The organism is Lacinutrix iliipiscaria (genome assembly GCF_042686125.1).
Lineage (GTDB): Bacteria > Bacteroidota > Bacteroidia > Flavobacteriales > Flavobacteriaceae > Oceanihabitans > Oceanihabitans iliipiscarium.
In genome coordinates this window covers 1-115343 of the sequence record NZ_JBHUOV010000007.1, presented here as the reverse complement: position 1 = coordinate 115343, position 115343 = coordinate 1, and the positions used below count along the sequence as shown (strand labels likewise).

The 115343-nt window shown below is 32.0% G+C and carries 110 protein-coding genes, 6 tRNA genes and 1 other RNA gene (1 of these 117 running past the window's edge); 37 read left to right on the top strand and 80 right to left on the bottom strand.

Annotated features, from left to right (window positions below):
* Window positions 1-328, top strand: partial view of a flavodoxin family protein gene (locus tag ACFS5M_RS11045; RefSeq protein WP_183488584.1) — the 3' portion only. The gene continues 173 nt to the left of window position 1, outside the view; only the last 328 of its 501 coding nucleotides appear in the window; its start codon lies off the left edge, out of view; the stop codon is at window positions 326-328.
* Here the strand turns inward: ACFS5M_RS11045 and ACFS5M_RS11040 are convergent.
* From ACFS5M_RS11040 to ACFS5M_RS11010, 7 genes are all read right to left on the bottom strand, one after another.
* On the bottom strand, window positions 317-1060 hold the full coding sequence (locus ACFS5M_RS11040; RefSeq protein ID WP_183488586.1) for a hypothetical protein: 744 nt from the start codon (window positions 1058-1060) through the stop codon (window positions 317-319). The genes ACFS5M_RS11045 and ACFS5M_RS11040 overlap by 12 nt on opposite strands.
* Window positions 1057-2220: a sigma-54-dependent transcriptional regulator gene (locus ACFS5M_RS11035; protein ID WP_183488588.1), complete on the bottom strand. Its 1164-nt coding sequence runs from the start codon at window positions 2218-2220 to the stop codon at window positions 1057-1059. The genes ACFS5M_RS11040 and ACFS5M_RS11035 overlap by 4 nt, the downstream gene beginning before the upstream one ends.
* Before the next feature lie 11 nt (window positions 2221-2231).
* Window positions 2232-3056 carry a mechanosensitive ion channel family protein gene (locus ACFS5M_RS11030; RefSeq protein WP_183488590.1) on the bottom strand — a complete coding sequence of 275 codons (825 nt, stop codon included), beginning with the start codon at window positions 3054-3056 and terminating at the stop codon, window positions 2232-2234.
* Between the two features lies 1 nt (window position 3057).
* Window positions 3058-4368 (bottom strand): ABC transporter permease, encoded by a 1311-nt coding sequence (locus ACFS5M_RS11025; protein ID WP_183488592.1) that lies wholly within the window; start codon window positions 4366-4368, stop codon window positions 3058-3060.
* A gap of 2 nt (window positions 4369-4370) precedes the next feature.
* Complete coding sequence (locus tag ACFS5M_RS11020) at window positions 4371-5297, bottom strand: ABC transporter ATP-binding protein (protein ID WP_183488594.1); 927 nt, start codon at window positions 5295-5297, stop codon at window positions 4371-4373.
* A gap of 326 nt (window positions 5298-5623) precedes the next feature.
* Window positions 5624-6751, bottom strand: coding sequence for a molecular chaperone DnaJ (gene dnaJ, locus ACFS5M_RS11015; RefSeq protein ID WP_183488596.1), 1128 nt, complete (start codon window positions 6749-6751; stop codon window positions 5624-5626).
* Window position 6752: 1 nt separating this feature from the next.
* The gene (locus tag ACFS5M_RS11010; RefSeq protein WP_183488598.1) at window positions 6753-7280 is read right to left on the bottom strand and encodes a nucleotide exchange factor GrpE; all 528 of its coding nucleotides are present in this window, start codon (window positions 7278-7280) and stop codon (window positions 6753-6755) included.
* A 162-nt stretch (window positions 7281-7442) separates the two neighbouring features.
* On the opposite strand from ACFS5M_RS11010, the gene ACFS5M_RS11005 reads away from it, so the two are divergent.
* Together ACFS5M_RS11005 and ACFS5M_RS11000 are read left to right on the top strand one after the other, a co-directional pair.
* Window positions 7443-8111 (top strand): YceI family protein, encoded by a 669-nt coding sequence (locus ACFS5M_RS11005; protein ID WP_183488600.1) that lies wholly within the window; start codon window positions 7443-7445, stop codon window positions 8109-8111.
* Between the two features lie 176 nt (window positions 8112-8287).
* On the top strand, window positions 8288-8704 hold the full coding sequence (locus ACFS5M_RS11000; protein ID WP_183488602.1) for a hypothetical protein: 417 nt from the start codon (window positions 8288-8290) through the stop codon (window positions 8702-8704).
* Window positions 8705-8723: 19 nt separating this feature from the next.
* Here the strand turns inward: ACFS5M_RS11000 and mnmD are convergent, their stop codons facing one another.
* From mnmD to ACFS5M_RS10985, 3 genes are read right to left on the bottom strand one after another with little or no spacing between them, the layout of a single operon-like run.
* Window positions 8724-9398: a tRNA (5-methylaminomethyl-2-thiouridine)(34)-methyltransferase MnmD gene (gene mnmD / locus ACFS5M_RS10995; protein WP_183488604.1), complete on the bottom strand. Its 675-nt coding sequence runs from the start codon at window positions 9396-9398 to the stop codon at window positions 8724-8726.
* A gap of 1 nt (window position 9399) precedes the next feature.
* Complete coding sequence (locus ACFS5M_RS10990; protein WP_183488606.1) at window positions 9400-9834, bottom strand: hypothetical protein; 435 nt, start codon at window positions 9832-9834, stop codon at window positions 9400-9402.
* A gap of 3 nt (window positions 9835-9837) precedes the next feature.
* Window positions 9838-10347: a DUF4920 domain-containing protein gene (locus tag ACFS5M_RS10985; protein WP_183488608.1), complete on the bottom strand. Its 510-nt coding sequence runs from the start codon at window positions 10345-10347 to the stop codon at window positions 9838-9840.
* Between the two features lie 120 nt (window positions 10348-10467).
* On the opposite strand from ACFS5M_RS10985, the gene ACFS5M_RS10980 reads away from it, so the two are divergent.
* Complete coding sequence (locus tag ACFS5M_RS10980; RefSeq protein WP_183488610.1) at window positions 10468-11535, top strand: branched-chain amino acid aminotransferase; 1068 nt, start codon at window positions 10468-10470, stop codon at window positions 11533-11535.
* A 35-nt stretch (window positions 11536-11570) separates the two neighbouring features.
* Here the strand turns inward: ACFS5M_RS10980 and ACFS5M_RS10975 are convergent, their stop codons facing one another.
* On the bottom strand, window positions 11571-11957 hold the full coding sequence (locus tag ACFS5M_RS10975) for a pyrophosphohydrolase domain-containing protein (protein ID WP_183488612.1): 387 nt from the start codon (window positions 11955-11957) through the stop codon (window positions 11571-11573).
* 319 nt (window positions 11958-12276) lie between these two features.
* Here ACFS5M_RS10975 and ACFS5M_RS10970 point away from each other — a divergent pair, with 319 nt between their 5' ends.
* From ACFS5M_RS10970 to ACFS5M_RS10955, 4 genes are all read left to right on the top strand, one after another.
* Window positions 12277-13317, top strand: coding sequence for an SRPBCC family protein (locus ACFS5M_RS10970; protein WP_183488614.1), 1041 nt, complete (start codon window positions 12277-12279; stop codon window positions 13315-13317).
* 69 nt (window positions 13318-13386) lie between these two features.
* The gene (crcB, locus tag ACFS5M_RS10965; RefSeq protein WP_183488616.1) at window positions 13387-13752 is read left to right on the top strand and encodes a fluoride efflux transporter CrcB; all 366 of its coding nucleotides are present in this window, start codon (window positions 13387-13389) and stop codon (window positions 13750-13752) included.
* Between the two features lie 78 nt (window positions 13753-13830).
* Window positions 13831-14859, top strand: a complete 1029-nt coding sequence (locus ACFS5M_RS10960; protein ID WP_183488618.1) for a hypothetical protein — start codon at window positions 13831-13833, stop codon at window positions 14857-14859.
* Window positions 14860-14871: 12 nt separating this feature from the next.
* Entirely contained in the window at window positions 14872-16092 is a 1221-nt protein-coding gene (locus ACFS5M_RS10955; protein ID WP_183488620.1) for a T9SS type A sorting domain-containing protein, read from the top strand.
* Between the two features lie 50 nt (window positions 16093-16142).
* Here ACFS5M_RS10955 and ACFS5M_RS10950 read toward each other — a convergent pair whose 3' ends face one another.
* Window positions 16143-16742: a DUF1684 domain-containing protein gene (locus ACFS5M_RS10950; protein WP_183488622.1), complete on the bottom strand. Its 600-nt coding sequence runs from the start codon at window positions 16740-16742 to the stop codon at window positions 16143-16145.
* A 271-nt stretch (window positions 16743-17013) separates the two neighbouring features.
* Here ACFS5M_RS10950 and ACFS5M_RS10945 point away from each other — a divergent pair, with 271 nt between their 5' ends.
* Together ACFS5M_RS10945 and ACFS5M_RS10940 are read left to right on the top strand one after the other, a co-directional pair.
* A complete protein-coding gene (locus ACFS5M_RS10945) occupies window positions 17014-18225 on the top strand; it encodes an MDR family MFS transporter (protein WP_183488624.1) in 1212 nt (403 codons plus the stop codon).
* Window positions 18222-18599 carry a VOC family protein gene (locus ACFS5M_RS10940; protein WP_183488626.1) on the top strand — a complete coding sequence of 126 codons (378 nt, stop codon included), beginning with the start codon at window positions 18222-18224 and terminating at the stop codon, window positions 18597-18599. Before ACFS5M_RS10945 ends, ACFS5M_RS10940 begins: the two co-directional genes overlap by 4 nt.
* On the opposite strand, the gene ACFS5M_RS10935 is transcribed toward ACFS5M_RS10940, so the two are convergent.
* Entirely contained in the window at window positions 18596-19045 is a 450-nt protein-coding gene (locus tag ACFS5M_RS10935) for an Lrp/AsnC family transcriptional regulator (protein ID WP_183488627.1), read from the bottom strand. The two genes, ACFS5M_RS10940 and ACFS5M_RS10935, sit on opposite strands and share 4 nt — an antisense overlap.
* Before the next feature lie 119 nt (window positions 19046-19164).
* Between ACFS5M_RS10935 and ACFS5M_RS10930 the strand changes: the two genes are divergently transcribed.
* Window positions 19165-19560, top strand: coding sequence for a hypothetical protein (locus tag ACFS5M_RS10930; protein ID WP_183488629.1), 396 nt, complete (start codon window positions 19165-19167; stop codon window positions 19558-19560).
* Here ACFS5M_RS10930 and ACFS5M_RS10925 read toward each other — a convergent pair whose 3' ends face one another.
* The 3 genes from ACFS5M_RS10925 to ACFS5M_RS10915 form a co-directional block, all read right to left on the bottom strand.
* Window positions 19561-20175, bottom strand: a complete 615-nt coding sequence (locus ACFS5M_RS10925; protein ID WP_183488631.1) for a DEAD/DEAH box helicase — start codon at window positions 20173-20175, stop codon at window positions 19561-19563.
* Window positions 20176-20203: 28 nt separating this feature from the next.
* Window positions 20204-20743, bottom strand: coding sequence for a sigma-70 family RNA polymerase sigma factor (locus tag ACFS5M_RS10920; protein WP_183488633.1), 540 nt, complete (start codon window positions 20741-20743; stop codon window positions 20204-20206).
* A 232-nt stretch (window positions 20744-20975) separates the two neighbouring features.
* Window positions 20976-24392, bottom strand: a complete 3417-nt coding sequence (locus ACFS5M_RS10915; RefSeq protein WP_183488635.1) for a methylmalonyl-CoA mutase family protein — start codon at window positions 24390-24392, stop codon at window positions 20976-20978.
* A 200-nt stretch (window positions 24393-24592) separates the two neighbouring features.
* Between ACFS5M_RS10915 and ACFS5M_RS10910 the strand changes: the two genes are divergently transcribed.
* Window positions 24593-25294 (top strand): DUF4197 domain-containing protein, encoded by a 702-nt coding sequence (locus ACFS5M_RS10910; RefSeq protein ID WP_183488638.1) that lies wholly within the window; start codon window positions 24593-24595, stop codon window positions 25292-25294.
* Here ACFS5M_RS10910 and ACFS5M_RS10905 read toward each other — a convergent pair.
* Window positions 25291-25800 (bottom strand): hypothetical protein, encoded by a 510-nt coding sequence (locus tag ACFS5M_RS10905; RefSeq protein WP_183488641.1) that lies wholly within the window; start codon window positions 25798-25800, stop codon window positions 25291-25293. The genes ACFS5M_RS10910 and ACFS5M_RS10905 overlap by 4 nt on opposite strands.
* 240 nt (window positions 25801-26040) lie before the next feature.
* Between ACFS5M_RS10905 and ACFS5M_RS10900 the strand changes: the two genes are divergently transcribed.
* Both ACFS5M_RS10900 and ACFS5M_RS10895 read left to right on the top strand, forming a co-directional pair.
* Window positions 26041-26238, top strand: coding sequence for a Lacal_2735 family protein (locus tag ACFS5M_RS10900; protein WP_183488644.1), 198 nt, complete (start codon window positions 26041-26043; stop codon window positions 26236-26238).
* A gap of 83 nt (window positions 26239-26321) precedes the next feature.
* A complete protein-coding gene (locus ACFS5M_RS10895; RefSeq protein WP_183488646.1) occupies window positions 26322-26468 on the top strand; it encodes a hypothetical protein in 147 nt (48 codons plus the stop codon).
* Here the strand turns inward: ACFS5M_RS10895 and ACFS5M_RS10890 are convergent.
* From ACFS5M_RS10890 to ACFS5M_RS10855, 8 genes are all read right to left on the bottom strand, one after another.
* On the bottom strand, window positions 26443-27225 hold the full coding sequence (locus ACFS5M_RS10890; protein WP_183488649.1) for an ABC transporter substrate-binding protein: 783 nt from the start codon (window positions 27223-27225) through the stop codon (window positions 26443-26445). The genes ACFS5M_RS10895 and ACFS5M_RS10890 overlap by 26 nt on opposite strands.
* 32 nt (window positions 27226-27257) lie before the next feature.
* Window positions 27258-28073: an orotidine-5'-phosphate decarboxylase gene (gene pyrF / locus ACFS5M_RS10885; RefSeq protein ID WP_183488652.1), complete on the bottom strand. Its 816-nt coding sequence runs from the start codon at window positions 28071-28073 to the stop codon at window positions 27258-27260.
* Window positions 28074-28202: 129 nt separating this feature from the next.
* A complete protein-coding gene (gene prfA / locus ACFS5M_RS10880) occupies window positions 28203-29279 on the bottom strand; it encodes a peptide chain release factor 1 (RefSeq protein ID WP_183488655.1) in 1077 nt (358 codons plus the stop codon).
* Window positions 29280-29686: 407 nt separating this feature from the next.
* Window positions 29687-30652 carry a DUF3078 domain-containing protein gene (locus ACFS5M_RS10875; protein WP_183488657.1) on the bottom strand — a complete coding sequence of 322 codons (966 nt, stop codon included), beginning with the start codon at window positions 30650-30652 and terminating at the stop codon, window positions 29687-29689.
* Between the two features lie 77 nt (window positions 30653-30729).
* Window positions 30730-31908 carry an AIR synthase related protein gene (locus tag ACFS5M_RS10870; protein WP_183488659.1) on the bottom strand — a complete coding sequence of 393 codons (1179 nt, stop codon included), beginning with the start codon at window positions 31906-31908 and terminating at the stop codon, window positions 30730-30732.
* 35 nt (window positions 31909-31943) lie between these two features.
* Window positions 31944-32612, bottom strand: a complete 669-nt coding sequence (locus ACFS5M_RS10865; protein ID WP_221267585.1) for a Curli production assembly/transport component CsgG — start codon at window positions 32610-32612, stop codon at window positions 31944-31946.
* A 517-nt stretch (window positions 32613-33129) separates the two neighbouring features.
* Window positions 33130-35316 (bottom strand): glutamine synthetase III family protein, encoded by a 2187-nt coding sequence (locus tag ACFS5M_RS10860; RefSeq protein WP_183488662.1) that lies wholly within the window; start codon window positions 35314-35316, stop codon window positions 33130-33132.
* Window positions 35317-35452: 136 nt separating this feature from the next.
* On the bottom strand, window positions 35453-36394 hold the full coding sequence (locus tag ACFS5M_RS10855) for a calcium/sodium antiporter (protein ID WP_183488665.1): 942 nt from the start codon (window positions 36392-36394) through the stop codon (window positions 35453-35455).
* Between the two features lie 268 nt (window positions 36395-36662).
* On the opposite strand from ACFS5M_RS10855, the gene ACFS5M_RS10850 reads away from it, so the two are divergent.
* The 4 genes from ACFS5M_RS10850 to ACFS5M_RS10835 all read left to right on the top strand — a co-directional run bounded on the left by ACFS5M_RS10850 (window position 36663) and on the right by ACFS5M_RS10835 (window position 39666).
* A complete protein-coding gene (locus ACFS5M_RS10850) occupies window positions 36663-37022 on the top strand; it encodes a BlaI/MecI/CopY family transcriptional regulator (RefSeq protein WP_183488668.1) in 360 nt (119 codons plus the stop codon).
* 1 nt (window position 37023) lies between these two features.
* Complete coding sequence (locus tag ACFS5M_RS10845; protein WP_183488671.1) at window positions 37024-38763, top strand: M56 family metallopeptidase; 1740 nt, start codon at window positions 37024-37026, stop codon at window positions 38761-38763.
* A 547-nt stretch (window positions 38764-39310) separates the two neighbouring features.
* Entirely contained in the window at window positions 39311-39463 is a 153-nt protein-coding gene (locus tag ACFS5M_RS10840; protein ID WP_183488674.1) for an SsrA-binding protein, read from the top strand.
* A gap of 129 nt (window positions 39464-39592) precedes the next feature.
* A tRNA-Arg gene (locus ACFS5M_RS10835) sits at window positions 39593-39666 on the top strand.
* 73 nt (window positions 39667-39739) lie between these two features.
* Here the strand turns inward: ACFS5M_RS10835 and ACFS5M_RS10830 are convergent.
* Complete coding sequence (locus ACFS5M_RS10830; protein ID WP_379898828.1) at window positions 39740-41641, bottom strand: OmpA family protein; 1902 nt, start codon at window positions 41639-41641, stop codon at window positions 39740-39742.
* Between the two features lie 437 nt (window positions 41642-42078).
* Between ACFS5M_RS10830 and ACFS5M_RS10825 the strand changes: the two genes are divergently transcribed.
* Window positions 42079-43668 carry a peptide chain release factor 3 gene (locus ACFS5M_RS10825; RefSeq protein WP_183488680.1) on the top strand — a complete coding sequence of 530 codons (1590 nt, stop codon included), beginning with the start codon at window positions 42079-42081 and terminating at the stop codon, window positions 43666-43668.
* A gap of 182 nt (window positions 43669-43850) precedes the next feature.
* Window positions 43851-44084, top strand: a complete 234-nt coding sequence (locus ACFS5M_RS10820) for a (4Fe-4S)-binding protein (protein WP_183488683.1) — start codon at window positions 43851-43853, stop codon at window positions 44082-44084.
* Between the two features lie 74 nt (window positions 44085-44158).
* Here ACFS5M_RS10820 and ACFS5M_RS10815 read toward each other — a convergent pair whose 3' ends face one another.
* The 25 genes from ACFS5M_RS10815 to ACFS5M_RS10695 form a co-directional block, all read right to left on the bottom strand.
* Window positions 44159-44476: a DUF3467 domain-containing protein gene (locus ACFS5M_RS10815; protein WP_183488686.1), complete on the bottom strand. Its 318-nt coding sequence runs from the start codon at window positions 44474-44476 to the stop codon at window positions 44159-44161.
* A gap of 77 nt (window positions 44477-44553) precedes the next feature.
* A complete protein-coding gene (gene rpoC / locus ACFS5M_RS10810) occupies window positions 44554-48855 on the bottom strand; it encodes a DNA-directed RNA polymerase subunit beta' (RefSeq protein WP_183488711.1) in 4302 nt (1433 codons plus the stop codon).
* Window positions 48856-48887: 32 nt separating this feature from the next.
* A complete protein-coding gene (gene rpoB / locus ACFS5M_RS10805; RefSeq protein WP_183488925.1) occupies window positions 48888-52700 on the bottom strand; it encodes a DNA-directed RNA polymerase subunit beta in 3813 nt (1270 codons plus the stop codon).
* 124 nt (window positions 52701-52824) lie between these two features.
* The gene (gene rplL, locus ACFS5M_RS10800; protein WP_183488714.1) at window positions 52825-53202 is read right to left on the bottom strand and encodes a 50S ribosomal protein L7/L12; all 378 of its coding nucleotides are present in this window, start codon (window positions 53200-53202) and stop codon (window positions 52825-52827) included.
* A 63-nt stretch (window positions 53203-53265) separates the two neighbouring features.
* On the bottom strand, window positions 53266-53787 hold the full coding sequence (gene rplJ / locus ACFS5M_RS10795) for a 50S ribosomal protein L10 (protein ID WP_183488717.1): 522 nt from the start codon (window positions 53785-53787) through the stop codon (window positions 53266-53268).
* A 19-nt stretch (window positions 53788-53806) separates the two neighbouring features.
* Window positions 53807-54496: a 50S ribosomal protein L1 gene (gene rplA, locus ACFS5M_RS10790; protein WP_183488720.1), complete on the bottom strand. Its 690-nt coding sequence runs from the start codon at window positions 54494-54496 to the stop codon at window positions 53807-53809.
* Between the two features lie 19 nt (window positions 54497-54515).
* Window positions 54516-54953 carry a 50S ribosomal protein L11 gene (gene rplK, locus ACFS5M_RS10785; protein WP_183488722.1) on the bottom strand — a complete coding sequence of 146 codons (438 nt, stop codon included), beginning with the start codon at window positions 54951-54953 and terminating at the stop codon, window positions 54516-54518.
* Between the two features lie 70 nt (window positions 54954-55023).
* On the bottom strand, window positions 55024-55578 hold the full coding sequence (nusG, locus tag ACFS5M_RS10780) for a transcription termination/antitermination protein NusG (RefSeq protein ID WP_183488724.1): 555 nt from the start codon (window positions 55576-55578) through the stop codon (window positions 55024-55026).
* Between the two features lie 11 nt (window positions 55579-55589).
* Window positions 55590-55787: a preprotein translocase subunit SecE gene (gene secE, locus ACFS5M_RS10775; protein WP_183488726.1), complete on the bottom strand. Its 198-nt coding sequence runs from the start codon at window positions 55785-55787 to the stop codon at window positions 55590-55592.
* 80 nt (window positions 55788-55867) lie between these two features.
* Window positions 55868-55940: transfer RNA gene (locus ACFS5M_RS10770), tRNA-Trp, on the bottom strand.
* 62 nt (window positions 55941-56002) lie between these two features.
* Entirely contained in the window at window positions 56003-57190 is a 1188-nt protein-coding gene (gene tuf / locus ACFS5M_RS10765; RefSeq protein ID WP_183488728.1) for an elongation factor Tu, read from the bottom strand.
* Window positions 57191-57254: 64 nt separating this feature from the next.
* A tRNA-Thr gene (locus tag ACFS5M_RS10760) sits at window positions 57255-57326 on the bottom strand.
* Window positions 57327-57335: 9 nt separating this feature from the next.
* A tRNA-Gly gene (locus ACFS5M_RS10755) sits at window positions 57336-57408 on the bottom strand.
* 77 nt (window positions 57409-57485) lie between these two features.
* Window positions 57486-57568, bottom strand: a tRNA-Tyr gene (locus tag ACFS5M_RS10750).
* Window positions 57569-57603: 35 nt separating this feature from the next.
* Window positions 57604-57677 (bottom strand) — tRNA-Thr (locus ACFS5M_RS10745).
* A 102-nt stretch (window positions 57678-57779) separates the two neighbouring features.
* A complete protein-coding gene (gene hpf, locus ACFS5M_RS10740; RefSeq protein WP_183488730.1) occupies window positions 57780-58082 on the bottom strand; it encodes a ribosome hibernation-promoting factor, HPF/YfiA family in 303 nt (100 codons plus the stop codon).
* Between the two features lie 36 nt (window positions 58083-58118).
* Window positions 58119-59009: a tyrosine-type recombinase/integrase gene (locus ACFS5M_RS10735; RefSeq protein WP_183488732.1), complete on the bottom strand. Its 891-nt coding sequence runs from the start codon at window positions 59007-59009 to the stop codon at window positions 58119-58121.
* Window positions 59010-59121: 112 nt separating this feature from the next.
* Window positions 59122-59316 carry a 30S ribosomal protein S21 gene (gene rpsU, locus ACFS5M_RS10730; protein WP_183488734.1) on the bottom strand — a complete coding sequence of 65 codons (195 nt, stop codon included), beginning with the start codon at window positions 59314-59316 and terminating at the stop codon, window positions 59122-59124.
* A gap of 221 nt (window positions 59317-59537) precedes the next feature.
* Window positions 59538-60962 carry a carboxypeptidase-like regulatory domain-containing protein gene (locus ACFS5M_RS10725; protein WP_183488737.1) on the bottom strand — a complete coding sequence of 475 codons (1425 nt, stop codon included), beginning with the start codon at window positions 60960-60962 and terminating at the stop codon, window positions 59538-59540.
* Between the two features lie 259 nt (window positions 60963-61221).
* A complete protein-coding gene (locus tag ACFS5M_RS10720; protein ID WP_183488740.1) occupies window positions 61222-62391 on the bottom strand; it encodes an acyl-CoA dehydrogenase family protein in 1170 nt (389 codons plus the stop codon).
* Between the two features lie 13 nt (window positions 62392-62404).
* Complete coding sequence (locus ACFS5M_RS10715) at window positions 62405-63289, bottom strand: ComEA family DNA-binding protein (protein WP_183488743.1); 885 nt, start codon at window positions 63287-63289, stop codon at window positions 62405-62407.
* A gap of 37 nt (window positions 63290-63326) precedes the next feature.
* Window positions 63327-64955: an alanine/glycine:cation symporter family protein gene (locus ACFS5M_RS10710; protein WP_183488746.1), complete on the bottom strand. Its 1629-nt coding sequence runs from the start codon at window positions 64953-64955 to the stop codon at window positions 63327-63329.
* 93 nt (window positions 64956-65048) lie between these two features.
* Window positions 65049-66062, bottom strand: coding sequence for a potassium channel family protein (locus ACFS5M_RS10705; protein WP_183488749.1), 1014 nt, complete (start codon window positions 66060-66062; stop codon window positions 65049-65051).
* 15 nt (window positions 66063-66077) lie between these two features.
* A complete protein-coding gene (locus tag ACFS5M_RS10700; RefSeq protein WP_183488752.1) occupies window positions 66078-66305 on the bottom strand; it encodes a PspC domain-containing protein in 228 nt (75 codons plus the stop codon).
* Between the two features lie 9 nt (window positions 66306-66314).
* Entirely contained in the window at window positions 66315-67586 is a 1272-nt protein-coding gene (locus tag ACFS5M_RS10695; protein ID WP_183488755.1) for a DUF2851 family protein, read from the bottom strand.
* A gap of 119 nt (window positions 67587-67705) precedes the next feature.
* Between ACFS5M_RS10695 and ACFS5M_RS10690 the strand changes: the two genes are divergently transcribed.
* Window positions 67706-69751, top strand: a complete 2046-nt coding sequence (locus ACFS5M_RS10690; RefSeq protein ID WP_183488758.1) for a TIR domain-containing protein — start codon at window positions 67706-67708, stop codon at window positions 69749-69751.
* Between the two features lie 16 nt (window positions 69752-69767).
* On the opposite strand, the gene ACFS5M_RS10685 is transcribed toward ACFS5M_RS10690, so the two are convergent.
* From ACFS5M_RS10685 to ACFS5M_RS10670, 4 genes are all read right to left on the bottom strand, one after another.
* Window positions 69768-71075: a YCF48-related protein gene (locus ACFS5M_RS10685; RefSeq protein ID WP_183488761.1), complete on the bottom strand. Its 1308-nt coding sequence runs from the start codon at window positions 71073-71075 to the stop codon at window positions 69768-69770.
* Window positions 71076-71148: 73 nt separating this feature from the next.
* Window positions 71149-71958, bottom strand: coding sequence for an AraC family transcriptional regulator (locus ACFS5M_RS10680; protein WP_183488764.1), 810 nt, complete (start codon window positions 71956-71958; stop codon window positions 71149-71151).
* A gap of 152 nt (window positions 71959-72110) precedes the next feature.
* On the bottom strand, window positions 72111-73091 hold the full coding sequence (locus tag ACFS5M_RS10675; RefSeq protein WP_183488767.1) for a PLP-dependent cysteine synthase family protein: 981 nt from the start codon (window positions 73089-73091) through the stop codon (window positions 72111-72113).
* A 256-nt stretch (window positions 73092-73347) separates the two neighbouring features.
* Window positions 73348-74583 (bottom strand): ABC transporter permease, encoded by a 1236-nt coding sequence (locus ACFS5M_RS10670; protein WP_183488770.1) that lies wholly within the window; start codon window positions 74581-74583, stop codon window positions 73348-73350.
* Window positions 74584-74588: 5 nt separating this feature from the next.
* Between ACFS5M_RS10670 and ACFS5M_RS10665 the strand changes: the two genes are divergently transcribed.
* Window positions 74589-75836: an exo-beta-N-acetylmuramidase NamZ family protein gene (locus ACFS5M_RS10665; protein ID WP_183488773.1), complete on the top strand. Its 1248-nt coding sequence runs from the start codon at window positions 74589-74591 to the stop codon at window positions 75834-75836.
* 3 nt (window positions 75837-75839) lie between these two features.
* On the opposite strand, the gene ACFS5M_RS10660 is transcribed toward ACFS5M_RS10665, so the two are convergent.
* The 4 genes from ACFS5M_RS10660 to ACFS5M_RS10645 all read right to left on the bottom strand — a co-directional run bounded on the left by ACFS5M_RS10660 (window position 75840) and on the right by ACFS5M_RS10645 (window position 79183).
* On the bottom strand, window positions 75840-76688 hold the full coding sequence (locus tag ACFS5M_RS10660; protein ID WP_183488776.1) for a hypothetical protein: 849 nt from the start codon (window positions 76686-76688) through the stop codon (window positions 75840-75842).
* A gap of 245 nt (window positions 76689-76933) precedes the next feature.
* Window positions 76934-77782, bottom strand: a complete 849-nt coding sequence (locus ACFS5M_RS10655; RefSeq protein WP_183488779.1) for a glycerophosphodiester phosphodiesterase family protein — start codon at window positions 77780-77782, stop codon at window positions 76934-76936.
* Window positions 77783-77815: 33 nt separating this feature from the next.
* Window positions 77816-78652 carry a sterol desaturase family protein gene (locus ACFS5M_RS10650; RefSeq protein ID WP_183488782.1) on the bottom strand — a complete coding sequence of 279 codons (837 nt, stop codon included), beginning with the start codon at window positions 78650-78652 and terminating at the stop codon, window positions 77816-77818.
* A 36-nt stretch (window positions 78653-78688) separates the two neighbouring features.
* Entirely contained in the window at window positions 78689-79183 is a 495-nt protein-coding gene (locus tag ACFS5M_RS10645) for a YkgJ family cysteine cluster protein (RefSeq protein WP_183488785.1), read from the bottom strand.
* 59 nt (window positions 79184-79242) lie between these two features.
* Here ACFS5M_RS10645 and ACFS5M_RS10640 point away from each other — a divergent pair, with 59 nt between their 5' ends.
* Window positions 79243-79950 carry a class I SAM-dependent methyltransferase gene (locus ACFS5M_RS10640; RefSeq protein WP_183488788.1) on the top strand — a complete coding sequence of 236 codons (708 nt, stop codon included), beginning with the start codon at window positions 79243-79245 and terminating at the stop codon, window positions 79948-79950.
* On the opposite strand, the gene ACFS5M_RS10635 is transcribed toward ACFS5M_RS10640, so the two are convergent.
* The 4 genes from ACFS5M_RS10635 to ACFS5M_RS10620 all read right to left on the bottom strand — a co-directional run bounded on the left by ACFS5M_RS10635 (window position 79940) and on the right by ACFS5M_RS10620 (window position 87002).
* Complete coding sequence (locus ACFS5M_RS10635) at window positions 79940-80470, bottom strand: DUF2059 domain-containing protein (protein WP_183488791.1); 531 nt, start codon at window positions 80468-80470, stop codon at window positions 79940-79942. The genes ACFS5M_RS10640 and ACFS5M_RS10635 overlap by 11 nt on opposite strands.
* Before the next feature lie 27 nt (window positions 80471-80497).
* Complete coding sequence (locus tag ACFS5M_RS10630) at window positions 80498-82120, bottom strand: amidohydrolase (protein WP_183488794.1); 1623 nt, start codon at window positions 82118-82120, stop codon at window positions 80498-80500.
* Window positions 82121-82227: 107 nt separating this feature from the next.
* The gene (locus tag ACFS5M_RS10625) at window positions 82228-83958 is read right to left on the bottom strand and encodes a TonB-dependent receptor (RefSeq protein WP_183488797.1); all 1731 of its coding nucleotides are present in this window, start codon (window positions 83956-83958) and stop codon (window positions 82228-82230) included.
* Window positions 83959-83981: 23 nt separating this feature from the next.
* On the bottom strand, window positions 83982-87002 hold the full coding sequence (locus ACFS5M_RS10620; protein ID WP_183488802.1) for a tetratricopeptide repeat protein: 3021 nt from the start codon (window positions 87000-87002) through the stop codon (window positions 83982-83984).
* Window positions 87003-87197: 195 nt separating this feature from the next.
* On the opposite strand from ACFS5M_RS10620, the gene ACFS5M_RS10615 reads away from it, so the two are divergent.
* Window positions 87198-87881, top strand: a complete 684-nt coding sequence (locus ACFS5M_RS10615; RefSeq protein ID WP_183488805.1) for a cell division ATP-binding protein FtsE — start codon at window positions 87198-87200, stop codon at window positions 87879-87881.
* Here ACFS5M_RS10615 and ACFS5M_RS10610 read toward each other — a convergent pair.
* From ACFS5M_RS10610 to ACFS5M_RS10600, 3 genes are all read right to left on the bottom strand, one after another.
* Window positions 87878-88810 carry a hypothetical protein gene (locus ACFS5M_RS10610; RefSeq protein WP_183488808.1) on the bottom strand — a complete coding sequence of 311 codons (933 nt, stop codon included), beginning with the start codon at window positions 88808-88810 and terminating at the stop codon, window positions 87878-87880. The genes ACFS5M_RS10615 and ACFS5M_RS10610 overlap by 4 nt on opposite strands.
* On the bottom strand, window positions 88800-89258 hold the full coding sequence (locus ACFS5M_RS10605) for a hypothetical protein (protein ID WP_183488811.1): 459 nt from the start codon (window positions 89256-89258) through the stop codon (window positions 88800-88802). Before ACFS5M_RS10605 ends, ACFS5M_RS10610 begins: the two co-directional genes overlap by 11 nt.
* 67 nt (window positions 89259-89325) lie before the next feature.
* Window positions 89326-90951 carry a hypothetical protein gene (locus tag ACFS5M_RS10600; RefSeq protein WP_183488814.1) on the bottom strand — a complete coding sequence of 542 codons (1626 nt, stop codon included), beginning with the start codon at window positions 90949-90951 and terminating at the stop codon, window positions 89326-89328.
* An 83-nt stretch (window positions 90952-91034) separates the two neighbouring features.
* Between ACFS5M_RS10600 and ACFS5M_RS10595 the strand changes: the two genes are divergently transcribed.
* Both ACFS5M_RS10595 and ACFS5M_RS10590 read left to right on the top strand, forming a co-directional pair.
* Window positions 91035-91919: a glycosyltransferase family 2 protein gene (locus tag ACFS5M_RS10595; protein WP_183488816.1), complete on the top strand. Its 885-nt coding sequence runs from the start codon at window positions 91035-91037 to the stop codon at window positions 91917-91919.
* Between the two features lies 1 nt (window position 91920).
* Window positions 91921-92841 (top strand): glycosyltransferase family 2 protein, encoded by a 921-nt coding sequence (locus tag ACFS5M_RS10590; protein WP_183488819.1) that lies wholly within the window; start codon window positions 91921-91923, stop codon window positions 92839-92841.
* On the opposite strand, the gene ACFS5M_RS10585 is transcribed toward ACFS5M_RS10590, so the two are convergent.
* Window positions 92838-93233: a sugar 3,4-ketoisomerase gene (locus ACFS5M_RS10585; RefSeq protein ID WP_183488822.1), complete on the bottom strand. Its 396-nt coding sequence runs from the start codon at window positions 93231-93233 to the stop codon at window positions 92838-92840. The two genes, ACFS5M_RS10590 and ACFS5M_RS10585, sit on opposite strands and share 4 nt — an antisense overlap.
* Window positions 93226-94044, bottom strand: a complete 819-nt coding sequence (locus tag ACFS5M_RS10580; protein ID WP_379898806.1) for a glycosyltransferase family 2 protein — start codon at window positions 94042-94044, stop codon at window positions 93226-93228. Before ACFS5M_RS10580 ends, ACFS5M_RS10585 begins: the two co-directional genes overlap by 8 nt.
* Window positions 94045-94123: 79 nt before the next feature.
* Between ACFS5M_RS10580 and ACFS5M_RS10575 the strand changes: the two genes are divergently transcribed.
* A complete protein-coding gene (locus ACFS5M_RS10575) occupies window positions 94124-95269 on the top strand; it encodes a glycosyltransferase (RefSeq protein ID WP_183488827.1) in 1146 nt (381 codons plus the stop codon).
* Here ACFS5M_RS10575 and ACFS5M_RS10570 read toward each other — a convergent pair.
* The 9 genes from ACFS5M_RS10570 to typA form a co-directional block, all read right to left on the bottom strand.
* Window positions 95266-95826, bottom strand: coding sequence for an acyltransferase (locus ACFS5M_RS10570; protein ID WP_183488830.1), 561 nt, complete (start codon window positions 95824-95826; stop codon window positions 95266-95268). The genes ACFS5M_RS10575 and ACFS5M_RS10570 overlap by 4 nt on opposite strands.
* Window positions 95810-97120 carry an O-antigen translocase gene (locus tag ACFS5M_RS10565; RefSeq protein ID WP_183488833.1) on the bottom strand — a complete coding sequence of 437 codons (1311 nt, stop codon included), beginning with the start codon at window positions 97118-97120 and terminating at the stop codon, window positions 95810-95812. Before ACFS5M_RS10565 ends, ACFS5M_RS10570 begins: the two co-directional genes overlap by 17 nt.
* The gene (locus ACFS5M_RS10560) at window positions 97121-98221 is read right to left on the bottom strand and encodes a DegT/DnrJ/EryC1/StrS family aminotransferase (RefSeq protein WP_183488836.1); all 1101 of its coding nucleotides are present in this window, start codon (window positions 98219-98221) and stop codon (window positions 97121-97123) included.
* Window positions 98218-99084, bottom strand: a complete 867-nt coding sequence (locus ACFS5M_RS10555; RefSeq protein ID WP_183488839.1) for a GNAT family N-acetyltransferase — start codon at window positions 99082-99084, stop codon at window positions 98218-98220. The genes ACFS5M_RS10560 and ACFS5M_RS10555 overlap by 4 nt, the downstream gene beginning before the upstream one ends.
* 160 nt (window positions 99085-99244) lie before the next feature.
* Window positions 99245-100735, bottom strand: coding sequence for a sulfatase-like hydrolase/transferase (locus ACFS5M_RS10550; RefSeq protein ID WP_183488842.1), 1491 nt, complete (start codon window positions 100733-100735; stop codon window positions 99245-99247).
* Window positions 100736-100741: 6 nt separating this feature from the next.
* The gene (locus tag ACFS5M_RS10545; RefSeq protein WP_183488845.1) at window positions 100742-102223 is read right to left on the bottom strand and encodes a sulfatase-like hydrolase/transferase; all 1482 of its coding nucleotides are present in this window, start codon (window positions 102221-102223) and stop codon (window positions 100742-100744) included.
* Window positions 102216-103601 carry a class I SAM-dependent methyltransferase gene (locus ACFS5M_RS10540; protein WP_183488848.1) on the bottom strand — a complete coding sequence of 462 codons (1386 nt, stop codon included), beginning with the start codon at window positions 103599-103601 and terminating at the stop codon, window positions 102216-102218. The genes ACFS5M_RS10545 and ACFS5M_RS10540 overlap by 8 nt, the downstream gene beginning before the upstream one ends.
* Window positions 103601-103801, bottom strand: coding sequence for a hypothetical protein (locus ACFS5M_RS10535; protein ID WP_183488850.1), 201 nt, complete (start codon window positions 103799-103801; stop codon window positions 103601-103603). Before ACFS5M_RS10535 ends, ACFS5M_RS10540 begins: the two co-directional genes overlap by 1 nt.
* Before the next feature lie 124 nt (window positions 103802-103925).
* Window positions 103926-105725, bottom strand: a complete 1800-nt coding sequence (gene typA, locus ACFS5M_RS10530; RefSeq protein ID WP_183488853.1) for a translational GTPase TypA — start codon at window positions 105723-105725, stop codon at window positions 103926-103928.
* 311 nt (window positions 105726-106036) lie between these two features.
* Here typA and ACFS5M_RS10525 point away from each other — a divergent pair, with 311 nt between their 5' ends.
* From ACFS5M_RS10525 to ACFS5M_RS10515, 3 genes are read left to right on the top strand one after another with little or no spacing between them, the layout of a single operon-like run.
* Window positions 106037-106396, top strand: a complete 360-nt coding sequence (locus ACFS5M_RS10525) for a hypothetical protein (protein WP_183488855.1) — start codon at window positions 106037-106039, stop codon at window positions 106394-106396.
* A 34-nt stretch (window positions 106397-106430) separates the two neighbouring features.
* Window positions 106431-107249: a 3-deoxy-8-phosphooctulonate synthase gene (gene kdsA / locus ACFS5M_RS10520; RefSeq protein ID WP_183488858.1), complete on the top strand. Its 819-nt coding sequence runs from the start codon at window positions 106431-106433 to the stop codon at window positions 107247-107249.
* A 31-nt stretch (window positions 107250-107280) separates the two neighbouring features.
* Window positions 107281-108141, top strand: coding sequence for a hypothetical protein (locus ACFS5M_RS10515; RefSeq protein WP_183488861.1), 861 nt, complete (start codon window positions 107281-107283; stop codon window positions 108139-108141).
* A gap of 3 nt (window positions 108142-108144) precedes the next feature.
* Here ACFS5M_RS10515 and ACFS5M_RS10510 read toward each other — a convergent pair whose 3' ends face one another.
* Window positions 108145-108522, bottom strand: coding sequence for a DUF1801 domain-containing protein (locus ACFS5M_RS10510; RefSeq protein ID WP_183488864.1), 378 nt, complete (start codon window positions 108520-108522; stop codon window positions 108145-108147).
* A 99-nt stretch (window positions 108523-108621) separates the two neighbouring features.
* On the opposite strand from ACFS5M_RS10510, the gene ACFS5M_RS10505 reads away from it, so the two are divergent.
* The 6 genes from ACFS5M_RS10505 to ACFS5M_RS10480 all read left to right on the top strand — a co-directional run bounded on the left by ACFS5M_RS10505 (window position 108622) and on the right by ACFS5M_RS10480 (window position 112442).
* Window positions 108622-109230: a hypothetical protein gene (locus ACFS5M_RS10505; protein WP_183488867.1), complete on the top strand. Its 609-nt coding sequence runs from the start codon at window positions 108622-108624 to the stop codon at window positions 109228-109230.
* Between the two features lie 24 nt (window positions 109231-109254).
* Window positions 109255-109542: a hypothetical protein gene (locus ACFS5M_RS10500; protein ID WP_183488870.1), complete on the top strand. Its 288-nt coding sequence runs from the start codon at window positions 109255-109257 to the stop codon at window positions 109540-109542.
* Window positions 109543-109545: 3 nt separating this feature from the next.
* Window positions 109546-109839: a winged helix-turn-helix domain-containing protein gene (locus ACFS5M_RS10495; RefSeq protein WP_183488873.1), complete on the top strand. Its 294-nt coding sequence runs from the start codon at window positions 109546-109548 to the stop codon at window positions 109837-109839.
* 55 nt (window positions 109840-109894) lie between these two features.
* The gene (creD, locus tag ACFS5M_RS10490) at window positions 109895-111274 is read left to right on the top strand and encodes a cell envelope integrity protein CreD (RefSeq protein ID WP_183488876.1); all 1380 of its coding nucleotides are present in this window, start codon (window positions 109895-109897) and stop codon (window positions 111272-111274) included.
* 138 nt (window positions 111275-111412) lie between these two features.
* Window positions 111413-111811, top strand: a complete 399-nt coding sequence (locus ACFS5M_RS10485) for a ribosomal maturation YjgA family protein (protein WP_183488879.1) — start codon at window positions 111413-111415, stop codon at window positions 111809-111811.
* 67 nt (window positions 111812-111878) lie between these two features.
* A complete protein-coding gene (locus ACFS5M_RS10480) occupies window positions 111879-112442 on the top strand; it encodes a DUF1361 domain-containing protein (protein WP_183488882.1) in 564 nt (187 codons plus the stop codon).
* 1 nt (window position 112443) lies between these two features.
* Here ACFS5M_RS10480 and ACFS5M_RS10475 read toward each other — a convergent pair whose 3' ends face one another.
* Window positions 112444-113265: an SDR family NAD(P)-dependent oxidoreductase gene (locus tag ACFS5M_RS10475; RefSeq protein ID WP_379898794.1), complete on the bottom strand. Its 822-nt coding sequence runs from the start codon at window positions 113263-113265 to the stop codon at window positions 112444-112446.
* Entirely contained in the window at window positions 113255-114457 is a 1203-nt protein-coding gene (locus ACFS5M_RS10470) for an NAD(P)-dependent oxidoreductase (RefSeq protein ID WP_183488885.1), read from the bottom strand. The genes ACFS5M_RS10475 and ACFS5M_RS10470 overlap by 11 nt, the downstream gene beginning before the upstream one ends.
* A 188-nt stretch (window positions 114458-114645) precedes the next feature.
* On the opposite strand from ACFS5M_RS10470, the gene ssrA reads away from it, so the two are divergent.
* Window positions 114646-115039, top strand: a transfer-messenger RNA (tmRNA) gene (ssrA, locus tag ACFS5M_RS10465).
* The last annotated feature ends 304 nt before the right edge of the window (window positions 115040-115343 follow it).

The window sequence follows — 115343 nt, the reverse complement described above, 5'->3', positions numbered from 1 at the left end:
GACTGAAATCATTGCGAACTACGATACTATTATTTTTGCAACTCCAGTATATTGGTATACGATGAGTGGTATAATGAAAGCGTTTTTTGATAGGATTTCTGATTTAATTAGAATACATAAAGATTTAGGCCGACAATTACGTGGAAAAAATATGGCCATGATAAGTACAAGCAATAGTGATGATTTAGTAAAAGGATTTAATATGCCTTTTGTAGAATCTGCCAGCTATTTAGGTATGAATTATTTAGGCGACGTTCATACTTGGGTTGAAAATGACCGTATTCCTAAACATGTTAAAGCTAAAATTGATAATTTCTTAATCTTCTAACTCTTTAGTAATAAGCTCTGTAAGTTCATTATTAGCTAAAAGCAACTCGCTAAGGCTTTTTATTGTTTTATCTTCAGACGCTTTTTTCCATTCGTGCATGGCTTCCATGACTAAAAAGAGCTTTGGGTAGTTATATTCTGACTTCAGAAATTCAGTAAGATCTGGCTGATTATTAAGCCGTTCAGTAAGTGTTGAACTACCAACTAATAATGAAGCTTGTTCTAAAATAGTATTTTTATTGGAATCATTTGAAAATGAAATTTTCATGATTAGATCTTGCTCTCGTTTTAAATTAGCAATTTTATTACGAATATGAGGCGCTAATAGTTTAATATCTCCTGTATTCTCTAATGTTTCTATCGTACTATAATTAAACTCAATGAGTTTAGATGCAACCTCTAATTGAAAGACGTTTTCTAATACCTGATTTGGATTTATATTAGGGGCTTTAAACGTTTCTTTATACTTGTTATAATCTGAGCGAAAGGAGTCTAGTGTAGCAATTGTTTCTTCTATATATACCTTATCTTTATTTAAATCGTCTAAAAGTTGATGGTAATAGTTTTGTCGTTCTGCATCAAGTTTATTGTTCTCACTTTTTAAATTAAGTTGAAGTGCAATTAAAATTCCAACGACAACAAGTATAATTTCGCCAAAAGCATATAATAAATACTTACTGAATTTATGTTCAGAAAGTAAACCTTGTCTTATTTTACGAAAAAACTTTATCATTTGCTCGCAAATAATTTTACGTCTTTTTCGTTCACTTCTTGATTTCCAAGAATAATTAAACGTTCTACCACATTTCGAAGTTCTCGAATATTACCTGTCCAATCATATTCTTGTAGCAGTTTTATCGCTTTATTAGAAAAATTCTTTTTAGCTGTACCATGCTCATCAGCAATCTTTTGCGTGAAGTATTCTATTAGTAAAGGAATATCATCACGTCTATCGTTTAAAGCAGGCACTTTAATTAAAATTACGGCAAGTCTATGGTATAAATCTTCACGAAATCGACCTTCTTCAATTTCCTTTTTTAAATTTTTATTTGTTGCAGCAACGACACGAACATCGACTTTAATGTCTTTATCGCTACCTACTCTTTGTATTCTATTTTCTTGTAATGCACGTAATACTTTAGCTTGAGCAGATAAACTCATGTCTCCAATTTCGTCTAAAAAAATTGTTCCGCCATTAGCGGCTTCAAATTTACCAGCACGATCTTTATTAGCACTTGTAAAAGCCCCTTTAACATGTCCGAAAAGTTCACTTTCTATGAGTTCGCTAGGAATTGCTGCACAGTTAACCTCTATCATAGCGCCTTTAGAGCGTTCACTTTTTTGGTGCAACCAATGCGCAACTAATTCTTTTCCCGTTCCGTTAGGACCTGTAATTAAAACTCGTGCATCGGTTTGTGCTACTTTTTCGATAATTTCTTTAATATGAGAGATGGCGCTACTTTTACCGATCATTTCATAATTCTTGCTGACTTTCCTTTTGAGCATTTTGTTTTCAACAACAAGCTCTTTTCTATCTAAAGCAATACGTACTGTATTTAACAAACGATTTAAATCTGGCGGTTTAGAGATATAATCAAAAGCCCCTAAACGCATGGTATTTACAGCAGTATCTAAATCACCATGACCAGAAATCATAACCATTGGTATTTCAGGTTTAATTTTTTTAACTGCTTCTAAGACTTCGACACCATCCATTTTTGGCATTTTAATATCACAAAGAACTAAGTCATAATCCTCTTTTTTGATTTTTTCAATACCAACTAAACCATCTTCAGCTTCATCGACCTCGTATTTATCGTTTTCTTCAGTGAGTATTTTAATAAGCACTCTTCTAATTGCAGCTTCGTCTTCTATTACTAATATTTTCGGCATAGTTTAATTAATTATTTCTGAATAATATGAATATCTCTTTGTGGGAATGGTATTGTTATGTTGTGTTCTCTAAATAATTTGTCAATTTCAAAACGCAAGTCGCTTTGAATAAAACGTGTGTTAAAACTATCGTTTAAAGTAAAAACTATTTTAAAGCTTAATGCACTATCTCCAAAATTAGTAAATAGCACTGTGGGAGCAGGATATTTTAATATCTGCTCATGCTTTTCGGCTGCTTGTAAAAGCAATTTTTTTACTAATTGCACATCACTACCATAAGCTACTCCTACCTCAACATTTTCTCTTGTGGTTGTTCCGTTTTGCGTCCAATTATATAAGCTATTTGTTAAGTATAAATGATTAGGTATAACGACAACTTTATTATCTGCTGTAGTGGCTCTAGTTGTGCGTAATTTTATTTCTTCAACACGTCCTACTTTTCCATCTAATTCAATAATATCACCAACATGAACAGATTGGTCTATTAAAATAAAAATTCCAGAAATAATATCTTGAAATAGCGTTTGTAATGCTAAACCAATTCCAATTAACAATGCTGCAGAAGCAGCAAAAATACCAGTCACATTAACACCTACAGCATGAAATGTAATTAAAACAATAATCACATAACTTAGCCAAGTAGCATAAGAGAAAACAGCTTTAAATTTAAGCTTATCTTCTTTTGGCAATTTTCTAGTAATTAATTTTCTAATAAACCTTAACAATAGCGTGGCTATTAGTAAAACAATAAGCAAGATTAAAATGTCTTGAACACTAATCTCAACCTCTTTAGTGATACTAAAAGATTTGGCTAATATGTTTTTAATTTCTTTCATGCTAATATTTAATCCATTTCATTAGTTCTTTATAACTAGGTTTTTTGCCGTACATTAAAATTCCAACTCTATATATTTTTGCTGCAAACCAAACGGTTAATACAAAGGTACCAACTAATAATAAAAACGAAAGGCCTTGTTGCCATAAAGGTACACCAAATGGAATTCGCATTAACATCACGACTGGAGATGTAAATGGAATAAATGAAAATACTGTTGAAACAGTTCCATGAGGATCTTCTACAACAGTAAAGATACCAATATATACTGCTAAAATTAAAGGCATTAAAATAGGCAACATAAACTGTTGTGTATCTGTCTCATTATCTACAGCTGCTCCAATAGCTGCATAAAGTGAACTATATAATAAATAGCCAGCGATAAAAAATAAGATAAATGCAAATATCAAATTCGCTATTGGTAAATTATAAAATGCCGACAATACATTTTGAATTTCGGTGCTTACTTCTGGATTTTCCATAGCTTGTTGCATTACTTCTTGCTGTGGTGTTTGTTGTAAAATATCTATCCCAAGTATAGCAGAAGCTAAAGTCATAAATACACCACCTAGAATCATCCAAATTACAAATTGTGTGATTCCTGCTAAAGAAGTGCCTATAATTTTGCCAAGCATTAATTGCATTGGTTTAACCGAAGAAATTATAACCTCTATAATGCGACTGGTTTTTTCTTCAATTACACTTCGCATAATCATATTACCATAGATAATGATAAACATAAATAACAAATACCCAGCAGCACCACCAAAAATAAGTTTAACCACACTATCAACCTTAGAGGTTTTCTCGCCAATAAAGCTTTCTTGAGCGATATTAACATTTGTCTCAGACGCTTTTAATTTTTCAAGATCAATGCCTTCCTGTTGTAACTTTAAGTTTCTAAACTCTTTTTCTAATTTACTTTCTAAACCTGTCATTAAGGACAATGAAGGTGTTTCTTTAGAATAAAACTTAATGTGTTTTACGGTTTCATCAATAGATTCATATTTTGGAATATGAAGTATTCCGTAGGTTTCAGTTTCTTCAACTATAATTTTAGCATCGTCTATATTTACATTCTCTAAAATACTATAACTCGTATTTTCTGTGTTCTGAAAAATAGACTTAATTAATCCTGTTTCATCTAAGATAGATACAGTTCTCGTTTTATCATTATTTAATTGAGATAAATAAGCTACAATTGCTATAAGTGCTATCATAATGATAGGACTTAGAATGGTCATGATGATGAACGATTTGTTTTTAACTTTAGTTAAATACTCTCTTTTTATAATAAGTGGTAAATGATTCATAATTAGTTATTCTTTACGGCTTGAATAAAAATATCGTTAGCACTTGGAACTAACTCCACAAAATGTGAAACTTCACCCTTGGTTGTTAAATAGCTCAACAAGTCGTTTGGTGTTTCATTTTCTGAAAGTTTTATATTAAGTTTTAAATCATCATCTAAAGATTTAAAATGCGTAAGTGACGTATTAAATTTTTGAGATATAACTTCTGTAAGCGTTCTTTTATCGGAAGCTTTAATTCCAACTTCAAAAGTGTTCGTTTTATATTGTCTTTTGATGTCGGTAAGCTTACCATCTAATATTTTATTTGATTGATGCAAAAGTGCGATATGATCGCATAACTCCTCAACAGACTCCATTCGATGTGTTGAAAAAATAACTGTAGCACCTTCATTTTTAAGCCTTAAAATTTCATCTTTAATTAAATTGGCATTTATAGGATCAAAGCCTGAAAAAGGTTCGTCAAAAATCAACAGCTTAGGTTCGTGTAAAACGGTTACGACAAACTGTATTTTTTGAGCCATTCCTTTAGAAAGTTCCTGTATTTTTTTATTCCACCAATCGCCTATTTCTAAACGCTCAAACCAATATTTTAATCGTTTTTTTGCTTCTGTTTTACTTAATCCTTTTAATTGTGCTAAGTATAATGCTTGCTCTCCTACTTTCATAGACTTATACAAACCACGTTCTTCAGGCAAATAGCCAATATCCTTTATATGGTGTGCTTGCAATGGTTCACCATCTAAAATAACATGTCCTGCATCAGGCATAGTAATTTGATTAATGACACGAATAAGGGTTGTTTTTCCTGCACCGTTTGGTCCAAGCAATCCAAAAATACTTCCTTTAGGGACAGAAATAGAAACATTATTTAGTGCAGTAAAATCTCCGAAATTTTTAGAAACTGCATGTGCTTCTAAGAGGTTATTCATAAAATGCTATTTAATATATATGAATTGTAAAGATAGAAAAATGTTAGAGGAGATAAAGTTCTATTAACTTTAATTTAAATGATTCTGGTATAGCTAAAAAGAAGCAAAATAAATTCAATAAAAAAACAAAACCCACCCTTTGACTATTAAGTTAAAGGATGGGAAAAAATTGCTATGAAAAAGAAAAATTACCACTAAAATAAATTAGTGATAAATCAAATATACTGTTTTTTGCTAAATAAATGTTAAATGAAAGGAAATTGTTGTCTTCTTTCAAAAAAATAAACTTGATTAAAAACAAAACATCTCATTAAACTTAAACATCTTTATGAAAACATGTCTTTAACTTTTTCAAAAAAAGATTTATCTGAACTTTCTGGTTTTGGAGAAAAATGTTCATCTTCACGCATCGATTCAAAAAATTCTTTTTGCTGTTTACTTAGTGTTTTTGGTGTCCATACATTAACATGAACCAATAAATCTCCTTTTCCATAACCATTAATGCTTGGAATTCCTTTTCCGCGTAAGCGTAAAATTTTACCAGACTGAACACCTGCTTCTACTTTTATACGCACTTTTCCTGTTACTGTATCAATTTCTTTAGAGGTTCCTAAGACTGCATCAGAAAGACTTATATACATGTCATAATGCAAATTATCGCCTTCACGTTGTAATGTTGGATGGTTTTCTTCTTCGATGGCAACCAACAAATCACCAGAAATACCATTTCCTGGAGCTCCATTCCCTTTTCCAGATACTTTTAATTGCATACCATCTACAACACCTGCTGGAATTTTTATTGAAACTGTTTCTTCTTTTATGATTAAACCTTGAGCGTCAGCGTCTGCAGGTTTCTTATCGATTGTTTGTCCAGCTCCACCACAGGTAGTACAGGCTGATGCTGTTTGCATTCTACCTAAAATAGTATTGGTAACACGCGTTACTTGACCAGAGCCATTACATGTTGAACAAGTTTTGTATGTTGTGCCTTTGGCTTGTACTTTACGTTTGACTTTTATTTTCTTTTCAACACCATTAGCAATTTCTTCAAGAGTCAATTTAACTCGAATACGCAAATTACTTCCTTTAACACGACGTTGACCACTAAAGCCTCCGCCTCCTCCAAAGCCAGAAAAACCGCCTCCTCCAAAAGCACCTCCAAAAATATCTCCAAACTGGCTAAAGATGTCATCCATATTCATATTTCCACCACCAAAACCTCCAGCACCATCAAAAGCTTGATGACCAAACTGATCGTATCGCGACTTTTTATCAGCATTACTTAAAACTTCATAAGCTTCTGCAGCTTCTTTAAATTTTGCTTCAGCTTCTTTATCATCAGGATTTTTATCTGGATGATACTTTAAAGCCATTTTTCTATAAGCCTTTTTTATTTCAGTCGCTGTAGCACTTTTGCTTATGCCTAATATTTCGTAATAATCTCTTTTTGCCATATTATTGTCCTATTACCACTTTTGGAAAGCGAATCACTTTTTCTCCTAATTTGTATCCTTTTTCTACCACATCAATTACTTTTCCTTTTAAATCCTCGTTAGGCGCAGGAATTTGAGTTATAGCTTCATGATCATCGGCATTAAATAAATCGCCTTGAGCAACTTTAACTACCGAAAGCCCTTTTTGCTCTAGAGTAGAAAGAAGCTTTTGGTATATAAGTAACACGCCTTTACGTAAATCTTCAGCTTCTTTATCATCTTCAATATGACTTAAAGCGCGTTCAAAATCATCAAGAACTGGTAATAATGACACCATGACGTCTTGACTAGCGGTTTTAAACAATTCTATACGCTCTTTAGTCGTTCTTTTTTTGTAGTTCTCAAATTCAGCAAATAGACGTAAAAATTTATCTTTTTCTAATTTGATTTCTTCTTGCAATTTCTCTTCCTCTGAAAGGACCTGTATGTCAACTTCTTGCTGCTCTACAGTCTCTTCTATCACTTCTTCTTTTTTATTTTTTTTGCTCATTTTTGTATCTAGATTTTATAAATACTTTTTACAGATGGCAAAAGTACTGCCATTATTATGAAAATGTCAAAATGTCACTCCTTTTTTTTTATGTTTTTTTTGTCTAAACACATTAACTATTTCTTATTTTTACAACTTAAATACTAAAACAAATAAATTATTATGAAAAAACAAGTTTTAAATATTTTTACTGTTGTTACCTTATGCATTGCAGTTGTTGGTTGTAAAAAAGCAAAAGAAGCAGATACAAGTGAAGCGGAAGCTGCAGCTGTGTCTGAAAGTTCAATGCAAAAATACAATGTTAAGGTGTCTGAATCTGTAATTGCATGGAAAGGATTTAAACCAACTGGAACACATTCTGGATCAATAAATATTGATAATGGTGTTTTCCATATGGAAAATGGTGATTTAAAGAGTGGTACTTTTTTAATTGACATGAACTCTATTGTTTGCGAGGATTTAAATGGTGAAATGAAAGCGAAATTAGAAGCTCATTTAAAAGGTAGTGCTGAAGGAGAAGAAGGTGAATTTTTTAATGTGGCGAAATTTCCAACTGCTGCTTTTGAAGTTACTGGAACTCAACCAGACAAAGACGGCAGAGTACTACTTTCAGGAAATTTAACGCTTAAAGACATTAAAAACAATATTACTTTTCCTGCTCAAATTACAACAGAAGGCGATATGGTTATGATTGATAGTGATGCCTTTACAATTGATAGAACGAAATGGGAAATCAATTATGGCTCAAAGTCTGTTTTTGATAATCTTGGCGACAAGTTTATTAATGATGAAATCGAGCTAAAAATTGCTATTAAAGGTAGAAAAAATTAATACCTAAATAATTTAAATTAGATGAAAAGCCTTACTTATTGAAGTAAGGCTTTTTTTTGCTCTACTAATTTGATTAAAATATTAATTATCAATATATTGAAGCCTTTATAATCATCCTTATAATCTTAAATCATAATTTACAATTGCATTAAAACCTAAAATCTCTGCGCTTAAAAATGAAACCGCTTATTAAGTTTTTATTTTTCTTTATCACGCTTACAACTTGCTATTGTCAAGCGCCTTCAACTTTAAGTTTTACACACTTTGAAACTGATTTCTTTACCTATCAGCCTATTCAAAAAGAAGGTGTTTCAGATGATCATTTTAGTTTTGCAAAATTTGTGATTTCAGAAGTTAAGAACGAATTAAATAATGATGTAAAAAACTATACTGCAATACATTATTGGAATATAATAACAGCCTTAGATAAACTAAAAGTAGATAAATCTATTTTAATTTTTGCGTTTCAAAAAATGTTTGAAAAAGAAGGTAGCTGCAACTATATTTTAAATTTTAAAGGAAAAGCTACTTTTTATGACTCTATTCCTGCGATGTATGATTTTTATTATTCAAATTGCCAAAAGAATAATTAAATATCCTTTTATAAAAAATTTATGGTTTAGTGGCTCGAAGCATCTCTCGTTTTCCTGGAGGTCCTTCTAACCGTTCAACTATAAAGCCAACACTTTGCATTGCTCGTCTCACACTTCCTTTTGCTGAATAGGTCACTAATACACCTTGAGTTTTAAGTGCTTTATACATGATTTCAAAAATAGATTCTACCCACAACTCTGGTTGTACTCTTGCGCCAAAGGCATCAAAATATATGAGATGAAAAGTTTCTTCATAATCTATCTCAGAAAAGTCCTTGTTTACTTTTTTAAGTTGAAAATAATCAGTGACGTGATGGATGTCTTCCCATGGAACATCATGAATTGTATTAAAAATCTGCTTCTTTTTTATAGCGTTTAATTGTTCTGGATAATTAAGTTGATTGATTTCAAGTAAGGAAATTGGATAAGCTTCAACACCATGATATTCTATTTGTAGGTCTAATTTTTCAGCTTCTAATAAAGTCATAAAAGCATTTAATGCTGTGCCTAAACCTATTTCTAGTATCGCAACATTTTTAGTCTTGTTTTCTAAAATATAGTGGTGTAAACCTGCTTTTACAAAAACATGCTGTGCTTCCTGAATTGCGCCGTGTGTGGAATGGTATTGCTCATTCCACTCAGGAATATGAATAGTTGTCGAACCATCATCTGTAACAATTATTTTGCGTTTCAAACTATTGAATTAATAGTTTTTTAATTCTTGGTATTGGACCAGTGCATTCGGTTTGGTGGCAAGATATACAAACTCCAACAGCATTGTTAAATCGGCTTTCAATGCTTATAGAATCATTAGGTTTAAAGACTTCTCTTTCAGCATTAATAAATAGAGTTGAAAAGCTTTTGAATGTTTCATTTCTAGATTTAAACTCTGAAAGCTCTGCGGTATGAATTTTAAGAAAATCTAAAGGAAATTCTTTTGGGATTTCACCTGCAAGAATTTCCTCTTTTATTTTTAAATTATAGTCATACATCTCGTTCATGAGCAATGACATTTCTGAAGGTTCATACATATCATAAACTATCTTACTGTCATCTTTTGTTTGTTCTTCTTTGTTAGAATTACATCCAAATAATGTCATCAATATTATAGTGCAGATTATATGTCTCATTGTTTATTCTTCTAATAGTAAAACACCATCAGCTTCAAAAGAATATGTTTTTTCAGCTTCAGTAATTAAAGCAATTTCTTCAGCAGACTTTCCAGCATCTTCAGCATAATGACGAAGTTCGCTAACAGGGACTTCATTGACATAAGCTTTACCATTAACTATCACTTCTTTTCCAGCAATGTTTTTTGGCATAAAAAAACCATAATCTTTAAACTTTACCATCACTTGTTCTCCATTATCTAAATTTAGTTTCATCCAGCAACCTTTAGCCTGACAAACCTCATCTACTTTTGCGATCATTTTTGAGTCAGCACTATCTCCTACTTTCATAGATTTGTAGTGCTCTGCCATTGATTTACTTTCTATAGCGTTATCTGCACTAATTTCTTTTCCAAAGGATTTATACGTCACTTCTTGCTTTATTTCATCTGTAGTTTCAACAGCTTCTTTTTTTTCGCTTTTACATGCAATTATAGCTATAGAAACTGCAATAAGTAATATTATTTTTTTCATTTTTTAAATATTATTTTTTTCAAATTTTACGGCATAAATATACCACTTTTTTAAAAAAAAATAATCTTTTTTATACCACTAATATTCTCTATTTTTGCAGCCTATTAAATGTAAAATATTATGAGTAGAATATTGACTAACGAAATCGATTTAGAAACTGTAGAAAAGTCAAGAATTAATGATGTAGATTTTGATAATATTGACTTTGGACGTGAGTTTACTGACCATATGTTTTCATGTGATTTTGTAGATGGAGAATGGCAAACACCAAAAATTATGCCTTATCAAGCACTTACTCTAGATCCATCTGCGCGAGTTTTTCATTATGGTCAAGCTGTTTTTGAAGGCATGAAAGCATTTAAAGATGATCAAGATGAAGTGTGGTTATTTAGACCAGAAGATAATTTTAATCGAATTAATATCTCTGCTGCAAGGTTAGCAATTCCTGAATTTCCTAAAGACTATTTTCTAAATGGCCTTAAAACGCTTATTCAATTAGATAAAGCTTGGGTAAAAAAAGGGGATGGAAATGCACTTTATATTAGACCATTTGTTATCGCTACTGAACCTGCAATTTCTGCGGCACCTGCTAATGAGTATAAATTCATGATTATTTGTTCTCCTGTTAAAGCTTATTATAAAGGTAGATTAAGTGTTTTATTTGCTGAAAAATTTAGTCGTTCTGCTGATGGAGGCGTTGGATTTGCCAAAGCTGCTGGTAATTATGCTGCTCAATTTTACCCAACTAATTTAGCTAACAAAAAAGGATTTCAACAAATAATTTGGACAGACGCCAATACTCATGAATATTTAGAGGAAGCTGGTACTATGAATATCTTTTTTAGAATAAATAACACTTTAGTTACTGCGCCAACGAGCGACAGAATTTTAGATGGTATTACTAGGAAGAGTGTTATTCAATTAGCTAAAGACAATAATATAGATGTTGAAATTCGTCGTGTTTCTGTAAAAGAAATTAAAGAAGCTGCCATGGATGGTAGTTTAAAAGAAATTTTTGGAAGTGGAACAGCTGCTGTTATTAGTCCGATTTCTGCTTTTGAACATGCAGGAGATGTTTTTGAAATTCCTGATCTTGAAGATTCATACTCCACTTTTTTCAAAAGAAAATTAATGGATATTCAATATAATAAATCTGATGACCAGCATGGCTGGCGTTACAAAGTTTAAGAATAAAAAAAGAGAAGCTTAAAAGCTTCTCTTTTTTATTTATCTAGTATCATTGATATATTAGGCTTAAAATAATTTGGCCCTTTTAGTACCTTTCCATCTTCTCTATAAATAGGCTGACCATCTTCACCTAATTTACTCATATTACTACGCTGGATTTCATCAAAAACTTCTTCAATTTTATACTGCATGCCATGCTCTATAATTGTACCACAAAGTATATACAACATATCGCCTAATGCATCAGCAACTTCAACAAGGTCATCATCATTTGCTGCTTCTAGGTATTCTTCATTTTCTTCCTTCATTAAATTAAAACGCAACCTATTTTTAGCTTCACCTAAATTAGCTTTTGGCGTTTCTCTGTGACCAATTTTAAAAGCTTCATGAAAGGCTTTTACAGCTTCAATTTTATTTTTCATCTGTTATAAATAATTGTAATTAGAATTCATTAATTTTGTATAAAAATAACAATATGTTTACAAAAGGTCAATGGGTTTTTGGAATTTTATTCGCAATAGCATTTATTCTTGTGCTAGCTTATACCTATAGAAAAGATCTAAAACTTCACAAACGTTATTATAAAGGCAGCATATGGGTTTTAATTGCTTTTATTTCATTCCTGCTTTTTATTATTTCTATTAAATTCTTTTTTAAGTAATCGTTTTAACCACTTTAAATTTACTTTATCAACTTCCCCCTTTTTTATTTATCTTTGGGTAAACTAATACATTCTAAAAAATGAAAACTCTAAAGTATATTATATTTTTATTACTCATATTAATTATTGGTTTTCTAATTTATGTAGCAATACAGCCAAATGATTATGATGTAAAGCGAACTCAACTAATTAATGCACCAGCAAATGTTATTTATAATAATATTAATGACTTAAAACAATGGGAATCATGGGGACCATGGCATGATAATGATTCAACTATAGTTACATCATATTCTGATAACACCACTGGGATTGGAGCAAAAAGTAGTTGGACAAGTAAAGATGGTCCAGGCAACTTAGAACTTGTTAATACAGTTCCAAATAAATCAGTAGATTTAAAATTACAATTTTCAGATTACGAGCCTACAGATATTTACTGGACTTTAGAAGATGCTGAAGGTGGTACAAATGTAACTTGGGGAATGAAAAATGAAAGCAACCCTTTTATGTTTAAACTCTTTGGTGTGTTATCTGGTGGAATGGATAAAATGCTAGGCACAATGCAAGAAGATGGTTTAAAAAACTTATCTGGTGTCGTAACAGAACAAATGAAAAACGCTCCTAAAAAAAGTTATAGACTAGGTGATGTTGTTGAAGTTGAATTGACTGATGGTAAATTTATAGGTTATCTTCAAAAAACATCTACAGATTTAGAACATGAAGAAATGACTGCCCTCTTTATGGAATTCATGCCCAAAGCTGGAATGTATGCCGCAGAAAATAAATTAACTCCTGACGATTTTGTACCAGGTACTTTTTATACCAAATGGGACGAAAAAACTAAAGAAGCAGAATTCTATATCGGATTACTTCTAAAGAAAGAATTAGCGCCAGCTGAAGGCATGACAGCCCTTGATGTTCCTGGTGGAAAAGCAGTTAAAATTGCCAAATATGGTGATTATGGTACTGGAGACTATGAAGCTCATATCGCTATAGGTGAATATATGCAAAGCAAAAAAATAGAAATGAACGGAACTTCAGTTTGGGAATTATATGTTAACGATCCTACAACGGTTAAGCCTGAAGATATCCAAACAGATATTTACTATCCTGTGAAATAGTTAATAATCTTACACTTTAACTAAAACCTTACAATTAAAAACTGTAAGGTTTTTTATTACATTTGTTTAATGAAGAATATATTGCTCGTATTTGTTGGTGGTGGATTTGGTAGTGTCCTTCGCTTTATAATTGGAAAATATCTTAATAGCACAGGAAATGGTATTCCGTATGGTACTTTTCTTGCCAATATTTTAGGGAGCTTACTTATTGGTATTATTCTTGGCTTAGCAGCAAAAAACAACACCTTATCATCAAGTCAAACTTTATTGTTAGCTACAGGATTTTGTGGTGGTTTTACCACCTTCTCCACTTTTGCATATGAAAACCATGTGTTTCTAAAATCTGGTGATTTCACCAGTTTCGCCTTATATTCTATCGCTAGTTTTGTTATTGGGTTTTTAGCTGTTTTCCTTGGAATGCATTTAGTAAAGTAAAATATACGACAAACTACGTATGTTTTTGTCTTTCATAATTATAGAAATTTGAGATTGTAAATCTTAACTTATCATATTATGAAAAAAATTATTTTATTTGTCGCAATTACTTTTACTTATTATTGTCAAGCTCAAAACATTTTAATTGTTGACAATAACACTAATGTAGACACGTCTCCTTCTCATATGTACAATACATTTACTACTGCTATAGCAGCTGCAAATGATGGTGACATTATTTATGTACAACCTTCAATTACTAGTTATGGCAATATTAATATAAGTAAAGAGGTTACGGTTTATGGTAATGGCCATACTCCAGAACTTAACGCTGGAAGAAGTGCAACTTTTGGTAGCATCAATATTTCAGCAAGTAATGTAAAAATTAGTGGAATTCGCAGTACATCTAACATACAGTCTTCTGGAGTAAGATCTAACTTAACTATAGAGAATTCATTTATTAATAATAATATTAATTTAAACACAGGAATCACCAATGCCTCTATTCAAGGTAATGTTATTGGAGTTGGTATAATATTAAATAACACTACAAGTACAAATATTACAATTACGCACAATTTCATTGACACTGTTAACCCTAATGGCTTAGTTGGATTTAATAGTTCTACGATCTTCAACAATAACATTATAACTTTTAATGGTGTAACTACACAATCGTTTTTTAATAATCCAATAGATTTAGTCGCTCAAAACAATATCTTTGTTTTCACTAGTAGTTTTAATGGTACGAATTGGCAATCAAGTGGCACGGTAATTTTTAATAATTGCTTAAGCTACAGCTATTTAGGCACAACTCTAGAACTTTTAAACGGAACGGGTAATTTTGACAATACGAACCCTCAATTTATAAATATTCCTGGAACCAATCCTACTTTTAATGTAGATAACGACTATAACATTGCTTCTGGTTCTTTAGGAACAGATGGTAACGATATTGGACTTTTCAATGGCTCTTATGACTTTGACTTGAGAGGTTACCCAACCCTTTTACCTTATCTGGAAGAAATGACTATTAGTAACAATGTCGTTCAGGCTGGAGCTGATTTAAATGTGAATTTAAAAGCGAATGCTAATAAAACCAACTAAAACTTAAACACAATGAAAACATTATATATATTATTATGTTGCTTTTGTGTTGGTGTTACGTTAGCGCAGTCTGACATTGCTAGCTTAGAATACTTTTTTGATGAAGATCCTGGTATTGGGTTAGCAACAAATATTAATATCGATCCAGATGCAGAAACTATAAATCAAAGTTTTTCTATTTCAACTGCAACGTTAACTGAAGGCACTCACAGGCTTTTTATTAGAGCTATAAATAGTAATGGTGATATCAGTTTATACGAACATAAAACCTTTAGAATTGCTCCAATTACTGAAACAAATACTAGCGATATTGTAGAAGCCGAATATTTCTTCAACCAAGATCCAGGCATTGGTTTAGCAACTGCTTTAGACTTAACTGATGCTGAAACTATTGATGAAACTTTACCTGTTTCTACTTCTGGATTACCCGTTGGAACACATCGCTTATTTGTTCGTGTTAAAAATAGCAATAATGAATGGAGCCTATATGAACATAAAACTTTTAAAGTGAATCCTATTACTGAAACTAATACTAGTGATATTGTAGAAGCTGAATATTTCTTCAACCAAGATCCGGGCATTGGTTTAGCAACTGCTTTAGACTTAGCTGATGCTGAAACTATTAATGAAACTTTACCTGTTTCTACTTCTGGATTACCTGTTGGAACACATCGCTTATTTGTTCGCGTTAAAAATAGCAATAATGAATGGAGCCTATATGAACATAAAACTTTTAAAGTGAATCCTATTACTGAAACTAATACTAGCGATATTGTAGCTGCTGAATATTTTATTGATGTCGATCCTGGTTTAGGAAATGGCATGGCGATATCTATTACTGGCGATATAATTGATGAAGATTTCAGTATTACAACATCAGGAAGCTTAGCACAAGGTGATCATTATTTACATATTAGAGTTTTAAATTCAAACGGAGAATGGTCTCTGTATGAAAGACAACCTTTTGAAGTTGATGGCACCTTAGGGATTAATAGCGTAGATATTTCAGAAATTAGGTGCTTTCCAAATCCTACCTCAGAAAATTTAAATATAACCTTGCCAGATCATATTCAAATTCAAAAATTAAAATTATACGATATTACTGGAAAGCAAGTAATTGAAATAGACAAACATGTTGAATCTCTTGCAATGTCTAGCCTTAAAAATGGTATTTATCTTCTTATTTTAGATACTAATAAAGGGCAATTATCTAAACGCATCATCAAAAATTAAAAACCTCTAAAACAAATAACAACAAGCACCTCGTTTCGTACTAGGTGCTTTTATTTTTTAAAAGCCTTGACGCCTGCCTCAATGTTTTGATCTATATAATTTTCTCTTGGAACAATCGGACAAGAATATTTTTCATTATAAGCACAATAAGGATTATATGCTTTATTAAAATCAATAATAAGCTCCTTCCCTTCTGGAATTCGACTTTCAACATAACGCCCTCCTCCATAAGTCATATCGCCATTAGTATCATCTAAAAAAGGTAAAAACAAATAGTCTTCAAAGCCTGGCTTAGCTAATAACTCAATGTTTTGATATATATTTAGCTGATGTGTTTTTCCTTTTAATTGAAACTCTACAACACCATATTTAACGTAGTCAGGTAATCGACCTGTAGTTGTTTTCATTTTAAATGGCTTCTCTTCTGGTGTTCTTTTAAAAGCGGCTTTTATCACATAAATAGAATCAAACTTAAAAAAATCTAGTGTCTTAAAACCTTTTCTGTCTTTATCTTTTAATGGCGATTTAGATGCGTCTTTAAAATCGGCATTCATTTTACGTTGCCAATCTGTTTCTCCTAAAAGTGGTTGCTTGTCTTGAGCACAACTTAAAGTGGTTACAAACACTAAAAAGTAAAGTATAATCTTCATTTTAAATATTTTTTGGATTTAAAAGTACAATATCTAAATATTTTAATTAGTTTTGAATGAGATTAAAAATAAAAAATCATGACTAATTGGGTCGTAAAATATATCAAAAGACAAACCACTTCTTATAGAAGTCGGACTTCTTATATATTGTGCTGATGCTATGATTAATTTATACAATATTAAAAAGTCCGACTTCTCAGTCGGACTTTTTATTTTTAGTCAATAATTGACACAAATAAATAAGCTTATGTAAAAAATTAACCAACAACTAATGAAAACGCTATTTAAAAATTACTTAAACACATTTAACGGACTCTCTAAAGAGGTATGGTGGCTTGCACTAATTACACTTATAAATAGAGCAGGCACTATGGTCATTCCGTTTTTGTCATTATACCTTACAGAAGATTTAGAATTCACACTTAAAGATGTTGGATGGATTATGACAGCTTTCGGACTAGGCTCTGTTGCTGGTTCTTGGCTAGGTGGAAAATTAACCGATAAAATTGGCTACTATAAAGTTATGGTCCGAAGCCTACTTTCAACTGGTGTGTTATTTATTGCTTTGCAGTTTTTAAATACATTTGCTTCTTTATGTGTTGGTATTTTTTTAGTCATGCTCGTTGCCGACATGTTTCGTCCTGCCATGTTCGTGGCTTTAAGTGCTTATAGTAAACCTGAAAATAAAACACGTAGCGTAACGCTTATTCGTCTAGCCATTAATCTTGGTTTTTCTGCTGGACCTGCTGTTGGTGGACTTATAATAACGACAATGAGTTATGGCGGTTTGTTTTGGGTAGATGGTATTACTTGCATTCTAGCAACTGTTGTACTATTTCTAGTTTTAAACCCTAAAAAAGCTAAAATACAAGATGATATTATTGTGAAAAATCCTGATTCGGCGTACAATGATAAAGCGTTTTTTATTTTTCTTATTGCCATGTTTTTGTTTGGGTTTATTTTCTTACAATATTTCTCAACGATGCCAATCTATTACAGAGAAGCACATGTTTTAAGTGAATTACAAATAGGCTTACTTTTAGGCGCGAACGGTTTTTTTATTTTTTTATTAGAAATGCCACTCATAAAATGGTTAGAAAATTCAAAACACTCTAAGTCTAGTCTTATGTTTTTTGGTGCAGTTTTAACAGCTTTAAGTTTTATTGTATTAAACATAAGTACATGGTCAGGTGTATTAATTGTTGGTATGTTTTTAATGACAGTTGGTGAGATGATTGCATTTCCCTTTTCGAATGCCTTTGCGATGGAACGTGCAAAAAAAGGAAATCAAGGCGAATACATGGCTTTATACTCTATTGCATTTTCTATTGCTCATATCTTTGGACATAATGCTGGAATGCGATTAGTTGATGGCTTTGGATTTGATAACACATGGCTTATTATGACTGGATTAGGAGGTGTTTGTGCATTTTTACTTTTCTTACTAAATATTTATGTCAAAAAAAATCCGATTAAAAAATGAATTTAAATCAAGTCACTATTCCTTCAATACATGTTGAAAAAGCTACCGCCTTTTATCAAACTTTAGGCTTGCAACTCATCGTTGATGCGTTACCTAGATATGTTCGTTTTAAATGTCCAAACGGAGACAGCACTTTCTCTATTCATAAAGTAGATTCATTACCAAATGGTCAAGGTATTAGCCTCTATTTTGAAGAAGAGCATATTGACGAATATGTAAACTCACTTAAACAAAAAGGCATTATATTTTCTAGTGATCCAGAAGATAAATCTTGGCTTTGGCGCGAAGCACATTTATACGATTTAGATGGAAATCATATTATTTTATATAAAGCTGGTAACAATCGGAAAAATCCGCCTTGGCGAATACACTAGTTTTTCAATAAAGGTTTTATTGCATTATTCTTAACCACATGCGACAAAACAATTTGTGTTTTACTTTCACCATAAACAATAAGCTGGTCTATAAATGTTTCTAAATGCTTTTGATTTTTTAAAACCACTTCCATAACAATATTTTCATTCCCAGTAATGCGATAACAATTTACAACTTCATCAAAGGTCTTTACTTTTTCTAAAAAAGGTTTTAATTTTCCCATAAAAGCATGCAAAGTAATTAGTGCTTTAAGTTGATAACCAACTTCAAAAGGAGAGATTAATGTGATATGATTTTGTATAATTCCTAAGTCTTCCATCTTCTTTATACGCTCAGAAACTGCAGGTGAAGTAATACCAACTTGCCTTCCAATTTCGGCATTAGATTGTCTTGCATTTTCTTGCAAACACTTTAGAATCTTCCAATTAAGACGATCTATACTCATATTTAAAGTATTTCGTTATAAATAATTTAATTATTAAAGTAAATATACGATTTTACTTTAATATCAAAAGCAAAAAGTACAATCTTGTGACTATTTTTGAGGGAAATCGAAAAATTAAAATGCTACGTCATATACCAACACATCTTTCAGAACTGCCTATATATAAGCAGGCTATGCAAATATTTATTTTGTCTAGAAGTATCTCTACATACTTAAATCAAGATTTAGCGTATTTGCACGATGATGGTAGTGAAGATTCAAACATTTATTTTTCAGGCGATATTGTTCAACAATCTGTGTCTTTAGCTCCAGAAATCATTAATGCTGAATTAGAACGTGCTACAGATAAAAAACACATTCATATTGCTTCTGTTAGGCAGTTAACTAATCGTTTGTATAAAAATTGTAAACGTTTAGAAAAAAGTAATAGTAACGGAAAAGATTATATTCCTATTTTACAAAAAGAACTTCGAACTTTTAGAAAGCTGCAAAACAGCTGGATGCTTACTTTATAATTATTTCACCTCAACTTTATGCGCATTAAACATAAACGATTCTTGTAAACGTTCATATTTTTTATGCATTTCTTCTGCTAAGATTACATATTGACATTTTTGTAAGCTTTCTGTAACCCGTAACACATCATTATGAAAGTTATTACGAACCAAAAATTCTGCATCATCTAAGGCAAAGAGTTGTAACTGACCAAGATGTAAGCTGTTCATGAAGTAAAGTTTATTGAGACGATTTGGTGTAGCAATCAATATATCTACACCATAATAAACTTCTTCACGCTGTTTGTCTAAAGGATATTCTTCATAAGCACAATACAATCTTAAATCTGTGCGTTTGGTAAATTTTTCAAATTCTTCTTTTAAGTCTAAAGTGGCTTGTTTGTCTTTAACTAAAATCAAAGCTCGAGGCGAATCTTCAAAAGCTTCTGCCTTCAATTTATGAATAATCGCCATAATTAAAGCTGTTGTTTTTCCTGAGCCTTTTGGAGCGATTCCATAAACATTAGCACCACCTTTTAGTTTAGGCAGAATCTCTTTTTGAAAAGCCAAAGGTGATTCAAACCCTTGATTTTCTATAGCTTCTTTTAATATTGGATTTAGTTTTTTAAAGGACATGCAGTCATTTTACTCCACAAAGATACTATTAAGAACACACTTTACAGTCAGCTTTATCTTGTATTTCTCCAACTAAATAACCTTGGTCATTCTTAACAAAACCACAACAGTCCATAAAACCTTGTGCAATTTGTTTTCTTGCACGTTGTATTTGCGACTTTACTGTAGGAAGTGGAAGCTTTAATTGTTCTGCAACTTCTTGCTGTTTTAAGCCTTTTATATCAGATAAAAATATTGGATCCCTGTACTTTTTTGGTAATTTTTTTAATATGCCTCGCAAACAATCTTTTTCAGTATGTGTGTGTATTTCTGGAAACGTTACTGGTTCATAATCAGTAATTTCAAAAGTAGGGTTTGTCTTTCTAAAATAATCTAGAAGTGTATACCTAGCTACAGAAAACATCCAAGATTTAAGCTTAGCACTATCTTTTAAGGTATGTAATTTAATATGAATTTTAATAAAGGTGTCTTGCACAATATCATCTGCAACAGCCTTATCCTTTACCTTGCTATAAACAAATCGCTTTATGTCTTCTGAATAATTTGTCCAAACGTCTTGAGTCGTCATTGGTTTAAAATATTAAATTCAGTTCGAGTAAATTTATACTCACTCGAACTGAAATACTTTAACAGTTACAATTTGAACATGAACAATTTTCACAAGTACAATTAGCACATTGTCCGTTTTTACATGATTCGCAATTGCAAGTACATTCATTTATATTTTTCATAATATCTGTTTTTAAGTTCACTTAATAGACGTCAACTTTTGAAAAAAGATGCATGTATTAAAAAACTTTTTACATATTACGTCTATACTGTCCACCAACTTCAAATAAAGCTGAAGTAATTTCACCTAAAGAACACACTTTACAAACGTCCATTAAAGCTTCAAATATATTTTCATTATGTATGGCTTTAATCTGAAGGTCTTTGAGTAAAGCTTTCGTATCGTTGGCTTGATGTAAGTGCTCTAAGGTTTTAATTTGGAATTGTTTTTCTTCCTCTGTTGCACGAATAACTTCTTTTGGGATTACTGTTGGAGAGCCTTTAGAACTTAAAAATGTGTTTACACCAATAATTGGAAACTCACCATTATGCTTTAAGGTTTCATAATACAAGCTTTCTTCTTGTATTTTACTACGCTGATACATGGTTTCCATAGCACCTAATACGCCACCTCTTTCTGTAATACGATCAAACTCTAAAAGGACAGCTTCTTCAACTAAATCGGTTAACTCTTCAATAATAAAAGACCCTTGAATTGGATTTTCATTTTTAGCTAGACCTAATTCCTTATTAATAATTAACTGAATTGCCATGGCACGTCTTACCGATTCTTCAGTTGGTGTGGTAATGGCTTCATCATAGGCATTAGTATGTAGTGAGTTGCAATTGTCATAAATTGCATATAAGGCTTGAAGTGTAGTACGAATATCATTAAAGTCAATTTCTTGCGCATGCAAACTACGACCAGATGTTTGAATGTGATATTTCAGCATTTGTGCTCTTGCATTTGCGCCGTATTTATGCTTCATGGCTTTCGCCCAAATCTTACGCGCTACACGACCAATAACAGCATATTCTGGATCGATGCCGTTAGAGAAAAAGAAGGATAAGTTAGGACCAAATTTATTGATGTCCATACCTCGACTTAAGTAATACTCAACATAAGTAAAACCATTAGATAAGGTGAGAGCTAATTGTGTAATAGGATTTGCTCCAGCTTCAGCAATATGGTATCCAGAAATAGATACCGAATAGAAATTACGCACATTATTTTCAATGAAATATTCTTGTACATCTCCCATAAGTCGCAAAGCGAATTCGGTAGAAAAAATACAAGTGTTTTGCGCCTGATCTTCTTTTAAAATATCGGCTTGAACCGTTCCTCTAACTTGCGCTATCGTTTTGGTTTTAATATCTAAATACACATCAGCAGGTAATACTTGATCTCCTGTAACACCTAATAACATTAAGCCTAAACCATCATTACCTTCAGGTAAATCGCCATTATATTTTGGTCGCTTTTGTCCTTTATAGAGTTTAGCAATTTTAGCTTCAACATCTTTTTCTAAACCATTTTCTTTGATATAAATTTCGCATTGTTGGTCTATGGCTGCATTCATAAAAAAGCCTAATAACATAGGAGCAGGTCCATTAATAGTCATACTCACCGAAGTCATTACATCAGCTAAATTGAAACCTGAATAAAGTTTTTTTGCATCATCTAAACAACAAATAGACACACCAGCGTTTCCGATTTTCCCATAAATATCTGGACGATGATCTGGATCGTTTCCATATAAGGTGACACTATCGAAAGCAGTTGACAAACGCTTAGCAGGTAATCCCATACTTACATAATGAAAACGTCTATTGGTACGTTCTGGACCACCTTCACCAGCAAACATACGTGCTGGATCTTCGCCAGTTCTTTTAAAAGGATATAATCCTGAAGTATAAGGAAACTCGCCAGGTACATTTTCTTGTAAACACCATTTTAAAATATCGCCCCAAGCTTGATACTTAGGTAAAGCCACTTTAGGGATTTGCAGATGAGATAAAGACGCTGTATGTGTTTCTATTTTAATTTCCTTATCACGAACTTTAAAAGTGTAAATAGGGTTTTTGTATTTATTTACTTTTTCATTCCAACCAGTAATCATTTCCCAATTATAAGGATCAAGATTTAGTTTTACACGATCGAATTCACCAATTAAAAGCTTAACAAAATCTTTGTTTTCGACTGTGCTCGAACTGACAGACTTACTATCAATTCCTGCTTTATCTAATTCTGGAGTATTTCCAATAACAGATTCTATGGTTTTGTATATTCCATATAGTTTTTGAGCAACTTCAACTTGCTGATTTGCTTTTTTATCATAGGCACGATTACTTTCAGCAATTTCAGATAGATAACGTGTTCTTGAAGGTGGAATCACAAAAATCTTCTCGCTCATTTCTTCCGAAATATGAAAAGACGATTTTAAATCTGAATCTGCTTTTTCTACCAATTTATCCATGATTGCTTTGTAGAGCGTATTCATACCTGGATCATTAAATTGCGACGCAATCGTTCCAAAAACGGGTAGTTGATCTTGAGGTGTATCCCAGAGATTATTATTACGCATGTACTGTTTTTTCACATCACGCAATGCATCTAAAGATCCACGTTTATCAAATTTATTTATAGCTACTAAATCTGCAAAATCAAGCATGTCGATTTTTTCTAATTGGGTCGCAGCACCAAATTCTGGAGTCATGACGTACAATGACACATCTGAATGCTCAATGATTTCCGTATCAGACTGTCCAATTCCTGAGGTTTCTAAAATAATTAAGTCATATTCGGCAGCTTTTAAAACCTCAACGGCTTCATTCACATATTTTGATAAAGCTAAATTAGACTGACGAGTTGCAAGGCTTCTCATGTATACACGAGGAGAATTGATGGCATTCATTCTAATTCTATCACCAAGTAAAGCGCCTCCTGTCTTACGTTTAGAAGGATCTACAGAGACGAGTCCAACTGTTTTTTCTGGAAAGTCAATTAAAAAACGACGAACCAATTCATCGACTAAAGAAGATTTTCCTGCACCACCAGTTCCTGTAATTCCAAGAACAGGAGTTTTAGAGGTTTTATTTTTAGCATGTATTTGATCTAAAGCGACTTTAGCAACATCTGGAAAATTTTCAGCAGAAGAAATCACGCGAGCAATAGCCTTAGGGTTTTTCTTTGGAAGCTGATCAATTTCTCCGTTAAGTTGATCTCCAATAGCAAAATCGGATTGTTCAACCAAATCGTTAATCATGCCTTGTAAGCCCATTTCACGACCATCATCTGGCGAATAAATACGTGAAATACCATAATCCATTAACTCTTTAATTTCTGATGGTAAAATAACACCACCACCACCACCAAAAATCTTGATGTGTTCTGCACCACGCTCTTTAAGCAAGTCGTACATATACTTAAAATACTCATTATGTCCACCTTGATACGAAGTTAAACAAATGGCATTTGCATCTTCTTGAATGGCTGTATTCACGACTTCCTCTACACTTCTATCATGACCTAAATGAATCACTTCGACTCCTGTCGCTTGAATAATACGACGCATAATATTTATTGAAGCATCATGACCATCAAATAATGATGCAGCGGTTACTATACGTACTTTATGTTTTGGTTTATATGGTGCTATTTGTTGCATTGATAATGAAAGTTAATTTTTGTGCTACAAATTTACGGAATATTAAAAATATAGCTGCTAATTTTAAAAATAGTTTAGCATTGCGTTAACGATTGAAATGGCATCCTTTTTGTTTACAAAAAGATATAATGGAAAGCGTGGTTTTTAGAATAAAAAAACGCCATAAATATTTGTACATTTACGCCTTAAAATTTTTAATGATGAAACGACTAGTAACATTCCTTTTAGTATTAAACTTATCTGCATGTGCAGAATTACAAGAAGTAGTTAATCAATTACCACAAGACGTTGGTATTTCTCAAGCAGAAATGGGATCTGCTCTTAGACAAGCTTTAGATTTGGGTATAGATAAACAAGTTAGTAAGCTTACCCAAAAGGATGGTTTTTTCAAAAATGAATTGGTTAAAATCATGTTACCAGACGAATTAACAAAGGTAGACAAAGCCTTACGCGATATAGGCTTAGGTAGTTTAGCAGATGAAGGTTTAAAAGTGTTAAATCGCGCTGCTGAAGACGCTGTGAGCGAGGCTACGCCTATTTTTATTGATGCCGTTAAAGGCATTACATTTAATGATGCAAAAAATATACTTCTTGGTCAGGATGATGCTGCAACACAATATTTAACTGGTAGAACCCAAACGGCTTTATATGATAAATTTAATCCTGTGATAAAAAATTCTTTTAGTAAAGTTGGCGCTGATGACATTTGGGCAAACTTAATAAGTAAATACAACAGTATTCCTTTTACAAGTGATGTTAATCCTGATTTAACCGATTATGTTACAGGAGAAGCATTAAAAGGGGTTTATAAGATGATTGCTGTAGAGGAAAAAGAAATTCGCAACAAGGTCAGTTCTAGAACTACTGATTTATTACGTAAAGTTTTTGCGCTTCAGGATTAGTTTAGTGTTTTTTTATACAAGCCATCAAAAGCAACGGAAACCTCTTTATTATTAGTCACAGTTTCCCAAAGTTGACGAACAGAACCATCGTCATTTAATGTCCAAGTAACCCGTTGAAAGACTACCTTTTTACCTTCTTTACTTGTTTCTGGATCTGACTGTAAAATCATTTGATTTCCTTTTCGGTTGCCTTTTAGGTGAAGACTTTGTCCTTGGTTGTCGATCCATATTTGTTCCCATTGTTTTGTTTTATAGTTATAAAAATTATTACTCGTTCCTGTGTAGTTTCCTTTTGCGCTGGTCCAATTTTCACGAAGGATGCACCTATTTTGAATTTTATCAATCACATTTTTTCCAGCAGCACTGCCATCTGGATTAGTGACTGTCCATGTACCAATCCAAAAATCAAATTCAGCATGTTTTTCTGTACAGCAGTTACAAGGTTTTTCTTGAGCGTTTAATTGCAGGCTAAAAACTAAAGTCGCTAGTAATAATATCTTTTTCATTTTTACGTGGTTTTGTTACCTAAAAATATAAAAACAGATTTAACCAAATGCTAATATTAACATAACCTTATCATCGCAAGACATCACTTATATTTGAGCATTCAAAATGCCATCATATTTTTGAGTTAGTTAGTTTAATAGAAACCGGTTTAATTTAAAATCGGTTTTTATTTTTTTACACTTCTTTTGATTTTTAAATAATTAATGTATATTTATTTAGTCTAATTCCCTCATTCACTAATGAATAGAAATGATTCAATAAAACAGCATCAAAATAAGCTTCGTAAAAAATATAAGAAGCTTATAGAACAGGCTTATAATTTCAGACAAACTGATCATGCATTAAGTGATATTTCAGAATACAGAGCTATTAAACTTTTAGACAAGTTAAATAAACTTAAATACCTTTCTGGAGAACATTCTCAGCATACCGTTTAATTTTTTATCAATTTTTTAACCTTCTGGTGACATCCATAAGTAAGAAATGGTCGTATTTTATATATAAAGAATACACTATGACTATGAGTGCACAATTTTGTAAAGTTGGAAGACGATTTCCCAACCTAAAGAACGCTTTAAAATTAAAAGCTATTGAAGATCAAACGGTAAAGTTTATTGAAGTCATTAATAAGCCAAAGACGACTAAAGATTTTGATGTAGCGTCTTAAAATAGGCAAATGCTTTTATAAGCCGAGAACCATACCAAGAAAACATTTCGCCATCAACTAATAGAATGTTGGCATTTGTATATCTTGTTTGTAATTCTTCAATATGCTCTTTTTTAAAAGGGTAAGGTTCGCTAGAAAGTAAGACAACATCGGCATCTTCCAGCCCTTTTTCATCTATTTCTGGGTAACGTCCTAAATGCGCATAAACATTATCAAAATTATTAAGCCTTAATAGATAATTAATAAAGGTATTTTGGCCAGCAACCATCCATGGGTTTTTCCAAATATAATAGGCCACTTTTAAAGGATGTTTATTTTTTATAAATAGATTAAAATCGTTTACATTATTCTGAATGGTTTCAGAAATTTTTAGAGCTTTTTTAGGCGTGTTAAAAATTTCTCCATATTGCTGAATCATATCTATACAATCTTGAATCGTCATTATATCTGAAACATGCACTACAGCAATTTGCTCACATGCTTTAACTATGGCTTCAGTATTTTCTTCTTTATTACATAAAATAATATCAGGTTGTAAGGCTTTTATTTTATCTAATTTGATTTGCTTAGTACCACCAACGATTGTTTTCGATTTTAATAAATGCTTTGGGTGAATACAGAATTTTGTGATTCCAACTATTGTCGTTTCTAGCCCTAAATCGAAGAGCAATTCGGTTTGTGAAGGCACTAAGGAAACAATACGTTTAGGTGTTTCTTTGATGGAAATTATTCTATTTAATTGATCAATTATCTTCATCGTGGATTTCGCATCGAAGTGAGGAATGGCAATTAATTGTTCAAAATCACCTCCATTTGTTGTTGTAAATCTTTGGCTTTACCAGCTGAAGCTTCAGCAAAATTTTCTTGATTTGAAGCGTAAATAATTCCGCGAGAGGAATTAACAAGCAGTCCAACATGTTTGTTCATACCATATTTACAAACCTCTTGCAGATTCCCTCCTTGCGCTCCAACTCCTGGAACTAATAAAAAAGAATCTGGAATGATTTTTCTAATTTCAGCGAAATATTCCGCTTTAGTTGCACCAACAACATACATTAAGTTTTCGGCATTTTTCCACCTCTTAGAAGTTTCTAAAACTTGCTTATACAATTCTTTACCTTCTACTTTTTTGGTTTGAAAATCGAAAGCACCTTCATTAGACGTTAAGGCTAACATAATAGTGTGTTTATCTTTAAACGCAAGAAAAGGTTCGACAGAATCTTTTCCCATATATGGAGCAACAGTCACGCTATCAAAAGCCAAATCTTTAAAAAAAGCTTTAGCATACATAGAGCTTGTGTTTCCTATATCTCCACGTTTGGCATCAGCAATAGTAAAAATTTCAGGATATGTTTCGTTTAGATAATTAATGGTTTTTTCTAAAGCTTTCCAACCTTTTAAACCGTAAGCTTCATAAAAAGCTGTATTAGGTTTATAAGCCACACATAAGTGATGCGTGGCATCAATAATTGCTTTATTAAATGCGAAGATTGGATCTTCTTCAGTCAAAAGATGCTGAGGCATTTTATGAATATCGACATCTAATCCTATGCATAGAAAGGATTTCTTTTTTTGAATTTGCGTTACTAATTGTTCAGTTGTCATCAACACTACTTTATTCTTCTGTATTACGCCACAGAATCTGTTTTCAATATTAGTGGATTCCGTATCACGCACGGAATGACAAATTAAAATAACTTGTCAATAAAAAAAGCCTCGACATGAGGCTTAACATTAAATATGTTCGTCGCTGGCTTTTAATTTTTCTGTATTTTCAGCCAGTTGTAATTCGTCTATAATTTTTTGAATATCTCCATTTACGATATTACTTAAATCGTAAAGTGTTAAGCCAATTCTGTGGTCTGTTACACGCCCTTGAGGATAATTATACGTTCTAATTTTTGCACTTCTATCTCCAGAGCTTACCATAGAGCCACGTTTTTCTGCATCAGCTTCATTCTTTTTTGCCAATTCCATATCATATAAACGAGAACGTAACACTTTAAATGCTTTTTCTTTGTTTTTATGCTGTGATTTTTGGTCTTGACATTGAGCCACTAAGCCTGTTGGTTCATGCGTTAATCTTACAGCGGAATACGTTGTATTAACAGATTGTCCACCAGGTCCAGAAGAACAAAAGAAATCAATTCTTACATCTTTCGGGTTTATTTCAATATCAAACTCTTCGGCTTCTGGAAACACCATACATGTTGCAGCACTAGTATGAACACGTCCTTGGGTTTCAGTTTGAGGCACACGTTGTACACGATGTACACCAGCTTCAAATTTTAATGTTCCGTAGACCTCTTCACCAGAAACTTCGAATTGAATTTCTTTAAAACCACCATTGGTACCTTCGCTATAATCTACTACATCAACCTTCCAGCCTTTACTTTCACAATATTTAGTGTACATTCTAAATAAGTCACCTGCAAAAATACTTGCTTCATCTCCTCCAGTTCCAGCTCTAAGCTCTACTACTGCATTTTTAGAATCTTCAGGATCTTTTGGAATTAACAAGAAACGTATTTCGTCTTCCAATTTTGGAATACCTTCTTTAGCTTCATCGTATTGCATTTTAGCCATTTCAACCATTTCGGCATCGCTACCATCTGCAATAATTTCTTCAGCTTCGGCTAAATTATTGGTAAACTCAATATATTGTTCACGCTTATCCATTAATAAGCGTAAATCTTTGTATTCTTTATTTAATTCTACATAACGTTTTTGATCTGTAATAATATCTGGTTGAATGATTAAATCGCTAACCTCATCAAAACGTTGCTTTACTATTTGCAGTTTTTCTAACATGTATCTTCTAAAAATTGTGTTTCAAAAATACGATAATTTATGGATTTTCTATAGCTGAAGACTTATCAATATTGTTTAAAAAATAATTATAAAAAAATTGCGTTCTAATAGTACTCATGAATCTGCTCAAATCCATATTGGCGTATTATAGGCCACTGTTTTTGTGGTCTTTTACTATAAATCTTGTTATATTAATAATGAGCCAAAGTTTTGTGCTTACGCTTTTAACAAAGTTATTTTTGGTGATTTTATTTTGGTTATTACTGAAAGATTTTGGTGTGCGAAGAAAGATTGGCTTCTATAAAATGGTAGGTGTTTCAAATTTTAAGCTATTGGGCATTATATATTTAATTGACTGCTCGGTAATGCTTACTTTTTTATTTTTAATAAAGGGGTTTATTTAAACATTAAAAGTCTACGACAACACCAATACCTAGAATTTGTTTCCATTGTACTTTTGCACCTTCTTCTACAAATTCTTCTTCTTCATTCTCGTCATTAATAGCGACTAGATTTTTTACATCATTATCATATTTTAAATGCGAACCCAAATTAGCTCTAATGTAATTATTTACTTTAAAATCTAAATTAACCTGCCAGTCAACATCTATGTTTCCAAAATCATTAAGATAATCTGTATAAAAATTCACAGAATGTTTCATGTAAATATTCTTAGCTATTTCTGCTTCAAAAGCATTTGTAAATAGTATTCCGAATTCGTTTCTTACTCGCTCACCTTCTTCAATAACATTTTCTTGTTCATCCAATTCGGCAGGTTTTACACCAAATGCTCCTGTATTTGCTAACTCTTGATCTAAAACAAAAGTCGATTTCGTCGTTGCTGGCGAAAAATAAACAGATAGTTTTTCAATGTTTTTACCATATTCAATACCTACTCCGTAAAACAAATAGCCTGGTGCCATAAATTTTGATATGGCATTGGAGGTGTTTGGATAAGTGTAACCGTTAGAGAATTGAGTTTTAAAATTAAATCTTGAAGTAAAAAACCAATTGGTTAAACTATCTTTTCTGTAACCAATATTAGAGTTAATTTCTATTAAATCTTCTGTTTTTCTTAGCTCTTGACTTTGTTGTTTATTAATACCATACCTAATATTAATATTGTTATTCCAAAAAAAATGCTTGAATTTATAATTTGCCTGACTCACTAAACCTAATAAGGCTGAAATAGAATTACTACCACCAGAGTTCCAATTTACAAAAGCAACTTCACTGACATCTAAAGTTGCCATATTTTTATTCTTCCATTTCGGAAAGCTTTGTTCAAGTTTAGTATTAACTGCTAAGGAATCTGATTGTGCGTTGCTATAATTAATAGACAGTATCAGTAATAGGATTAAAGCCTTTTTCATGAGTAAAAATTAATAGCTCACGAATTTAATTAGTTCAACAAAAGATTGTAAATATTTAACGAATTTTAACACTGAGGCTAATAAATAAACGCTCCGAATTCACTTTTAATAGTCAGCTTTTTCTTTTCAGAAGCTTCTACTCTTCCAATAATTTTAGCATTTACATTAAAGGATTTAGAAATAGAGATAATATCTTCAGCAATTTCTGGAGTCACGTATAATTCCATACGATGTCCACAGTTAAACACTTGATACATTTCTTTCCAATCTGTTTTAGACTGTTCTTGAATAAGTTTAAACAATGGAGGAATTGCAAACATATTGTCTTTAATAATATGTAAGTTATCTATAAAATGTAGAATTTTCGTTTGCGCTCCACCAGAACAATGCACCATACCATGAATGTCTTTAGGGCTATACTTAGTTAAGATTGCCTTTATAATTGGCGCATAGGTTCTTGTTGGCGAAAGCACCAACTTTCCTGCATCAATTGGTGAGTTTTCAACAGCATCTGTAAGTTTCATTTGCCCTGAATAGACTAAATTTTCAGGAACCGCAGCGTCAAAACTTTCGGGATATTTTTCAGCAAGGTATTTATGAAACACATCATGTCTAGCAGAAGTTAAACCATTACTTCCCATACCTCCATTATACTCCCTTTCATAAGTTGCTTGTCCAAAACTTTCTAATCCGACAATCACATTTCCTACTTTAATATTGGCATTATCAATAACGTCTTTACGTTTCATTCTTGCCGTCACAGTAGAATCAACGATAATTGTTTTTACCAAATCGCCAACGTCTGCAGTTTCACCACCAGTAGAGTGAATAGTAACACCAAATGATTTTAGGTCTTCAATAAGTTCTTCGGTACCATTTATGATTGCCGAAATCACTTCACCAGGAATAAGGTTTTTATTTCTTCCAATAGTTGAGGACAACATAATATGGTCTGTTGCACCAACACAAAGTAAGTCGTCAATATTCATAATAAGTGCATCCTGTGCAATGCCTTTCCAAACAGAAATATCGCCAGTTTCCTTCCAATACATATAAGCTAAAGATGATTTGGTACCAGCTCCATCTGCGTGCATGATAAGGCAAAAATCTTTGTCATGGGTCAAATTATCTGGAACTATTTTACAAAAAGCTTTAGGAAATAACCCTTTATCAATATTTTTTATAGCATTATGCACATCTTCTTTTGAAGCTGAAACACCGCGTTGTGCATATCTTTTACTTATATCTTGGCTCATAACTCGTTTTGAGTTGCAAAAATAAGAATTGTAATTTAGTTATTATGAATAATTGGGTTTGATTTAATAATTGTAGGGACGTTATCTGGAATTGGTTTCTTTTTATTTCTTAAATAAATATTAACCCCTAAACCTATTCGCCAATATACATCATTTGAAGCGCCAAACTCAATGCCATCTACTAAATCGCTAAAAACGTAGTTATAGTCTGAGAATAGTTTTATACCAATACCTTGATTTACCATATATTCTAATCCAAGACCAGCTTGTGATTTTGAATCTGTTTGTTTAAAATAATTTGAAGCGTTAAATCCGAATCCTGCATAAGCGTATGGTGTAAATGGTTTATTTGGAAACAGCATTCCTTCAACATTAAGATCAAAAGACATAAATCCGTTATTCGATATATCTTTAAAGACTAGATTAAATTTATTATATGTAAAGTTTACATTTAAGTATGGATTAATAAATCGCTTATATCCTATTTGTCCATAAAACCCAAATTGAGGATCTGGAAGATCTCCATTCATTACAGCAGTTCCAATTGCTGCTGTTATTACATTATGACCTCTATTAAAATTAAAATATTTATAAGTGTCTTTTTTGACTTCTTTGTTAGACTGAGAAAAAGTATAGAAACTAGTGAAACAAATAAATAAGAGTACGAGTATTTTTTTAAATACTGAATTAAACTGTAGATTCATATTAATAGCTAAAAGTTAGAATACGACTAATTTAACATAAAAAAGACAAATGATAAAATTTCATTTGTCTTCCCTTTAGATATTATCTAATATCTTCCCTGTCATAAAATCACAACAGTGTAAATGTCTTAAAAATTGAGAATTAATAACTAAATTAATTCTAGAGTTTTATTTTTGATATAAAACTCTAGTTAATTTGTAAGTTACTTTGTTCATTTAGAACAATTTCTTTTTTTAAATCTGGTTCTTCTTGCTTTTTATTTGCTTGCGAAAATATGAAAGTCGCAGCCATGAGCATGAGAACACTTAAAAGAAGCCTCTTCATTGTTATTGATTATTGATTAATAGCAATACAAAAATACGGAAAAACCGTATAAATAATTTACTCCCAACTAAACAATTCGTCAATATGTTATTTAAATTAGATAAACGACATCTTATCAAAAACTATTCTACCGTTTAACCAAAAAAAGACCACTTTACTCAAGCGGTCTTTTTTAAAATTAAGCGTTTAAATCTAATTAGTAAATAATAATTCTCTATATTTTGTTAGAGGCCAAAGTTCATCATCAACTAATAACTCTAATTTATCGCAATGGTAGCGTATTTCATCGAATAATGGTTTCACTTTAAAACAATAAGCATTTGCTTTCTTATCAACATCATTCATATTATTGGCTTTTCTTCTTTCATTGGTCATTTTAGTCACATTAGAATTTATCGCTTCTATATGACTAGAAATCTCTTCAATTAAATTAAGTTGTTCTTTCGCTAATTTCTTAAAACTTGTGCCATAAATTTCTTTAAGCCCTTTTACATTATCAATTAAAACATTTTGATATTTAACAGCTGTAGGCACAACGTGATTCCTTGCAATATCTCCAAGAACACGACCTTCAATTTGAATGCGCAATACATATTCTTCGATTTCAATTTCATATCGCGCTTCAACTTCAACTTTATTCATAATGCCTAATTCACTATAAAGATCAAAAGCCTTTTTAGATACTTTTGCTTTTAAAGCTTCTGGTGTCGTTTTATTGTTACTTAAACCACGTTTTTTAGCCTCTTTTTCCCAGGCTTCACCATAACCATTACCTTCAAATAAAATATTTTTAGACGTCTTAATATATTCTCTTAATATATTAAAAACCGCTTCATCTTTTTTAAGTTTTTCTTTAACAATAAGCGCATCAACTTCAGTTTTAAAATCAATTAATTGCTTAGCAACAATAGCATTTAAAACAGTCATTGGATTCGCACAATTTGCAGTAGAACCTACAGCTCTAAATTCAAATTTATTTCCTGTAAACGCAAAAGGAGAAGTTCTATTTCTATCTGTATTATCAAGCAGCACATCTGGAATTTTTCCAACAACATTAAGTTTTAGATCTGTTTTTTCTTCTGGTGATAATTTGCCATTTGTAACATTTTCTAACTCGTTTAATGTGCGCGTTAGTTGCTCTCCAATAAATACAGAAATAATTGCTGGAGGTGCTTCATTTGCTCCTAAACGATGATCGTTACTTGCTGAAGCAATTGCAGCACGAAGTAATTCTTCATTATCATAAACAGCTTTAATAGTATTAATAAAAAAGGTTAAAAACTGAAGGTTACTCATTGGAGTTTTTCCTGGACTTAATAAGTTTACACCTGTATTAGTACTTAAACTCCAGTTATTATGCTTCCCAGAACCATTAACTCCAGCAAATGGTTTTTCGTGAAATAAAACTTTAAAATTATGACGCGCAGCAATTTTATCCATCACATCCATAAGCAAAGAGTTATGATCTACAGCAAGATTAGCTTCGTCATAAACTGGCGCCAATTCAAACTGATTTGGTGCGACCTCATTATGTCTTGTTTTAACTGGAATACCAAGCAACATACACTCAGTTTCTAAATCTCGCATATAAGCCATAGCACGATTTGGAATCGTTCCAAAATAATGATCATCTAATTGTTGTCCTTTAGCTGGTGAATGCCCTAACAAAGTTCTTCCAGTTAAAACGATATCTGGACGTGAAGCCGCTAAAGAACTATCTATTAGAAAGTATTCTTGTTCCCAACCTAGAGAAGCGTTTACTTTCTTTACATTTTTGTCAAAATATTTACACACAGCTACAGCAGCTTGATCTACAGCTTGCAAAGCACGCAATAATGGTGTTTTAAAATCTAAAGCCTCCCCTGTATAAGACACAAACACGGTAGGAATACAAAGCGTTGTGCCGTAAATAAACGCAGGAGATGTAGGATCCCAAGCTGTATATCCACGTGCTTCAAAAGTATTACGAATCCCTCCATTTGGAAAACTAGACGCATCCGGTTCTTGCTGAACTAACTGTCCACCTCCAAATTTCTCAATAGCTCTTCCATTACCAATAGGCTCAAAAAAGGCATCATGCTTTTCTGCAGTTGCACCTGTTAATGGCTGAAACCAGTGTGTATAATGAGTTGCTCCTTTAGAAATAGCCCATTCTTTCATTCCTGTTGAAATATGATCTGCTACTACCCTGTCAATTTTCGATCCGTTTTGAATCGCATCCATGACACTTTTAAAAGCTTCTTTAGTTAAATATTGACGCATGGTATCTTCGTTAAAGACATTCTGCCCGAAGATTGCAGAGCGACGTTCATTTTCTTCAATATGAACAGGTTTACGATTAAAGGTTTCTTTTACTGCGTGAAATCTAAGAGTTGGCATCGTTTTGATTTTTTTAAGTTATACTCAAATTAATAGGGCAAATCTATAAAAAAATGATAATACTCAAACACTAACCCTTAAAAAAATAGGGCTACTTATTAACTTTTCGACAAAAAGTAGTTAATAACCCCTAAAATTAAGATTTAAAAGCTAAGAAAATAAATATTCCATAAGCCGTCACAAGAATTAACCCTTTATAACGACTAATCTGCAATTGTTTAGGAATAATAATTAGTGGAATTAATACTGCAGAGAAGCCTAACATCCAGAAAATATCACTATTTAATATTTGATCTGCTGTTACTGGTATGGTTTTAATTAAAGCTGTTAAGCCTAAAACCGAACCAATATTAAAAATATTAGAACCAATTAGATTCCCTAAAGACAATGCCTTTTCTTGTTTTGCAGCAGCAATAACTGATGCCGCAAGTTCTGGCACGCTTGTTCCAATAGCAATAACCGTTGCAGCAATAACTGCATCGCTAACACCTAAACTAGTTGCTAGTTCTTTTGCTCCATTGACCAACCACTCACTACCAAAGTACAAAGCCAAAGCACCAATAAGCAACCAAATAATAATTTTAAAATTCGACACAATAGCCAAACCCTCATCAACGTCTTCGACAACAACATCTTTTTTTGCACGCTTAATTAAAATGACTAAAAAAACAATAAGTGCAACAAATAAAATACCACCTTCAATTTGCGTTAGTTGTTTATCGTTATAAAGGAAATAATAAAGTGCCATAGAAAACAACATCATGGCAGGCCAATTCACTTTATAAAAAGACTTATCGACTGCTATAGCACCAACGATTGCAGTAATACCTAACACCAAACCAATATTTGCAATATTAGAACCAATAACATTATTTAATGCTATAGCAGGAGAACCTGACAGAGCAGCATTTAAACTCACTAAAAGTTCTGGTGCAGACGTTGCAAAAGAGACAACGGTCATACCAATAACCATTTTAGAAATGCTTAATTTAAATGATAATGCGACAGAGGAACGCACTAAAAACTCACCTCCTACTACCAAAGCTATTAATCCTAATATAATCCAAACAAGGCTCATAAATTCTGTCTTAAATTGTTGTTTATACTTTACTATTGCGAAGATAGTATTTCTTCTATTCTATTAGAATAAAACTTAAAATTTAGTTAAATAACTATAACAATAGTTGTATAACTATAAAAATAGTTATAAGTTTGAAACGCGTTAAGGATTGATGCGACATCCTTTTTGTGCTAAACTTATTGTTTAGCACAAAAAGATATAGCGGAAAGCCTGACCTTTTGAAGCTAAAAGGCGAAAAAGGTAACGCCCAAATTAAAATGATACCATGCAAAAACTGACAAATAAAGAAGAAGAAATTATGCATATTTTATGGAAGCTTGAAAAGGCTTTTGTGAAGGATGTTTTAGTGGAAATTAATGATGAAAAACCGCATTATAATACGCTTTCTACAATTATTAGAAACCTGGAAGAAAAAGGTTATGTGAGCTATAATGCTTATGGAAAAACGCATCAATATTTTCCTATTATAAGCAAAGAAGCTTATAAAAAACGCTTTATGAATACTGCTATAGACAACTATTTTAATAGCTCTTATAAGAATGTCGTATCGTTTTTTGCTAAGGAAGAAAAAATAAGCGTGGAGGAACTTAAGGAAATTATTGCTCTCATTGAAAATCAAAAATAAGATGGAATATTTATTAAAAGCTTCGGCAGTAACCGCATTATTTTATTTATGCTATACCTTATTCTTAAAGCGAGATACTTTTTTTGAAAGTAACAGATGGTTTTTATTGATTGGTTTAATATCTACTATTTGTTTACCCTTTATAGTGATTCCTATTTATATTGAAAATACAGGTGTTTCTGAGTTTATAATTTCAAACAATGCTGTAATAGAACAACCGCATCTTGAAGATGCATTTAGTTTTTTAACTCTCATACCATATATATATAGTATTGGCTTTGTCTTTTTTCTGATTAAATTAAGCATAGAGTTTATCTCATTATTTAAATTACTTAACAGTCATGTTACAAAAACCTGTGGTGCAATAAAGTATATAGAAACTGAAAATGCGATTCCTCCTTTTTCATTTTTTAATTATATCGTTTATAACCCTAAACATTTTAATGCTATAGAATTAGAAGACATCTTAAATCATGAAAAAGCGCATGTGAAACAATGGCATTCTGTGGACATCCTTTTGGCGCAAATAGCTACTATTATTTTTTGGTTTAATCCTTTTATATGGTTGTACAAAAAAGATATTCAGCAAAATCTGGAGTTTATTGCAGACCAAAATGCGCAACGTATTTCAATTTGTGAAAAAAGCTATCAGCATTTACTATTAAAAGCAACAGTTAAAAATCAACACTTAGTGTTGACTAATAATTTTTATAATTCATTAATCAAAAAACGAATCGTTATGTTACACAAATCAAAATCAAATCAATTAAATGTTTTAAAGTATGCTTTAGTCATTCCACTACTCGCTTTATTTCTTATGAGTTTTAATACTAAAGACGTATATGTAGAATCTGAGAACACCATAGCTATTGCTCCTATTGGAGATATTGAAATCGCAATTATTTCAAAAGATTTTAAAGATGCCGATTTAGAAAAAGTTAAAAACGAGTTTAAAAGTAAAGGCGTGACCTTAAAATTTAAAGGCCTTAAGCGAAATGCTGCAGGTGAAATTATAGCGATTAAGATTGATGCCAAATCTGAAAAATCTAGTGCTAGCTTTAATACAAATTCAGATGAAGGCATAAAACCTATTAAAATCACCTATGATAGTGAAAGCAATAGTATTTCTATTGGAAACGGAAAAGTGATGCATGGTAAGAACTATTATTTCTCTACAGCTGACGGAAAAACTAAAATTCATGAAACTCATGCTAAAGAAAAAGGCCGCAAACATGTATATGTGATTTCTGATGATGGTGAAGATGATGATGCTCATGAAGTTGAAATTATTATTGAAGACGAGCATGGAAATGCCAAAAAGAAAGGAAAAGTATTTACCAAAAAAAAATCTAAAGTTATTCATATAGATTCGGATGACGATAGTGAAGAAAATGTTTATATCATTAAGAAAGGTAAAGACGGAAAAGACATTAAAGAAGAAATCATACTAAAAGGTGATGGCACTCACACTTGGGTTGAAGATGAAGATGAAGATGGTAGTACTTATAAGATTAGAACGATTGGAAATAAAGATAAAAATAGAATGCTATTTATAGCAAATGAAAATGGAAGCAGTCCATTAGTTTTAATAGATGATAAAGAATCTACTACTGAAGCCATGGAGAAACTAAATCCAGATAATATTGAAAAAATGGAAATATTAAAAGGCGATAATGCTACTAGTATTTATGGTGAAAAAGGAAAAGATGGTGTGATTATTGTCACCACAAAAAAGCATTAAAAAAGCATTAAAAAAGCTTTAACTTTAAATTTAAAAGACACTTCTAAGGAGTGTCTTTTTTTATTAAAAAAAGATGAAAACTACAAAAAAGCACTAAAATTGGCTAAAAACTCTCTATGATTTTATAAAACCATCAAAAAAGCCCCTTGAATTATTACATATAATACTTACAATCATATATCTAGTTTTAAATCATAACATGTATCAAGATATTTCGATTACAATTTGAAATACTTTTCATTTTTATACTTATAAATTAGAATTCAATTTCATTTTTTTTAAACCTAACACTAGGTAGATCGTTTTTAAAATATATATATTGAAAGCTCAATCGAAAATAAAATCAATTAACACACCCTTTTAACCTTAAGAAAAATGATTACACTAGCAAAAATTCTAATCGAACTTATATTCTAAATACATCTATTTAAATGGTAAAGCATATGTTATAATATGCTTTGCTTTTTTAAACATTTACACAAGATTTGGCGAAGTGCTTTTAAAGCAATAATTTTACGTTTGATAAGGCGTATGTAAACTTGTAATAATGAAAAAAAAACTGTTTAAAGTATTGGCTAAAGTGAACAAGATGGTTTTACCTAGCTACACAAAAAAACGTTTAGATTTAAGTAAGGCCACTAAATTACAAATGGCCATTTTTGGCTGGAAATTATATGTCACAAAAAACGCTTTAGATTAATAATACGCTTACTATTTTTTTCATTTCAATTCTTTCAAAACCATTTTATGACCGCATATATTTAGGGCAAATAATTTTAGCTTTGCTTTGTCATTGTATTAAAAAGAAATATATTTGCAATCTCAAAATGGCCTCGTGGCGCAACTGAATAGCGCACTTGATTACGGCTCAAGAGGTTACAGGTTTGAATCCTGTCGAGGTCACTAGTATAAAAAACCACCAATTTATTGGTGGTTTTTTTAGTTAGTTAGTTAGTTAGTTAGTTAGTTAGTTGTTTTACTCCATTGAGACTACTATAAATTCGCTACGCCTATTTAATTGGTGTTCACCTTCAGAGCAAGGCACACCATCGGCACATTCGTTTATGAGTTGTCTTTCACCATAACCTTTACCTGTCAGCCTATTAGGATCTATACCTCCAACCTTAATAAGGTGGTCTATTGTAGATTTATTTCTTCTATTAGACAACGCGTCATTATATTCAAAACTTGCTCTACTATCAGTATGAGATCGCACATCAATTTTCATATTAGGAAACTTTTTAAGAACAGCAATAACTTTCTCTAATTGTAAAGCTGCAGATCGTCTAATATTAGATTTATCAAAGCTGAAATAAATAGTCGGTATATTAAGTACGTCTGCTAAATCTGTTCCTACAGTAATCTCTTTAACATCTTTATCTAATAAGAGCTCTATTTCTAAGTCTTGCTCTGTACTTGGTGTTGTAAAGCGTTTTTCATCAGCTATATAATCTTCTTTCTCACCTCGAATTAAATATTCTTTTTCACAATCTAAATTAGTGAATGTAAAAGTAGCGTCTTCGCCAGCAACAAGCCTTTCAACTTCATTACCTTCTTTATCAAATAAAATAACAGTCGCATTTGGCAATATCTCTAGTGTTTTTTTGTCTTTTACAATTCCTTCAACTTTTTGTTCACATCTATCTAAAGTATCAAAACCATAAATATCGTCATCTCCTTTTCCATTTGGTCTATTTGATGTAAAGAAACCTTCTCTAGTGCTTAGGCTTTCATAGTAGCCAAAATCATCTTGCGGACTATTAATTGGTTTTGCAACATTAACGACAACTAAGGTGTCTGAATTTGCATATTTTTCTTCAAATTTTTTAACTACAAAAATGTCTAATCCACCTAAGCCTTCATGACCATCTGATGCAAAATACAAGTCTCCTTTTTCGTTGATAAAAGGGAAAGACTCACGCCTTTCTGTATTAATCACATTGCCTAAATTAACAGGTGTTCCCAACTTTCCTGTAGAATAAATATCGACCATATACAAATCTGATTCACCTTCAGTCCCAGGCATATCAGATGAAAAAAACAGCTTATCTCCTTTAGCATTAATTGAAGGGTGAGCTACACTATACTCATCATTATTAAAATGTACTGGCTCAATCTCTCCCCATTCTCCTTCTTCTTGTAAAATTGCTCTGAATATTTTCAGTTTAACAATGTCTTCACTATCGCTTTCTAATTTTTTATTAAAATAATTGTTTCGTGTAAAAAACATCATCTGTCCATCAGACATAAAAGCTGCTGTTGACTCATGGTATCTAGTATTGATTGTAGAATCATAATTTTCTGGATTAGCATAAGCACTATCTCCCTCTTGCTTGGTTACCGACATCAAATCTAAAAATGGCTGTTCATTCCATTCATAATTTTTTCCTTTGCCTTTTGCAGATGCGTAAATTAATTGATTCTTAAACTTGGTTGTTCCAAAATCTGAAACAGACGAATTAAACTCTAAATTTTTGACTTCAAAATCCTTACTTGCATTTTCAATTAAAGCCAAATAATCAACTGAAGACCTAAAGGCTTTTCCTCTTGAATCATCAGTTTTTGTGCTATAAAATTTCTCCATCCATTTATCAGACTCCTTATAGTTTTCAATATACTTTAGAGCTTGTGCATATCTAAAATAATACTCAGAATCGATATCTTCTTCAAGAGCCATTAATTCACCATACCACTTAACAGCGTCTTCCATTTTATTGTTAAAATAGAATGCGTTTCCTAATTTTTCAAACAAATCGACAGACTTATGACCTTCATTAGCGACTTCAAGAAGAATCTCGCTTGTTTTTATATATGCAAAGTTGTGATATTCTTTATTTGCCTTTCGAATTTTTCCTTTTTGAGCAAATCCAATTGACATAAATAAACAGCAAAAGGTAAGACATGTAAGTTTATAAAATCTCATAATTTTTTATTTAGAAGAATCTAGGAATATAAATTTTACTAATTTTTAAATAATTTTAATTTAGCTGCATCAGCATCTATAAATAGTATTGATGACTGCAAAAATTCATTCACACTATTTTGATATTTGGAGAGTAAAATAGTGAGAGTTTAAGCATTAAGAGTAGGCTATTCTTTTTAAGTAAACAATCGTATCGTATACTTAGACTTAAACTAAAAATTAAATTAATAAATTATCGGACATTTACGTTTTAAAATCGACAAGAAGTCATATAAACCGCTGAATAACAATTAATAAACGTTATGTTACGAAGAAAAATGTATTCAATAAAACACTTCGTTTTTTAAACTTTTTAAACCTATTCCTTTTATATTTGCCAAAATTAATCTTTTATGAAATTTAAAGACGAAATTAAACGAAGACGTACCTTCGGAATTATTTCTCACCCTGATGCAGGAAAGACAACATTAACAGAAAAATTATTATTATTTGGTGGTGCTATTCAAGAGGCTGGAGCTGTTAAAAGTAATAAAATAAAAAAGGGTGCTACCAGTGATTTTATGGAAATTGAAAGGCAACGTGGAATATCGGTAGCGACTTCTGTTCTTGCTTTTGAATATAATGGAATAAAGATTAATATTTTAGATACACCTGGACATAAAGATTTTGCCGAAGATACCTTTAGAACTTTAACAGCAGTTGATAGTGTAATTGTGGTTATTGATGTCGCTAAAGGGGTTGAGGAACAAACTGAAAAACTGGTTGAAGTTTGCCGAATGCGTAATATACCTATGATTGTTTTTATTAATAAAATGGATCGTGAAGGTAAAGACGCTTTTGAATTATTGGATGAAATTGAACAAAAATTAGGATTGAAGGTAACCCCTTTAAGTTTCCCTATTGGAATGGGTTATGACTTTAAAGGCATTTATAATATATGGGAAAAGAACATCAATCTATTTAGTGGAGACAGTAGAAAAAATATTGAAGAAACGATTGAAATTTCTGATTTAAGCTCAAAAGAATTAAATACGTTAGTCGGAGATTCTGCCGCTGAAACATTAAGAGAAGAAATAGAATTAGTTGAAGGTATTTACCCCAAATTTGATAACGAAGCGTATTTAAACGGAACCCTTCAACCTGTATTTTTTGGTTCTGCGTTAAACAGCTTTGGAGTGCGAGAATTATTAGACTGTTTTATAGAAATTGCACCTACGCCTAGAGCAAAAGAAAGTGAAGAACGTTTAGTAAAACCAGATGAAGAACAATTTAGTGGATTTGTTTTTAAAATTCATGCCAATATGGATCCTAATCATAGAAATCGTTTAGCATTTATTAAAATTGTTTCGGGTGAATTCAAAAGAAACACTCCATATTTACATGTAAGGCATAATAAAAAAGTAAAATTCTCTAGTCCGAATGCTTTTTTTGCTGAGAAAAAAGAGATTGTTGATGTTTCTTATCCTGGCGATATTGTGGGCTTGCAAGATACTGGAACTTTTAAAATTGGAGATACATTAACTGAAGGAGAAGTCTTAAATTATAGAGGTATTCCAAGTTTTTCACCTGAACACTTTAGGTATATTAATAATGCCGATCCATTAAAATCTAAACAACTAAACAAAGGTATCGTCCAATTGATGGATGAAGGTGTCGCTCAATTATTTACATTAGAATTAAATGGAAGAAAAGTAATTGGAACGGTAGGTGCTTTACAATATGAAGTTATACAATATAGGTTAGAGCATGAATATGGCGCTAAATGTACTTATGAAAATTTAAATGTTTTTAAAGCGTGTTGGATTGAAGCTAAGGATGAAAAAAGTGAAGAGTATAAAGACTTTTTAAGAGTAAAACAACGGTTCTTAGCAAAAGATAAAAGAAATCAACTCGTGTTTTTAGCTGATTCTTCATTTTCATTGCAAATGACACAACAAAAATACCCCAACTTGAAATTTCATTTTGTAAGTGAATTTAAATAAAAAAAAGCGCATTTAAATACCATAAAATCATTCTTACTACAATCTAAAAATTGGTGTTAAACTAGGAGATTTGATTAAAAAACTACACTTTATCCTGTGTTTTTTGCATTTTATCGATTAATTTATTAACCATTAATGTAAGTTTATATATTGATTTTGATAGATCCCAAATCTAACTACTTATGGAAATTCAAACTAACGTGTTTAGTAATGAGGACATTACTGTCACATTCAACCCAAAAATTTGCATTAACGCAGAGCGTTGCGCTAAAGAATTATCTGAAGTTTTCAGAACTACAGTTATACCTTGGATTAATCTTGATGGCGTAAATGACAATCGTAAAATAATTAACCAGATTAAGAAATGTCCATCTGGCGCATTACAATATTGTCATAATAAGAAGGAAGCATGTTAATTGTTTGCTGCCTTTATATATACAAAGTATTAACAAAAAAAATCCCTTTATAATAAAAGGGATTTGATACTTGTTTATGCTTCTCCTGTTGGTCCAAAATTTAAAGGAATTGGAGGTTGTTCATAGTCTTTTATCTCACCATGAGCATTTTCAAAGCGTGTCACATTATCATTTAATGCTTTAAGTAAACGTTTTGCGTGTTGCGGTGTTAATATAATTCTAGACTTCACCTTACTTTTTGGTGTGCCAGGCATTATACTAACAAAATCGACTACAAATTCTGATACTGAATGATTGATTATAGCCAAGTTAGAATATATTCCTTCTGCAACTTTCTCATCTAGTTCAATATTGATTTGTCCTTGTTTTTTTTTGTTTTTATCTTCTGCCATAATAATTTTAAGTTTTAAACAAAGAATCCTGCAATAGCAGGATTCTTTTATAAATATAATGTAATGAACGACAACAATTAGTTATAATTCACTTCTTGTTTTGCTTGCATCATTTGATCAAACTCTTCTTTAGAACCTACAATAATATTTTCATAGTTACGCATTCCTGTTCCTGCTGGAATTCTGTGTCCTACGATAACATTTTCTTTAAGTCCTTCTAAAGTATCAACTTTACCATTTACAGCAGCTTCATTAAGAACCTTAGTTGTTTCTTGGAACGATGCCGCAGATATGAAAGATTTCGTTTGTAATGACGCTCTTGTAATACCTTGTAAAATTGGTGTTGCCGTTGCAGGTCTAGCATCTCTAGCAACTACTAAGGCTTTATCTTCACGACGTAAAATAGAATTTTCATCTCTTAATGCACGTGCTGTGACAATTTGACCTTCTTTTAAAGTTGAAGAATCTCCAGCTGTTTCAATAACCTTCATTCCAAAAATGCCATCATTTTCTTCAATAAAATCAGCTTTATGAACCAATTGATCTTCTAAGAAGATAGTATCGCCAGAATCAATAATTCTAACTTTACGCATCATTTGTCTTACAACAACTTCAAAATGCTTATCATTAATTTTTACCCCTTGTAAACGATACACTTCTTGTACTTCATTTACTAAGTATTGTTGAACAGCAGATGGTCCTTTAATATTTAAAATATCGTTTGGCGTAATTGAACCATCAGATAAAGGCATTCCTGCTTTCACGAAGTCATTTTCTTGAACAAGAATTTGATTTGATAGTTTAACTAGATATTTTTTAATGTCTCCTAGTTTAGATTCTATAATAATCTCACGATTACCTCTCTTAATTTTCCCAAAAGACACAACACCATCTATTTCACTTACTACTGCTGGGTTTGAAGGGTTACGTGCTTCAAACAACTCTGTAACACGAGGTAAACCTCCAGTAATATCTCCAGCTTTAGCAGATTTACGAGGGATTTTAACTAAGATCTTACCAACCTTAATTTTCTCACCATCATCAATCATTATATGGGCTCCAACTGGTAGGTTATAAGAACGGATAACTTCACCTTTTCCATCTTCTACAAGAAGTGTTGGAATCAATTTCTTATTTCTAGATTCAGAGATTACTTTTTCTTGGAAACCTGTTTGTTCATCAATTTCTACTTGATAAGTAACACCTTGTTCTATATTTTCATAACGGACTTTTCCAGCAAATTCTGAAATAATCACACCATTATATGGATCCCATTGACAAACGACGTCACCTTTAGTTAATTTGTCTCCATTTTTCACATAGACATAAGAACCATAAGGAATGTTATTCGTACTTAATGTTATACCTGTTTTCTTATCTACCAACTTAAGTTCTGATGTACGAGAAATTACAACATCTACTGTATTACCTTCTCCATCAACACTTTTTACAGTTTTAAGATCTTCAATTTCAGCAATACCATCAAATTTAACAGCCAATTTATTTTCTTCAGAAATGTTACCAGCAATACCACCAACGTGGAATGTACGAAGGGTTAACTGAGTTCCTGGTTCACCAATAGATTGTGCTGCCACAACTCCTACTGCTTCACCACGTTGTACCATTTTACCAGTAGCAAGATTTCTTCCATAACATTTAGCACAAATACCTTTTTTGGCTTCACAACTTAATGGTGAACGTGCATCAACTTTATCAATTGGAGAATTTTCAATTGCTTTAGCAATATCATCTGTAATTAACTCATTAGCACCAACTAATAATTCTTCTGTTAATGGATTGTAGATATCATTTAATGAAATACGACCAACGATTCTTTCTTCTAAAGTTTCAACAACTTCATCATTCTTTTTAAGTGGCGCAATTTCTACACCTCTTAAAGTACCACAATCTACAGTATTTACGATAACATCTTGAGATACATCAACCAAACGACGCGTTAAGTAACCTGCATCGGCAGTTTTAAGTGCCGTATCGGCAAGACCTTTACGTGCACCGTGAGTAGAGATAAAGTATTCTAAAATTGAAAGTCCTTCTTTAAAGTTAGAAAGAATCGGGTTTTCAATAATTTCTCCACCTCCTGCGTTAGATTTTTTAGGCTTAGCCATTAATCCACGCATTCCTGTTAACTGACGAATCTGTTCTTTAGATCCACGAGCTCCAGAATCAAGCATCATATATACAGAATTAAATCCTTGTTGGTCTTCACGAATACGTTTCATAGACAACTCGGTTAGCTCTGCGTTTGTTGAAGTCCATATATCAATAACTTGGTTATAACGTTCATTATTTGTTATAAGTCCCATGTTATAATTCCCCATAATACCATCAACTAAGCCGTTCGCTTTGTCAATCATACTTTGCTTTTCTGGTGGAATAATAATATCACCTAAACTAAACGATAATCCACCTTTGAAAGCGTAATAATATCCTAAAGTTTTTATCTCATCTAAAAATGCTGCAGTTTCTGGTACTGAAGTTACTTTTAAAATGTCACCAATAATATTTCTTAATGACTTTTTAGTTAATACTTCATTAATAAATCCTGCTGATTTTGGTACGTTTCTATTAAAAATTACACGTCCAACAGTAGTCTCAATAATTTGAGGTACTAACTCACCATTTTCATTAAAGTCTAAAGCTCTTACTTTAATTGCCGCATTTAAGTCAACACGTTTTTCATTATAAGCAATAGTTACTTCTTCTTCTGAATAGAACGTTAAGCCTTCACCTTTAACCTTTAAGTCTTTAGTTGATTGACGCAGTTTAGTCATATAATAAAGACCCAGTACCATATCTTGAGAAGGTACAGTTACAGGTGAACCATTTGCAGGATTTAAGATATTATGAGAAGCTAGCATTAATAGCTGACATTCTAAAATAGCCTCAGGTCCTAAAGGTAAATGTACAGCCATTTGGTCACCATCAAAATCGGCATTAAATGCAGTGGTAACTAATGGGTGTAATTGAATCGCTTTTCCTTCAATTAATTTTGGCTGGAAAGCTTGAATACCTAGTCTGTGTAATGTAGGAGCACGATTTAAAAGTACTGGATGTCCTTTTAAAACATTTTCTAAAATATCCCAAACTACTGGTTCTCTTTTATCTATAATTTTCTTTGCAGATTTTACTGTTTTTACAATACCTCTTTCTATTAGTTTTCTAATAACGAAAGGTTTATAAAGTTCAGCTGCCATATTTTTAGGCAATCCACATTCATATAATTTTAATTCAGGTCCAACAACAATTACCGAACGTGCAGAATAATCAACACGTTTACCCAATAAGTTTTGACGGAAACGTCCTTGTTTACCTTTAAGTGAATCTGATAATGATTTTAATGGTCTGTTTGAATCAGTTTTTACTGCAGATGATTTACGTGTGTTATCAAATAATGAATCAACTGATTCTTGTAACATACGTTTCTCATTACGTAAAATCACTTCAGGAGCTTTAATCTCTACCAATCTTTTAAGACGATTGTTACGAATAATAACACGACGGTATAAATCATTTAAATCTGAAGTGGCGAAACGTCCACCATCTAAAGGCACTAATGGTCTTAATTCTGGCGGGATAATTGGCACAACTTTCATGATCATCCACTCTGCACGATTCTCTCTATTTTCATTAGATTCACGTAAAGCTTCAACAACTTGTAAACGCTTTAAAGCTTCAGTTTTACGTTGTTTAGACGTTTCTGTATTAGCTTTATGGCGTAATTCATAAGATAATGCATCTAAATCTATTCTCGCCAATAAATCAATTAAACATTCAGCTCCCATTTTAGCTAAAAACTTGTCTGGGTCTGTATCTTCTAAGTATTGATTTTCTTTTGGTAAAGTTTCTAAGATATTTAGGTATTCCTCTTCTGTTAAGAAATCCATTTTTTGTAATGGTTCTCCTTCAGCATTTTTAGCAATACCTGGTTGAATTACTACATAACGTTCGTAGTAAATAATCATATCTAATTTCTTAGAAGGTAATCCTAAAAGGTAACCTATTTTGTTTGGTAACGAACGGAAGTACCAAATATGAGCAACAGGAACAACTAAATTAATGTGTCCTACACGATCACGACGTACTTTCTTTTCTGTTACTTCAACACCACAACGATCACAAACAATACCTTTGTAGCGAATACGTTTATATTTACCACAAGCACATTCATAATCCTTAACAGGACCAAAAATACGCTCACAGAATAAACCATCTCGTTCTGGTTTATGCGTTCGATAATTTATAGTTTCAGGTTTTAATACTTCTCCTCGAGATTCTGCTAATATAGATTCTGGTGAAGCTAAACCAATCGAGATTTTATTAAATCTCTGTACTGTGTTCTTATCTTGTTTTCTTGCCATAATAAATGGTTGAAATGAATTTAATTAATTAACTACTCTTCTAATCTGATATCTAATCCTAAACCTTTTAATTCATGCATTAATACATTGAATGATTCAGGTAATCCTGGATCAGGCATTGGTTCACCTTTAACAATACTTTCGTATGTTTTTGCTCTACCAATAACATCATCAGATTTCACGGTCAAAATTTCACGTAAGGTTGCTGAAGCACCATAAGCTTCAAGAGCCCAAACTTCCATTTCACCAAAACGCTGACCACCAAACTGTGCTTTACCACCAAGAGGCTGTTGCGTAATTAATGAGTATGGTCCTATAGAACGTGCGTGCATTTTATCGTCGACCATGTGTCCTAATTTCAGCATATAGATAACACCTACAGATGCTGGTTGATCAAAACGATCTCCTGTTCCACCATCATATAAATATGTGTGTCCAAATCTTGGGATTCCAGCTTCATCTGTAAACTCGTTAATTTGCTCTAGTGTTGCACCATCAAAAATTGGTGTCGCATAGGTGCGATTTAATTTTTGACCAGCCCAACCTAATACGGTTTCATAAATCTGCCCAATATTCATACGAGAAGGTACACCAAGTGGATTTAAAACAATATCAACAGGTGTTCCGTCTTCTAAGAAAGGCATATCTTCTTGACGAACAATACGAGCAACAATACCTTTGTTACCATGACGTCCAGCCATTTTATCACCCACTTTAAGTTTACGCTTTTTAGCGATATAAACTTTAGCTAATTTAATAATTCCTGCAGGTAATTCATCTCCAACAGAAATGGTAAATTTCTCACGTCTTAGCGCTCCTTGCAGGTCATTTTCTTTAATCTTGTAGTTGTGAATTAAATCTGCAACTAACTTATTGGTTTTGGCATCAGTTGTCCAAGTACCAGACGTTAAATGTGTATAATCGTCAACAGCATTTAACATTTTAAGCGTAAATTTCTTTCCTTTAGGAAGGACTTCTTCACCTAAATCATTGAAAATCCCTTGAGCAGTTTTTCCGTTAACAAGTGTGAATAGTTTTTCAACTAAAACAGCTTGTAAATCATCAAACTTAGTGTTATATAAAGCTTCAAGTTGAGCAATATCCTCTTTATCTTGAGCACGTTTGCGTTTATCTTTTATCGCTCTAGAAAATAATTTCTTATCTATAACGACACCATGTAATGAAGGTGAAGCTTTTAAAGATGCATCTTTAACATCGCCTGCTTTATCTCCAAAAATAGCACGTAATAATTTTTCTTCAGGTGTTGGATCACTTTCTCCCTTTGGTGTTATTTTTCCAATAAGGATATCGCCAGGTTTTACTTCTGCTCCAACGCGAATCATTCCATGTTCATCTAAATCTTTAGTTGCTTCTTCGCTTACATTTGGAATGTCGTTCGTTAATTCCTCATTACCAAGTTTCGTATCTCTAACTTCAAGAGAATACTCATCAATATGAATAGATGTAAAGATATCTTCACGAACTACTTTTTCAGAGATTACAATCGCATCCTCAAAGTTATATCCTTTCCATGGCATAAAAGCCACTTTCATATTTCTTCCTAATGCAAGTTCACCTTTTTGAGTTGCATAACCTTCGCATAAAACTTGCCCTTTAGTAATCTTATCACCTTTAACTACAATAGGTTTAAGGTTAATAGACGTTCCTTGGTTTGTTTTTCTAAACTTAGTTAAAGGATATGTTTTAGTATCAGAATCGAAGCTTACTTTAGCTTCATCATCAGATCTGTTATATTTAATAACAATTTCGTTAGCATCAACATATTGTACAACACCATCGCCTTCAGCATTTATAAGTACACGTGAATCAGAAGCCACTTGACGTTCTAGACCAGTTCCAACAATAGGAGCTTGTGGACGTAATAATGGTACAGCCTGACGCATCATGTTTGATCCCATTAATGCACGGTTGGCATCATCATGTTCTAAGAAAGGGATTAATGAAGCAGAAATAGATGAGATTTGGTTAGGCGCAACATCTGTATAATGAATAGCTGTTGGTTCTACCACAGGGAAATCTCCTTCTTGACGAGCAATAACTTTATCATGAAGAATTTTTCCTTTATCATCTACTTTTACCGTAGCTTGAGCAATCATTTTCTCTTCCTCTTCTTCAGCACTTAAATAAATTGGGTCGCTACTAATATCTACAACTCCATCAGTTACTTTACGATAAGGTGTTTCAATGAATCCCATTGAGTTGACTTTAGCATATACTGAAAGTGAAGAAATTAAACCAATATTTGGTCCTTCAGGAGTTTCAATTGGACAAAGTCTTCCGTAGTGAGTATAGTGAACATCACGTACCTCAAAACCAGCTCTTTCACGAGATAAACCTCCAGGTCCTAGTGCAGACAAACGACGCTTATGCGTAATTTCTGCAAGAGGATTGGTTTGATCCATAAATTGAGACAACTGATTTGTACCAAAGAAAGAATTAATAACAGACGATAAAGTCTTCGCATTAATTAAGTCAATTGGAGTAAATACTTCGTTATCACGTACATTCATACGCTCACGAATTGTACGTGCCATACGTGCTAAACCAACACCAAATTGTTGAGATAATTGTTCTCCTACTGTACGAACACGACGGTTTGATAAGTGGTCAATATCATCAATTTCAGCTTTAGAATTGATAAGCTCGATTAAATATTTTATAATGGTAATGATATCTTCTTTGGTAAGTACTTGCTTATCCATTCCAATATCTAAACCTAATTTTTTATTCATTCTATAACGACCAACTTCTCCTAAAGAGTAACGTTGATCAGAAAAGAAAAGTTTATCTATAATACCACGAGCAGTTTCCTCATCTGGCGGCTCAGCATTACGTAGTTGTCTATAGATATGTTCTACCGCTTCTTTTTCAGAGTTAGTAGGATCTTTTTGAAGCGTATTATGAATAATTGCATAATCACCTTGTTCAGCGCTTTCTTTATGTAAAAGAATTGTTTTCACATTAGCTTCAAGGATTTCTTCAATATTTTCTTTATCTAAAACCGTATCACGATCAAGAACGATTTCATTACGTTCTATAGATACAACTTCACCTGTATCTTCATCCACAAAATCCTCATGCCATGTATTTAATACACGAGCAGCAAGTTTACGTCCTAAAATTTTCTTTAGGCCAGATTTTGATACTTTAACCTCTTCAGCTAAATCAAAAATTTCAAGAATATCTTTATCACGTTCAAAGCCTATAGCTCTAAATAACGTTGTTACAGGTAATTTCTTTTTTCTATCAATGTAAGCATACATTACAGAGTTAATATCTGTAGCAAACTCAATCCAAGAGCCTTTAAAAGGAATTACTCTAGCAGAGTATAATTTTGTACCATTGGCATGGAAAGATTGCCCAAAGAACACACCAGGAGAACGATGTAATTGAGACACTACAACGCGTTCTGCACCATTGATACAAAACGTACCAGAAGGTGTCATGTAAGGTATCGTTCCTAAGTACACATCTTGAACAATGGTTTCGAAATCTTCATGTTCAGGGTCTGTACAATATAACTTTAACCTTGCTTTTAATGGAACACTATAAGTAAGTCCTCTTTCTATACATTCTTCAATGGTATATCTAGGTGGATCAATAAAGTAATCTAAAAATTCTAATACAAATTGATTACGTGTGTCTGTTATTGGGAAGTTTTCCATGAAGGTATTGTATAGACCTTCATCACCTCGTTCTTCAGATTTTGTTTCTAACTGGAAAAAATCCTGAAAGGATTTTATTTGAATATCCATAAAATCAGGATATTCAGTTCTATTGATAATAGATGAGAAATTTAATCTTTCAGCTTGTTTTACTAACATCAATGGACGGAATTTTGATTAAAAAAAATGTGACACGTATATGTTGTGATTATATACGCAAAATGGTCTAGGTCTTAGAGCATATACTCCAGACCTAAACCTTTATGTTGTTTGGTTGCTAAGCTTACTTAAGCTCAACCTCTGCTCCAGCTTCTTCTAAAGAAGTTTTTAAGCCTTCAGCTTCGTCTTTAGAAACTCCTTCTTTGATTGCGCTTGGCGCTTCATCAACTAAACCTTTAGCTTCTTTTAAACCTAAACCAGTTAATTCTTTAACTAATTTTACAACTGCTAATTTAGAACCACCAGCTGCTTTTAATATTACATCGAATTCAGTTTGCTCTTCTGCAGCGTCTCCACCAGCAGCAGCACCACCAGCAGCAACAGCAACAGCTGCAGCAGCAGGCTCAATACCATACTCGTCTTTTAATATAGTAGCTAACTCATTAACTTCTTTTACTGTTAGGTTAACTAATTGTTCTGCGAAATCTTTTAAATCTGCCATTTGTCTATCGTTTTAATAATTTTTTAATTTAATATATAATTGTAAAAGTGCGTACTATTTAAATTATCCCTCTTTTTGAGATAATGTTTTTAAGATACCTGAAAGTTTACCTCCACTCGATTGAAGCGCTGAAATAACGTTTTTAGCTGGAGATTGTAAAATTGTAATAATTTCTCCAATTAATTCTTCTTTCGACTTGATGTCAACTAACATATCTAATTGCTCATCGCCAATGTAAATAGCCTCTTCAATAAACGCTCCTTTTAAAAGAGGTTTTTCTGATTTTTTTCTGAAAGCTTTTATTACTTTAGCTGGAGCATTTCCAGTCTCCGAATACATCACAGATGTATTTCCTTTTAAAACTGTAGGAAGGTCACCAAATTCTCTATCTGATGCTTCCATAGCCTTCTCAAGTAATGTGTTCTTAACAACAGCTAATTGAACGTTTGCTTTATAACAAGCACGACGTAAATTTGAAGTTGCATCTGCATTTAATCCTGAAATATCTGCTAAATAGATATTTGCATTATCAGCTAATTGTGCAGTTAAGTCTTTAATTACTTGTGATTTTTCTTCTCTTGTCATAATATAAAGTTTTAACTAATTAACCAATTTTTGGATCTACAGCCACACTAGGACTCATTGTGCTTGACATAAAAATGCTCTTTACATAAGTTCCTTTTGAAGACGTTGGTTTAAGTTTCATAATTGTTTGTAATAATTCATTTGCATTACCTGCAATTTTATCAGCACTAAAAGATGCTTTTCCAATTGAAGCGTGTACAATACCTGTTTTATCAACTTTAAAGTCAATTTTACCAGCCTTTACTTCGCTAACAGCTTTTGCAATATCCATTGTTACTGTACCTGTCTTTGGGTTAGGCATTAAACCACGAGGACCTAACACACGTCCTAAAGGACCTAATTTACCCATAACACTAGGCATAGTAATAATTACATCTACGTCTGTCCAACCACTCTTGATTTTATCAAGATATTCTTGTAAACCTACGTAATCTGCTCCAGCTTCTTTAGCTTCTTCTTCTTTGTCTGGAGTTACTAGTGCTAAAACTTTAACATCTTTACCTGTACCATGCGGAAGAGACACTACACCTCTTACCATTTGATTAGCTTTACGAGGATCTACTCCAAGTCTTACTGCTAAATCTACAGATGCATCAAATTTTGCATTAGTTATTTCTTTAATTAAAGCTGATGCTTCAGCTATAGAATAAACTTTACCGTTTTCTATTTTTGCTAAAGCCTCTTTTTTCTTTTTTGTTAATCTTGCCATTTTTAATGTCTTTTAAAGATTAATTAGGAAATTTTCCTGTTACAGTTATTCCCATAGATCTTGCTGTACCAGCAACCATTCTCATAGCAGACTCAGTTGTAAATGCATTTAAATCTACCATTTTGTCTTCTGCAATAGTTTTTATCTGATCCCAAGAAACTTTAGCTACTTTTTTTCGGTTTGGTTCTCCCGAACCCTTCTTGATTTTTGCCGCTTCTAATAATTGCACTGCAGCTGGTGGTGTTTTGATTACAAATTCAAATGATTTGTCTTTGTAAACAGAAATTACCACAGGTAAAACTTTACCTGGCTTATCTTGTGTTCTTGCATTAAATTGCTTACAGAACTCCATGATATTAACTCCAGCAGCACCTAGAGCGGGTCCAACCGGTGGCGACGGATTCGCAGCACCTCCCCTTACTTGTAACTTAACTACTTTGTCTAACTCTTTTGCCATTTTTAATAATTTAGTTCGATGTTGTCTTTAATTGGAAGCTAAAGCAACATCTATCTTAATGTAACAATTATTATACTTTTTCTACTTGCATATAGCTTAATTCTAATGGTGTTTTTCTTCCAAATATTTTCACCATAACTTCAAGCTTACGCTTTTCTTCATTTATATTTTCTATAGTTCCATCAAAACCATTAAATGGTCCATCAATAACTTTTACTGTTTCACCTTTTGTGAACGGAATCGCAACATTTACATCTGTATCTACTGCCAACTCATCGACCTTACCTAACATTCTATTGACTTCAGACTGCCTTAACGGCACAGGGTCTCCTCCTTTAGTTTCTCCTAAAAACCCAATAACATTTGTTACAGATTTTATAATATGTGGTATTTCCCCACTTAAATTAGCTTGAATCATTATATAACCAGGAAAATAAACTTTTTCTTTGCTTATTTTTTTCCCGTTACGGATTTGAATCACTTTTTCTGTAGGCACTAGTACTTGATCGACATAATCTTGTAAACCTAGTCGAGCAATTTCATTCTCGATATAAGCTTTGATTTTGTTTTCCTGACCACTTACTGCTCTAACAACATACCATTTCTTTTCAATACCTTCAGACATAGATTTAAAAATTACCCGTTAATCAAATTAAAATAGTACCCAATAACCTTGCTAAAAACTGTATCAACTCCCCATATTGCTAATGAGAATATAATTGAAAATACAGCCACTAGAATAGTTAAACTTTGTGCTTCAGGCCAAGCTGGCCACGTCACATTGTTTTTTAGTTCTTCAAATGATTCTTTTATATAATTTACAATTCCTGCCATTATAATGTATTTATTTGCACAGATTAAAAGGTTTCCTAGTTCTAGAATCAGGAGAAACTTCTCATCTCGCTTTTTATTTGCACGGGTTGAGAGACTCGAACTCCCGACACCTGGTTTTGGAGACCAGTGCTCTACCAACTGAGCTAAACCCGTAAATATAAGTCAAGGCATTCCGCCAAAACGGAACACCTTTACTCTATATTTATAAACTTTTTTTAGTCTAAAATCTCAGTTACCTGCCCAGCACCAACTGTTCTTCCTCCTTCACGTATTGCGAAACGAAGACCAACATTCATTGCGATAGGTTGAATTAACTCAACATGAATTGTTAAGTTATCTCCAGGCATTACCATTTCAACTCCATCAGGAAGCGCGATGTTTCCTGTTACGTCAGTTGTACGTACGTAAAACTGTGGACGGTAGTTATTATGGAATGGTGTATGACGTCCTCCTTCTTCTTTTTTAAGGATATAAACCTCAGCTTTAAACTTAGCATGAGGAGTTACAGAACCTGGCTTACAAATTACCATACCTCTTGAGATTTGAGATTTTTCAATACCTCTTAATAAGATACCTGCATTATCACCAGCTTCTCCTCTATCTAATATTTGACGGAACATTTCAATTCCTGTAATTGTAGATGTTAACTTTTCAGCTCCCATTCCAATAATTTCAACAGGATCTCCTGTATTAGCAATACCAGTTTCTATACGACCAGTTGCAACAGTACCACGACCAGTAATTGAGAATACATCTTCAATTGGCATTAAGAAATCTTTATCAACTTCTCTTTTTGGCTCTTCGATCCAAGCATCAACAGCTTCCATTAATTCCATCACTGTATCAACCCATTTTTGCTCTCCATTAAGAGCACCTAAAGCAGAACCAGCAATTACAGGTCCATTATCACCATCATATTCATAGAATGATAATAAATCTCTGATTTCCATGTCAACTAATTCAAGTAATTCTTCATCATCAACCATATCCACTTTGTTCATGAATACAACGATACGAGGAATTCCTACTTGACGTCCTAATAAGATATGCTCACGAGTTTGTGGCATAGGACCATCTGTAGCAGCAACCACTAATATAGCTCCATCCATTTGCGCAGCACCAGTCACCATGTTCTTTACGTAATCCGCGTGACCTGGACAGTCAACGTGAGCGTAATGACGATTTGCTGTTGCATATTCTACGTGTGAAGTATTAATTGTAATACCTCTTTCTTTTTCTTCTGGAGCATTATCAATTTGATCAAATGATCTTGCTTCTGATAAACCTGCATCAGCTAATACTTTAGTAATAGCAGCAGTTAAAGTTGTTTTACCGTGATCTACGTGTCCAATTGTACCAATATTTAAATGTGGTTTTGAACGATCGAAAGTTGCCTTTGCCATGTTTAATTTATTTTAATCTAGTTTATATTAAGTATTCAAATTTATTAATGTTTGCTTTAAAAAGAGCCAATGACGGGATTTGAACCCGTGGCCTCTTCCTTACCAAGGAAACGCTCTACCCCTGAGCTACACCGGCTTAAAAAAGAGCGGGAGACCAGGTTCGAACTGGCGACATTCAGCTTGGAAGGCTGACGCTCTACCAACTGAGCTACTCCCGCAATATTTTAAAATCCTAAAATTTATAAATTTTCATTCTTTAAATTCACCTCGTTTTACAAAGCAGATTTAAAAAAAGTGGGGAGAGCAGGATTCGAACCTGCGAAGTTAAAAAACAACAGAGTTACAGTCTGTCCTCGTTGGCCGCTTGAGTATCTCCCCAATTTATAAATATTTTCACTCTATTAAAGAACTTGAGCCGATGGAGGGACTCGAACCCACGACCTGCTGATTACAAATCAGCTGCTCTAGCCAGCTGAGCTACATCGGCTTTTTTCTTACTTTTTTAGCAATAAAAAAAGCCCGCTATTTCTAACGGACTGCAAATGTAAATATTTATTTATTTATTCAAAACATTTTTTGAATAATTTTATTATAAATATGCTCTTAATTTTTCTTTACGCTTTTTTAACTGTCTTTCTAATGATGCAACAGCCATATCTGTACCTTCTTCAAAAGTTTTACATTGCTTTTTAACTACAAAACTATCTCCGGGAACACTTACTCGTGCTTCAAATATTTTATTTTCTTTATCACTAGTGTTTTCTAACTTTAAATAAACATCAGATTTTATAACTTTATCATAATAAACATCTAATTTATCCATTCTCTTTTGAATAAAGTCTATCAATTTTTGATCTGCATTAAAGTTGACTGATTGTGTGTTTACTTTCATACTTTTTCTAATTAGGTGGTTAAACAATATTTGTTTTTACTTCTTACTTCTTGGGTGTGCATTTAAATACACCTTTTTTAATTCTGCAATACTATTATGTGTATAAACTTGTGTTGCAGCTAAACTAGAATGCCCAAGTAATTCTTTTACAGCATTTAAATCTGCACCTTGATTAAGCAAATGAGTTGCAAATGAGTGCCTTAATATATGCGGACTCTTTTTTACTTTAGAAGATGCTAAACTAAAATACTGATTAATTATTCGGTAAACAAGTGTTTCGTAAATTTTAACTCCTTTTTTGGTTAAAAATAAATAATCATTATTCTGAATAATCTCTAGTTCACTTCTTACTTTTAGATAGTTACTTATCGTTTGTATTACAGATTGTAATAACGGTACAAACCGTTCTTTATTTCTTTTTCCTAGTACTTTTAATGTTTTATTAGCAATATCCAGATCTTGTAATTTAAGTTCTACTAATTCTATTCTTCTAATCCCTGTTGAATAAAACAGCTCAATTATTAATTTATCGCGAATACCCTCAAAATCATTTTCAAAATTTAGCTCATCTAGAACTATAGCTATTTCTGTTTCAGAAAAAGGGATTTGTATTTTCTTACTTGTTTTTAATGCTTTATGCTTGACTAATGGATTATTTTGAATAGTGCCTGTCTTGAGCAAAAATTTATAGTAAGAATTTAAGGCTGAAATTTTTCTGTTTATCGTTCGGTTTGAGATGTCGCTCTCTACCATAGAGACAATCCAACTTCTAAGTTGAGAATAGTTTGCTTGTTCTATTCCTTTTTGATCAAATTGTGCTGTATTAAATATTAAGAAATCATTCAAATCATTTTCATAGGCTTTTACAGTAAGCTTAGAATAATTTTTCTCTAATAAGAGATATTCAATAAATGATTTAAAAGGCATGCTTTTGAGTAAATAGTTAAAAGCTAAAAGTACAAAGTTAAATTGGAAGCAAAAAAAAACCTGCTCGTTTAAAAAAAGGAACAGGCATTTTAATTATTTATTTTAAAAAATATTAGATATTTTCTAAATCTCTTAAACGCTGAATGTATTGCGCTTTCTGTATTTGTGCTCTTCGAGCTATTGAAGGCTTAGTGTATTGCTTACGTTCTTGCAACTGATTTTTAATCGTTGTTTTAACAAACTTACGCTTGTAACGCTTTAATGCTCTATCTATATTTTCTCCTTCTTTTACTGGAATTATTAACATCGTGTCTTAACCTCCTCTCTTTTAGAATTTTCAGGATGCAAATATAAAACGAAATTTAAATTCTTAAAATAAAAATAAACATTTTTTATTTCGCAAAAAGGATTGAGCAATTGTTGGAGCTCTTTATGTTTGTGGTTGAAGTTCTTGAAACTACAATAAATAAAAGCGACTTGCGAAAGCCTGGTGCTACGAGCTAAAGCATCGTAGCATTTGCCCAAAACTTAATCTTTAAACAAAGAGGCTCGTCGGCTTAAATCTTCAATAAGTTGCTCGTCTTCTTCACTTTCTAACAAAATATTGTAGTTTTTCCAAAAAGCTTTATCGTAAGGTTTTGAAGCAAAAATATCTGGATCCCATTCTGACATAAGAGCGTCTTGAGTTTGGGCTTTATCTAGTATAATTTCTGAGAATAAAATTTCTTGAATGGTATAGTAATACCGTTCTTCTTTGTTATAGCGTTCTTCTTCCTCTTTACTTATTTTTCCCGTTGGTTTTAATCCGACATTTACCAATTTAGGGGTTTCGTAATAGATATAATTAGGATACATTTTGTCTTGATACTCGATATAAGTCATAATTAATTTATGATTGACCTGTGTATCAAAAAGTCTTTTGCTTCTTACTTTTTGCGCATCTGAAGCTGCTATAAGTTCGTATTCTATTTTCTTAATGGCATAATTATCGTAATAAATGTACAACCAACCATTGGCAACAAAGCCTTCGTTAAATATTCCCTTGGTGTCTAATCCTACAAAATCTTTACTTCCTTCAATTTTTATCTTGTATAACTTGCGTTCATTATCTACCAGAATGGTATCTAATTCAAACTGATGTTTATCTAAAATATCGTCGCCAAAAAGTGCTTTCGCATTCTTTACATTTCGCAATACATTAAGTTTACCTTGAAATAGATTTTGGAGTCCGTTTACTCTAGTGTCATTCCATCTAATCGCCTTTACAAGTTGAGCTTTACTTACCGATCTTCGGTTAATATCTTTAGGTTTTAGTTTATATCTTGATTTTTGATTTTTATAGGCCGCATAAGAAAAAATACTATCGACATCACGTAAATCGTAACTCTTTCTAACTTGATCGACATTTATTTTTAGATAGTCTGAACTGTTTGAAGTATAGCCAGAATCGTAAACCGTTATAGCACTTTCAATAAGCCATTTAAACTCTTGCTTATTACGCTCTTTATGTCTGAGAAATCCTTTTTGAATGTATGAAGAATCAGGAAGATTACGATCTAACCTTTCGATGGCTTTTAAAACAATATCGTTCCCTGTTTTTGGTCTTGTTTCTGCAATAAGCACCACTTCTTCTAATGACGCTACTTCTTCTTTTAAATAAATTTCTTGAGTATTGTCGATTTCACTTATTGGTGTTTTATATGTAGAGTAACCTATAGAAGACACAATAAGCGTGTCATTTTCATGTTCTTTTGGGACTTGAAGCACAAAATTTCCATCAATATTAGTTACTGTACCAATAGTTGTATTTTTAATATATACACTAGCACTAGCGATTGGAAATGCATCTAAAGTATCAATAACTTTATTTTTAATTTCAGTTTGCGAATAGCCTATGACTCCTAAAAAGAAAATACTGAATACTAGAAGTTGTTTTAGTTTTTGAAATGCCATATTTTAATTTTTACTTAGCAGCTGGTTTGTATTCCTTCTTATCGATTACCATTTTAGAAAATTGCTTTACAATTTTCGCTAAAACGTTAATCCTTACTTAGCAGCTGGTTTGTACTCCTTCTTATCGATTACCATTTTAGAAAATTGCTTTACAATTTTCGCTAAAACGCTAATCCTTATTTAGCAGCTGGTTTGTATTCCTTCTTATCGATTACCATTTTAGAAAATTGCTTTACAATTTTCGCTAAAACGTTAATCCTTACTTAGCAGCTGGTTTGTACTCCTTCTTATCGATTACCATTTTAGCGATAATCTCACGAAGGATTTCACTAGTGCCACCACCTATTGGTCCTAGTCTGCTATCTCGCAAAAGTCGTGCCATTGGGTAATCTTCCATATAACCATAGCCTCCTAAGAACTGTAAACAACCATAAGCAACCTCATCTGCCATTTTGGTTGAACGCAATTTTGAAATTGTCGCTTCTTTCACAACATACTCGCCTTTATTCAATCTGTAAGCTACTGAATAATTATATTCACGACACATTTCCATATCTGCGTAAAGATCTACAAACTTATGGCGTAAAGCTTGAAACTTATTAATCGTTTGACCAAACGCGATACGCTCACTCATATACTGTTGTGCATACTCTAAAGCATAGTCAGCTCTAGCATGAGCGTTAATTCCCATAATTAAACGTTCTAAAGCAAAATGTTGCATGATATAAGGAAAGCCTTTACCTTCTTCTCCCATTAAGTTCCCAACAGGAATGGTCACATTATCGAAAGCGATTTCAGCTGTATCACTAGCACGCCAACCTAATTTATCAAGTTTGGTTGCAGAAATTCCAGGTGTATCTCTATCCATAATAAAAATACTAATGCCTTTATTTCCAAGTTCTGGATTTGTTTTTGCTGCAACGACTAAGTAGTCGCTATACACGCCATTAGTTATAAAGGTTTTAGAACCATTAATAACATAATTATCACCTTGCTTAACAGCAGTTGTGCGCATTCCAGCAACATCTGAACCTCCAAAGGGTTCTGTGATGCACAAGCATCCTATTTTTTCACCTGTAATGCTTGGTGTTAAATATTTTTGTTTGATTTCGTGGTTACCTTCTTTATTAACATGCGTCATAGCCAAATAAGCATGTGCCCACATATTTGCTGCAAAACCACCAGAATTAACTTTTTGTAGTTCTTCTAAAAATATGACTGTATAAAACAAATCTAAATCTAATCCACCATATTCTTCTGGATAAGCTAATCCGAAGAAGCCCATTTCACCAAATTTCTCCCAAATGAAACGTTCGACAGTTCCAGTTTTCTCCCATTTATCGATATGAGGAACCACTTCCTTTTTTAAGAAATCTTGTAGGCTTTGTCTAAATAATTGATGCTCTTCTGTGAAGTACATACTGTTCATAATGCTTAGAGTTTTATTCGAGTGTCAAATATAATTTAATTATCTCAATTTTATGAATAGGAAAGTCTTTTACTTTTTTTAATTCATCTAAGGATTTGAATTGTTCTATTAGTGTTCTATGTTCAATGATATGATGTGCTATTTCATAATCAATATATGATATGCTTACCAACTCATCTCGTGACGCTGTATTTAGATTAATTTTATTTATCTTTTTTGGCGTTTTAACTGTAAATTCTTTATGGATTCGTTCAATTACTTCAGAAGATAAACCGTACACTTCTTGCAATTGCACATCTGCAATAAAACCTTGCACTTTGTTTCTGTATTTTATGATGCGTTTTGAATATGCCTCACCAATTCCATAAATATTTTGTAATTGTGATGCCGTTGCTAGATTTAAATCTATTTTTTGTTCGAAAGTTTTTGGCGTATCTGAGTACGATTTGGTGGTATAGACTAAACCTTTTTTGGGTTTAGGGTTAGTCACCCAATCAGGAAACTTAAAGTAAGGTGATATTTTACTTAATAAAGCATCTGAAACTTTAGTGACTTGCTGGAATTGTTTTGTAGAATTAATCCATTGATTTTGTTTTCTATAATCTAATAATCGATCTATTTCTTCATTTGTCATTCCTAGAGTATAGCCTTTATAATCTGTAATAAAATTGGGATTAAAAGGATATATTTTTGGTTGTCGCTTTTCAATTTCAACCAGACGTAAAGAATCCATTTCTTTATAAAACAAAGCAAGTTCTTTTGGATTGATAGGAATTTCTTCTGAAGAAAAATCAACAAAAAAATAAGCACATTGCAGACTAATGATAACTGTCAATAATAGAAAAATCCCATTTCGCTGTTTAATAGTAAACGTAAAATGGGATTTTAATGCACTCATCGTATAGAATATATTCGATGAATATACAAAATATTTTTTATTCTTTACTGCCTCTTATTGCAGCAACATATTTAGACATTTCTTCTCTCACTTTAGGGAATAAGAAGAATAGTCCAATCATATTAGGGAAAACTAATGCCAATATCATAGCATCAGAAAACTTAATAACAGCGTCTAAGGTAGCAGCAGCACCAACGACAATAAAAAATAAGAATAAAATTTTATAAACTGTATCAGCCATTTTTCCTTTTCCAAATAAATATTTCCATGATTGTAAGCCATAATAAGACCAAGATATCATTGTAGAAAAAGCAAATAACACAATAGCGATAGTTAATATGTAAGAGAATCCTGGGATGACTGAATCAAAAGCCATAGAGGTTAAATCTACACCTCCAATAGAGCTTCCATCAGCATTTAATAATACACTACTTGAAGATTCTCCTGCAGCACCATATTGAAATACACTTTGCATATTAGTCCCATCGATATTAAAAAAGATGATCACTAGTGCAGTCATTGTACAAATAACTACAGTATCAATAAATGGCTCTAACAAGGCAACGACACCTTCTGATGCTGGATATTTAGTTTTAACTGCTGAATGCGCAATAGCTGCAGAACCAGCTCCTGCTTCATTAGAAAAAGCAGCACGTTGAAATCCTACAATAAGGACACCAACTAAACCACCTAGTCCAGCCATTGGAGTAAAGGCACCTTCGAATATTAATCCGAATGCATCTCCAATATAACTAATGTTTGCAAAAATTATTATTAAAGCTGCAAGCACATAAATTCCAGCCATAAAAGGCACGATTTTTTCAGTAATACTAGCGATTCTTTTAATTCCTCCAATAATAACAATACCAACTAAAATAGCTAAGATAATTCCTATTACAAATCCCATTGAGCCTCCTTCTAAACCAAATAAAGAGGTGATTTGTACTGTTGCTTGATTAGATTGAAAAGCATTACCACCTCCAAATGATGCACCAACACATAGTATCGCAAAAACAACAGCGAGTACTTTACCGATTCCTACAAAACCTCTTTCTTTTAATCCTTTTGACAGATAATACATTGGTCCTCCATAAACGGTTCCATCTTCACCAACATCTCTGTATTTTACACCTAAGGTACACTCCACAAATTTTGTTGACATACCTATAAGTCCACAAACAATCATCCAAAATGTTGCGCCAGGTCCACCAAGTGCTATAGCTACCGCAACACCTGCAATATTACCTAACCCAACCGTTCCAGAAACAGCTGTTGCTAAGGCTTGGAAGTGAGACACTTCACCTTCTTTACTTTCATCTCTAATAGTATCTCTAATATCTCCATCAATGGCTAATTCTGAATCTCCAGAAGAATGACCACCTTCAATTTCGTCGTACTTACCTCTAACTGTATTAATTGCCAACTTGAATTTTGTAATGCCTGGAACACTGAAATAAACAGTAAAAAAAGTAGCTCCTAATACTAATAGTATTACAACAAAAGGAATGTTATACTCACCTATTGGCACTGTAGTTAAAATAAACCCTTCCCACCATTCTGCTATTGGCATAAAGGCGTCGTTTATTTTTTCGTCTAAACCTTTCTCTTGAGCAAAGGTTACTACTGGTAAGATTAAAGTAAAAATTGAAAGAAGATATTTCTTCATGATATTATTATAGTTAGTTAAAGTTTTGCTTAAAGCTAGCAAGATGCTAAAAAAAAATGATTTTTTAAAGCATCTGTTGTTAAAATAAAGGAATTAGTGCAAGTTATAAACTGTATTTAGCTCTTGAATTTGCTCTGGTCTTCCAAGAACAATTACTTTAGCACCAGCTTCTAATTTCTGTTCTGCTTCGGGATTAACAATGTAATCGCCTTTACCATCTTTATAACCAATCACTGAACATCCTGATTTTCTTCTTAAGTCTAAGTCTTTTATGGTTTTTATACTTTGGTTTGTATTATAGAGCTTATCTACGGCAATTTCTTCAATATTAATATTTGATTTTCCAACAATAGCTAAGTTATCAATAAACTCTATTAAATCTGGCACAACAACAAGTGACGCCATATGATCTCCTCCAATTTTATCTGGAAGAATAACGTTATTTGCGCCAGCTAGTTTTAATTTTTTATAAGAAGTTTCTTGAGAGGCTCTACTAATAATTTTCATTTCTTTATTAATCTGTCTAGCAGATAATACTACAAATAAATTATCTGCATCATTTGGCAATGCTGAAATTAAAGTTGTAGCGCGATCTATTCCAGCCAAACCCAACACGTCATCTTCATTCGCATTCCCATGAACAAATGGAACCAAATCACTTTCAAACTTATCGATAATATCTTTATCTCTTTCTATAACAACAAAAGGTTTATTGTGAGCAATTAGTTTTGTTGCTGCCTGTTTTCCATTTCTTCCATAACCACAGATAATGATATGGTTACTTAGAGCTTCAATCTTTTTTTGCATTTTCTTTTGTTTTAATTCTTCCAAATTACTTTTACTTAAAATATATTCTGTAATGACAGATAAGGCATAACCAACAACAACGACACTAGTTAAAATTAGAAATATCGTAAACAATTTAGCCGTTGGATCTAAAGGATGTACTTCACCATAACCTACAGTAGTAATCGTTATCACTGTCATATACAGTGCGTCAATCCATGAATAGTCTGACATCATTTTAAAGCCTACAACGCCTATTAACAATAAAACTATCAAAAGGCCTATTGCTGTATATATTTTGTTTCTAAAAAACTTAATCATTGGGCTAATTGTAAATTACAAGTCAAAAACTGAGCTGCGTTTTGTATATATTTTATCTTTTATTCTCATCCAAAATGCGAGAAACAAGTATAGCGCAAAACCAAAACCTAAAGTTACAAAAGTCACATAAATAAAAGAAGTTCTTACCACTTTTGCACGCATTCCTAATCGATCTGCAATACGCTGACATACATAATATCCATGCTTTTGGAAATACAAGAGTATTTTATAAAAAATATTCATGCTTGCAATTTAGCTATTTAATAATGTATTCCCAATAGCACATTGTAAACATTTGTTTTTATTACAATATTCTGTTTTAAGCTGAAGCAGTGCTTGGCTATTCAATGCAGTTTTAGAAACCAAACCCAACTGATTATATTTTGCTACAATGTTATTTTTTTCTGATGCTATTTGCTGGATTAATGCCCATGAAAAATCTTCAATAGGTTTTCCTTGATGTTTTATATAACTAAACTGTAGAGGCATTATGGTGTTAATAATGAGTAAATCTACAAACGATTTTGTGATTTGTTTTTTAGAATATTTAGAGGCTTTGTTAAAAGTATAATGAGTTTCCCAATAAGCAGATGCAGCTACATTAAATATGACATATAATTCATCTACAGTTTTTACTTTTATGATTTTGGAAAACAAATTGGATTGTTGATGATACAATATTGCAAGTTGTGACAGGCGTATTGTTGGAAAATTAGTTGGACGTAATCTAAAAAACTGTAAAGGCACCACAGATGAATTTGTTAAAGAAAACTTTTGTTTTAAATACAGATATTCTCTTTGAAGCTTTTTATAATAGGCATCTTCAACATTGGCCTGTAACAATTCAGCTTGTCCAAAAAACAAAGCTTCTAAACTTAACAGCTTAGGTTGTATTTTTTGTAAAATTTTAAAATCGAATGAGTTTGCGATACTTAAAAAGGCATCGCTATTCACTTTAAGTCCGAAATTCTTAGCCAGCATTTTAAAAAGTACAGCTTCCCAATTATTTTTAGACGCTTTAAGTAAGTCTTCAACCTCAAGGTATTTTCTTTCTAGACGTTCAAAATATAAGCGTTCCAACCAATTATTTATAATAAAATCATGAACTCCTTTAATATCATTTTCACAATTAATCCACTTTTGTTGTTTACTAAATAGTTTTTGGTAATTCTGTAAGGCCTTTTTATTTATATTGTTTTGCAATTCTAATGTAGGAATAGAGGTATTATCTTTTCTAAAGACCTCAGAATCATGCTGCCAGACCACATGCAGTATAACATTATCATAATTTTTGTCTTGCTCATGATGATGCAAATACCAATCGCTAGACTTTAAATGAATTTCAACATTTCCAGCCCAAAGCTGTTCGTCTATATACAATTGCGCATTAAAAAAATCAGGTCCAGAATTGTGGTTATGTTCACCAACAGAAACAATTCGAACAAGTTCTTTATTTGTAGTGAATAACCTTCTTAAATCAATTTTTTTATACTTCCAAATGTAATGTAGAAAATTTTCTCTCATAAGACGAAAATAAAATAAAAATTGATAAAACAATAATAAACTTATAACTTAGACCACTCTGTACTAAACCATTACGAGTTTTTAGAATGTAATTGCATTATTGTTTAAACCATCAAAAGATGAAATACAACGCCTTTATTTCTTATAGTCATACACAAGATTCAGACCTAGCTCCGCATTTAGAAACAGCATTAGAAAAGTTTGCAAAACCATTATTTAAGCTACGCGCACTTCATGTATTTCGAGACGCCAATGATTTGTCTGCTTCTCCAGATTTATGGGGAAAGATAGAAGAAGGGCTTCATCATTCTGAGTATTTTATCTTTTTGGCCTCACCTAAAGCGGCACAATCAAGATGGTGTAAAAAGGAAGTCGAATTTTGGAAAGCCAATAAAAACATCAATAATTTTTTAGTCGTTCTTACTGATGGAGAACTCGCTTGGGATGAATCTACTTCGGATTTTGATTGGAATAAAACCACTGCTATACCAGATAACCTCTCTGGTGTTTTTAAGAATGAACCTCTCTATGTTGATTTCCGGAATCATAATAATGCTGAGTTAGGGTTAGAGTATCCCGATTTCAAAACTAAAACTGTACTTTTAGCCGCGACCATTCATGGAAGATCTGTTGGCGACATGATGGGTGAAAATATGAAGCAACATAAAAAAACGCTTCGTATTCGTAATGGTGCTATTGCTGTATTATCCGCACTACTTATAACTGTAGGAGCTGCTGGGTTTTATGCGAACGAACAGAAGAAAGAGGCAATAGAACAAACCATTGAAGCCAAGCGACAAAAAAAGGAAGCTCTACATCATGCTAATCGTGCTCTTGCTAAAAGTTATTTATCAGATTCTAAAGCTAATCTTTCAATAGATCCAACATTATCAGTAAAATTAGCAGTAATGGCTTATACATTTGCTAAATCAGATTCAATGAATTTAGAATCTTATGAAGATCAGTTGATAACGGCTTTTAATGGTACCAGTCATTTTTATGTTTCACATGATAATTTTGAATTGAAAAAGGACACTACTTTCATGAAACCTATACTTCATGAATTTAAAGATGTTAAAATTTCTTATAGTAATGAAGGTGACCTACTAATTGAAAATGAAAGTAAAAAAATCACCATTAAAAGAGACCAACGACCTCCTAATGAATATAGTTTGTCTTCTAATGGAAAATTCATAATTGAAAAACTAGACAGAGTCCCGATTGGCAATTATCGTGAACAAAACATTATCAATATTTACAAATTAAATGGAAAGCTTTTAGCTACAGGATCAACTTTTTTTCCTAACACAACAGAAATTCGATTTAATAAAAATGGAAACAAATTTATAATAAGTGGTTATGGAGCTCAAGAAACGACTATAGGGTTTTATAATGATTTATATGACACTTATGAAGCAAAAGTAATCACAAATAAATCTAATATAACCGCTTTACAAATTTCTCCTGATGGTCAAATGGCAGCTATAGGTTCTTCTAATGGTGAGATTGAATTATATCAATTGTATGATAGTTTTTTTGACATACAAGATCGCTGGATTTTAAATGGTCATAAATCTGAAGCTATTAACCTACTTGCCTTTGATTCATTAGGTCAAACCTTATATAGCCAAAGTAACTCTTTTAAACGCAAATGGTTAACTAACACGAATAAGTCTTATATTCAAATGGATGAATACCCTACTGTATACAACACCTCATTTGGACTCGGAGCAACTCGTTTTAATGAAGGTCATATATGGTTTACAGGTCAGAACGACACTATAGAATTTCATCGTGTTGTTGATAATGATATAGAAGACGTATATGCTATATTTAACAATGTTAAAGATCAATTTAATAATACTAAAGACGCATCAGAGGAAAATACATCAGCTAACAATCGATATATTGCAACAAGCAATGGATTATTTAATTCTAAAACAGAACGTTTAATCACGTATGATTTTCCCGCAAATCCAGATCGAATAGACTTGCTTGTAACTGCATTTAGCAATGACTCAAAATATTTGTTTGCTTCAAAGTATATATACCTCTTAGATCCTGAATTAATTCTAAAGCGAATAAATGATAGCTCAAAATTTGGAACCCTTGATCCTTTCACAAAAGAAGAAAAAGAAAAATATATGATACCTGATGATTATTAATTAAGATAATTAATCACTATTTCACAACCACACGAATCGATTCATAACCATGATAGGTATAAAGAGCAAGAAAATAATTTCCAGACGCTAATGCTGAAGCATCCCAAGGTATTGTATGTTCTCCTGCTACTCTTCGACCTTCAACAAGCGTTTGAACACGTTGACCTTGCATGTTATAGACGCTGATTTCACAATAAGTGTTATTGATTAAATTTAAATGTATTTGTGCATGTTCATCAACAACATTAGAGCCTAGAATAGTGATTTCATGACCTTTTGGACTGACAATCTCAAATTCATCTACACTTAATAAAGATGGATCTACATATTTATAAACATTTACTCCTGAGGTGTACATTAGTGTATCATTAACGCGTTGAAATCGGTTAAAGCTAGAACCAATTGTTGGTTGGTATTCCCAAGTAGCACCTCCATCTAATGTTTCATAAAACAATAAACCAAAACCACCAACCCAACCAATATCTTCATTTAAAAAGCCTATGCCTTGCATGGTTCCTGAATCGTTATCTGTAATTACAGTTTCAAGATTCCAAGTTTGTCCTCCATCAATAGATTTAAAATACTGTGGTGTTGGTTCAAATTCTTCTACAGATGCATATATAATATCTTCACTAATCATTTGAAGTTTCCATGCACGTTGGTTGTTATGCGCACCTATTGCTAATTGCGACCATGTCTCGCCTCCATTGGTCGTGCCCACAATTATTGATTTTAAACCAGTACCTTGAGCACTCTGCCCTACAGCAAAACCTATATTTTCATCTTTAAAAAATATATCTACCAAGCCATTACACAAGCTTCCCATATCTATATAACTCCATGAATTTCCTTGATTTACAGACTTTATTATATAAGCATTCCCATAAAACACACCTGTAACAAATATGGTGTTTTCATTTACAGCATGCATTCCACAAATACCAACAACATCTACTGGAAAATTTGAAGAAATGTCTTCCCAATTTGCACCTCCATCTGTTGTTCTTAAAAGTGTTGCTGCAGGATTACCATTTGCCAAAGTACCTGCATAACCAATCTGATCATCATAAAATTCTACACTTCTAAAATAACGATCTGAATTATAATACTGCTGTGTCCAATTTTCGCCACCATCAATTGTTTTTAATATTTGTCCGCCACCATCTACTACCCAACCAATGTCTGGATCTACAAATTGCATGTCTTCAAAACGCCAGCCAAGTGTGTTTACATTTAAAGTTTGCCATTCTTGGGCTAGTCCAAATTGTGAAAAAAAACTAAACACTACAATTATTAAGACAAGATATTTTTTAATGAACTTCATGTGATAAAAATTTGAGATGAACTCCAAAAATACTGTCTTATAAAACTTTGAAATTGTAAAAAAACGAAACTTTTTAGCTCACTCGTAAATTTAAAATATCACCATTTGGATTAATAGATTTCAAGAACTTGCTAGGATTAAGTCCTGTAAACTGTTTAAAATCTTTTATAAAATGTGATTGATCATAATAGTTGTGTTCCAAGGCTAATTGTGTTAAAGACTGATGCTTATTTATTTTCATCTGCTCAATTACGGTATTAATACGAATGGTACGTATAAACAATTTAGGAGAAATGCCGATTTCATTTTTAAAACGCTGTTCTAAACGTCGAATACCAATTCCCAAACCTTGAACCTTTAATTGACTAGCGTCAATACTCAAGCTTGAGAAGGTCTGTTCTAAACTTTTATTATTTGAGTCACCTACATAAGACGATAAATACTGTTCTATACATTTCATCTTTTCATTGATGCGCTTTGAGATATAAATTTGCTCTTGTAATTCGAGCATATTTGGCAACTCTAATTGACACAAACTTAAGCAGCTATCTGTAAGATAATGCATATCCACCTTCCAAACTTTATTAGCCACCCAAGGATGAAATTTTACACCAAAGACATCTAGATTATGTTCTGGTAAGGATAAATTAATATATTTTTTTATTTGCCCAAAAACGTGAAACTGACTTGTTTTTTTGTTTTCCGACACATTTGGGAAATCGCATTGCCATGGATTTCCAGTATGGAATACCCAATCGACATAGGCATCTGGAACAAATCTGTAAGTCGCATCAGCGATGTCATTTTCAGACGATTTTAAAGTCCAGAAATACGCAATAAGATGCGCAAATTCTTTTGAAGGAGGATATTTTTTAAATAGCATGTTTGAATTCTATGCTTCTAATTTAAAAAAACTAGCACTAACATTCAGGCTTTTAGCAGTTTATATTTTTTACTGTCTGATTTTAGACAAATAAAAAACCCAAGCAATAAGCTTGGGTTTTAGTTTTATAAAATCCTTTAAGCATTATAGCCTTAATCGATATAACCCATTTTTCGCATCCAATCGTCGTTAAACATTTTACCTACATAACGACTACCATGATCGTGAAATAAAACAACAACAACATCATCTTTTGTGAAGTGTTCTTTTAATTGTAAAACGCCTTTAATTGCAGAACCTGCAGAATTCCCTAAAAACATTGCTTCTTCTTTAGCTAAGCGTTGTGTATATACGCAAGCGTCTTTGTCGGTAACTTTAGTAAAGCCATCGATAATATCGAAATCTACATTCTTTGGTAAAATATCTTCACCTATTCCTTCTGTAACATAAGGGTAGATTTCTTTTTCATCGAAAATACCAGTTTCATGGTATTTTTTAAAGACAGAACCATACGTATCAACTCCCCAAATTTTAATATTCGGATTTTGTTCTTTTAAATATTTACCGACACCAGAAATAGTACCTCCTGTGCCAACACCAACTACAAAATGCGTGATTTTCCCTTCGGTTTGTTTCCAAATTTCTGGACCAGTACTTTCATAATGTGCTCTAGCATTACTTGGATTATCATATTGATTCACATACCAAGAATTTGGTGTTTCTTCGCCCAAACGCTTTGACACAGAATAATATGAACGAGGATCGTCTGGTTCTACAGCTGTTGGACATACAATGACTTCTGCACCAACGGCACGCATGATATCTACTTTTTCTTTACTCTGCTTGTCTGCCATTACAAAAATACATTTATACCCTTTTACAATTGCTGCAAGTGCTAAACCCATTCCTGTATTTCCTGAAGTCCCTTCTATGATTGTTCCTCCTGGTTTTAGTCGTCCATCGGCTTCTGCATCTTCAATCATTTTTAAAGCCATTCTGTCTTTTACAGAGTTGCCTGGATTGAACGTTTCGTATTTAGCAAGTACTAAACAAGGTAAATCTGCAGTTAGTTTATTAAGCTTCACTAATGGTGTATTCCCAATAGTTTCAAGCATATTTTTAGCGTAGTCCATTTTGTTTTTTTTACAACTGCAAATTTAAGGCAAAAGTTAAAAGCGGAAAGAGAAAAGGCAGTTTTATTTTATGGATTAAATTTTAGTGCAATTATTAAACGATAACACTTGCATTGTTTTAACAACTCAATTTGCGTTAGCGATTGCAGTGGCATCCTTTTTTATACTGAATTGTGTAAAAAAGATATAACGAAAAGCGCGACGTTTATTGGCTGAGTGCAACGAAAGCGAATAAAGGAAACGCCCGAACTAAAAATCATTCAAAACGAATGGCTTTGACTGGCGAAATTTTGGTGATGATGTACGACGGAATTAATAACATGAGCAAACATAGGATAAAGGTGCCAATATTGAGCGCGAGAATGTAGCCTAAATTAATATCGATTGGGACTTCACTAACGTGATAAACGGATGGATCTAGTGGGAAAAGCTTGAAATATTTCTGAGTTAAGAGTAATAAAAATCCGATGAGATTTCCCCAAAACAAGCCAATTAAAATGATATAACTGGCATTGTATAAAAACACTTTTCTTATGCTCCAATTGTTGCTTCCGAGTGCTTTAAATATTCCTATCATTTTGGTGCGCTCGAGTATTAAAACTAATAAAGCCGTAATCATGTTTATGCCTGCTACCAAAATCATTATGCTTATTAATCCGTAAATATTTTTATCGAAAATACTAATCCATTCAAAAATAGAACTGTGTTTTTGCTCTACTGTTACAGTCTGCAGAAGCGAGGGTGTATTTTGAAAGACCGCTTTAAATTTCGCATCTAATTGATTGTAGTCATCTAGTAAAACTTCAAAATGCCCAACTTGATTTGCGTCCCATTTATTGAGGTGTTGTATGTGTTTAATATCTCCTATCACATAAGTTTCATCAAATTCCTTAAGACCAGAGTTATAGATTCCAACTATAGTAAAACGTCTAGGAGTTGGTGGTTTATTAGGATCGTCTTTTCTAAAAAAAGTAGTGAATTTATCACCAAGTTTAAATTGCATTTTATTTGCAAGCTCCTGAGAGATTAATACATCTTGGTTTCTGTCTTTACTGAAATCTGGCAAGCGTCCTTCGACAAGAAATTCTTTAAAATAATTCCAATCGTAATCGCCTCCAACACCTTTAACAATAATAGCTTCAAAATCGGTTTCGGTTCTAATAATCCCAAACTTTGAAGCCACAGCTTGTACATTTTTAATACCATCTACGGATTTGAAATTGGGATAAAAATCTTGTTGAGTAGAAATTGGTTTTCCGCTTTCTTGAGAATTATTACTTTCAAAATTAGAAATAATAATATGGCCATTAAACGCAGATACTTTATCTCTAATTTTTTGTTGCAAGCCAATTCCTGTTGCAATGGTTATCATCATAACAATAATACCAATAGCAATGGCTGCAATTCCAATTTTTATTATTGGTGCTGAAACGCTACTTTTATACGCTTTACTATCAATAATGCGTTTAGCTATAAAAAACTCAAAATTCAAACTAGATGATACGATTTAATGTTTTCAAAAATACAGTTTTATTATTTGTTTTGGTATTAATTTCTTGTGCTTCTAAAACAAAAGATAAATTAGCAGAAACTAATGAGACTCTAAATCCAATTCAGGATGAAACGATACTTTTTAAAGAAAACGAATTAGTTATTGGTGCCAACCGAACAGAAATTTATTTACCACTACTTAACGAAAAACGTGTTGGTATTGTTGCGAATCAAACCTCTGTAATTTTTAAAGCTGAAAATAAATACGTGCATCTTGTAGATTCGTTATTAGCATTAAAAGTGGATGTAAAAAAAGTATTTGCCCCAGAGCATGGTTTTAGAGGTAAAGCTGATGCTGGTGAATTTATAAATGATAGTATAGACAAGCAAACAGGTTTACCTATAGTATCGTTTTATGGCAAAAACAAAAAACCTTCTAAAGCGCAACTTGAAGGTTTAGATGTTCTTATTTTTGATATTCAAGATGTTGGCGTGCGTTTTTATACCTACATCTCCTCTTTGCATTATATTATGGAAGCCTGTGCTGAACAAAATATTTCATTAATTATTTTAGATCGACCAAATCCTAATGGACATTATATAGATGGTCCTATTCTTGAGCCAGAACATAAAAGTTTTATTGGTATGCATCCTATTCCTGTGGTGCATGGCATGACAATTGGTGAGTTTGCTCAAATGATTAATGGCGAAAAATGGTTAGAAAATGGTGTGCAATGTGATATTAGCATCATTCAAATGAAGAACTACACTCATAAAACTGTATATCATTTACCCATAAAACCTTCACCTAATTTGCCTAATGATAAAGCCATTAATTTATATCCAAGTTTATGCTTTTTTGAAGGCACAAATGTTAGTGCTGGTCGTGGTACTGAAAAACAATTTCAAATTTATGGTTCACCTTTTTTACCTGAAACAGGTTTTAGTTTTACACCTCAACCCAATGAAGGCTCAAAATACCCTAAGCACGATGGGAAGGTTTGTCATGGCTATGACTTAAGTCAAACAGAAGAAAGATTAATCGATTTAAACTTATCTTTCTTAATTGATGCCTATTCGAAAACTGAGGATAAGGCTGATTTCTTTATTCCTTTTTTTACCAAGCTTGCTGGAACTGAAACCTTACAAAATCAAATTGAAAATAACTTCACTATAACACAAATAAAAGCCTCATGGACAACAGGTCTTGAGGCTTATAATAACATGCGAAAAGCATACTTAATTTATGAATAAAAACTAGTTATAGGGCTGACCATTAGGTCTTAAGTTATTTCGTCTATATTCTGCACGAGATTGTACAACATATCGACCTCCTCTTCTCGTAGAAAGGTTATATGATTTATATTCTGTAGTATCTAACCTTGGTTCTTTTGTTTCGACAAGTCGAGAGGCCTTAGTTGTTAAATCACTAGTCGGTTGCTCTTTTACAGCTTTAGGTCGTCTAGACTCTACAAAAGACTTTGAAACAGGTTGATGAGATGCAATTGCACTTTTATTTTTTGGCTTAACTGCCTTTTTGAGACGTTTCTTTTTTTCTGGTTCTGGTAATTTAACTTCAGCAACAGCATTAGCCTCTTCAATAATTGGTGCTTCCTTATTGATTTCTGCTACAGAGGTCGCTTTTTCAATTATAGGCTCGTCTTTAATAATTTCTGGTGCTACATCAGCAATAACATCGTCTTGAAATGTTGGGATTGGTAATAGTCTAGAAATTCTAAAAATAATCGTCTTTTGATATTGATAAATATCATCACTTCTTTCGATTTGAAATCCTGCTATGGTATATTCTCCAACAGGAACTGACGCTAGAGGAATAAACGCTTCGCTTTTTGAGCCTTCAATCATGAATACTTTAGATTCATTATTGCCCATAAACTCAACTTTAAACAGTTTATAATTACTCTTTAAATGAAGTGTATCTCCAGCAGCGTTTAAATCATGATGCAAACTTCTTCCATCGGGATGAATATTTTTTGCAATTGTAGAATAAACAGTATTTTGAGCAAATACTGAGTAGGTCAACATAACTAGTAGTAGGTTTACTATAGTTAATGTAAAGTTTTTATTTACGTAGATTTGTTTCATTATTTAACTGAAATTTGTTAGTGCTATCAATCAAATTCTTGTCAAATATTGTTTTAATTAAGACCAATGTGGTAAAGAAATCTCGAAATAATAAGAAAACTCGTTGAATTCTCTAATATTTTAGTTGAACTGTTATTTTCCTGAAATCGTCATTGCTAGTTTTACTAAAAACACTGAAAAATAATTAGTTATCAAACAATTAAGCCATATAATAGGAATATTCAAGCTTTGATATTGAAACTTTATCAAGTTGATAAGGCTGCCTGTTTTCCTTTAAGAATATCTAATAAAACATCTGGATAATCGGTAATAATGGCATCAACTTTAAAATTAATCATATCACTCATTTCAGAAGCCGAATTAACTGTCCAAGGTATAACCTCGCAATCTGCTTTTTGGTATTGCAAAACGGTTGTTTGGTCTAATAACTTATAGTATGGACTTATAATTTCTGGTTTATAACTAAGCTTTTTTACTTTTTCTGAAATGCTTTCATCTTCATCTATCAAAATTGCAACTTTCATTTGTGGCGCTTGTTGCTTCACCTGTTCAAGAATTCTTAAATCAAAAGACTGCAAATTACATCTACTAAATACATCATAAGTATTAATTGTTTCAAGTACTAAACGAACAAATTCTTTGGGATGAGGCGTAAACACATCATCATACTTTGGTTTCGCTTTAATCTCAATATTAAATTTAATATGATTACTTAAGTGTTTTGTTCTTAAAAAAACATCTTCTAATGAAGGTTTAAACGCGCTTATTTTTTTCTGGTTAGGATATCTTTTATGAAATTTCATTCCACAATCAAAGGCTTTAATTTCTTCATAAGTCATTTGATATAAGTTATAGGCTTTGTCCTTTTTTTTAGGAATAGTATTGCCTTCAGCATCTAAACAAATTGTTCGACTCAAATAAGGTTCATGAGACACAATGACTTTTTTATCTTTAGAGATCACCACATCTAACTCCAAAGTCTGTACACCTAAGTCAATAGCTTTTTCAAAAGCTTGAAGTGTATTTTCAGGCATAAGCCCTCGACAACCTCTATGTCCTTGAACCTCTATGCCTTTTGGGTTAGTACACTTCATTTACTGTAATTTGAAAAGTAAGCCAGAACCTATTTATTCTTTTGGAATAATCGTTGGTTTTCTATATTTCTGAAAGGGTTGTTGTAACAAATTAGTTATGCTGCTATTCTCTGCCTCATCAGGAAAAACATCTACGCCATAGACCAATTCATCTCGATTTAATGTCATAAACGTTCCAAAAAGTCGATCCCAAACTGAAAAAATATTGCCAAAATTTGAATCTGTATAAGGCAACACATAATGATGATGCACTTTATGCATATCTGGCGAAACCAATATATAACTTAAAGCATGATCTACTTTTTTAGGCAATTTTATATTTGCATGAGTAAATTGAGTAGATATTAAGGATAATGATTGATACAGCATCACAATGGCTATTGGAGTTCCCACAACAAAAACACCAAACAAAGTAAAAGAAAATCGGATGATGCTTTCTAGAGGATGATGTCTATTTGCAGTAGTCGTATCGACTTTATGATCTGTATGATGCACCAAATGAATCATCCAAAGAGGCTTAACCTTATGCTCTACATAATGTGCTAAATAAGCACCAAAAAAATCTAATAATAAAACACCAAGAAGCACATATAACCACAAAGGCATTTCTGGCAACCAATTAATGATTCCAAAATCATTTACTTTTACCCAGTCTGCAGAGTTTAATAATAAGAAAGCCAATCCGAAATTGATAAGCACTGTGGTGAGTGTAAAAAACAAATTAGGAACGGCATGTTTCCATTTTTTATAGGTAAACTTATACAGAGGCAATACTCCTTCTAAAAGCCAAAAAAATGTAATTCCACCAACTAGGATAAGACTTCGATGCAAAGACGGAATAGTTTCAAAATAGTTAATTAGGTTTTCCAAGATTCAGAATTTTTCTAAATATAATAAATTGAAGCATTAGATTTTTATTCTTCGCTTCATTTCTTCAACGATATTAAAAGCGGCTGGACAAATAGCGACGTTCTTTAGTGTTAGATTAGATATTTGTTGAAACTTTTTTCGGTCTGTATGCGGAAACTCGCGACAAGCTTTTGGTCTCACTTCATAAATAGAACAATAATTATCTGCACCTAAAAAAGTACAAGGCACACTTTGTAATACATAATCGTGTTCTTCGTCTACTCTTAAAAACTGCTCAATAAATTGTTGTGGTTTTTGCTTAAAATGCTTTGAAATGCGCTCGATATCTTTATCGGTAAATAATGGACCAGTAGTTTTACAGCAATTCGCACAGGTTAAACAATCTGTACGCTCGAATTCTTCTTCATGCAAGTCTTGCATCGTATAATCTAAATTCTTTGGTGTCTTCTTTTTTAGCTTAGTAAAAAAGGTTTTGTTTTCCTTATGCTTATCTTTGGCGAGCTTTGGAAGCTCATTTAGAAATTCTTCCATAACACAAAAGTAGTATTTTAAATAAGATGTTAAATCACGTTTAGCATGACAATTATTTTATGGAAAAGGATTTATTCGGAAAAGCGTTATTAGATTATCAAAATGGAAAATATACTGAAGACCTTATCACTTCAACAAACATAAGTGATGAAGATGTTTTACCATTACCTTATCTTTTCAGAAACTTTGAAACCATGCCAAAATTAGAGCAAACAGCACTAAAATTGACAAAAGGGAAAGTCTTAGATGTTGGTTGTGGCGCAGGAAATCACAGCTTGTATTTACAAGATAAAGGTTTTACTGTGAAAGCTATAGATATTTCTAAAGGCGCTATTAAAGTTTCAAAACAAAGGGGTGTGATTCACACTGAACAAAAAGCACTTTTAGAAGAAACCGAAACTTTTGACACACTTTTAGTTTTAATGAATGGTACAGGCATTTTTCAAGAATTGCAACAAACTTCTAAATATTTAAAGCATCTCAAAAGCTTGCTTCAACCTAATGGTCAAATCTTAATCGACTCTAGTGATATTAAGTATATGTATGAAGATGAAGATGGTGGCTTATGGATTGACATGAACACTAATTACTATGGTGAACTCGATTACTTCTTAAGTTACAAAGGTGAAAAAGAGGAGCCTATGAAATGGCTTTATTTAGATTTTAACACCTTACTTACAGTTTGTTTGTCTGTTGGTTTAGACTGTGAATTAATTGAAGAAGGTGAACATTTTGATTATTTAGCTAAGCTAAGTATTAAAGATTAAATCCTTTTTCGCTTAATTTATTTACAATAGTTCGGTATAAATCACTACTCCATATTTCAGAGATTTTACTCATAGACTCATTCATAGAATCTTGCGAACCTGTTATTTTTTGTCCTGTTTCACTTCTATAAAACTCGGTTAAAGCTTCTTTATCGGCTTCGGTTAAAGCGCTAGCATCTTTAAACATGTTTTGTCCAGCTTGTGTTGAGTATAATGCATTCATGTTCTTAACATCTTGATGCGAAAAATGACCACGATAAGCAGAAACCATCATTTGGCTTAGTTCCTCTAAAGATTCTTTTTTTAGCAATTTTAATTCATCCCAAACTGAAACAGGAACGTTTTGTGAAGCATATTGTTTCTCTAGCATTGTAAACAGCTGATCGACTACATTTTCATAATAGTCTACTGTACCATTACTCTTGATACATTTTTTCACATCTTCACTATATGCATCGACTTGCGCAAAAGATGCCGTAGAAATAATAAAAGTGATAATAAGGGTCAATATTGATTTCATCTGTTTATTTTATTTTTTTATTTACAATTACTGTGCCACGCCATCAATAAAAGTTTCTAACACCTTAATCGTTGGAACATCCTGAACTGGAATTTTCATAATATCTTTATCTAATATGATGAAGTCTGCTAATTTACCAGCTTCAATACTACCTTTTTCTTGTTCTTCAAAATTAGCATATGCAGCCCAAATAGTCATTCCTTTTAAAGTTTCTTCTCTTGACAAGGCGTTATCCATATTAAAACCTCCCTCTGGAAATCCTTTTAAATCTTGTCTAGATACTGCAGCATAAAATGTTAAAAAAGGACTCACCTGCTCTACTGGAAAATCGGTTCCTAAAGCTACTTTCTTACTTTTTTCAAGTAATGCTTTATAGGCATAAGCTCCTTTAATTCGGTCTTTGCCAATGCGCTCTTCTGCCCAATACATATCGCTCGTTGCGTGAGTTGGCTGAATTGATGGGATGATATTATCGTTTTTAAAATATTCAAAATCATTATCAGTAATAATTTGAGCATGTTCTACACGCCAACGTTTATCGTTTTTTCCTTCTAAAGTTTTCTCATAGGTTTTTAAGACATAACTCACCGCTGAATCTCCGATAGCATGCGTATTCATTTGATAGCCTGCTTTTTCAATTCGCTGAGCTAAATTCTTATAAGCCTCTAAACCAATAACCATTGCTCCATAATGATCATGCTTATCTGAATACTCCTCTTTTAGTGTTGCGCCACGAGACCCTAAAGCACCATCGGCATACACTTTAACCGATTGTACATTTAATTTTTCTGTTTTAATTTTTCCTTTAGACAGAAAATAATCTAAATTTTTAGGTCTATTACTAATCATTGCATAAACTCTTATATTGAGTTTTTTTGCTTGTTGTAAACTATCAATTAACTCTATAACAGGTCTACCTAAGCCTGCATCAGAAACCGTAGTTAATCCTAAATTCGTACATATCGTTTGCGCTTCTAAAAGTGCTGCTATTTTTTCTTCTTTTGTTGGCTTTGGATAAATAGCTTCGACCAATTCCATTGGATTATCAATTAAAACACCTGTAAGTTCTCCTTTTTCTTTTAAAATTTCTCCGCCTTCAACTTTAGTATTTACGGTAATATTAGCTAAATCTAAGGCTGCTTGATTACACAACATCGCATGTCCATCTATTCTACTCAAAGCTACAGGAGTATGAGGATATAATTGATCGAGTAACGCTTTAGTTGGATACTCTTTCTCTTCCCAATCGTTTTGATCCCAACCTCGACCTATGATGAAGGCCTTTTGTCTTTGATTCTGAAAATCTGTGACACGTTTAACGACTTCCACAAAGCTTTCAGTACCCACTAAATCGACACGATGTTGATTTAATCCTAATCCGTAAAAATGGCAATGTGCATCAATTAAACCAGGAACAATGGTTTGTCCTTTTGCATCAATAATTGAATCGGCATCAAACTTACTTTGAATGTCATTATTTTTTCCTACCTCTACAAATTTACCGTCTTTTATGGCGAAGGCTTCAGCAGTTTCAAAATTTGCATTTACTGTATAAATATGAGCGTTAGTGATTATAGTATCGACGTGCTGCTTTTCTTTACTACAAGATAAAGTGATTAATAAAGTGATTAAGAGAAGGTACTTTTTCATCAGTAGAATTTTTGTAAAAATACTAAAAGCGTTCGATATGAACGCTTTTATTTAAGTTTTAGACCAATTTGATGAGATCCTGAAACAAGCTCAGGATGACAGACATATTAAAAATCAAATTTATATGTTGCTCCTGCTAACAACTGAATGCCTTGTACAGGATAATTTTGCCAACGTTGGTAATCCTGATTAGCGATATTATTCGCTTTAAAAAACACCGAAAACCGATCATTTATATGATACCCAACATGTGCATTAGCATCAAAATAACTATCTAAAGTTACTGTTACTGGAGACGTTGGCAGTATTAAACTTGGCATAAAAAACTGATCTTTGCGTTCGCCAACATAAAACAGATTTGCACCTGCAAACCACTGTTTAGTCATTTGATAATCTAAAAACAGGCTTCCTTTAAAGTCTGGTAAATTCCAAGCTTCTGCTTGTTCATCAACATCATACGCAAAGTATTCTGCTTTCAATCCTAAAGTAAAGTTTCTATTGACATCAACATTAATTTCTCCTGAAACACCAAAAGTGGACACATTATCGTAAACAATTCCAAAAGCATTTCCATTCATATAACTTTCATCACCACCAGTCACTTCGTTATTTCTAAACAAGGCTTTATCACTTTCTGCGATGTATTTACCTTTTAAATTATAACTCATATTATTCGACAACTTCCCTTTTAATCCAGCAAAAACATTGTACTGTTGATCAGTTGGTGTGATAAATAAGGTTGGTGATACAAACGGATTTTCTTGGGCAAAATCGTAATAAGAGTTTTGAATTAAATCCCCTTGAATTCCTCCATAAGCAATTAAAATCTCATCAACCAATCTGTAAGAAGCAGTTATATTAGGATAAATAAAGATCTTGTTGTCTCCAAATTCTGAGTCGTTTAAATAGTACAAAGACACCCCTAAATCTAACGTTAAATCCTCTTGAATTAAGCGATAAGTTGGAGACAAACCAATATTGAAATTTCCGTATTTTATTTCTTCTGTTGAAAAATAATTTCGATCAAAACCTCCACCTAAATAATCTAGTTTTACACCTGTAATAATGTTTTGGTCATTTATAGGAATATCAACTTCAAGCTTGGCTTTAAATCTGTTTTCTCCTGAACCGTTATTATCTCCAAAGCGTCTAAACAACAAGCTTCCAGAATTAATATATGTATCTTCAAAAGCGATATCACCACCTAGATGCACACCATAAAATGAATGTCCAACATCACCAATCATATCAGCTGCTTCTTGATCGAATAACACTTCTGGCAAACCATACCAATTATAAAATTGATGCGAAAATCCTGCGGCAACATTCCATGCTAAATCGCGTTCATTTCTTGCATAATTGACATTGATTTTTGAATCTGAAAACCCATCATCTAAAAGCACACCATTAATGCCGCCTTGAGATGAATGATGACTCACATAACCTCCAACACTTTCAGTTCTGTTAATGGCATGATTTAAATATACTTCACCTAAAATTGTGGTGTACATTCCAGCAGCAAGCGTAGCATAATTATCAAACAATTTTGCAGGAGCTTCTTCATCTACATCTGCCGCTTTTCCTTTTGCAGGTGTGAACGTAGAAGCCACTGGAAAAGAAAAAATATTATATTTAATTTCTTTTTTGGTTGTGGTAGTTTCATCATCAAGCGATGGTACTTCTTTCACTTTAAAGGCATCAGATATTGTTGGTGTATAAGGCTTAACCACTTGAATAACATCTGTGTTTATAGTATCATTATCACGTTCTTGTGAAAATCCCAGAGTAGAAACTAGGATGAATACAACAACTAGAATTATATTTTTTTGCTTGCGCATAGCATTCTTTTTAATTGATGACATTAATCTTCAGGAACTATTGATGAGTTAGTTTTGGCTTCTTCGGTTTTTATACGATTTAATTCGGTTTGAGCTTGAGCAACAACATCTTCAAATTCAGGAAAATTATCTATCACACTCTCTAAAATATAAGTTGCTTGAAACGCATCATCTAAAGCATAGTAATTTTTAGCCATCACTACCAAACCTTTAGCACTATAATATTTATAGCCAGAAAAATCTTTAGCTAAACGCTGAATGATTGCATTAGAAGCTTCAAATTTTCCTGCCTTATGTTTAAAATAAGCGTTATAAAATAAAGCTTCTGCAGCAGTTTCTCCAGTTGCAGTCAATTCAACTTGAGCATAAGCTGTTTCAGCTCTATCTTCATTTCCTGTTTTCATTGCAGAACGTGCAATAATAACATGTGCATCGCTTTTAATCTTATTATCTATACTTGATTGATTTAAGACTTTTTCAGCATAAATTACTGCATCAGCATATTGCTCTAACTCATAGTTTGCTTTCATTAAATTAGATTGTGCAAAAACTACATTTTGAGGAAAACTTGCTTCAGCTTCTAATTGCGTAAGTACAGGAATAGCCTCTAACCATTTTTTTCGTTCTGTATAAATTTGAGATAGACGTAATAGTGCTTCTTCAGTGAACTCGCTTTGCGATGCATCAACAACATACTTAAAGTGAGGTGCCGCATTGTCTTTCAACTCATTTTTAAAATACATTTGTGCCACATAAAAATGTGATTGCAATGCGTATAAACCATTAGGAAATTCATTTAAATACCCATTAAACAAACGTATTGCTTCATCCGTATTATTATCTAAATATTTTTTCTCTGCAGCTTCGTATGTCGTGTGGTCTAAATCGGCATCCGTAACTTGTACATAATCTAAAGTCTTCACCCAAGCAGCATACTCATTTACACGACCCAAATCAATATAAATTAATCGTGCTGTAGAGACTGCTTGATTTGCTTCTGGAGTTCCAGGAAAATCATTAGCTACTTTTTTAAACTTTGATAAAGCGGATTCATTTTCACTAGAATTATAATGCACTAAACCTTGACGCAACAATGTTTTAGACACAAAAACACTTCTTTTATATTCGTTATTAAGACGATCATATACTTGCATTGCTTTTGATAAATTTCCAGCTTTCACATAAGAATTGCCAAGTTCATACATGGCGTCATCACGTAATTTAGAGCGTTCATATTTAGAAATAAAGGCTTCTAATTCAGATATTTTTTTGGAAGCTTTTCCAACGTAACCATAGCTAATTGCTTTTTGAAAAAACGCATAATCTGATTCTAAGGCATTTAGTTGAAGAGCTTTGTCGTAAGACTGAATCGCTTCGTTATACTGACTTGAAACGAAATAACCATCTGCCAAACGTAAGTATGCATCATTCAAACGTACTTTATCCGCTTTACTTTTAGCAATAAATTGATTGAAATACTCTGTAGCCTGCGTATAATTTTTTTGTTTAAAGTAAGTGTAAGCTAGATTGTACGTTATGTTTGTATATTCTGGTGTATCTATTGAAGCTGATTGCTGTTGAAACTGTTTAAAACCGACTAAAGCGTCATCAAAATTAGTTAAATTATAATCCGTTTCGGCTTTCCAAAATGTTGCACGCGACGTGTATTTTGCATCTTGCGATTCGCTTAACGATTTGTCAAAATGATTTTTGGCTTCATGAAATTTGTTATCGTTATACAATTCTAAACCACGATAAAAAGTCACTTTTTGATAAGCCACTTTGTTCTCAAAACTCTTTTTACCTTCTAATAATTTTAAGGCTTCTTTGTAATTTTTTGAAGTAATGTAAGAATCAATCAACAAGGTTTCAATGTCTTCTTTATAAGCCGAATCTGGATAAGTCTCTAAATACGCTGTTAAAACTTGTGGCACAGATTGATAAGGGTTACCTATTTCATAACTGATTTTTGCATAGTTTAGCCAAGCGTCTTCTTGAATTTTTAAATCGAAATCCATTTGAGATGCATTTCTAAACGCATTTAAAGCCTCTTGTTTTTTATCAAGATTAACATAGCTTTCTCCCAAATGATAATACGCATTTTGAGCTACGGCATTATTACCATCTACAATTTTGTTAAACTCATTAATTGCTTTTTCATAATCTTTTTGTTTATAAAACGCATAGCCTAATTGGTAATAATCGGTGTTATTCCACTTCCCACGACGACCTTTAAATTCTGTTAAAAACGGAATAGCTTCAGCATATTGTTCAAGATTAAAATAGCTTTCACCAATAATTTTATTAAGTTCTGATACTTCATTTCTATCACTATTTGGCAACTGCTCTTTTGCTAGTTCTATCGCTTTTTCAAACTTCCCTAATTTAAAATGTAAATCGGCTTGATAATAGGATAGTTTTTCTTTGTATTTTTCTTCATCGCTTACTTGATCAAAGTACTCATTGGCTTTATCATAGTCATCGCTTTGGTAAGCCATAAAGCCAATATAGTACTTCGCTTGTGAACCATATTTTTGTGAGTTTTCCACTCGACTCAAATAAGTTTTTGCGGTTTTATAATCATTCGTCGTAAAAGCGACATAACCATTATTAAAATTAAATTTTTCCTTTTCACTTCTAGCCAATCCATCTTCATCTACCTTATCATACCATTTTTTAGCATAGGCATATTTTCCGTTAGTAAAGTAATAATCAGCTACATCTACAAAAGCTGTATTTTTTTTGGTGCTTGTAGGATAATCTTCAACAAAGCGCTCTATTAATTGATCGGCATTTTGTTGATTTAAGCGCACAGCACAATTAGCAATATAAAAGGCACAGTCTGACTGTAAAATATCTGTATCAGCTGTTTTTTTAATTTGATTAAACAGCGATTGTGCAGCTAAGTATTGTTGGTTATTATATAGCGATAATGCTTTTTGGTATTCTACTAAATCACTTGTGTATGTTGCAGATTGCTGAGCAATAGTTTGAAAACCAAGCGCTAAAGCAATCAGAAATATATAAAGGTGCTTTCTAGTCATTAACTACTCATTTTTGTTAAAATCAAAGATAAATCAATATGCAAATCATAACGTTAGAATTTTGTTATAATTATAAACGGAGTTATTAAATATTATATTTTGCATTTGGTGAAGCGTAATCATAAGACGTCATTATTTTTTGAACTTTAAACTTTTTAGTAATACATTTACAACTCTTAAAAACCACTTTATTTTATGTCAAATCCTGTTTTACAATTAAAAGATGTTTCTATTTTTCAAGGCGACAGCTTGGTGCTTTCTGATGTTAATGTAGAAATCAACAAAGGTGATTTTGTGTATCTCATTGGAAAAACTGGTTCAGGAAAAAGTAGTTTTATGAAAACACTTTATGGCGATTTAGCCTTGACAACAGGTGAAGGGCATATTGTTGATTATGATTTAAGAACGCTTAAAGAAAAAGACATTCCTTTTTTAAGACGAAAATTAGGTGTGGTTTTTCAAGATTTCAAACTGCTTACAGATAGAACCATAAATGATAATTTATTGTTTGTTTTAAAAGCAACAGGTTGGACAGATAAGGCCAAAATGGAGATTAGAATTGAAGACGTTCTAGATAAGGTCGATATGAAAACTAAAGGCTTTAAATTCCCTCATGAACTTTCTGGAGGAGAACAACAGCGCGTAGCTATTGCTAGAGCATTACTAAATAATCCTGAACTTATTTTGGCTGATGAGCCTACAGGAAACCTTGACCCTCAAACTAGCATTGAAGTTATGGAAGTCTTACAAGACATTAACAAAAATGGCAATACAATTTTAATGGCTACTCATGATTATGCATTGCTTTTAAAATACCCAAGTAAAACATTAAAATGTGATGAAAATCAAGTGTTTGAAGTGGTACAACGAAAAGCCTAAAAAAACCTCTGCTTTACTTGACGCACAATAGGAAAAGTTAATAGCGTTGTTTTTAAATTTGTACTTTGATGAAAAGGAGACATTAACAACAACAAGCCTATAGCCATAATTGCTGGATACATATTTACATTTAACACAAGGTGTATTCCTAGATGCATACTTATTAAAAACACAGCCCAAACCTTATGTAAATTAGACTTAAAAAAGGCATAGATTGCAAACAATTCTACAAATACTACAGCACAATAAAAAACGTATCCAACATAATAGTGTTCTAAAAACCAAGCGCCAATTACTGGTGGATTAGTCAGTTGGAATTGTTCTATTAAAATGTTTCTAAAAGACAAAGAAGAAAACAAGCTAACATCTTTAGTAAAAAACTCAATAATGCCCCAAAACACCTTCCAAAAACCAGTTAATGCATATGCGAGCAAAGCGAAAAATTGCGCAGAGGCAAAAATAAGAATGGTTTTCTCTTTATAATTTGAGGCTTTATGATTCGGGATTAATGCAAAGCAGAACAGCAGCATTAATACAAGATGAAATCCATGATTTATTTTTCCGAAGGAATTCAAAAAAGCCAAATACAGGAAAAAGACAACAAAGACAAAGACTTTAAGAAATCTATTATTAAAGAAAAAGGTTAATAAAATAAATCCAGATATTAGGCTAATTTGGCAGAACAATGCCATTATTGTAGGTGACACATTTTCAAATAAAAGCATTGGCCACAAAGGATCTATCATACTTTCATTAAGCACATAATTTTTATTAGAAAGTTGAGTAAACATTAAGAATAAGAAGAATATATATGAAAATTTAACGATGTTAGTTATCTTATCATATAATACATCAACAGGTTTATTGAATAGTGAAAACTCACCATTTGCATATTTCCAGAAAAAATGTGATTGTATTTTATCTTTCAAAATGAGTTGTATTATTTTTTACACTTAAAATTTTAACAATGGCTTCAGTACTTTTATAGTCCTTTTCTCTTAAATCGATTGTTTTTTCATAGAGATTAAATTCACTATCATTTGGGAGAATTTTAAAAAAATCGCCTTGATAGGTTTCATTGTTGTCTTTACACTTTAGCATATCATAATAAAACGCCTTAACATTTAAATTCATGTCAACTGTAGAAATATGATGTACGTTATGAAGTTCTAAAATATTTATTGGTGGTTGCAAAATGGAGTCTTTAATTTTGGTCACCATAACATAGGGAAAGTTTAAGGTATTTGGTGTTTTTGAGTATAACGACCATCTAAAAAATGGAAATATTTCTTTATTAGAAGTTGTAAAACGACCAACAAAAGCAAAAACCAAGTATAGGAGTGTCCAAAAAACAACAAAATTTTTATACCATTTCATTTCGTTACAAAGCTAAAGTCTTTAGCTAACAAATGTAATTATTTATTTATAAAGGTTATAGAAGGATTTAAAACCCTAAAAAACGCCAGAAACGTTCAAATAAGTTGCTTTCTTCATCTTCATTTTGATTTCCTGTTTCAACAGTATTCTCTTCTAAGTTAAAATCAATAATAAAAACACCGAAATTATCTAGTGTCTTAGTTTTTGATGGATGTATTGCTTTCATAGGAACAGTAGTTTTAAAATCTATAAGAGTTCCCGTTTTTAAAATGTGATTCAAATTTTCTACATCTCTAATTGTGTAAGTGCTTCCTTCTTTAATATTATATGATGAAAAATCTATTGTAACATCTTGTTCGTTTTTATTAAAAAGCACGACTCTAAATTGATTTGGAACATATTCACTTTTAGTAATGTTAAGAACATTTTCCATATCGAAAGCACCAACATGTAGTCGCTGGCTATTTTCTTCAAACTGAAACATAGATTTCCAGGCTTCGATAGCATAAGTTTTTCCATCAGAAACCCTAAAAGCTCCAGATTTTTTAGTGTAATACTTGTTATTTTTCACTTTCCAGAGATCTGACTTTGCATACTTAAAAACTGAACTATTAAAAAGCGCATATCCTGAATAAACCTTGTTATTGGTAAAGGTTAAAGATTTTGCATATAACAGTCTTAAAGCATTATTTCTGCCTAAAATTATATTATTATTTACCACTACATTTTCAACAGGTGCTTTAAGATAATATCCAATTGTTAAAGACGCTGCGTCACCATTAATTTGATTGTTTTTATAGTTGGTATTATGATATAATATATTATTCTTAACAGTTATATTTTTGGCAATATTAATTCCATTTCTGTCGTCTGTACCAATAATGATATTATCTACTTTTTTAGTTCCAGAAGCAAGTCCGCTATTAAAAACCACATTATTATCTAAAGTTATATTCATAATGTTAGCAGACTTTGCGTTTTTGCTAGCAGACCACACCTCAATACCTTTATAATAATTATTAAAAATAATATTATTCTTTATGATTCGCTCTACATTGCTTTTGTTTTGCACATAAAAACCGACTCCTTTTCCTTGTCCTTTTTCGTTAATTACACCATTATTAAATATGATACAATCTGTTACGAGTGTTCCTCCTGTACTATTCCATGACCCAAAAGCTAAACCAGGATTATTATAAATTTTTATATTAATAAACTTGCAATTCTCTCCTGAATAATGATTAATTCCAGAGACTGTTTTAACGAAATTTTTATCTCTTTTATCTCTAACAAATTCGCCTAACCAAGTCACTTCAAAGTTTTTATAAATCACGCGTCCGCCTTTTACATTTAAAGTCTGTCCATCTAAGGAATTAACATTTCCATTTAAAATGACTCGATCATTTTGGTAGCCACTTACAGTTATGTATTTATTTGTATCTGTACAATTAAGTGAGCTCGAATATCGACCATTATAAATCCCTTCATGGATCCAAATAGTATCTCCAGCATTTACAATTTTGTTTGGCTGATTTAAAGCCGTTTGCAAATCCCAAGGCGATTGCAAACTCCCATTTCCTGTAGGTAATCCCGGAGTTTGTTGGTGATTTTCAGGAAACACATGATATTCTTGTTGTGCAAAGGACAAAACAACTGAACACAGCAACACTAAAATGGAATATACTTTCTTCATATAAACAAAATTACAATTACTGTACCAATAGCAAAGTGATTAGTTAATTTATTGTTAGTTTTGAAAAAATCTAATAGTTATTAATGCTTTCTATATTAATCCCAACATATCATTACAATGTATATCCATTGGCAATGCAATTAGAACAGCAGGCTTTGGTTACAGGAATTAATTATGAGATTATCTGTTTAGATGATGGCTCTTTTTCGCATTTTAATACAGAGAATCAAAAAATAAATACACTTGCCAATTGTAAATTTATTGAAGCAAAAAAAAATAAAGGAAGAACTGCAACTAGGCAGAAACTAGCAGAAATTGCTCAGTATCAATGGCTTTTATTTCTAGATGCTGACACCTTACCAACTCATTCTGAATTCATTAAAAACATTTTAACCGAAATAAATTCAGATATTGATATTATATTTGGAGGAATTGTTTACGAGACGACCAAACCAAATAAGGACAAATTACTAAGATGGCATTATGGCAAAGCACGTGAAAGTAAATCCGTTTTTGAACGTCAAAAAGCACCTTATACTTCTATTATATCAGGAAGTTTTGTGATAAAAAAAGACTTATTCATTAAAGTGAATCAGTTGCTGTTACAAAATGCTTATGGATTAGACATTTTATTTACTGCGCATTTAAAGGGTTTAAATGTAAAGGTTAAGCATATTAACAATACGGTTTATCATTTAGGTTTAGAGACAAATGAAGATTATTTAAAAAAAACAAAGAAAGCATTAGACACCTTGTACCAATTAAAAAAAAGCAAAGCCATTCGTTCTAACGCTACCAAGCTTCTTAAAACTCATAGCGTTTTAAAAACTTTAGGATTAGCTTCAGTTTTTGGTAAGCTTATAAAAAATAAAACCCATAAAATTGAACACCATTTAATGAGTTCGTCTCCAAGTTTGTTTTTATTTGATTTATATAGATTAGGCTATTTTTGCAGTTTAAAATTTTAATATGACACCATTTTTTTCAGTAGTTATTCCCTTATTTAATAAAGAGCACTTTATTGGAAGTACGATTCAAAGTGTCTTATTTCAAACCCATCAAGATTTTGAAATTATTGTAGTTAATGATGGTTCTACAGATGATAGCCTTAAAAAAGTTAAAGCTATAAATGATAAACGAATAACTATTTATACAATTAAAAACCAAGGTGCTTCTCATGCTAGAAATTACGGAGCCTCTAAAGCTAATGCTGATTATATTGCTTTTCTTGATGCAGATGACTACTGGAATTCTGGTTTCTTAAGACATATAAAAAAATTAATTGACAAACACCCTGAAGAAAAGGTTTTTGCGTCTGCTTTAAAAATAAAGAAAAACAAAAAGGAATATAATGCAACTTATAAAAACTTACCTCAGCAAGTTAATGACTGCGTTGTTGATTATTTTGAAACAAGTTTAGATCATTCTATTCTTCATTGCTCAAGTTCCGTTTTTAAAAAGACTGCATTTCTAGATCTAGGAGGTTTTGATGAAAATTTGAAGACTAGTGAAGACACTGATTTTTGGATAAGAACAGGACTAAAACATAAGATCGCTTTTATTATCAAACCATTAGCAACACATAAAGTAGTACGCCATAGCTTATCAAAAACCAATAGAGAACTTTTTAAAGCTATTGATTTTAAAAAATACACCACACAGGTTACTCAAAATACTTTTGCTCAAATTTTTATACAGAAAAACATATTTGCATCTGCTATTAGGTATAAACTTATAGGAGACAAGAAAAATTTATTGACTCTTAAAACTCAATTAGATTCTAAGCTTCTTAGCTTAAAGCAAAAAACACTTCTAGCATTACCTAAAAATGTTCTTTTATTTGTTATTAATTTGAATAATAAAATCTCTTCAAAAAAGAGTTATTTCTAATTCTTAAAGGTCTTAAAATCATTATAATCTCTTATATAATCTGATTCTAAAAACTCAGCTGAAGCTAAGACCAAGCAAACCGAACCAGAAGAAAAATTTTCAAGTTCTCGCCATATTCCAGTAGGAATTAACAAGCCTTTATTGGGCTTATTAAGTGTTATGGTTTGTTTGTTTGCTCCATCATCTAAGACCACATTAAAACTACCACTTAACGCAATTAAAAACTCCAACTGCTCTTTGTGAGCATGTCCTCCTCGATATGCATCGCTTGGCACATCATATAAATAATATACACGCTTTATTTCAAAAGGAATGCAATCTTTTTCGATAACAGATAAATTACCTCGTCTATCTTCTATTTTTGGTATGTCTATGATTTCTATTTTATGCATTTCGTAATTTATACGTTTTGATGGCTTCTTGAACCACACTCCATTTAGAAGCAATTTGGTTTGGTCTGATTAATCCTTTTCTTAATAATGACGCTATTAATTTGGCACTATAAAAATAAGCTAAATTCCCATTTAATTTATAATTTAAAGCGCTTCTAGCACTTATAAATCTATCAGACGAGACTTGATCACTTGAACTGTTTGATTCATGTTCGACAATAAATTCTGGCACAAAATAAGCTTTTAAATCTTTATGGTTGATAACCCTTTTTAAAAAGAGTCTATTCTCTCCATCTTGAAACACACTTCCTAACCCAAAATCTTCATCGAAAGAAATGCCATATTTAATAAGGGATTCTCTTTTAAAAGTGATTTCTATTGATAATACTTTTTTATAAAATGATGTTAACTTAGAAATGGTTTTGGGATAATTACTATAAGGATTTCCTTGAGTTGTAAGGGTTTTAAAAGTGATTAAATCTGCTTCAGGCACCTTTTCATAACTCGATATGATGTTTTGCTGAAAGTTTTTTTGAAAGATAACATCATCATCTGCAATAAGACAAATCCTACCAATGGCTTTTTGAATGGCTAAATTCCGACTTCGACTTAATCCTTTTTCAAAGGTATTAATCACACGAACTTGACTATTATTTGATTCTAACAAACAATCTTCAGTCGTTTGATTGACAACCAAAATAGTGTAATTCCTAATATCATTATACTTAAACATAGCGTATAAGAATTGTAATGAATTTCTATTCATTGTTGCCACAAGAATTTCTAACGGAATGTCTTTTTCTTTAGCCATATTCATATAAACAACTATATTTGAAAAGCAAAGGTATCAAAAACGTGACATCTAATAGATACTGCAATTAAAAAATGAGATGAAAGTACTTTTAGTAGGTGAATTTAGCAGGCTACATAATTCTTTAAAAGAAGGTTTAACTGATTTAGGTCATGAGGTTTTACTTATAGGAACTGGCGATTTATTTAAAAAATATCCTGTAGATATCAATATTGATAGCTCTTTTTTTAACAAACGTATTCCTCTACTTTTCAGGAAAATAATTCTAAGCATAAGTGGTTTTGACATCGCGCAATTAGAAATTTATTTTCGTTTTAAAAAAGCACTACCAAAACTAAAAGATTTTGATGTTGTTCAGCTTATAAATGAAGATGCTTTAGCTATACATCCTAAATTACAAATTCCTTTACTAAAGCAGCTTTTTAAGCAGAATAAATCTTCTTTTTTATTATCCTGCGGAGACGATTACATTAACATTAATCACTACATTAATGAAAAGGAACGTTACTCCATTTTAACGCCTTATTTGAATGATAAAAGTGTAATTAAGAAATATAATTATTCGCTAAAATATATTAGTAAGTCATATAAAATGTTACATGATTTCATATATGAAAACATAAAAGGCGTCATCGCTTCAGACATAGACTACCACATTCCTCTAAAACATCATGAAGCATATTTGGGCCTGATTGCAAATCCGATTAACACTAAAAACATCGTATTCAATCCTATAAAAATTGAAGATAAAATTCATATTTTTCATGGTATTAATTCTATATCATCTATACGAAAAGGAAGCACTATTATTGAAGAGGCTTTAAAGAGTCTTCAGCAAAAGTATGCTTCAAAAATCAACATTAAAACGACTCACAGCTTACCTTACGAAGAGTACATCAAAGTGTATGACAATGCACATATTATCATGGATCAAGTTTATGGTTATGATCAAGGATATAATGCTCTAGAAGCCATGGCTAAAGGAAAAGTGGTGTTTACTGGAGCTGAACAAGAATGGCTAGACTACTACCATTTAGAAGCAGATACTGTTGCTATTAATGCTTTACCTGATGCTGAGCATATTGCAAAAAAATTAGAATGGCTGATTTTAAATCCTGAACATATTGAGACCATCTCTAAAAATGCCAGAGCTTTTATTGAAAAAGAGCATGACTATATTACAATTTCGAAAAAGTATGTAGCGATTTGGTCTTCTAGAAGTTAAGCTAATTGCTGAATGACCTTAGCTGGGATTCCAGCAATAACAACATTTTCGGGAAAACTTTTAGTCACTACAGAACTTGCAGCAACAACCGTATTTTTCCCAATAGTTACCCCTTTTAAAATTGTTACATTATTACCAATAAAAACATTTTCTTCAATAACTACGTCTTCAGGGTTAGGATCTGTAGCGGCTCTATTTTTTGGGTTTAAGTCGTGAAAATTACTATCTGTTATGGTACAGTTAAAGCCAATTAAAACATTATTCCCAACGACTATTTTCTTCTCTGAAATAACAGAAAAAGAATTATTGATATTAATATTTTCTCCAAACTCAATATAAGAATCTGGTGTTCTGGCTTCGATATAGGCATAAGAATTATAAAAATGAGGTGAATTAATAACTCCAAATGAAACTTGTTTTCCGAAGCGTATTTTTCCTTTGCCTCTAACAACTACAGGCTGATGAGACTGGAAAGTCCCTTCTGTATTATTGTTGTTTGAAAAGTTAGAATAAAGTAACTTTTTAAAAAAGAAAAATATTTTAATTATTATCTTCATAATCTTGAGGTATCACTCCAAAAAGGGAATTACTGAAAATTAATAAAATTACGCCATAATGAACAGCATAAGTTACAAAATGTGCAATTGTAGCTCCTTTTACGCCATAAATATCAATAAAATAAATACTTGTTAAATACATAAGTATTACAGAAAATGCTTCAGTTATAATATAATGCCAAAACATATTTTTTGCTATAAATTGATAGGCTATAACTATAGACAACACCTTTATAAAATCACCTGCCAATTGCCATAAGAACAAGTCTTCAACAGGTTTAAATTCACTTGTAGAAAATATCAGTATAATAAAAGGTCTAAGAAAATAAATAGCAAGCAATCCTAAACCAAAAACAGGAATAATGGTTTTATAAAATCCAAAAACTTCTTTTCTAAACTCTCTAACATTATCAATTTCTGATAAGCGCGGCAGAATATATAAGGTTAGTAAAGAGGTGACAAACATTAAATAATATTTTGATATTCTAGTCATTAATTCCCAAAAACCTGCAGCTTGATGACTTACATTATCAATAATATAGCTCCGAATTTCAATAGAAACTAAAGGCAATACCATTGCAGAAAATAAGGCCATTAAAGAATACGTGCTCAATTTTTTGATTGATGAAAACCTGACATTCTTCACCTGAATTAACGACACCAAACTACGCTGATTCGCAATACCAACAACCGTTATTAAGAAGATTAAAGACTCGGCAATAACAACAGCAATAAGTGCGCCTTCAATATTATTTATCCATATTAAAAAAACAGTAACTAATGTGCCTAGTAATTGACCTATAATGTTTATGATGAGTAAAATTCTATATTTAGAAAATCCATTTAGAATAGAAAAAGAAAACATATTTAATGCGTAAAATGGCATTGCTATAGCTAATATTTTAATCACATAAGCATAGTCATTAAACGGAGGGAATAAATAATCATTTATTTCTTGTGCATAAAAATAACACAGTAGTGATATCGTAAAACTTGAAATAAATCCTAAGTAAAAAACAGTAGAAATTGTATTGCTAAGCTCTTTAACATTGTCTTTAAACTCTGCGATATACTTAACAACACCATTGTATAGCCCTAAAATTGAAAAGGATTGAGCAAAACGCAGAAAATCACGTAATTGACCTACCAAAGCCATCCCTTCAGCGCCAATAAAATAAGCAATAGCCTTAGACGTTAAAAAACCTGAAACAATTCTAGTTATTACAGCAGCCGAATTTAATGAGGCAACTTTAATTAAAACATTAGAATTTATATAATCTATTAATTTCTTCAATTAATATAAATTTATAGTATTAATGATTTTGGTGACTTCTTTTTCGTTCATTACAGGACTTATTGGCAAACTCACTATTGTTTTATGAATGTGTTCTGTAATAGGCAAATTTAATGATGCGTAGTCTTTCAAGGCGTCTTGCTGATGCGGAGCGATAGGATAATGTATTAAGGTTTCTATTTGATTCTCTTTTAAATAGTTAATGAAACCTTCTCGATCTTCAACTAAAACAACAAAAAGGTGAAAAATATGATCTAATGCATTATTATAAAACGGAAGCTTTACTTTTTCGTTATTCAATTCAGAAAGATAACGCTTTGCAATGTATCGTCTTATGGTGTTATCCTCATCAAGTTTTTTAAGTTTTATATTTAAAAAAACGGCTTGTATTTCATCTAGTCTGTTATTAAATCCTATGAGTTCATTAACGTACTTTTTTGAAGCACCATAATTTCTTAATTTCTTTATAGTTTCGGCAAGCACATCATTGTTAGTTGTTACTGCACCTCCATCGCCTAATGCACCAAGATTTTTACTAGGATAAAAACTAAATGCAGCAACATCACTTAAATTACCTGCTTTTTTTCCATTTTCATTAATGGCACCATGTGCTTGTGCTGCATCTTCAATAACCAATAGGTTATGTTTTTTAGCAATCGTATTAATGGCTTTCATATTTGCTAATTGGCCATATAAATGCACTGCTAAAATCGCTTTAGTGTTTGGCGTGATATGCTTTTCAATTTCTAATGTAGAGATATTATACGTTTCTTTATCTGGCTCGACAAAAACAGGTGTTAATCCATTATGAATAACAGGCAGTATACTTGCTATATATGTGTTAGCTGGCACAATAACTTCGTCATTTTCTTTTAGTTTGCCAAGCACTTTATAGGCTTTAAAAATTAAAATTAGAGCATCTAAGCCATTGCTAATTCCTATACAATGTTTTGTACCGCAATACTTAGCATAATTAGACTCGAACAAAGCGACTTGGTCGCCTAAAATATAATGCCCAGATTTTAAAAACTTTTTAAATTGTTCTTGAAACTGAACTTCAAATCGTGCATTTATTTTATGTAAATCTAGAAATTTTATCATTTAAAAATAGTGTCTAATTTAAAATGATTTTTTGTTTGTATTGAATAACTTTCTTGAGGCATAACACGTGCTCCAAAACTTTCTTTCCAATAAGCTAAGCCTTTATCAATTTTTAAGCTTTTATCTGTTGATGAGCTTCCAAAACTAATATATTTTTTATGGTGATATTTTTGAATTATAAAATGAAAAAGCGCGTCTAACGAACCATTTTCAGTACGCTTTTCTGTCCCTGAACTGTATTGAAAATGCACCACATTATCAGTAACAAACAAAACAGCGCCAGCCAACACTTCATTACCTGACTTAGCTGAATAAAATTTTATATGCTCAGGAAATTTTGTCATCAAATATTTAATTTCTTCAATAGTGTGTACTGGTTTAACATCAAATTTTGCTGCTAAGTTTTGCTCTAAAACATGCTTCCAAAAAAATGCTATTTCATCATTAGCAATAACTACACCTTCTTTTTCAGAAATTTTAATCGCTCTTTTTCTATTCCTATTTGGCTGATAGCTTGACACATCTTCAAGCACAAAATAGCTATCAAAACCTGTCTGATTAGCATCCAACGCAGAAAGGACATAACTTATTTCATCACTTAACGTTTTGTGATAAATAAAAGGTAATTTTTTAAGATGTAGCACTTCTATACTTTCAGCTTGAAGATAGATTAATAAAGCTTTAAAAACTTCAATATAACTCTCAAACCTTAATTTATCGTTAATGAGCAATCCACCATAACTCAAACCTTGATGAGAATAAATCATTTTTCCATCGCGATTTCCAGGAAGCAGAGCTACTAGTTTTTCATCGCTATAAATCATTAATGAATAATCATCAAATCGATCTTGATGATACTCCATAAAATCTCTATAAAATAAGAATGTTGCATTTTTAGATGAAGCTACAAAGCTGTCCCAAAGCGCTTTATTATCAGAATTATATTTTTGAACTAAATAAATAGTGTGTCGTATTTTTATTATAGGTTGAAAATACTAATTTTATTGGTAAAGTCTTTAAGAATTATTTAGAAAAGGCATTAAAAACAACTTCGCCTTTTTCATTAATGAGTTCATAAACACCATAAGGTGCTCCAGTTTCAATGACTGAATAACTTTTATCGTCTTGTAGGTGGTCTAAATATGTCTCGTCTTCACTTAAATATGAAAACAACACTCGAAATAGATTAACATTCGATTTTAGCTTGTCATCAAATGCTGGCGCTTCTCCTGGCCATTTTATCGCTAAGGCTGAAGTAAAAATAGTATAAACCAAATCACGTTCTGTTTGTTTCTCTTTGCATTGAAGCGTATAATCTAAACCTACAAAACCACCATGATCTGCAACAATAACAATTAAACTATTTTTATCTAAACGTTCTATTCTTGTTACTAAATCTGTAAGCCATTCATTAGAAGCTTCAAGTGCTTCAAGGTAATTCATCCGTTCTTGAGTTTTTCCTTTAGAACCTGCTTTGCTATTCGCGACATGACCTGGACTTATTTTTTCTATAAAGAAGAAATTAGTACTCGATGTATTATTCTTTATCGCTTGTTCAACATCTAAAGTCACCTGTTTATCAACCTCAAAACCTCTTGACTGATAAGACACTTCGCTATAATCGATATTACAATAATCATATTCTATTTTTGGTCTATTGACTAACAAATACGATTTTTCTAAAATCAAAAACGTCTTGTAATCATTCTTTTTTAGGATAGAAATTACAGGATTTTTTCCAACGATAATGTCTCGTGAATTATAGAGTTCGTTTGTTCCTGGTTTCGGATTATTATACTGATGATGTTTCATCGCAAACATCGAAGTATTAGAACTTAAGGTCGAATTGTAATTGCTTCTAAAGTCATCATATAGCTTGAAGTTTTTGTCTGATAAAAAGGATTCGAACACAGAATTATCAAAATTATAGGTGTCGTTTTTTAATTCAGAAAAATTCGCGTAACCATCAGGTTGAATCACATAAATATTGGGTTTCTTTTTAAAAAGCGCTTCTTCAATATCATCTGGTTGTTCCATCCACACACTAGAATAGGTAATATGTCGATGAAAATCTGGAATCAATTTCACAAAAACTAAAGCTGAAAGTATAAACTGAAAAACAATAATTTTATTGATCTGTTTTCTAAGTAAAATAGCTAAAATAAAAGCAACTATAATAGCTATTATTATGACTTTTATATCGTGTCCATATGTACTAATCACAATAAGGAAAGCAAACACACTTAAATTTAAAACAGGAATAATATAAGTGAGGTATTTATTAAAACACCTCAGCTTTTTTAGTCCATTATAACATATATAAAAGACAACTGCTGGTAAGATTAAATAGATAAAAACAAAGTAAAAAAACTGAGTCCAAGAATTTACTAGAGTAAAGTTTTTGTTGTAATAATAAACCAAAGGATATAAGCCAGAAGCAAAGGCTGCTAAAATTGGCCTATTCTTTTTGCTATCAATAAAAGCAATGACTTTAAGTCTTAAATTATTTAGCATTTTATATTACTTTTTTTCAAAAACTACTTTACCGTTTTCATCTATCGCTTTATATACTCCAAAAGGGGCTTTCTTGCGAATCGCTAAATAGCTTGCATCCTCTTCTAAGTGATTAAGATATGAAGTATCATTAGATAAATAACTAAAAAGTGTTCTAAACAAATTTACTGAGGTCTTAATTTCTCCAGAATACATGTCATCTTCAGGCCACTTTATAGCCAAAGCTGAAGCAAAAACAGACTTTACTAAATCTGGATCATCTTGTTTAATTTTCGCCTCATAAATACTGTTCATACCTACAAATCCACCATGATCTGCAACAATAACAATCAAACAATTCTTGTCTTTATTCGTAATTGTTTTTATTATTTTTTTTAGCCATTGATTGGCTTTTTCTAAATTATCTAAGTACGCCGTTCTTTCCTTTTCTTTACCTAAATTGTTAAATCGAGATTGGGCAATATGTCCAGGTAATATTTTTTCAATAAAATAAAAATGACTTGAGTTTGTCTGATTTTCAATAGCCTTTTCTAAATCAGAAATGACATCTCTTTTTATCTCAAAGCCTTTAGATAAATACGAAACTTCATCAATAGCAATATTAGAATCGTTATACTTTAATTTTGGTTTATTAGAAATAAGATACTCACTTTCTAAAATTAAATGTGTTGCATAGCCATTCCTTTTAAAAATATCAACCACTAAGTTATCTCCAGCAATAACACCTCTTGTAAACAAAGGTTCAACATTACTGTATTTCGCATTATTATAATAATGATGTTTCATTGCAAACATTGAAGCATTTGAGGATAAAGTAGAAAAATAATTACTTCTAAAATCATCGTATAATGTAAACTGATTTGCTGCTAAAAAGCCTTCAAATTCACTATTATTAAACGCATAATGCCCTTTTTTTAATTCTGAAAAATTGGCGTATCCATCAGGTTGAATAATATAAATATTTGGCGTTTTTATGAGTTTCACATTTTCAATCGCATCAGGTTGTTGCATCCATTTAGTGGAGGAAGTTAAGCTCTCATATACATTTGGAGCAACCCAGAACAAAGCTACAAAAGCCATGAAGTACTGAAAAACCACTAATTTCTTAATATGTTTATGCAATACGATTCCAAATAAAATAGCACCAGCAACACAACTTAATACTTTAAGAGTGTTTAAACCCGAAGTTGCAATCAGTATAAATACAGAAAAACAAAAGACATTTAATATAGCAATAAGACGATTTCTATATGGCTTTAAAAAACTAACCTTATTGAATACTAGTCTCAAAAGGATAAGAGAAATATAAGGCAGCGCAATAAATAGAAAAACAAAAAAAGCTAAATGTTTAAATGAATTCGCATGACCATAGTTAGATGCGTAATAATATAAAATTGGATAAAGACCTGAAGCTATTAAAGCAATTAAAGGGTATTCTTTATTACTTTTTATAAAATTTAAAATAAACATTCTTAACTTATCAAACATTTTTAGTTTTAAGTAAATACATCACACGCTCGCTATTTTGAATCTCTTTTTTCTCTACTATTTCAAAACAATTCGTGTAAGCTTTTTCAAAATGATTAATAGTATAAAAATCAAAATGATCTTTAAAATCGACTTTACTATTTAACAAGCGTTGCACCCAAGAATCATTTCGTTTAGGAAACTCGATAACTAAAAACTTAGAGAATGATGCAAAGAATTTTGCAGACATATCAAAGGTAACGTTTCCAGATAATGACATGTGATGAATAACAGCCAAAGCCAAAGTAACATCTGGAGCAAAGTCTTTAACTCTATTTATAAAAGAATCGCGTTCTCTATTTTGAAATCCTATCGCAGGTGAAGGGTTTAACACATCTAAAACAAAAGGTGTCATAAAAGATTCCTTTTGTTCTTTAACTGTTTTATAATTAAAGTCGACAGCATTATTATCGATATCACAAACTAAAGCATGGTTAGGTTGGCTGTTAATTTTTCTAACAAAAGTGCCATCATTTCCACCAACATCTATTAACGTTTTAGCCTTAATGGTTTCAAGCCATGAATTAATAATATGTGACTTTTGAACAAAGGCATCATCACTATAATTGGTTTTGTTATAATAATTTCCCCATTCACTTTGCTCTTTCAAAGTCAGTTTTTTAATATAATTATATAAACTTTCAATAATATTTAATTGTCCCTTTTTTGATAATGAAGACACTTTAGATTCGCCTTTATAATCTTCATTATGCTTATCTTCAAACTTCGCTAAAAGGTGAATATTTGAATACAAAAACGGATTCATTTTTGATTTAAAGGGCAGCATTGAAGACAGCATTTTTATAGGAATTCCATCAATAAAATTACTCATCATTTTAAGCGATTGTGCACCATGGTAATGTGCTAATACTAATGGTCCTAAAAAATGAGTAATGAATTGTTTGTATGCTCTCCAAGGTGAGTTTTCTTGATAAAAATCAAAAGATAATGTATCTATAAAAATAGCTTTACCTTCATAGAAGGTGACATTAAAAGCTGTAGCATCTTTAAGAGAAAAACCTTTTTCTACACAGTATTTTTGAAGCTTTAGCGTTAATAAAGCAGCTTCCTTATACATATTAAAACTCCATTCGTAAGGATAAGTAATAAACGGAATAGGCTCAGGTTGAATAACAATCTTGTTTTCAGTTTGAGATAATTCAGTATGTGGAATTAAAAGCTTGTTTTTAAACAGACTCTCAAAAAAACCAGAAGAATTTAAAGCATTATATTGTTTAAAATAAATAGGAAGAATAGCTCGTTTTATAATCCCTTCATCTGTAAAAATATAACCTGAAGGATCTCTAAAAGAAGAAGCATGCTTACTGTTATCTGACACTAGCTATTTTTGTTTTCTATATCTTGATCTTTAATTTCAATATCATCAAATAAATCGTCTTCATTAGTTTTTCCAAAACCAAAAAACGCCTTTATTTTAAACATCAACCCTTTAGAAAATAGCACAACACCAGCGACTACAGCAACAATTGCTTGCACTATCATCGCTCCTAAACCTGGATCAAAGTATAAAAAATGCATATTAAAATTTTTGTAAATATAATAAACTTAGTTGCTTTAAAGCATTAAATAACATAAGTTAATACATATTTATAGCGAGATGACTCATTGACTCCAATAGAATCCCGCAGGAACTTAAAATGTATTAAATACTCTTATTACGCTTACGCTCTACTTCAGTCAATAAAATTTTACGCAAACGCAAATGGTTAGGAGTAACTTCAACATATTCATCTTTTTGAATATACTCTAAAGCTTCCTCTAAACTAAATTTAATTGCAGGTACAATTTTAGCTTTATCATCTGCTCCAGAAGAACGTACATTACTTAATTTTTTGGTTTTGGTCACATTTACAACCATATCATCACCACGAGAATTTTCGCCAATCACTTGACCTTCATAAATATCTTCTCCTGGATCTACAAAAAACTTACCTCTATCTTGTAGTTTATCTATAGAATAAGGAATGGCTTGTCCTTTTTCCATAGACACTAAAGAGCCATTTTGACGCTCAGGAATACCTCCTTTTATAGGCTGATATTCTTTAAACCTATGAGCCATTATTGCTTCTCCTGCCGTTGCAGTAAGTAATTGATTACGCAAACCTATAATCCCTCTTGAAGGCACTATAAATTCACAAACCATACGTTCGCCTTTAGCTTGCATACTTAACATTTCTCCTTTACGCATCGTTACCATTTCTATAGCTTTACCTGAAACATGTTCTGGTAAATCAATAGTCATTTCTTCAACAGGCTCACATTTTACACCATCAATTTCTTTAATAATAACTTGTGGTTGACCGATTTGAAGCTCATAACCTTCACGACGCATGGTTTCTATTAAAACCGATAAGTGCAATACACCACGACCAAAAACCAAGAACTTATCTGCACTATCTGTATCATTAACTCGTAATGCTAAGTTTTTCTCTAATTCTTTAGTTAAACGGTCTTTAATATGACGAGAGGTGACAAATTTACCATCTTTACCAAAGAAAGGCGAATCGTTAATCGTAAACAACATACTCATTGTTGGTTCGTCAATAGCGATAGTTTTTAAACCTTCAGGTGTTTCCCAATCGGCAACAGTATCCCCAATTTCGAAACCTTCAAGACCTACGATAGCACAAATATCTCCTGTTTGCACTTCATCAACTTTCTTGCGTCCTAAACCTTCAAAAACATGAAGTTCTTTAATTTTAGATTTTACTATGCTTTTGTCTCTTTTAACTAAAGAGATGTTTTGTCCAACTTTTAAAGCGCCACGAGTTAAACGTCCTATTGCAATTCGTCCTGTAAAAGATGAAAAGTCTAAAGATGTAATTAACATTTGAGTGGTTCCTTCTTCAATTTTTGGCGCTGGAATATGTTCAATAACCATATCTAATAATGGTTCTATATTATCAGTTTCATTTTGCCAATCGTCGCTCATCCAATTGTTCTTTGCCGAACCATATACTGTTGGGAAATCTAATTGCCATTCTTCAGCACCAAGTTCAAACATTAAGTCAAAAACTTTTTCATGAACTTCATCAGGCGTACAATTTTCTTTATCAACTTTATTAATAACGACACAAGGTTTTAAACCTAAATCAATTGCTTTTTGTAATACAAAACGCGTTTGAGGCATTGGACCTTCAAAAGCATCTACTAATAACAACACTCCATCTGCCATATTAAGCACACGCTCTACTTCTCCACCAAAATCGGCGTGACCAGGTGTATCAATAATATTAATTTTCGTGTCTTTATAGATTACTGAAACGTTTTTAGAGGTAATTGTAATTCCGCGTTCACGCTCTAAATCATTGTTATCAAGAATTAAATCTCCTGTATTTTCGTTTTCACGAAACAATTGACAATGGTACATAATTTTATCAACCAAAGTTGTTTTACCATGATCTACGTGTGCAATGATTGCAATGTTTTTAATATTAGCCATAATTGATGCCTTATTTTAAGCGTGCAAAGATACATTAAATTCCTTTGAAAAAAGGAATCTTATAAAGTATTTACAAAACCCTTAAAACAACTTGATATTCAACAAATTAACATTATAAGAATACTTAACCTTTTATTTCGAAATGTATTCATATTTACAGCATAAAAACACTCTCCTTTTTTAGTTAATTAAATGTTATAGTTAAAAATACATACAATTTTTCTTACTATTTTTCGTTTAAATAATTGATACACTTACTAATCAACCCAAACCGAATTATCAATTTTTATCAATCTTAAAAAAGAAAAATCATGAGCCTCATTAGTAAGTATTCAAAGTTTATCCCTTATCTATATTATCTTGCCATAATTGTATATTGGTTTACAGATATAAACCAAAATAATGGCATAACCGCTTATCCTATTTTATTATTTAGCATTCCATTTTTGTGGCAAATCTTTAAGCCTAATCAGAAACTTAATTTCACTTTAGGAATTACTTTTGTATGCTTATCATCATATATGATTTTAGCCTATCTGTCTGATTTACTAAACATTACATCATTTTCAAATTCCGCAAAATATGTTGCTTTTTATGGTGGATTATTTGTTTCAGCTAACTTTTTTATGGCATTATGGATTATTAGAAATAGTATAAAAAGAAGCTTTTAATTTGATTACCTTTGTGACTTAAATTTTTAAGTCCATGAAGCTTCAAGATATTCCAAAAATAAAACACACACATTCTAATAACTTCTTCCTTTTATCAGGACCTTGTGCTATTGAAAGTGAAGATATGGCTTTTCGTATTGCAGAAAAAGTTGTAACTATTACTAATAAACTAGAAATCCCTTACATTTTTAAAGGAAGCTTTAAAAAAGCAAATCGAAGTCGAATTGATAGTTTTACAGGCATTGGAGATGAAAAAGCTTTACAAATACTGAAAAAGGTTTCAGAAACTTTCGATGTCCCAACAGTTACAGATATTCATGAAGTTAGTGATGCAAAACTTGCCGCTCAATATGTTGATGTTTTACAAATTCCTGCTTTCTTAGTACGACAAACCGACTTGGTTGTAGCTGCAGCAAAAACAGGCAAAGTAGTAAATTTAAAGAAAGGACAATTTATGAGTCCTGAAGCCATGAAGCATGCCGTTCAAAAAGTAAAAGATTCTGGAAGCGATAAAGCATGGATTACAGACAGAGGAACAATGTTTGGCTACCAAGATATGATTGTCGATTTTCGCGGCATTCCTACCATGCGCCAATATGCGCCTACAATTCTAGATGTCACACATTCATTACAACAACCTAACCAAAGCGTTGGCGTTACAGGTGGACGACCTGATATGATTGAAACAATTGCTAGAGCTGGGATTGTAAATAATGTAGATGGCTTATTTATTGAAACCCATTTTGACCCAGCAAACGCAAAGAGTGATGGTGCTAATATGTTGCATTTAGATAATTTAGAAGCACTACTGTCTAATTTAGTTGCCATCAGAAAAACGGTACAGTCGTTATAACCAATCCATTTCCAACTTACTTTTTCATTCTATGAATTTTACTTTTACTAAGTATCTAGGAATACTTATCATTCCTTTTTTAAGCATTAATGCTCATGCCCAAAAAAAAGACTCTATAAACTATACGACTTCTCAAAAAGGTAAATTCTTCATCAGTTGGGGAGGAAATAGAGAATCCTTTTCAAAATCTGACATCCATTTTAAAGGTGATGATTACAACTTCACCATTAAAGATGCTAGAGCACATGATAAACCTAAAGGCTGGCATATTGATTATATAAATCCAGCTCGAATGACCATTCCGCAAACGAATTTAAAAATCGGTTACTTTTTAACAGATCATTATACTGTTTCTTTAGGTATAGATCACATGAAATATGTCATGAACAACAATGATTATCGCACTATTGATGGCTATATTGATTTACCTGCTTCTGAAGAAGGAAGTGTTTACAATGGCGATTATAACAATGAAGAATTTCTAGTCTCTGATGATTTTTTACTCTTTGAACACACGAATGGATTAAATTATGTGTACTTACAAGTTAATAGATTTGATGATATTTCTTCCCTTTTTAAAATAAGTAACACCGATAAAATTCAAATTAATATTACCGAAGGGCTCGGAGCTGGTGTTTTATATCCTAAAACAAATACCACTTTACTTTTAAAAGAAAGGTATGACGAATTTCATGTCTCAGGCTATGGTGTTTCTGTTAATGCTGGTCTAAACTTCACCTTCTTTAAACACTTTTTTATGCAGCTAGATTTAAAAGGTGGATTTATAAATATGCCAGACATAAGAACTACAAGTAACAGCAATGAAAGTGCTTCACAACATTTCTTTTATCTACAGCGAGTTATTTCTTTTGGTGGTATTTTCAGGATCTAAGAATTAAATAAACCATGCTTTTTTACTGTGACTCAAAACATGAGATGCTTCATGCAATAACGCTATAAAATTTTCATGATCTAAATCTTCTAAGTTTTTAAGTTGAATTGATCTTACTTGTTTGCGTTTATTGTCATTTCTCAAAATAGGAAACTTCTTTTCTAATAGAATCCCTTGAACAAAACACACATCAACATAGTCTTTCCCTTTTAAAATATTTAAGTAAACCATAGGTTTATTATGACAATTATAAAACGGAATCTTATAACTAAACTTCTCTTCTGCTTCTGGCAAAGTATTCAAAATCAATCCTCGTACATATAACATAATAGATTGATATGGTTCCTTCTGATTTATAAAGTACTCATCGACTGGCTTCATCGCTATATATAGAATTGAATTTCATTTTCAAACTTAACAAAAATTTATGATGCATGTTTCAAAATAATTTATTTACTTTGTATTTCAAAGTACTTTAATATGGATTCAAAAGATTATCTAAAAGACATTAGTGAAATTAAAGATTTAATGAATAAATCTTCTCGCTTTATTTCACTTAGTGGTTTATCAGGAATATTGGCTGGAGTTTATGCGCTTGTAGGCGCAGCTTGTGCCTATTGGCTTGTTATAAATTATAGCCAAGGAAAATTATTACTTGATGGATGGGTTTTTAGAACCTGTTTACTCATTTTAGCATTAGTTGCTGTTTTAAGTATTGCTAGTGCTATTTTTTTAACCACAAGAAAAGCAAAAAAGAATAATGAAAAAATATGGGACAGCTCTTCTAGACGATTAATTCTTAATTTTTTAATTCCTCTTGTTGTTGGTGGCATATATATTCTTATCATTCTTGGACAACAAAAATATGGACAAACTGGAGCTTTAATGCTCATATTTTATGGACTAGCTTTAGTTAATGCTTCTAAATACAGTATTGGAGATATTCGTTATTTAGGTTTTATAGAAATATTTTTAGGCTTAATTTGTGCGTGGTTACCAGGTTATGGATTTTGGATTTGGGTTCTAGGATTTGGCATCATGCATATCATTTATGGAACCATGATGTATATTAAATACGATAAAATTTAACCTCTCATTGAATTATTATATAAGATGACTCAAAATAAAAGATTAACTGTTATTGCTTTTACAACTTTACTCCTATTGGTAGTGCCTTTATTGGCTATGCAATTTACAAATGAAGTACACTGGACCATTTTTGATTTTTTAATTGCAGGCCTATTATTATTTGGAACTGGCTTTACATTAGATTTTATTATAAGGAAAGTAAACAAAAAAGTAAACCGAATAGTACTGTTTATTGTTACTATAGCAATACTTTTGCTCATTTGGTTAGAACTTGCAGTTGGCATTTTTGAAACCCCTTTAGCAGGAAGTTAAATAATGAGTATAATTAATAACATAAATAAAGCATTCGATCATCGTATAAGATTAGGTATCATGTCTATTCTTATGGTTAATGAGTATGCCGATTTTAATATGTTAAAAGAATTACTTGAGGTGACAGATGGCAATTTAGCAAGCCATACTAAAGCATTAGAAAATGCTGAATACATTTCAGTAGAGAAACAATTTATTGGTCGAAAACCAAACACACGTTACGCAACCACTAAACTCGGACGAGCTGCGTTTAAAAAACACATTGAAGCACTAGAAAAATTAATACATAAGCAATAATACTATTTTTTTATAATTCTACTTTGTATTTCAAAGTACTTTAAAATCACACATCATGGCACACACACAAAAGCAAAACACAAACAAATTCGGCAATTGGATAAGAACATCTATAACAGCCAGAATGTTAATGATAGGATTTTTAACCATAGTACTACTCGTCCCTCTATCATTTATAGAAAGTCTTATTACCGAACGTGCTTCCAGGCAACAAAACGTAGTAAATGAAATTAATGAAAAATGGGGAAAGGAAGTGCTAATCTATGGTCCTGCTTTAAAAATTCCTTACAAAATATTTCAACAAAAAATGGTCACAGATAAAGTGACAAAAAAAGTAGTTTATGAAACTATTGAAGATATAAACTATGCTTATTTCTTTCCGAAAGAATTAGATATTAAGGGCACCATAAAACCTGAAAAAAAATCTTATGGCATATATACTACTGCTGTTTATCAAAGTCATATGGATGTCTCTGGCACTTTCACAAAACCAGATTTTAGCGATTTAGAGGTAAAAGACGAACACATCCTTTGGGATAAATCTAAAATCATCATTCAAACCTCAAACCTTAAAGGTGTAAATAACCAAGTTGCAATAAACTTAAATCAAAATCAATACGATTTTGAATCTAAATATAATGGCTCTAACCACCATAATACAAATCAGGTAGCATTACATACTTTAGAAAGCAAACACCTTCAAATAAAAGATCTACCTAAAGACAAAACAGTAGCTTTTAATATGAATCTAAACATCAACGGAAGTAAACAAATACGCTTTATTCCTATTGGCAAAGAAACTAAAGCCGAAATCTCTTCTAACTGGAAAACCGCAAACTTTTTTGGCCAATTTCTACCTTATAATGACGACAAAATTAACGATAATGGCTTTCATGCCAAATGGAAGGTTTTAGATATTAACAGACCTTTCTCGCAACAGTACTTCAATTATTTGCCAGACTTAAAAGACTTTGCTTTTGGTGTGAATTTTATGATTCCTGTCGATGAGTATCAAAAAAGTGAACGCTCTGCTAAATACGGATTCTTAGTCATCGGATTAACCTTCTTAATTTTTTTCCTCATTCAAACCATGAGTAAAATTAATATACATCCTTTTCAATACCTCATGATTGGCTTAGCACTTACTATGTTTTACACCTTGCTCGTTTCTATTTCAGAACACAGCAATTTCTTAAAAGCTTACTTAATTGCTGGCACTTCTGTTATTGTGCTCATTACACTCTATTCAAAATCTATTCTCAAAACACTTAAGTTTCCTTTATTTATTGGTCTTTCATTAACCGCTTTATATACTTTTATCTATGTCATCATTCAATTAGAAAACTATGCCTTACTTGTTGGCAGCATTGGTTTATTCTTAATTTTAACTAGTGTCATGTACGTGTCTCGAAAAATAGATTGGTCAAACGGATAAGTCTTGGTTGTTCTATTTGGGCGTTTCCCTCCTACGCTTAAAGCTTCGGAGGGTCGCGCTTTCACTACTCGCTTTTTTGAAATTCCAAAAAGAGCTCAAACAAACCGTTCAATCGCTAACGCAAATAATACGTCAAAAATGAAATTTAAGTTCAATAAAAATAGTCTCTTAGTTGCTGCAATCTTAGGCCTCACAGAAATCGCTATTGCAACCTTTTTAAAAACAGGTTTTATTCGCCATACATTTGGAGATTATCTTGTTGTTATTTTGCTCTACTACAGTTTTAAATCGTTTATAAAAACAAAGCCTATATATTTAGCAAGTGTAGTTTTAACCATTGCTTTTATTATAGAATTCTTACAGCTGGTTAATCTATTAAATTACTTAAATCTTCAAAATAGCACCTTAGCAAAACTCGTGTTAGGAAGCACCTTTCAAATAGGCGATTTAATAGCTTATAAACTCGGAGTCTTCTCAATACTTATTTATGAATATAAAATAAAACAACATGATGAATTTAAAATCCGTAATTGTTAGCCAATATAGAATCATTTCACTACTCACTGCTTCCATGTTTTTGAGTGTTTTTCTGTTAATGATCCGAATGAAAATCACCCATAGTTTTACTTATATTTTCTTAATCTGGAACTTGTTCTTAGCAGTCATTCCTTATGCCATAACAATGACTTTAAAAAGCAAAAGACATTTAAATTCTTATGCACTAAGTTTTTGGTGTTGCGTTTGGTTACTCTTTTTACCAAATGCACCATACATTATAACCGATTTGTTACACTTAAGCAACATCAATAACAGCATGCTTTGGTTAGATGTATTATTGTTAACCTCTTTTGCATACAATGGTCTAATTGTATTCTTTTTATCTGTTTTTGATATGCAAATTTTAATCGCCTCTCGATTATCAAAAAACAAAACACGTTACTTTATAAATATCGTTTTTATGCTCACTGGATTTGGAGTTTACTTGGGTCGCTTTTTACGTTATAATTCCTGGGATATTTTACAACAGCCTTTAGCTTTATTAGAAGATATTAGCATAATGATACTCCAACCAAGAGCTCATATTGAAATCTGGCTTTTTACATTTTGCTTTGGCAGCTTCTTAATGCTTAGCTTTTGGCTATTTAAAGCTTTTAAAAGAATAGAATAAATTAGTCCTCTCTATTTTTTTCTTGAATTTTCTTCACAATAGAAGCGGCTAAATTTCTTGGCATAACCCTTGGCAATGTGGCTAAAAATTTATTAAACCCTCCAGGAATAGCAACAGGTTTTCCTTTTAGCATAGCTTTATAACCATACGCAGCGACTTCTTTTGCTGAAGCCATATTAAAGGTAATCTTGTTCTCTTTAGTATCTTCTGAAACGGTTTCTTGAAACGCGGTTTTGGTTGGCCCAGGACATAAAGCGGTTACTGTAACACCTGTTCCTTTAAGTTCACACGCAATCGCCTCAGAAAAAGATAACATATAACCTTTTGAGGCATAATATATAGACATTAATGGTCCTGGCTGAAAAGCAGCTAAAGACGACATGTTTAAAATTTGTCCAGAACCTCTTTGAATCATACCTTTAAGGACTAATTTAGTTAAATGAGTCGTCGTCATAATATGCACATGTAACATGGCAGATTCACGCTCCCAATTGGTCTCAGCAAAATTGCCAAATAATCCAAAACCAGCATTGTTGATTAATACATCTATTTGCGGATTTCCCAAATCATCTATAATGTTTTGAGCAATATTAGGCAGGCTTAAATCTTTAGCCAGTGTTATAACTTCTACTTTAAAATCTCCTTCTAACTCCGATTTAACCTTAGCTAAATTTTCTGCATTAATGTCAACTAAGATTAATTTATAGCCATCTTTAGCTAAAAGAAGTGCCATTTCGAAACCTAATCCTGATGCTGCGCCTGTTACTAATGCCGTTTTAGTCATAATACCTTGAGAAGTGCTTGAGAAGTTTTTATTTTCCATTTACATAGTCTTGTAAATAAGAAAATCGTTCAGTCAGTTTATTATTTTCAGTAATCTTAGCACGTTTTAGGATGCCTCGTTCGTCGTTATTAAAAAACGCAGGAATAACATGCTCTAAAAACATGTCGCCAAAACCTTCACTAGCATCTTTTGGAAGCTCACAAGGCAAATTATCTACAGCCATCACAGTAATCGCGTTTGGTGCATCATAAGCAACTTCGCTTTCGGTTTGGGCGTCATAACCATAAAAAGGGTCTGCAATGGTCGAAGCTCTTAAAGTAGAAGCCACAGGACCATCAACATCACAGGATATATCTGCTATCAAATTAATATTAAAATCTGTTGACTTAGCATCTTCTCGTGTGAATAAATAAGGTGCGTTATTTCCATAAAAATGTCCAGCTATAAAAAAGTCGCTTTCTTTAGCATAAGGCATAAAATTACTTTCATAACCAGTAGGATCTTTATAAAACGCCCACTTGTCACCTACTTTACCATCTTTACGTTTATTATATTCCATGACATCTGCCATAACGTAAACTGGCTCTGAAAACTTTGAGGTTAAATAAAGTGCATCTCCAACCTCCTTTATCTTTAAATGGTCCAGAATTTCTTTAGCGCCTTGAGCTACTTTTCCTGTTCCTGTGAGTAGTATTTTAATATTTGGTAAGGTAATTTTATCTAATTCTGCTTTAACTTCATTTAAATCGGTAAGCGTTTCTACTTTTGGCAAATTAAATAAACCGTCACGCAAACCTAAAGCTCTAAAGCCATTATAGGCACCAACCAAACCAGCATAGCGTCCGAAACCAATAAGTCGTGCGCCACTTTTTTTAACTATCGTTTCGTGGTCGAACATTTCAATATTCTTATCGAGCATAGCTAAAAGTAACTTTCTATTATAAGGTTGCTTTTTTATGGTATGCGAAAAATAAAAGTATTTTTTATTTGGAATGAGGTAATCGATAGGCACTTCTTTAACACCAATCATAACATCACAGTCTGACACATCATTAGTCACTGTAAATCCGAGTGCTTTATATGCACTATCTGGAAATACACGAATATCGCTAGACTCTACAACAAACTCAGCTTGAGGAAATTTTTCTCTAGCTTCTGCTAATTTTTCTGGAGAGAATACCACGCGTCGATCTGGTGGATTCTTACGTTCTTTTATAATGGCGAATTTCATACGGATTAGATTGGAATAATTTTTGCACGAAAATAAGCGTAAATGTGAGGTTATACAAACTTTTTGATAACTTTGCAGACTGCGTTAAGGATTGAGGCTTTGTTGAAGCTCTTTTTTGTTTTCTCAAAAAAAGCGACTGCCGAAAGCCTGACCTGAAAGGGAACGCCCAAATTATCATTTTAAAACATGGGGTCGACTGGTTTTGACAGCGAGATTAATGAAATGGTAAGCACGTCGTGTAATGGCATTGAAACACGTAAAAGGCTAGACCAAATTTTAAACGGCGAGAATAACTACGCTTTAGCTGCGTAATCTGAATTTTAGTAAGATTATGCCTCGTCCTACTAGGTAGGAAGGCTAAATGTCTCCTGAAAGCCTTGGTTAATGGCGTTCTATTTGAGGCATCGTAAAAGTTAACCAAGATAGTGTAGCGCTTTGATGCATTGTCAAGATTAAGAAGCTAAGTAGTAAGTGGGTTGTCTTTTACCAGCTTACTATCTAAAACCTAAGAATAGAATAAACGTGTAGAAAGCTCTTTGGTTACTTGTTTGGACGAGAGTTCGATTCTCTCCGACTCCACAATTAAGCGTAAAAAGCTCAATAAAGTAAACTTATTGAGCTTTTTTTTATGTTGTTAACTCAAGTAAAATAGATAATACTATGCATTTCATCGTATTTTTTTGCATTTTATAGATGTTTTTTAAAATATTATTTTATATTAGCGCCATAAAATAAATTAAAACCTTTCATTCTTAACCCAAATCTGATGAAAAAAATTACTTTAATCCTATCATTAATTTTAGCTTGTATCGTTAATATTAATGCTCAAAACGCCGAAAAGTTAAAAGCCGAAAAGTACATTTCTACTCAAGGTGAATTAACCTTT

Coding starts and splice junctions, on each gene's coding strand:
- ACFS5M_RS11040 (WP_183488586.1), bottom strand. CDS start 1,060: ATGATAAAGTTTTTTCGTAAAATAAGACAAGGTTTACTTTCTGAACAT.
- ACFS5M_RS11035 (WP_183488588.1), bottom strand. CDS start 2,220: ATGCCGAAAATATTAGTAATAGAAGACGAAGCTGCAATTAGAAGAGTG.
- ACFS5M_RS11030 (WP_183488590.1), bottom strand. CDS start 3,056: ATGAAAGAAATTAAAAACATATTAGCCAAATCTTTTAGTATCACTAAA.
- ACFS5M_RS11025 (WP_183488592.1), bottom strand. CDS start 4,368: ATGAATCATTTACCACTTATTATAAAAAGAGAGTATTTAACTAAAGTT.
- ACFS5M_RS11020 (WP_183488594.1), bottom strand. CDS start 5,297: ATGAATAACCTCTTAGAAGCACATGCAGTTTCTAAAAATTTCGGAGAT.
- dnaJ (WP_183488596.1), bottom strand. CDS start 6,751: ATGGCAAAAAGAGATTATTACGAAATATTAGGCATAAGCAAAAGTGCT.
- ACFS5M_RS11010 (WP_183488598.1), bottom strand. CDS start 7,280: ATGAGCAAAAAAAATAAAAAAGAAGAAGTGATAGAAGAGACTGTAGAG.
- ACFS5M_RS11005 (WP_183488600.1), top strand. CDS start 7,443: ATGAAAAAACAAGTTTTAAATATTTTTACTGTTGTTACCTTATGCATT.
- ACFS5M_RS11000 (WP_183488602.1), top strand. CDS start 8,288: ATGAAACCGCTTATTAAGTTTTTATTTTTCTTTATCACGCTTACAACT.
- ACFS5M_RS10990 (WP_183488606.1), bottom strand. CDS start 9,834: ATGAGACATATAATCTGCACTATAATATTGATGACATTATTTGGATGT.
- ACFS5M_RS10985 (WP_183488608.1), bottom strand. CDS start 10,347: ATGAAAAAAATAATATTACTTATTGCAGTTTCTATAGCTATAATTGCA.
- ACFS5M_RS10980 (WP_183488610.1), top strand. CDS start 10,468: ATGAGTAGAATATTGACTAACGAAATCGATTTAGAAACTGTAGAAAAG.
- ACFS5M_RS10975 (WP_183488612.1), bottom strand. CDS start 11,957: ATGAAAAATAAAATTGAAGCTGTAAAAGCCTTTCATGAAGCTTTTAAA.
- ACFS5M_RS10970 (WP_183488614.1), top strand. CDS start 12,277: ATGAAAACTCTAAAGTATATTATATTTTTATTACTCATATTAATTATT.
- crcB (WP_183488616.1), top strand. CDS start 13,387: ATGAAGAATATATTGCTCGTATTTGTTGGTGGTGGATTTGGTAGTGTC.
- ACFS5M_RS10960 (WP_183488618.1), top strand. CDS start 13,831: ATGAAAAAAATTATTTTATTTGTCGCAATTACTTTTACTTATTATTGT.
- ACFS5M_RS10955 (WP_183488620.1), top strand. CDS start 14,872: ATGAAAACATTATATATATTATTATGTTGCTTTTGTGTTGGTGTTACG.
- ACFS5M_RS10950 (WP_183488622.1), bottom strand. CDS start 16,742: ATGAAGATTATACTTTACTTTTTAGTGTTTGTAACCACTTTAAGTTGT.
- ACFS5M_RS10945 (WP_183488624.1), top strand. CDS start 17,014: ATGAAAACGCTATTTAAAAATTACTTAAACACATTTAACGGACTCTCT.
- ACFS5M_RS10940 (WP_183488626.1), top strand. CDS start 18,222: ATGAATTTAAATCAAGTCACTATTCCTTCAATACATGTTGAAAAAGCT.
- ACFS5M_RS10935 (WP_183488627.1), bottom strand. CDS start 19,045: ATGAGTATAGATCGTCTTAATTGGAAGATTCTAAAGTGTTTGCAAGAA.
- ACFS5M_RS10930 (WP_183488629.1), top strand. CDS start 19,165: ATGCTACGTCATATACCAACACATCTTTCAGAACTGCCTATATATAAG.
- ACFS5M_RS10925 (WP_183488631.1), bottom strand. CDS start 20,175: ATGTCCTTTAAAAAACTAAATCCAATATTAAAAGAAGCTATAGAAAAT.
- ACFS5M_RS10920 (WP_183488633.1), bottom strand. CDS start 20,743: ATGACGACTCAAGACGTTTGGACAAATTATTCAGAAGACATAAAGCGA.
- ACFS5M_RS10915 (WP_183488635.1), bottom strand. CDS start 24,392: ATGCAACAAATAGCACCATATAAACCAAAACATAAAGTACGTATAGTA.
- ACFS5M_RS10910 (WP_183488638.1), top strand. CDS start 24,593: ATGAAACGACTAGTAACATTCCTTTTAGTATTAAACTTATCTGCATGT.
- ACFS5M_RS10905 (WP_183488641.1), bottom strand. CDS start 25,800: ATGAAAAAGATATTATTACTAGCGACTTTAGTTTTTAGCCTGCAATTA.
- ACFS5M_RS10900 (WP_183488644.1), top strand. CDS start 26,041: ATGAATAGAAATGATTCAATAAAACAGCATCAAAATAAGCTTCGTAAA.
- ACFS5M_RS10895 (WP_183488646.1), top strand. CDS start 26,322: ATGAGTGCACAATTTTGTAAAGTTGGAAGACGATTTCCCAACCTAAAG.
- ACFS5M_RS10890 (WP_183488649.1), bottom strand. CDS start 27,225: ATGAAGATAATTGATCAATTAAATAGAATAATTTCCATCAAAGAAACA.
- pyrF (WP_183488652.1), bottom strand. CDS start 28,073: ATGACAACTGAACAATTAGTAACGCAAATTCAAAAAAAGAAATCCTTT.
- prfA (WP_183488655.1), bottom strand. CDS start 29,279: ATGTTAGAAAAACTGCAAATAGTAAAGCAACGTTTTGATGAGGTTAGC.
- ACFS5M_RS10875 (WP_183488657.1), bottom strand. CDS start 30,652: ATGAAAAAGGCTTTAATCCTATTACTGATACTGTCTATTAATTATAGC.
- ACFS5M_RS10870 (WP_183488659.1), bottom strand. CDS start 31,908: ATGAGCCAAGATATAAGTAAAAGATATGCACAACGCGGTGTTTCAGCT.
- ACFS5M_RS10865 (WP_221267585.1), bottom strand. CDS start 32,612: ATGAATCTACAGTTTAATTCAGTATTTAAAAAAATACTCGTACTCTTA.
- ACFS5M_RS10860 (WP_183488662.1), bottom strand. CDS start 35,316: ATGCCAACTCTTAGATTTCACGCAGTAAAAGAAACCTTTAATCGTAAA.
- ACFS5M_RS10855 (WP_183488665.1), bottom strand. CDS start 36,394: ATGAGCCTTGTTTGGATTATATTAGGATTAATAGCTTTGGTAGTAGGA.
- ACFS5M_RS10850 (WP_183488668.1), top strand. CDS start 36,663: ATGCAAAAACTGACAAATAAAGAAGAAGAAATTATGCATATTTTATGG.
- ACFS5M_RS10845 (WP_183488671.1), top strand. CDS start 37,024: ATGGAATATTTATTAAAAGCTTCGGCAGTAACCGCATTATTTTATTTA.
- ACFS5M_RS10840 (WP_183488674.1), top strand. CDS start 39,311: ATGAAAAAAAAACTGTTTAAAGTATTGGCTAAAGTGAACAAGATGGTT.
- ACFS5M_RS10830 (WP_379898828.1), bottom strand. CDS start 41,641: ATGTCAATTGGATTTGCTCAAAAAGGAAAAATTCGAAAGGCAAATAAA.
- ACFS5M_RS10825 (WP_183488680.1), top strand. CDS start 42,079: ATGAAATTTAAAGACGAAATTAAACGAAGACGTACCTTCGGAATTATT.
- ACFS5M_RS10820 (WP_183488683.1), top strand. CDS start 43,851: ATGGAAATTCAAACTAACGTGTTTAGTAATGAGGACATTACTGTCACA.
- ACFS5M_RS10815 (WP_183488686.1), bottom strand. CDS start 44,476: ATGGCAGAAGATAAAAACAAAAAAAAACAAGGACAAATCAATATTGAA.
- rpoC (WP_183488711.1), bottom strand. CDS start 48,855: ATGGCAAGAAAACAAGATAAGAACACAGTACAGAGATTTAATAAAATC.
- rpoB (WP_183488925.1), bottom strand. CDS start 52,700: ATGTTAGTAAAACAAGCTGAAAGATTAAATTTCTCATCTATTATCAAT.
- rplL (WP_183488714.1), bottom strand. CDS start 53,202: ATGGCAGATTTAAAAGATTTCGCAGAACAATTAGTTAACCTAACAGTA.
- rplJ (WP_183488717.1), bottom strand. CDS start 53,787: ATGACAAGAGAAGAAAAATCACAAGTAATTAAAGACTTAACTGCACAA.
- rplA (WP_183488720.1), bottom strand. CDS start 54,496: ATGGCAAGATTAACAAAAAAGAAAAAAGAGGCTTTAGCAAAAATAGAA.
- rplK (WP_183488722.1), bottom strand. CDS start 54,953: ATGGCAAAAGAGTTAGACAAAGTAGTTAAGTTACAAGTAAGGGGAGGT.
- nusG (WP_183488724.1), bottom strand. CDS start 55,578: ATGTCTGAAGGTATTGAAAAGAAATGGTATGTTGTTAGAGCAGTAAGT.
- secE (WP_183488726.1), bottom strand. CDS start 55,787: ATGGCAGGAATTGTAAATTATATAAAAGAATCATTTGAAGAACTAAAA.
- tuf (WP_183488728.1), bottom strand. CDS start 57,190: ATGGCAAAGGCAACTTTCGATCGTTCAAAACCACATTTAAATATTGGT.
- hpf (WP_183488730.1), bottom strand. CDS start 58,082: ATGAAAGTAAACACACAATCAGTCAACTTTAATGCAGATCAAAAATTG.
- ACFS5M_RS10735 (WP_183488732.1), bottom strand. CDS start 59,009: ATGCCTTTTAAATCATTTATTGAATATCTCTTATTAGAGAAAAATTAT.
- rpsU (WP_183488734.1), bottom strand. CDS start 59,316: ATGTTAATAATTCCAGTAAAAGAAGGAGAAAATATAGATAGAGCATTA.
- ACFS5M_RS10725 (WP_183488737.1), bottom strand. CDS start 60,962: ATGGCATTTCAAAAACTAAAACAACTTCTAGTATTCAGTATTTTCTTT.
- ACFS5M_RS10720 (WP_183488740.1), bottom strand. CDS start 62,391: ATGAACAGTATGTACTTCACAGAAGAGCATCAATTATTTAGACAAAGC.
- ACFS5M_RS10715 (WP_183488743.1), bottom strand. CDS start 63,289: ATGAGTGCATTAAAATCCCATTTTACGTTTACTATTAAACAGCGAAAT.
- ACFS5M_RS10710 (WP_183488746.1), bottom strand. CDS start 64,955: ATGAAGAAATATCTTCTTTCAATTTTTACTTTAATCTTACCAGTAGTA.
- ACFS5M_RS10705 (WP_183488749.1), bottom strand. CDS start 66,062: ATGATTAAGTTTTTTAGAAACAAAATATATACAGCAATAGGCCTTTTG.
- ACFS5M_RS10700 (WP_183488752.1), bottom strand. CDS start 66,305: ATGAATATTTTTTATAAAATACTCTTGTATTTCCAAAAGCATGGATAT.
- ACFS5M_RS10695 (WP_183488755.1), bottom strand. CDS start 67,586: ATGAGAGAAAATTTTCTACATTACATTTGGAAGTATAAAAAAATTGAT.
- ACFS5M_RS10690 (WP_183488758.1), top strand. CDS start 67,706: ATGAAATACAACGCCTTTATTTCTTATAGTCATACACAAGATTCAGAC.
- ACFS5M_RS10685 (WP_183488761.1), bottom strand. CDS start 71,075: ATGAAGTTCATTAAAAAATATCTTGTCTTAATAATTGTAGTGTTTAGT.
- ACFS5M_RS10680 (WP_183488764.1), bottom strand. CDS start 71,958: ATGCTATTTAAAAAATATCCTCCTTCAAAAGAATTTGCGCATCTTATT.
- ACFS5M_RS10675 (WP_183488767.1), bottom strand. CDS start 73,091: ATGGACTACGCTAAAAATATGCTTGAAACTATTGGGAATACACCATTA.
- ACFS5M_RS10665 (WP_183488773.1), top strand. CDS start 74,589: ATGATACGATTTAATGTTTTCAAAAATACAGTTTTATTATTTGTTTTG.
- ACFS5M_RS10660 (WP_183488776.1), bottom strand. CDS start 76,688: ATGAAACAAATCTACGTAAATAAAAACTTTACATTAACTATAGTAAAC.
- ACFS5M_RS10655 (WP_183488779.1), bottom strand. CDS start 77,782: ATGAAGTGTACTAACCCAAAAGGCATAGAGGTTCAAGGACATAGAGGT.
- ACFS5M_RS10645 (WP_183488785.1), bottom strand. CDS start 79,183: ATGGAAGAATTTCTAAATGAGCTTCCAAAGCTCGCCAAAGATAAGCAT.
- ACFS5M_RS10640 (WP_183488788.1), top strand. CDS start 79,243: ATGGAAAAGGATTTATTCGGAAAAGCGTTATTAGATTATCAAAATGGA.
- ACFS5M_RS10635 (WP_183488791.1), bottom strand. CDS start 80,470: ATGAAATCAATATTGACCCTTATTATCACTTTTATTATTTCTACGGCA.
- ACFS5M_RS10630 (WP_183488794.1), bottom strand. CDS start 82,120: ATGAAAAAGTACCTTCTCTTAATCACTTTATTAATCACTTTATCTTGT.
- ACFS5M_RS10625 (WP_183488797.1), bottom strand. CDS start 83,958: ATGCGCAAGCAAAAAAATATAATTCTAGTTGTTGTATTCATCCTAGTT.
- ACFS5M_RS10620 (WP_183488802.1), bottom strand. CDS start 87,002: ATGACTAGAAAGCACCTTTATATATTTCTGATTGCTTTAGCGCTTGGT.
- ACFS5M_RS10615 (WP_183488805.1), top strand. CDS start 87,198: ATGTCAAATCCTGTTTTACAATTAAAAGATGTTTCTATTTTTCAAGGC.
- ACFS5M_RS10605 (WP_183488811.1), bottom strand. CDS start 89,258: ATGAAATGGTATAAAAATTTTGTTGTTTTTTGGACACTCCTATACTTG.
- ACFS5M_RS10600 (WP_183488814.1), bottom strand. CDS start 90,951: ATGAAGAAAGTATATTCCATTTTAGTGTTGCTGTGTTCAGTTGTTTTG.
- ACFS5M_RS10595 (WP_183488816.1), top strand. CDS start 91,035: ATGCTTTCTATATTAATCCCAACATATCATTACAATGTATATCCATTG.
- ACFS5M_RS10590 (WP_183488819.1), top strand. CDS start 91,921: ATGACACCATTTTTTTCAGTAGTTATTCCCTTATTTAATAAAGAGCAC.
- ACFS5M_RS10585 (WP_183488822.1), bottom strand. CDS start 93,233: ATGCATAAAATAGAAATCATAGACATACCAAAAATAGAAGATAGACGA.
- ACFS5M_RS10580 (WP_379898806.1), bottom strand. CDS start 94,044: ATGGCTAAAGAAAAAGACATTCCGTTAGAAATTCTTGTGGCAACAATG.
- ACFS5M_RS10575 (WP_183488827.1), top strand. CDS start 94,124: ATGAAAGTACTTTTAGTAGGTGAATTTAGCAGGCTACATAATTCTTTA.
- ACFS5M_RS10570 (WP_183488830.1), bottom strand. CDS start 95,826: ATGAAGATAATAATTAAAATATTTTTCTTTTTTAAAAAGTTACTTTAT.
- ACFS5M_RS10560 (WP_183488836.1), bottom strand. CDS start 98,221: ATGATAAAATTTCTAGATTTACATAAAATAAATGCACGATTTGAAGTT.
- ACFS5M_RS10555 (WP_183488839.1), bottom strand. CDS start 99,084: ATGGAGTATCATCAAGATCGATTTGATGATTATTCATTAATGATTTAT.
- ACFS5M_RS10550 (WP_183488842.1), bottom strand. CDS start 100,735: ATGCTAAATAATTTAAGACTTAAAGTCATTGCTTTTATTGATAGCAAA.
- ACFS5M_RS10545 (WP_183488845.1), bottom strand. CDS start 102,223: ATGTTTGATAAGTTAAGAATGTTTATTTTAAATTTTATAAAAAGTAAT.
- ACFS5M_RS10535 (WP_183488850.1), bottom strand. CDS start 103,801: ATGCATTTTTTATACTTTGATCCAGGTTTAGGAGCGATGATAGTGCAA.
- typA (WP_183488853.1), bottom strand. CDS start 105,725: ATGGCTAATATTAAAAACATTGCAATCATTGCACACGTAGATCATGGT.
- ACFS5M_RS10525 (WP_183488855.1), top strand. CDS start 106,037: ATGAGCCTCATTAGTAAGTATTCAAAGTTTATCCCTTATCTATATTAT.
- kdsA (WP_183488858.1), top strand. CDS start 106,431: ATGAAGCTTCAAGATATTCCAAAAATAAAACACACACATTCTAATAAC.
- ACFS5M_RS10515 (WP_183488861.1), top strand. CDS start 107,281: ATGAATTTTACTTTTACTAAGTATCTAGGAATACTTATCATTCCTTTT.
- ACFS5M_RS10510 (WP_183488864.1), bottom strand. CDS start 108,522: ATGAAGCCAGTCGATGAGTACTTTATAAATCAGAAGGAACCATATCAA.
- ACFS5M_RS10505 (WP_183488867.1), top strand. CDS start 108,622: ATGGATTCAAAAGATTATCTAAAAGACATTAGTGAAATTAAAGATTTA.
- ACFS5M_RS10500 (WP_183488870.1), top strand. CDS start 109,255: ATGACTCAAAATAAAAGATTAACTGTTATTGCTTTTACAACTTTACTC.
- ACFS5M_RS10495 (WP_183488873.1), top strand. CDS start 109,546: ATGAGTATAATTAATAACATAAATAAAGCATTCGATCATCGTATAAGA.
- creD (WP_183488876.1), top strand. CDS start 109,895: ATGGCACACACACAAAAGCAAAACACAAACAAATTCGGCAATTGGATA.
- ACFS5M_RS10485 (WP_183488879.1), top strand. CDS start 111,413: ATGAAATTTAAGTTCAATAAAAATAGTCTCTTAGTTGCTGCAATCTTA.
- ACFS5M_RS10480 (WP_183488882.1), top strand. CDS start 111,879: ATGAAAATCACCCATAGTTTTACTTATATTTTCTTAATCTGGAACTTG.
- ACFS5M_RS10475 (WP_379898794.1), bottom strand. CDS start 113,265: ATGGAAAATAAAAACTTCTCAAGCACTTCTCAAGGTATTATGACTAAA.
- ACFS5M_RS10470 (WP_183488885.1), bottom strand. CDS start 114,457: ATGAAATTCGCCATTATAAAAGAACGTAAGAATCCACCAGATCGACGC.